The sequence below is a fragment of the Pseudoalteromonas sp. SW0106-04 genome, assembly GCF_001293805.1.
In the GTDB taxonomy this organism is placed as follows: Bacteria; Pseudomonadota; Gammaproteobacteria; order Enterobacterales; family Alteromonadaceae; genus Pseudoalteromonas; species Pseudoalteromonas ruthenica.
In genome coordinates this window covers 173,015-288,357 of record NZ_BCAI01000003.1, presented here as the reverse complement: position 1 = coordinate 288,357, position 115,343 = coordinate 173,015, and the positions used below count along the sequence as shown (strand labels likewise).

At 46.1% G+C, this 115,343-nt stretch carries 106 protein-coding genes, 2 tRNA genes and 1 other RNA gene (2 of these 109 running past the window's edge); 78 read left to right on the top strand and 31 right to left on the bottom strand.

Annotated elements, in window-relative coordinates; translation table 11 throughout:
* Nucleotides 1-718 carry the 5' end (the start) of a primosomal protein N' gene (priA, locus tag W04_RS05975; RefSeq protein ID WP_053910218.1) on the bottom strand. The gene continues 1,508 nt to the left of window position 1, outside the view, so only the first 718 of its 2,226 coding nucleotides appear in the window; it begins with the start codon at nt 716-718; the stop codon falls past the left edge of the window.
* Nucleotides 719-942: 224 nt separating this feature from the next.
* Here priA and rpmE point away from each other — a divergent pair, with 224 nt between their 5' ends.
* Both rpmE and W04_RS05970 read left to right on the top strand, forming a co-directional pair.
* Entirely contained in the window at nt 943-1,158 is a 216-nt protein-coding gene (gene rpmE / locus W04_RS18695; protein ID WP_081604468.1) for a 50S ribosomal protein L31, read from the top strand.
* A gap of 465 nt (nt 1,159-1,623) precedes the next feature.
* Nucleotides 1,624-2,868, top strand: a complete 1,245-nt coding sequence (locus W04_RS05970; RefSeq protein ID WP_022946655.1) for a malic enzyme-like NAD(P)-binding protein — start codon at nt 1,624-1,626, stop codon at nt 2,866-2,868.
* Nucleotides 2,869-3,059: 191 nt separating this feature from the next.
* Here W04_RS05970 and metJ read toward each other — a convergent pair whose 3' ends face one another.
* Nucleotides 3,060-3,380, bottom strand: a complete 321-nt coding sequence (gene metJ / locus W04_RS05965; RefSeq protein WP_022946657.1) for a met regulon transcriptional regulator MetJ — start codon at nt 3,378-3,380, stop codon at nt 3,060-3,062.
* A gap of 179 nt (nt 3,381-3,559) precedes the next feature.
* On the opposite strand from metJ, the gene metB reads away from it, so the two are divergent.
* Nucleotides 3,560-4,720: a cystathionine gamma-synthase gene (gene metB / locus W04_RS05960; RefSeq protein ID WP_053910170.1), complete on the top strand. Its 1,161-nt coding sequence runs from the start codon at nt 3,560-3,562 to the stop codon at nt 4,718-4,720.
* Nucleotides 4,721-4,729: 9 nt separating this feature from the next.
* Nucleotides 4,730-7,075 carry a bifunctional aspartate kinase/homoserine dehydrogenase II gene (gene metL / locus W04_RS05955; RefSeq protein WP_053910169.1) on the top strand — a complete coding sequence of 782 codons (2,346 nt, stop codon included), beginning with the start codon at nt 4,730-4,732 and terminating at the stop codon, nt 7,073-7,075.
* Nucleotides 7,076-7,126: 51 nt separating this feature from the next.
* Here the strand turns inward: metL and W04_RS05950 are convergent, their stop codons facing one another.
* A complete protein-coding gene (locus W04_RS05950; protein WP_045980431.1) occupies nt 7,127-9,688 on the bottom strand; it encodes a penicillin-binding protein 1A in 2,562 nt (853 codons plus the stop codon).
* A gap of 134 nt (nt 9,689-9,822) precedes the next feature.
* On the opposite strand from W04_RS05950, the gene W04_RS05945 reads away from it, so the two are divergent.
* From W04_RS05945 to W04_RS05925, 5 genes are read left to right on the top strand one after another with little or no spacing between them, the layout of a single operon-like run.
* Nucleotides 9,823-10,902, top strand: coding sequence for a pilus assembly protein PilM (locus W04_RS05945; RefSeq protein ID WP_022946666.1), 1,080 nt, complete (start codon nt 9,823-9,825; stop codon nt 10,900-10,902).
* Complete coding sequence (locus W04_RS05940) at nt 10,890-11,456, top strand: PilN domain-containing protein (protein WP_053910168.1); 567 nt, start codon at nt 10,890-10,892, stop codon at nt 11,454-11,456. Before W04_RS05945 ends, W04_RS05940 begins: the two co-directional genes overlap by 13 nt.
* The gene (locus tag W04_RS05935; protein ID WP_022946664.1) at nt 11,453-12,052 is read left to right on the top strand and encodes a type 4a pilus biogenesis protein PilO; all 600 of its coding nucleotides are present in this window, start codon (nt 11,453-11,455) and stop codon (nt 12,050-12,052) included. Before W04_RS05940 ends, W04_RS05935 begins: the two co-directional genes overlap by 4 nt.
* Nucleotides 12,052-12,588, top strand: a complete 537-nt coding sequence (locus W04_RS05930) for a pilus assembly protein PilP (RefSeq protein ID WP_022946663.1) — start codon at nt 12,052-12,054, stop codon at nt 12,586-12,588. The genes W04_RS05935 and W04_RS05930 overlap by 1 nt, the downstream gene beginning before the upstream one ends.
* Entirely contained in the window at nt 12,572-14,665 is a 2,094-nt protein-coding gene (locus W04_RS05925; protein ID WP_022946662.1) for a type IV pilus secretin PilQ, read from the top strand. Before W04_RS05930 ends, W04_RS05925 begins: the two co-directional genes overlap by 17 nt.
* Nucleotides 14,666-14,769: 104 nt before the next feature.
* Here W04_RS05925 and dolP read toward each other — a convergent pair whose 3' ends face one another.
* Genes dolP through W04_RS05905 form a run of 4 tightly spaced genes read right to left on the bottom strand, consistent with a single transcriptional unit; the run spans nt 14,770 to nt 18,156 of the window.
* Entirely contained in the window at nt 14,770-15,336 is a 567-nt protein-coding gene (dolP, locus tag W04_RS05920; RefSeq protein WP_045980429.1) for a division/outer membrane stress-associated lipid-binding lipoprotein, read from the bottom strand.
* Nucleotides 15,336-15,926 carry an SIS domain-containing protein gene (locus tag W04_RS05915; RefSeq protein WP_022946091.1) on the bottom strand — a complete coding sequence of 197 codons (591 nt, stop codon included), beginning with the start codon at nt 15,924-15,926 and terminating at the stop codon, nt 15,336-15,338. Before W04_RS05915 ends, dolP begins: the two co-directional genes overlap by 1 nt.
* The gene (locus W04_RS05910) at nt 15,927-16,298 is read right to left on the bottom strand and encodes a YraN family protein (protein WP_022946090.1); all 372 of its coding nucleotides are present in this window, start codon (nt 16,296-16,298) and stop codon (nt 15,927-15,929) included.
* The gene (locus tag W04_RS05905; RefSeq protein WP_231658044.1) at nt 16,267-18,156 is read right to left on the bottom strand and encodes a penicillin-binding protein activator; all 1,890 of its coding nucleotides are present in this window, start codon (nt 18,154-18,156) and stop codon (nt 16,267-16,269) included. The genes W04_RS05910 and W04_RS05905 overlap by 32 nt, the downstream gene beginning before the upstream one ends.
* 90 nt (nt 18,157-18,246) lie before the next feature.
* On the opposite strand from W04_RS05905, the gene rsmI reads away from it, so the two are divergent.
* Together rsmI and rnpB are read left to right on the top strand one after the other, a co-directional pair.
* Nucleotides 18,247-19,113, top strand: a complete 867-nt coding sequence (rsmI, locus tag W04_RS05900; protein ID WP_022946088.1) for a 16S rRNA (cytidine(1402)-2'-O)-methyltransferase — start codon at nt 18,247-18,249, stop codon at nt 19,111-19,113.
* Nucleotides 19,114-19,154: 41 nt separating this feature from the next.
* Nucleotides 19,155-19,525, top strand: an RNA gene (gene rnpB / locus W04_RS06315) — RNase P RNA component class A.
* Nucleotides 19,526-19,593: 68 nt separating this feature from the next.
* Here rnpB and W04_RS19070 read toward each other — a convergent pair.
* The 3 genes from W04_RS19070 to W04_RS18850 all read right to left on the bottom strand — a co-directional run bounded on the left by W04_RS19070 (nt 19,594) and on the right by W04_RS18850 (nt 20,942).
* Complete coding sequence (locus W04_RS19070; RefSeq protein WP_231658042.1) at nt 19,594-20,115, bottom strand: hypothetical protein; 522 nt, start codon at nt 20,113-20,115, stop codon at nt 19,594-19,596.
* A gap of 23 nt (nt 20,116-20,138) precedes the next feature.
* On the bottom strand, nt 20,139-20,573 hold the full coding sequence (locus W04_RS19065) for a helix-turn-helix domain-containing protein (protein WP_053910165.1): 435 nt from the start codon (nt 20,571-20,573) through the stop codon (nt 20,139-20,141).
* Nucleotides 20,574-20,786: 213 nt separating this feature from the next.
* Nucleotides 20,787-20,942 carry a hypothetical protein gene (locus W04_RS18850; protein ID WP_157576301.1) on the bottom strand — a complete coding sequence of 52 codons (156 nt, stop codon included), beginning with the start codon at nt 20,940-20,942 and terminating at the stop codon, nt 20,787-20,789.
* Between the two features lie 281 nt (nt 20,943-21,223).
* On the opposite strand from W04_RS18850, the gene W04_RS05885 reads away from it, so the two are divergent.
* The gene (locus tag W04_RS05885) at nt 21,224-22,063 is read left to right on the top strand and encodes a pirin family protein (RefSeq protein ID WP_053910164.1); all 840 of its coding nucleotides are present in this window, start codon (nt 21,224-21,226) and stop codon (nt 22,061-22,063) included.
* Between the two features lie 12 nt (nt 22,064-22,075).
* Nucleotides 22,076-23,056 carry a glutathione S-transferase family protein gene (locus W04_RS05880; protein ID WP_053910163.1) on the top strand — a complete coding sequence of 327 codons (981 nt, stop codon included), beginning with the start codon at nt 22,076-22,078 and terminating at the stop codon, nt 23,054-23,056.
* Here W04_RS05880 and W04_RS05875 read toward each other — a convergent pair.
* From W04_RS05875 to W04_RS05865, 3 genes are read right to left on the bottom strand one after another with little or no spacing between them, the layout of a single operon-like run.
* On the bottom strand, nt 23,053-23,289 hold the full coding sequence (locus tag W04_RS05875) for a hypothetical protein (RefSeq protein WP_022946083.1): 237 nt from the start codon (nt 23,287-23,289) through the stop codon (nt 23,053-23,055). The two genes, W04_RS05880 and W04_RS05875, sit on opposite strands and share 4 nt — an antisense overlap.
* Nucleotides 23,255-23,716, bottom strand: coding sequence for a hypothetical protein (locus W04_RS05870; RefSeq protein WP_053910162.1), 462 nt, complete (start codon nt 23,714-23,716; stop codon nt 23,255-23,257). The genes W04_RS05875 and W04_RS05870 overlap by 35 nt, the downstream gene beginning before the upstream one ends.
* Before the next feature lie 2 nt (nt 23,717-23,718).
* Nucleotides 23,719-24,045 carry a hypothetical protein gene (locus W04_RS05865; protein ID WP_022946081.1) on the bottom strand — a complete coding sequence of 109 codons (327 nt, stop codon included), beginning with the start codon at nt 24,043-24,045 and terminating at the stop codon, nt 23,719-23,721.
* A 430-nt stretch (nt 24,046-24,475) separates the two neighbouring features.
* On the opposite strand from W04_RS05865, the gene mraZ reads away from it, so the two are divergent.
* The 16 genes from mraZ to lpxC all read left to right on the top strand — a co-directional run bounded on the left by mraZ (nt 24,476) and on the right by lpxC (nt 42,236).
* Nucleotides 24,476-24,934, top strand: a complete 459-nt coding sequence (gene mraZ / locus W04_RS05860) for a division/cell wall cluster transcriptional repressor MraZ (RefSeq protein WP_045980475.1) — start codon at nt 24,476-24,478, stop codon at nt 24,932-24,934.
* A gap of 23 nt (nt 24,935-24,957) precedes the next feature.
* Nucleotides 24,958-25,896 (top strand): 16S rRNA (cytosine(1402)-N(4))-methyltransferase RsmH, encoded by a 939-nt coding sequence (gene rsmH, locus W04_RS05855; protein ID WP_053910161.1) that lies wholly within the window; start codon nt 24,958-24,960, stop codon nt 25,894-25,896.
* Nucleotides 25,893-26,219, top strand: a complete 327-nt coding sequence (gene ftsL / locus W04_RS05850) for a cell division protein FtsL (protein ID WP_022946078.1) — start codon at nt 25,893-25,895, stop codon at nt 26,217-26,219. The genes rsmH and ftsL overlap by 4 nt, the downstream gene beginning before the upstream one ends.
* Nucleotides 26,216-28,039 (top strand): penicillin-binding transpeptidase domain-containing protein, encoded by a 1,824-nt coding sequence (locus W04_RS05845; protein ID WP_045980425.1) that lies wholly within the window; start codon nt 26,216-26,218, stop codon nt 28,037-28,039. Before ftsL ends, W04_RS05845 begins: the two co-directional genes overlap by 4 nt.
* Nucleotides 28,032-29,501 (top strand): UDP-N-acetylmuramoyl-L-alanyl-D-glutamate--2,6-diaminopimelate ligase, encoded by a 1,470-nt coding sequence (murE, locus tag W04_RS05840; protein ID WP_053910160.1) that lies wholly within the window; start codon nt 28,032-28,034, stop codon nt 29,499-29,501. The genes W04_RS05845 and murE overlap by 8 nt, the downstream gene beginning before the upstream one ends.
* Nucleotides 29,501-30,886 carry a UDP-N-acetylmuramoyl-tripeptide--D-alanyl-D-alanine ligase gene (gene murF, locus W04_RS05835; RefSeq protein ID WP_053910159.1) on the top strand — a complete coding sequence of 462 codons (1,386 nt, stop codon included), beginning with the start codon at nt 29,501-29,503 and terminating at the stop codon, nt 30,884-30,886. Before murE ends, murF begins: the two co-directional genes overlap by 1 nt.
* Complete coding sequence (gene mraY / locus W04_RS05830) at nt 30,886-31,968, top strand: phospho-N-acetylmuramoyl-pentapeptide-transferase (RefSeq protein WP_022946074.1); 1,083 nt, start codon at nt 30,886-30,888, stop codon at nt 31,966-31,968. Before murF ends, mraY begins: the two co-directional genes overlap by 1 nt.
* A complete protein-coding gene (gene murD / locus W04_RS05825) occupies nt 31,968-33,296 on the top strand; it encodes a UDP-N-acetylmuramoyl-L-alanine--D-glutamate ligase (protein ID WP_053910158.1) in 1,329 nt (442 codons plus the stop codon). Before mraY ends, murD begins: the two co-directional genes overlap by 1 nt.
* Nucleotides 33,293-34,504, top strand: coding sequence for a cell division protein FtsW (gene ftsW / locus W04_RS05820; RefSeq protein ID WP_373432697.1), 1,212 nt, complete (start codon nt 33,293-33,295; stop codon nt 34,502-34,504). The genes murD and ftsW overlap by 4 nt, the downstream gene beginning before the upstream one ends.
* Nucleotides 34,501-35,556 (top strand): undecaprenyldiphospho-muramoylpentapeptide beta-N-acetylglucosaminyltransferase, encoded by a 1,056-nt coding sequence (murG, locus tag W04_RS05815; protein ID WP_053910156.1) that lies wholly within the window; start codon nt 34,501-34,503, stop codon nt 35,554-35,556. Before ftsW ends, murG begins: the two co-directional genes overlap by 4 nt.
* An 11-nt stretch (nt 35,557-35,567) precedes the next feature.
* Entirely contained in the window at nt 35,568-37,031 is a 1,464-nt protein-coding gene (gene murC / locus W04_RS05810; protein ID WP_040643288.1) for a UDP-N-acetylmuramate--L-alanine ligase, read from the top strand.
* Complete coding sequence (locus tag W04_RS05805; protein WP_053910155.1) at nt 37,028-37,939, top strand: D-alanine--D-alanine ligase; 912 nt, start codon at nt 37,028-37,030, stop codon at nt 37,937-37,939. Before murC ends, W04_RS05805 begins: the two co-directional genes overlap by 4 nt.
* The gene (locus W04_RS05800) at nt 37,940-38,719 is read left to right on the top strand and encodes a cell division protein FtsQ/DivIB (RefSeq protein WP_022946068.1); all 780 of its coding nucleotides are present in this window, start codon (nt 37,940-37,942) and stop codon (nt 38,717-38,719) included. It abuts the gene before it with no gap.
* On the top strand, nt 38,716-39,945 hold the full coding sequence (ftsA, locus tag W04_RS05795) for a cell division protein FtsA (protein WP_022946067.1): 1,230 nt from the start codon (nt 38,716-38,718) through the stop codon (nt 39,943-39,945). The genes W04_RS05800 and ftsA overlap by 4 nt, the downstream gene beginning before the upstream one ends.
* 21 nt (nt 39,946-39,966) lie before the next feature.
* Complete coding sequence (gene ftsZ, locus W04_RS05790; protein ID WP_053910154.1) at nt 39,967-41,238, top strand: cell division protein FtsZ; 1,272 nt, start codon at nt 39,967-39,969, stop codon at nt 41,236-41,238.
* 86 nt (nt 41,239-41,324) lie between these two features.
* Nucleotides 41,325-42,236: a UDP-3-O-acyl-N-acetylglucosamine deacetylase gene (gene lpxC, locus W04_RS05785; protein ID WP_022946065.1), complete on the top strand. Its 912-nt coding sequence runs from the start codon at nt 41,325-41,327 to the stop codon at nt 42,234-42,236.
* Between the two features lie 33 nt (nt 42,237-42,269).
* On the opposite strand, the gene W04_RS05780 is transcribed toward lpxC, so the two are convergent.
* Entirely contained in the window at nt 42,270-42,932 is a 663-nt protein-coding gene (locus W04_RS05780) for a DUF721 domain-containing protein (RefSeq protein WP_306341147.1), read from the bottom strand.
* 250 nt (nt 42,933-43,182) lie between these two features.
* Between W04_RS05780 and secA the strand changes: the two genes are divergently transcribed.
* The 6 genes from secA to nagP all read left to right on the top strand — a co-directional run bounded on the left by secA (nt 43,183) and on the right by nagP (nt 54,871).
* A complete protein-coding gene (gene secA / locus W04_RS05775) occupies nt 43,183-45,888 on the top strand; it encodes a preprotein translocase subunit SecA (RefSeq protein WP_022946063.1) in 2,706 nt (901 codons plus the stop codon).
* A gap of 66 nt (nt 45,889-45,954) precedes the next feature.
* Nucleotides 45,955-46,344 carry an 8-oxo-dGTP diphosphatase MutT gene (gene mutT / locus W04_RS05770; protein ID WP_053910153.1) on the top strand — a complete coding sequence of 130 codons (390 nt, stop codon included), beginning with the start codon at nt 45,955-45,957 and terminating at the stop codon, nt 46,342-46,344.
* Between the two features lie 92 nt (nt 46,345-46,436).
* Entirely contained in the window at nt 46,437-48,527 is a 2,091-nt protein-coding gene (locus W04_RS05765; protein WP_053910152.1) for a M13 family metallopeptidase, read from the top strand.
* A 127-nt stretch (nt 48,528-48,654) separates the two neighbouring features.
* Nucleotides 48,655-50,361, top strand: coding sequence for a gamma-glutamyltransferase (gene ggt, locus W04_RS05760; protein WP_053910151.1), 1,707 nt, complete (start codon nt 48,655-48,657; stop codon nt 50,359-50,361).
* A gap of 173 nt (nt 50,362-50,534) precedes the next feature.
* The gene (locus W04_RS05755) at nt 50,535-53,156 is read left to right on the top strand and encodes a family 20 glycosylhydrolase (protein ID WP_053910150.1); all 2,622 of its coding nucleotides are present in this window, start codon (nt 50,535-50,537) and stop codon (nt 53,154-53,156) included.
* Between the two features lie 407 nt (nt 53,157-53,563).
* Nucleotides 53,564-54,871: an N-acetylglucosamine MFS transporter NagP gene (gene nagP, locus W04_RS05750; RefSeq protein ID WP_053910149.1), complete on the top strand. Its 1,308-nt coding sequence runs from the start codon at nt 53,564-53,566 to the stop codon at nt 54,869-54,871.
* An 81-nt stretch (nt 54,872-54,952) separates the two neighbouring features.
* Here the strand turns inward: nagP and yjjG are convergent, their stop codons facing one another.
* The 4 genes from yjjG to W04_RS05730 all read right to left on the bottom strand — a co-directional run bounded on the left by yjjG (nt 54,953) and on the right by W04_RS05730 (nt 59,468).
* Entirely contained in the window at nt 54,953-55,624 is a 672-nt protein-coding gene (yjjG, locus tag W04_RS05745; RefSeq protein WP_053910148.1) for a pyrimidine 5'-nucleotidase, read from the bottom strand.
* Nucleotides 55,625-55,626: 2 nt separating this feature from the next.
* Nucleotides 55,627-56,187 (bottom strand): inosine/xanthosine triphosphatase, encoded by a 561-nt coding sequence (gene yjjX / locus W04_RS05740; RefSeq protein WP_053910147.1) that lies wholly within the window; start codon nt 56,185-56,187, stop codon nt 55,627-55,629.
* A 41-nt stretch (nt 56,188-56,228) separates the two neighbouring features.
* On the bottom strand, nt 56,229-57,086 hold the full coding sequence (locus tag W04_RS05735; protein ID WP_022946054.1) for an HDOD domain-containing protein: 858 nt from the start codon (nt 57,084-57,086) through the stop codon (nt 56,229-56,231).
* Between the two features lie 234 nt (nt 57,087-57,320).
* Entirely contained in the window at nt 57,321-59,468 is a 2,148-nt protein-coding gene (locus tag W04_RS05730; protein ID WP_082342151.1) for a TonB-dependent siderophore receptor, read from the bottom strand.
* Nucleotides 59,469-59,626: 158 nt separating this feature from the next.
* Here W04_RS05730 and W04_RS05725 point away from each other — a divergent pair, with 158 nt between their 5' ends.
* Nucleotides 59,627-60,091 carry a thioredoxin domain-containing protein gene (locus W04_RS05725; RefSeq protein ID WP_053910146.1) on the top strand — a complete coding sequence of 155 codons (465 nt, stop codon included), beginning with the start codon at nt 59,627-59,629 and terminating at the stop codon, nt 60,089-60,091.
* A 1-nt stretch (nt 60,092) separates the two neighbouring features.
* On the opposite strand, the gene W04_RS05720 is transcribed toward W04_RS05725, so the two are convergent.
* Nucleotides 60,093-60,749, bottom strand: a complete 657-nt coding sequence (locus tag W04_RS05720; protein WP_053910145.1) for an FMN-dependent NADH-azoreductase — start codon at nt 60,747-60,749, stop codon at nt 60,093-60,095.
* Between the two features lie 154 nt (nt 60,750-60,903).
* Here W04_RS05720 and W04_RS05715 point away from each other — a divergent pair, with 154 nt between their 5' ends.
* The 3 genes from W04_RS05715 to W04_RS05700 all read left to right on the top strand — a co-directional run bounded on the left by W04_RS05715 (nt 60,904) and on the right by W04_RS05700 (nt 64,650).
* Nucleotides 60,904-61,740, top strand: a complete 837-nt coding sequence (locus W04_RS05715) for a LysR family transcriptional regulator (RefSeq protein ID WP_053910144.1) — start codon at nt 60,904-60,906, stop codon at nt 61,738-61,740.
* 761 nt (nt 61,741-62,501) lie between these two features.
* Entirely contained in the window at nt 62,502-63,617 is a 1,116-nt protein-coding gene (locus W04_RS05705; protein WP_053910142.1) for a hypothetical protein, read from the top strand.
* 367 nt (nt 63,618-63,984) lie between these two features.
* Nucleotides 63,985-64,650: a hypothetical protein gene (locus W04_RS05700; RefSeq protein ID WP_157576285.1), complete on the top strand. Its 666-nt coding sequence runs from the start codon at nt 63,985-63,987 to the stop codon at nt 64,648-64,650.
* A 76-nt stretch (nt 64,651-64,726) separates the two neighbouring features.
* Here W04_RS05700 and W04_RS05695 read toward each other — a convergent pair.
* From W04_RS05695 to cutA, 6 genes are all read right to left on the bottom strand, one after another.
* Nucleotides 64,727-64,803 (bottom strand) — tRNA-Ile (locus W04_RS05695).
* Nucleotides 64,804-65,240: 437 nt separating this feature from the next.
* Nucleotides 65,241-66,581, bottom strand: coding sequence for an acetyl-CoA carboxylase biotin carboxylase subunit (gene accC / locus W04_RS05690; protein ID WP_022946050.1), 1,341 nt, complete (start codon nt 66,579-66,581; stop codon nt 65,241-65,243).
* A 27-nt stretch (nt 66,582-66,608) separates the two neighbouring features.
* Nucleotides 66,609-67,073: an acetyl-CoA carboxylase biotin carboxyl carrier protein gene (accB, locus tag W04_RS05685; RefSeq protein WP_045980407.1), complete on the bottom strand. Its 465-nt coding sequence runs from the start codon at nt 67,071-67,073 to the stop codon at nt 66,609-66,611.
* A gap of 25 nt (nt 67,074-67,098) precedes the next feature.
* Nucleotides 67,099-67,551: a type II 3-dehydroquinate dehydratase gene (aroQ, locus tag W04_RS05680; RefSeq protein WP_053910140.1), complete on the bottom strand. Its 453-nt coding sequence runs from the start codon at nt 67,549-67,551 to the stop codon at nt 67,099-67,101.
* Nucleotides 67,552-67,801: 250 nt separating this feature from the next.
* Nucleotides 67,802-69,586 (bottom strand): protein-disulfide reductase DsbD, encoded by a 1,785-nt coding sequence (locus W04_RS05675; RefSeq protein WP_053910139.1) that lies wholly within the window; start codon nt 69,584-69,586, stop codon nt 67,802-67,804.
* Complete coding sequence (cutA, locus tag W04_RS05670) at nt 69,586-69,906, bottom strand: divalent-cation tolerance protein CutA (protein ID WP_022945974.1); 321 nt, start codon at nt 69,904-69,906, stop codon at nt 69,586-69,588. Before cutA ends, W04_RS05675 begins: the two co-directional genes overlap by 1 nt.
* A 140-nt stretch (nt 69,907-70,046) precedes the next feature.
* Between cutA and W04_RS05665 the strand changes: the two genes are divergently transcribed.
* From W04_RS05665 to W04_RS05610, 12 genes are all read left to right on the top strand, one after another.
* Entirely contained in the window at nt 70,047-70,526 is a 480-nt protein-coding gene (locus W04_RS05665) for an FxsA family protein (protein WP_022945975.1), read from the top strand.
* A gap of 113 nt (nt 70,527-70,639) precedes the next feature.
* Complete coding sequence (locus W04_RS05660; protein ID WP_022945976.1) at nt 70,640-70,927, top strand: co-chaperone GroES; 288 nt, start codon at nt 70,640-70,642, stop codon at nt 70,925-70,927.
* 55 nt (nt 70,928-70,982) lie between these two features.
* On the top strand, nt 70,983-72,632 hold the full coding sequence (gene groL / locus W04_RS05655; RefSeq protein ID WP_053910138.1) for a chaperonin GroEL: 1,650 nt from the start codon (nt 70,983-70,985) through the stop codon (nt 72,630-72,632).
* Between the two features lie 410 nt (nt 72,633-73,042).
* The gene (locus W04_RS05650; RefSeq protein WP_231658040.1) at nt 73,043-73,558 is read left to right on the top strand and encodes a DUF3016 domain-containing protein; all 516 of its coding nucleotides are present in this window, start codon (nt 73,043-73,045) and stop codon (nt 73,556-73,558) included.
* Between the two features lie 124 nt (nt 73,559-73,682).
* Nucleotides 73,683-74,270, top strand: a complete 588-nt coding sequence (locus tag W04_RS05645) for a TetR/AcrR family transcriptional regulator (protein ID WP_053910136.1) — start codon at nt 73,683-73,685, stop codon at nt 74,268-74,270.
* A gap of 90 nt (nt 74,271-74,360) precedes the next feature.
* On the top strand, nt 74,361-76,730 hold the full coding sequence (locus W04_RS05640) for an RND family transporter (protein ID WP_026111263.1): 2,370 nt from the start codon (nt 74,361-74,363) through the stop codon (nt 76,728-76,730).
* Nucleotides 76,711-77,511: an outer membrane lipoprotein-sorting protein gene (locus W04_RS05635; protein ID WP_053910135.1), complete on the top strand. Its 801-nt coding sequence runs from the start codon at nt 76,711-76,713 to the stop codon at nt 77,509-77,511. The genes W04_RS05640 and W04_RS05635 overlap by 20 nt, the downstream gene beginning before the upstream one ends.
* A gap of 10 nt (nt 77,512-77,521) precedes the next feature.
* On the top strand, nt 77,522-78,697 hold the full coding sequence (locus tag W04_RS05630; RefSeq protein ID WP_053910134.1) for a hypothetical protein: 1,176 nt from the start codon (nt 77,522-77,524) through the stop codon (nt 78,695-78,697).
* Between the two features lie 9 nt (nt 78,698-78,706).
* Complete coding sequence (locus W04_RS05625; RefSeq protein WP_022945981.1) at nt 78,707-80,320, top strand: NAD(P)/FAD-dependent oxidoreductase; 1,614 nt, start codon at nt 78,707-78,709, stop codon at nt 80,318-80,320.
* A 25-nt stretch (nt 80,321-80,345) separates the two neighbouring features.
* Nucleotides 80,346-81,329 carry an L-tyrosine/L-tryptophan isonitrile synthase family protein gene (locus W04_RS05620; RefSeq protein WP_053910133.1) on the top strand — a complete coding sequence of 328 codons (984 nt, stop codon included), beginning with the start codon at nt 80,346-80,348 and terminating at the stop codon, nt 81,327-81,329.
* Nucleotides 81,326-82,117, top strand: coding sequence for a TauD/TfdA family dioxygenase (locus tag W04_RS05615; RefSeq protein ID WP_053910132.1), 792 nt, complete (start codon nt 81,326-81,328; stop codon nt 82,115-82,117). The genes W04_RS05620 and W04_RS05615 overlap by 4 nt, the downstream gene beginning before the upstream one ends.
* A gap of 16 nt (nt 82,118-82,133) precedes the next feature.
* Nucleotides 82,134-83,087, top strand: a complete 954-nt coding sequence (locus tag W04_RS05610) for a sulfite exporter TauE/SafE family protein (protein ID WP_053910131.1) — start codon at nt 82,134-82,136, stop codon at nt 83,085-83,087.
* Here the strand turns inward: W04_RS05610 and gph are convergent.
* The gene (gph, locus tag W04_RS05605) at nt 83,084-83,755 is read right to left on the bottom strand and encodes a phosphoglycolate phosphatase (RefSeq protein ID WP_053910130.1); all 672 of its coding nucleotides are present in this window, start codon (nt 83,753-83,755) and stop codon (nt 83,084-83,086) included. The two genes, W04_RS05610 and gph, sit on opposite strands and share 4 nt — an antisense overlap.
* Before the next feature lie 27 nt (nt 83,756-83,782).
* On the bottom strand, nt 83,783-84,082 hold the full coding sequence (locus W04_RS05600) for a hypothetical protein (protein ID WP_045980396.1): 300 nt from the start codon (nt 84,080-84,082) through the stop codon (nt 83,783-83,785).
* A 69-nt stretch (nt 84,083-84,151) separates the two neighbouring features.
* On the opposite strand from W04_RS05600, the gene W04_RS05595 reads away from it, so the two are divergent.
* Nucleotides 84,152-84,364 carry a hypothetical protein gene (locus W04_RS05595; RefSeq protein WP_022945987.1) on the top strand — a complete coding sequence of 71 codons (213 nt, stop codon included), beginning with the start codon at nt 84,152-84,154 and terminating at the stop codon, nt 84,362-84,364.
* Between the two features lie 56 nt (nt 84,365-84,420).
* Here the strand turns inward: W04_RS05595 and epmB are convergent, their stop codons facing one another.
* Nucleotides 84,421-85,437: an EF-P beta-lysylation protein EpmB gene (gene epmB, locus W04_RS05590; RefSeq protein WP_053910129.1), complete on the bottom strand. Its 1,017-nt coding sequence runs from the start codon at nt 85,435-85,437 to the stop codon at nt 84,421-84,423.
* A gap of 41 nt (nt 85,438-85,478) precedes the next feature.
* On the opposite strand from epmB, the gene efp reads away from it, so the two are divergent.
* Together efp and epmA are read left to right on the top strand one after the other, a co-directional pair.
* Nucleotides 85,479-86,045 (top strand): elongation factor P, encoded by a 567-nt coding sequence (efp, locus tag W04_RS05585; RefSeq protein ID WP_022945989.1) that lies wholly within the window; start codon nt 85,479-85,481, stop codon nt 86,043-86,045.
* A 66-nt stretch (nt 86,046-86,111) separates the two neighbouring features.
* Nucleotides 86,112-87,074 (top strand): elongation factor P--(R)-beta-lysine ligase, encoded by a 963-nt coding sequence (epmA, locus tag W04_RS05580; RefSeq protein ID WP_053910128.1) that lies wholly within the window; start codon nt 86,112-86,114, stop codon nt 87,072-87,074.
* A gap of 184 nt (nt 87,075-87,258) precedes the next feature.
* Here epmA and W04_RS05575 read toward each other — a convergent pair whose 3' ends face one another.
* Both W04_RS05575 and W04_RS05570 read right to left on the bottom strand, forming a co-directional pair.
* On the bottom strand, nt 87,259-87,705 hold the full coding sequence (locus W04_RS05575) for a transposase (RefSeq protein WP_053910127.1): 447 nt from the start codon (nt 87,703-87,705) through the stop codon (nt 87,259-87,261).
* A 609-nt stretch (nt 87,706-88,314) separates the two neighbouring features.
* Nucleotides 88,315-88,390: transfer RNA gene (locus W04_RS05570), tRNA-His, on the bottom strand.
* Nucleotides 88,391-88,706: 316 nt separating this feature from the next.
* On the opposite strand from W04_RS05570, the gene W04_RS05565 reads away from it, so the two are divergent.
* The 17 genes from W04_RS05565 (at nt 88,707) to W04_RS05485 (ending at nt 106,625) form a co-directional block, all read left to right on the top strand.
* Nucleotides 88,707-89,528, top strand: a complete 822-nt coding sequence (locus W04_RS05565; RefSeq protein ID WP_022945993.1) for a mechanosensitive ion channel family protein — start codon at nt 88,707-88,709, stop codon at nt 89,526-89,528.
* A gap of 20 nt (nt 89,529-89,548) precedes the next feature.
* A complete protein-coding gene (locus tag W04_RS05560) occupies nt 89,549-90,325 on the top strand; it encodes a YdiY family protein (protein WP_022945994.1) in 777 nt (258 codons plus the stop codon).
* Between the two features lie 117 nt (nt 90,326-90,442).
* Nucleotides 90,443-93,154 carry an SLBB domain-containing protein gene (locus W04_RS05555; protein ID WP_053910126.1) on the top strand — a complete coding sequence of 904 codons (2,712 nt, stop codon included), beginning with the start codon at nt 90,443-90,445 and terminating at the stop codon, nt 93,152-93,154.
* A gap of 296 nt (nt 93,155-93,450) precedes the next feature.
* On the top strand, nt 93,451-94,245 hold the full coding sequence (locus tag W04_RS05550) for a nitroreductase family protein (RefSeq protein WP_231658038.1): 795 nt from the start codon (nt 93,451-93,453) through the stop codon (nt 94,243-94,245).
* Between the two features lie 99 nt (nt 94,246-94,344).
* A complete protein-coding gene (gene gspG / locus W04_RS05545) occupies nt 94,345-94,740 on the top strand; it encodes a type II secretion system major pseudopilin GspG (protein ID WP_053910124.1) in 396 nt (131 codons plus the stop codon).
* Nucleotides 94,737-96,395: a GspE/PulE family protein gene (locus tag W04_RS05540; RefSeq protein WP_053910123.1), complete on the top strand. Its 1,659-nt coding sequence runs from the start codon at nt 94,737-94,739 to the stop codon at nt 96,393-96,395. The genes gspG and W04_RS05540 overlap by 4 nt, the downstream gene beginning before the upstream one ends.
* Nucleotides 96,395-97,594, top strand: a complete 1,200-nt coding sequence (locus W04_RS05535) for a type II secretion system F family protein (protein ID WP_053910122.1) — start codon at nt 96,395-96,397, stop codon at nt 97,592-97,594. The genes W04_RS05540 and W04_RS05535 overlap by 1 nt, the downstream gene beginning before the upstream one ends.
* Nucleotides 97,581-97,985, top strand: a complete 405-nt coding sequence (locus W04_RS05530; RefSeq protein ID WP_053910121.1) for a type II secretion system protein — start codon at nt 97,581-97,583, stop codon at nt 97,983-97,985. Before W04_RS05535 ends, W04_RS05530 begins: the two co-directional genes overlap by 14 nt.
* A complete protein-coding gene (locus W04_RS05525; protein WP_053910120.1) occupies nt 97,975-98,382 on the top strand; it encodes a PilW family protein in 408 nt (135 codons plus the stop codon). Before W04_RS05530 ends, W04_RS05525 begins: the two co-directional genes overlap by 11 nt.
* Nucleotides 98,376-99,092, top strand: coding sequence for a prepilin-type N-terminal cleavage/methylation domain-containing protein (locus W04_RS05520; RefSeq protein ID WP_053910119.1), 717 nt, complete (start codon nt 98,376-98,378; stop codon nt 99,090-99,092). Before W04_RS05525 ends, W04_RS05520 begins: the two co-directional genes overlap by 7 nt.
* Nucleotides 99,092-99,988: a general secretion pathway protein GspK gene (locus W04_RS05515; RefSeq protein ID WP_053910118.1), complete on the top strand. Its 897-nt coding sequence runs from the start codon at nt 99,092-99,094 to the stop codon at nt 99,986-99,988. Before W04_RS05520 ends, W04_RS05515 begins: the two co-directional genes overlap by 1 nt.
* A gap of 3 nt (nt 99,989-99,991) precedes the next feature.
* Nucleotides 99,992-101,104 carry a hypothetical protein gene (locus W04_RS05510; RefSeq protein WP_053910117.1) on the top strand — a complete coding sequence of 371 codons (1,113 nt, stop codon included), beginning with the start codon at nt 99,992-99,994 and terminating at the stop codon, nt 101,102-101,104.
* Complete coding sequence (locus tag W04_RS05505) at nt 101,101-101,661, top strand: hypothetical protein (protein ID WP_053910116.1); 561 nt, start codon at nt 101,101-101,103, stop codon at nt 101,659-101,661. The genes W04_RS05510 and W04_RS05505 overlap by 4 nt, the downstream gene beginning before the upstream one ends.
* The gene (locus W04_RS05500; protein ID WP_053910115.1) at nt 101,658-102,134 is read left to right on the top strand and encodes a hypothetical protein; all 477 of its coding nucleotides are present in this window, start codon (nt 101,658-101,660) and stop codon (nt 102,132-102,134) included. Before W04_RS05505 ends, W04_RS05500 begins: the two co-directional genes overlap by 4 nt.
* Nucleotides 102,127-104,208: a secretin N-terminal domain-containing protein gene (locus W04_RS05495; protein ID WP_082342148.1), complete on the top strand. Its 2,082-nt coding sequence runs from the start codon at nt 102,127-102,129 to the stop codon at nt 104,206-104,208. Before W04_RS05500 ends, W04_RS05495 begins: the two co-directional genes overlap by 8 nt.
* Nucleotides 104,209-104,537: 329 nt before the next feature.
* On the top strand, nt 104,538-105,980 hold the full coding sequence (locus W04_RS05490; RefSeq protein ID WP_053910113.1) for a hypothetical protein: 1,443 nt from the start codon (nt 104,538-104,540) through the stop codon (nt 105,978-105,980).
* A gap of 72 nt (nt 105,981-106,052) precedes the next feature.
* On the top strand, nt 106,053-106,625 hold the full coding sequence (locus tag W04_RS05485; RefSeq protein ID WP_157576282.1) for a hypothetical protein: 573 nt from the start codon (nt 106,053-106,055) through the stop codon (nt 106,623-106,625).
* Nucleotides 106,626-106,678: 53 nt separating this feature from the next.
* Here the strand turns inward: W04_RS05485 and W04_RS05480 are convergent, their stop codons facing one another.
* Nucleotides 106,679-108,508: a lipopolysaccharide assembly protein LapB gene (locus W04_RS05480; protein WP_082342146.1), complete on the bottom strand. Its 1,830-nt coding sequence runs from the start codon at nt 108,506-108,508 to the stop codon at nt 106,679-106,681.
* A 65-nt stretch (nt 108,509-108,573) separates the two neighbouring features.
* Here W04_RS05480 and W04_RS05475 point away from each other — a divergent pair, with 65 nt between their 5' ends.
* The 7 genes in view from W04_RS05475 to W04_RS05445 are tightly spaced (each overlapping or abutting the next) and all read left to right on the top strand, a layout consistent with a single transcriptional unit that may run on beyond the window.
* Nucleotides 108,574-109,302 (top strand): ABC transporter permease, encoded by a 729-nt coding sequence (locus tag W04_RS05475; RefSeq protein ID WP_053910110.1) that lies wholly within the window; start codon nt 108,574-108,576, stop codon nt 109,300-109,302.
* Nucleotides 109,299-110,006 carry an ABC transporter ATP-binding protein gene (locus tag W04_RS05470; RefSeq protein ID WP_053910109.1) on the top strand — a complete coding sequence of 236 codons (708 nt, stop codon included), beginning with the start codon at nt 109,299-109,301 and terminating at the stop codon, nt 110,004-110,006. Before W04_RS05475 ends, W04_RS05470 begins: the two co-directional genes overlap by 4 nt.
* Nucleotides 109,996-110,904, top strand: a complete 909-nt coding sequence (rfbA, locus tag W04_RS05465; protein ID WP_053910108.1) for a glucose-1-phosphate thymidylyltransferase RfbA — start codon at nt 109,996-109,998, stop codon at nt 110,902-110,904. Before W04_RS05470 ends, rfbA begins: the two co-directional genes overlap by 11 nt.
* Entirely contained in the window at nt 110,904-111,458 is a 555-nt protein-coding gene (gene rfbC / locus W04_RS05460) for a dTDP-4-dehydrorhamnose 3,5-epimerase (protein ID WP_053910107.1), read from the top strand. The genes rfbA and rfbC overlap by 1 nt, the downstream gene beginning before the upstream one ends.
* A complete protein-coding gene (gene rfbD / locus W04_RS05455; RefSeq protein WP_053910106.1) occupies nt 111,455-112,327 on the top strand; it encodes a dTDP-4-dehydrorhamnose reductase in 873 nt (290 codons plus the stop codon). Before rfbC ends, rfbD begins: the two co-directional genes overlap by 4 nt.
* Nucleotides 112,314-113,414 carry a dTDP-glucose 4,6-dehydratase gene (rfbB, locus tag W04_RS05450; RefSeq protein ID WP_053910105.1) on the top strand — a complete coding sequence of 367 codons (1,101 nt, stop codon included), beginning with the start codon at nt 112,314-112,316 and terminating at the stop codon, nt 113,412-113,414. The genes rfbD and rfbB overlap by 14 nt, the downstream gene beginning before the upstream one ends.
* On the top strand, nt 113,407-115,343 hold the 5' portion of the coding sequence (locus tag W04_RS05445; protein WP_053910104.1) for a hypothetical protein. Its footprint extends 238 nt past the window's final position; only the first 1,937 of its 2,175 coding nucleotides appear in the window; the start codon lies at nt 113,407-113,409; its stop codon lies off the right edge, out of view. Before rfbB ends, W04_RS05445 begins: the two co-directional genes overlap by 8 nt.

The following is a 115,343-nucleotide window of genomic DNA, read 5'->3' as shown; positions in this document are numbered from 1 at the left end:
TGCCAGTGACTCCCTCAAGTAAAAAAGCGGAAAACCCAGGAGATTGATTAATGGTCGTGCAGGCGACAGCTTGTTCGCTGTTTAACCTTGGTTTGTTGGCCACTTGTAATGGCTGCTCGCGCCATTGACTATCAAACTCAACTGCTTGAGTTATTAGTTTTTTATTGATGAGGGCATCAATGGTGGCTTTGGAGTAGCCCAGAGCTTTAATTTCCGTGGTGGGCGATTTCCCTGATTCAGCTAGCTGCTTAAGCAAGGCTTGTTGCTTTTTCGCCCGCAGTGTCGGTTGTTGTTGCCCTTGCTTGGTGAGTTGCAGGTAATTAATGCTGGTTTTATCAATATCCGCGCCTTCACGCAGCGCTTTTGGCAAAGCGGTAAAGACGGTTTCACCTAATGGATAATGATAATAGCGAGCAGTAAATTGCAATAACTGTAGGTGACTGTCATCAATAATGGCAGTGCTATCGAGCACGGCTTTAACGGCTTTGACTTTATCTTCCGGCATCTCTGTGCTGGCTTTTACCTTTAACACCATACCGGTCAGGACACGCGAACCAAAAGGAACACTGACCCTTACCCCTACAGTCACGGCGCGAGAGCACAACTCGATGGGCAATAAATAGTCGAAGCTACGGTGTAAGGGCACCTTAAGTGCTACTTCAACGTAGCACGGGGTCGCGTTGCTACTGTGGCTGTTGGAATCGCGAGATGATGGCAACAAAAATCAGGCCCCAAGAACTAGAATATAGCGCTAATGTACTAAATTCATGGCGCAGTGAATAGCCGCAATTAAAGCTTGAACATTAATCAGGAGTCAAATAAAATACGCGGCCTTAAGGGTGCTGAGCGGGTTATATCCATGCTTTGGCACATTGAAACTAACGCGTATGGTGCCAAACTTCGGGTTTGGAGAGCGATACGGCCTATTTAGAGGTAACCCCCATGAAAGAAGGTATCCACCCTAAGTACGAAGCAATCAACGCAACGTGCTCTTGTGGCAACAAATTCCAGACAAGCTCTACCCTGTGTAAAGACATTCACCTAGACGTATGTTCAGAGTGTCACCCATTCTACACTGGTAAGCAAAAGATCCTTGATACAGGTGGTCGTGTAGATCGCTTCAATAAGCGCTTCGGTGCGCTTAGCAGCAAGAAGTAATCTTTGCTTGTCGAGAAAAGCACCTTCGGGTGCTTTTTTTGTGTCTATGATTTTTATCCATCCCCATTATTCATACTAGCCATTTCACCTTAAGCTCTAGCTCATTTAAAGTGACAAAAAAGCACAATAATGACGCTAAAGTTCACTAAAATTCACTTACTTTGTTATTAGCGAACAATAAGATTCGTTATCCGATCGGTATTCTTTTTAGTTATATTAAGTTATTCGGATATAGCATTATGCATGGCTTTAGGTGGTTTTTTATGCATGCATAAGTCCCTATAGTGCATGGAATATCAAAATTTACACATAAAGCTTTAGATAATGTGCATGAACTTGGGCTTAAAACCCTTTAATTTCGTACAACAGGATAGACCTGATATTGCTTGAATATATTTAGAAAAGCGGTATGGTTTGCCTTAACTAGCTGAACTCTCACATACATTTCTAGCAGGATACTCGTTCATGTCTGACTTTCGTGAAAAAGCCCTCGATTACCACGCTAACCCCGTTCCAGGAAAAATTAGCATTGAACTCACCAAAAGCGCCGAGACCGTTAACGATCTCGCTTTAGCCTACAGCCCAGGTGTTGCAGAGCCGGTGCGTGAAATCGCTGCCGATGCTAACAATGCTTATAAATACACGGCTAAAGGCAATATGGTTGCTGTGATCTCTAATGGCAGTGCCATTTTAGGGTTGGGTAACTTAGGGCCGTTAGCGTCTAAGCCGGTCATGGAAGGCAAGGCACTACTGTTTAAGCGTTTTGCTAATCTTGATTCCATCGATATCGAGGTGAAGCATCGCACCACGGAAGACTTTATTAACACTGTAGAAAATATTGCCGATACCTTTGGCGGTATTAACCTCGAAGATATTAAAGCCCCAGAGTGCTTCGAAATCGAGCAAGCGCTCATTGAACGCTGTAATGTGCCAGTATTTCATGATGATCAACACGGCACTGCTATCGTCACTGCCGCAGGCATGCTAAACGCTTTAGAAATTCAAGGTAAAGATATTCGTGATGCCCTGATCGTGTGTTTGGGGGCTGGCGCAGCGGCAGTTGCATGTATGGAACTGCTTATTAAGTGTGGTGCCCAGCGCGAGCATATTTACATGCTTGACCGTAAAGGGGTGATCCACACGCGTCGGGATGACTTAAATGAATATAAGCAATTATTTGCTAACAACACCGATAAGCGCACCTTGCAAGACGTTATTGCTGATGCCGATGTGTTCGTTGGTGTTTCTGGCCCAGATTTGCTCTCAGCTGAAGACCTTAAATTGATGGCCGACAAGCCGGTCATTTTTGCCTGTTCTAACCCAGACCCAGAAATTAAGCCGGATGTGGCACACAGTGCGCGCAAAGACTTAATTATGGCCACTGGGCGCTCTGACTACCCGAACCAGGTGAATAACGTACTGTGTTTCCCATTTATTTTCCGTGGTGCACTGGACGTGCGTGCCACCGCTATCAATGATGAGATGAAAATTGCCGCTGTAGAGGCTATTCGCAGCATCGCCAAGGAGCCAGTACCTGAGTCAGTGTTAACGGCATCTGGAGTGAGCGAATTAGAGTTTGGCGCGCAATACATTATTCCCAAGCCTATGGATCCACGATTATTGCCACGCGTAGCGAAAGCCGTGGCGCAGGCGGCTGTGGACTCAGGTGTTGCGCAAATTGATATGCCAGCGAATTATATGGCTGAGTAATCACTTTACTACTCAGCGCTAGAAAAAGAAAACCCAAGCTTAGTGCTTGGGTTTTTTTATGGCTTGCAAAGAGTAATAGCTTCACTAACCGCTTCTCATACAGGCCGACTTGCGACATCTATGAACAACACTAAGCTAGCTCCTGCAATGAGGCCTAATGCTCAGGGGTTAGTTAAACTTGCTTGTCTTTGTTAGTCCTCTCCGATAACAGGCACTTCCACACCCATTTCTTCCATAATTTTTCTCACCTCTTCAGGTACCTTCTCCGGATTATCTTTTCGGAGATCTTCGTCATTTGGCAGCGGTTGACCAGTAAAGGCATGTAGAAATGCTTCACACAGCAACTCACTGTTGGTGGCATGACGAAGATTATTCACCTGGCGGCGAGTACGTTCATCGGTTAATACTTTTAAAACATTGAGCGGGATGGAAACGGTAATTTTCTTTACCTGTTGGGCTTTTTTTCCATGCTCCGCATAAGGGTGAATGTATTCACCATTCCACTTGGCCATAATTTGCGTCTTATTTTTGGTCACTTAGGCATCAATAAGGGCGAAATTTTATCGCGTTGGTAAGGATAGTCAAATATTCATAAATTAGCTATTTAGACGTATAAATGTTTTGACTTCTAAATTGTGTTAATTTAACCTTTTGGACGTCTAAACATCCATTTTCTTGATTGGGGGCAAATATGTCACAACTAAAAAAAGACACCATCGCCGTGCGCCATGGTATTGATGCTGATAAGCACCATGGTGCGGTGGTGCCACCCATTCATTTATCGACCACTTATTCCTTTGCCGATTTTGATAGCAAACGCGAATATGATTATGGTCGTAGTGGTAATCCCAATCGGGATATTTTGGCGCAGACCTTAGCGCAACTAGAAGGGGGAGAGCACGGAATTATCACCGCGACAGGTATGGCCGCAGTGCATCTAGTGACGCAGCTACTGACACCCAATGACACCCTAGTGATCCCCCATGATTGTTATGGCGGCAGTTATCGCTTATTTACCTCTTTAGCCAAACGAGGGTTGCTCAAGGTTGAGGTTATCGATTTCACTCAATCAAACTGTTACCAACGCTTAGTGGCCGCCAAACCCAAACTGGTGTGGATTGAAACGCCCAGTAATCCCATTTTGCGACTCACGGATATCCGCGCAGTGTGCGATGCCGCGCAGAGCATCGGTGCGCTGGTTGCAGCCGACAACACGTTTTTATCTCCCGCCTTACAGAACCCATTGTTATTGGGTTGTGATGTGGTGGTGCACTCGACCACTAAATATGTCAATGGTCACTCCGATGTGGTCGGTGGTGCGGTGATCACCAAAACCAAAGAGTTGGGTGAAGAGCTGGCATGGTGGGCTAATAATATTGGCATTACCGGCGCCGCTTTCGATAGCTATCTCACCCTGCGTGGTTTGCGTACCTTGAAAGTGCGCCTTAAGCAGCATGAAGAAAATGCCTTGGCGATTGCTCAATACCTTGAACAGCATCCTAATGTGCAGTCAGTTTACTATCCAGGGTTGAGTTCGCACCCACAACACGACTTGGCAAAAGCGCAGCAACAGGGCTTTGGCGGTATGGTGAGCTTTGATATTAAAGGCCAGCTGCAAGACAGTGCAAAATTCCTCACCTCAGTACAGCAGTTTACTTTAGCGGAGTCGTTGGGCGGGGTGGAAAGCCTTATTTGTCACCCGGCGACCATGACTCACGCGGGCATGGATAAAGCCGCACGACTTGAGGCTGGGGTCGGCGACACGCTTATCCGGATTTCTGTAGGTATTGAAGATAAACAAGATCTTATAGATGACTTAGATGCCGCTTTTAACGCGTTAGCAAGCAAATAAGAGGATACTATGACTCAGGTTGTACATAAGTTTGGTGGTTCGAGTCTCAGCAACGCGGCGCGTTACCATGCGGTCGCCAATATTGTTATCGGCAACAGCCAACTCGGTGACGTGGTGGTGGTCTCTGCGGCGGGGAAAACCACGGATACGCTAGTGAAGTTGTGGCAGGCCTATCAACAGCACGATAGCCATGGCTATCATGATGTCTTGCAGTTGCTACGCACCCATCAGCATGAGCTTATTGATGAGCTATTAGCAGCGCACCAAGCCCACGCTCTGCAATCACAGCTTAATAGTGAGCTTCAGCGCATAGCTGAGCAATTGCAGACAAACACCTTAGATGAGGCGTCCTTATTAGCCCATGGTGAACTGTGGTCGGCCCGCTTGCTCGCGACCTATTTGCAGCAATTAGGCTATGCTGCGCAAGATCTTGATGCGCGGCAGCTACTGTGTGTGCACCAAGGGCAACTACTGCATTTGGACAATGAAAAGCTCTGCGAGCGCCATATTGCCGGGGATAAAATCAACGTTGTAACGGGGTTTATTGCCGCCGATAGCAACCAGCAAACAGTCACCTTGGGACGCAATGGCAGTGACTACAGCGCCACCTTATTGGCCCGTTATGTCAACGCCAAACAAGTTTGTATATGGACCGATACGCAGGGGGTTTTCAGCACCGACCCACGCAAAGTAGCCGATGCCTTAAAGTATCAAAAAATTTGTCGTAGCCAAGCCAACCGCCTGGCCCAGTTAGGTAATCCGGTATTGCATGCGAAAACGCTGTCGCCTTTGCAAGGTAGCGCCATCAAGCTATCGGTGCGCAGCTCCTATGACAGCGATGACAGTGGCACTGAGATTGTCCGCGAAGGTTACTGTAAGCATAAACGTTTTTTGACCACCATAGAGGGCGTTGACCTATATCGTGTGTCGAGCCTTAAAGTGGATGAACTGGCAACCTTAAGCCAGCTTATACAGCACACCATAGGCCACTTTCAGCAGCAGGGTGTAGACTTTTTGATTGTACCCAGCGCCCATAGCACTCTTATCTCCCGTGAGCTGGGAGAGCGTGGACAACTCGTTGAGTCAAACCTCAATGGGTGCGCCTTAGTCAGCCCAAACCAGTATACTCAGCAAGGCTACCAGGAAATGCTGGCATGCTTAGAGCAACTTAACTTAACTATCCGCTTTAGCCACTGTGATCAAGACTACGCCTTGGTACTGACCGATCAAATCATTGATGCCGATAGTTTAGGGAAGGTACATCGCACTTTAATTGGTGCACACCAGCAAATTGCCGTGATTGTCGCCGGCCTTGGAAATGTGGGCAGTGTGTTTTTACAACAGTTTACGCAGCAGTTAGCGCGTTTAGAGCAGCACTTTGAGGTAAAACTGGTTGGTCTACTGCGAAGTCGCAGCATGTTGTTTGACCCCTGTGGATTAGACCCGCAGAACTGGCAAGGTCAATGGTTAGAACAAGCGGTTCCCTACCAAAGCGAGCAGTTGTGCGAACGCCTCAATGAGCTTGATTACGAACACAAGGTGGTCATTGATATAACCGCCAGTGAGTCATTCAGTGGTTTATACCCTGATTTTGTGCGTGCTAACTGTCATTTGATCAGTGCCAACAAGTATGCCGGAACAGCGCCACATAGCTGGTATCAGTCGTTACGTAACGAGCTGGCAGAGCGCAATCTCAAATGGCGTTATAACACCAGTGTTGGCGCTGGGCTACCCATTAACTTTGCATTAGCCGATTTGCAGCGCAGTGGCGATGAGATCACCCGTATTCAAGGTGTGTTTTCTGGGACGCTATCATGGCTATGCAGTCACTATGATGGCAGCCAAGCTTTTTCTGAGCTGCTTTTTGCGGCGCAAAAGTTGGGCTTTACCGAGCCCGATCCGCGTGAAGATTTATCCGGCCGAGATGTACAACGTAAGCTGTTGATCCTCGCACGCGAGTTGGGTTTGCAGTTGGACATTGACGATATTGAGCTAAGCCCGCTGATGCCAGAGTCTTTAGCACAAGGGAGCTGGCAAGATTTTCTGGATAACATTGCCTTACTTGATGACTTTGTTGGCACCCACGCACAGCAGGCGCAAAAAGAGCAAAAGGTACTGAGGTACAACGCTGACTTACGCATTGTTGATGGCAAGGTAAAAGCCCAAGTGGGTCTTGTTGCAGTGGCACAATCCAACCCCTTAGCGGGATTAAGTCCGGGCGACAATATCTTTGTCATCAACAGTCGCTGGTATGCGCAGAATGCCTTGGTTATTCAAGGCCCAGGTGCAGGGAAAGAGGTCACCGCTGCAGGTGTCCACTCAGATCTCTACTGGCTTATTGAGAGTCTTAGTTAATGCGGTAACAGGGTAATAAAAAAGCCAAGCATCATTGCTTGGCTTTTTTATTTAGAAGAGCTCGTCTTCAGTGGGCAGCTCAGGTTCATCCTGCCCTTGAGTTTCGAAGATCACCGGCGGCGCTTTTTCCACATACTTAGTGGGGGCAGTCCCTTTTATAAAGTATTCAAAGCGGCTGGTGTGGTCGTTTTGATGACTTAATAATCCTGATTTTAGATCAATTCGTACTGATTCCAGTCCTTCGGGTGGCTCGATAGGGGCCGCAGGCTCATCTTCAAGGGCCACACGCATGTAATCAATCCAAGCCGGTTGCGCTGTTTTTGCACCAGATTCGGCACCAAAGGTTTGTCCTTTCCCTAAGTTGTTGTTGTAACTGGTACGTCCTAGCGGATTACCTGGGTTATCGAAGCCAACCCATACTGTGGTCATAACATTGGCGTTAAAGCCACTAAACCAGGTATCGACCGAGTTGTTGGTGGTGCCGGTTTTACCTGATAAATCACGGCGCTTTAACCGCGTCGCGCGCCAGCCAGTGCCATTCCAGCCGGTGCCATGCTTCCAGCTGCCACCGCCCCAAATTGCACTGGTCATCGCATCGGCAATTAAGAAGGCATTCTGTTTAGAAATAACCCGTGGTGCGCATTGCGGTAACTGGGTATCAGTAGTCTCTGTGCTGTCAGTGTTGTCGGGGTTACCCTCACTGGCGCTACTGGGCTCGAGCATTGCCAGCTCTGCAAACATTTCATTGCTGCGCTTTTGCTCTTCAGAGCAGGCCTTATAGGGGCGAGCTTGCATTAGCACTTCGCCTTCGGCGCTTTGTATTTCGGTAATAAAGTAAGGCTCAACTAAATGCCCACCATTTGCGAAAGCACTCATACCGCGAGCTAATTCTAAAGGTGTTAATGACGCACTTCCCAGCGCCAGGGTTTCATTGCGCGGAATATCTTCATCATGAAAGCCAAACTTGAGTAAGTGTTCAGCGGCAGGGTCTACACCGACGCCGCGCAGCAACCTGACTGAAACCACGTTTTTTGACTGCGCTAAGGCACGTCTAACACGGATCGGGCCAACATATTTAGCTGGGCTGTTCTTGGGTCGCCAAGCAACACCTTGGCTTTTATCCCAGTGGTTTATCGGCGCATCGTTAATAATGGTTGCTAAGGAGTAACCGTGCTCTAACGCCGCTGAGTAAATGAAGGGCTTGATGTTAGAGCCAACTTGGCGCTTTGCTTGAACCGCTCGATTGTACTGGCTTTGTTCAAAGCTGTAGCCACCGACAATCGCCTTTATGCGGCCGTCTTTAGGGTCAATAGAGACCAGTGCACTGGATGCTTCGGGAACTTGCGCTAACAGCGGGCGGCCATCATTGTCGAAACGATACCAAATCTGTGCACCTGCAGAGAGAATATCGGCCGCACTCTTCGGAGCGTAACTTTGACGAGACTGAGTAATAAATTTGCGCGCCCATTTTAATCCGTCCCACTCTATGGTGAACCGTTCACCTAATTCATTAAGTACTTCAACGGATTGCTCGTCCACACTCATCACCACTGCACCATGTAAGTCGGCGAGTGGGTTAAGGCCCTGTAAGTGGGCGATTAACTGTGGTTCGTCAAGAGGAGCTTCGGTTTCGCTATCCCATAGCACGGCCTCGGGGCCGCGATAACCATGGCGCATATCATAAGCATATAGATTATCACGCAATGCTTGCTGAGCTGCTTGCTGCACTTTTGACTCTACCGAGGTGTAAACCCGCATACCTGAATTATAGGCTTGCTCCTCGCCATACTGAGCAACTAACTCGGCGCGCACCATCTCAGAAATATAAGGCGCATAAAGCTCTATCTCGGCGCCGTGGAAACGGGCGGTAATCGGTTTGTTAGTTGCCTCATCAAACTCAGCCTGAGTGATGTAGCCCTCATCTAACATCCGGCCTAACACCACGTTACGGCGATTTTTAGCACGCTCAGGGTTGCGGATGGGGTTAAGTGCAGAAGGCGCCTTAGGTAGGCCCGCAATCATAGCCATTTGCGCTAAATCAAGCTCTTGTAGAGGCTTTCCATAGTACACTTGTGCTGCAGCACCGATGCCAAAGGCACGATTACCAAGCTCAATTTTGTTGAGATAGAGCTCGAAGATTTCGTCTTTGGTTAATAATTGCTCAATATGCAATGCGATAAATATTTCTTTCACTTTTCGGATGTATGCTTTTTCCCGAGTAAGAAAGAAGTTTCGTGCCAGCTGCATGGTGATAGTACTTGCGCCTTGGCGCTTTTCACCGGTCGAGATAAGAACGATTGCACTACGGACAATACCGATAGGGTCGATACCGTAGTGATCGTAGAAACGATTATCTTCAGTGGCCAGGAATGCATTCAGCATAGGCTGAGGTACTTCGCTGATTTTTACAGGAATTCGCCGTTTTTCACCAAACTGGTTGATAAGTTTTCCATCTCGGGTAAATACTTGCATTGGAGTCTGCAATTTTACGTCCTTTAGCACCGCCACACTGGGGATGTCAGATCTGACGTAAAGGTACAGCCCAGCTAGTACGATGCAGCCCAAGAGGACACATATGCAAAGGATTTGTAAAAATTTTTTGAATATTTTCACGGATATTTCCCTGTTTGGACTCCCAATTGAGCGAAGAGATTGGTAGTATATCTTGATTGAATAGTGAATAAAATTTTTTCATCGATAATTTATAAGTCTATTATAATTATAAAAAAAGGTTTCACGTTGCTCTTATGTTAAATCGACTTCTTAAAAAGTCTGTGCCTGCTATGGTCGGTATAGATATTGGCTCGCACTCTGTAAAAGCGGTGTTATTAACACAGCATGAGCAGGGTTATCGCCTTGATGCTGTTGCTATAGAGCCCATGCCTAAAGGGGCTATGGCCGAGCGTAACATTCAAGACATTGAGGCGATTGGACGAGTTATTGCAAAACTTAGACGGCGCATTCCAAAGTCTGTTAGCCATGCCATTGTTGCAGTTTCTGGTCAAACAGTGATCACTAAGATGATCTACATGGATGTGTCTCTGAGTGACTCTGAACTAGAGTCACAAATCGAAATTGAGGCTGACAGCTTAATTCCTTACCCACTTGATGAAGTCAGTATCGACTTTGAAAAGTTGGAAATAAATGAAGCTGATCCATCCAAGGTTAATGTTTTACTCTCTGCTGCGCGCACCGAGAGTGTTGAAGCTCGTTCCGGCGCCGTTGAGGCCGGTGGCTTTGATACTAAGGTGGTTGATGTTGAAACGTACGCGTTATCACGTAGCTTGGATGTGAGCTATGCTGCACTACCAGAAGATGCGAAAGATAAAGTTGTGGCGCTTGTGGATATCGGCGCGGTGATGACGCTAGTGAGTGTGGTGCAAAAGGGTGAAACCATCTACACCCGGGACCAGGTCTTCGGTGGCGAGCAGTACACTAACACTATTGTCTCCTACTACAATAAAAACTTTGACGAAGCTGAGCGCGCCAAGTGCACCAGCGATTTGCCGCCAAACTACACGTTTGAGGTACTTGCGCCGTTCCAGACCTCATTGCTACAGCAAGTGCGTCGAGCCGTGCAAATGTTCCTTACGACCAGCGGGAAAGACCAAGTGGATTACATTGTTCTCTCTGGTGGAACGGCAATGATCGAAGGATTAGATAGACTATTAATCGACGAGTTAGGGATCCACACTGTAGTCGTTGACCCATTTGCGAGCATGGAGATTGGTTCCAAAGTGGACCAAGAGCTAATGCAAAAGCATAAGGCACAGTTCGCTGTTGCTGCGGGTCTTGCATTGAGGAGTTTCTCAGCATGCCACATATAAATTTATTGCCCTGGCGTGAGGCCGCGCGTAAAGAAGCACAACAACGTTTTTTAACTATTTTAGTTGTTGTCTTAGTTGCCGCTTTTGCGTCAATGTTTGCTTTAAGTTCATTCTACAGCGCACTCAAAGAGGGGCAGAACGTTCGCAACAACTTCCTGAGCCGGGAAATTCAGATCTTAGATAGGCGCATCGCAGAAATTCGTGAGCTAGATAAGAAGAAAGAAAGCTTGCAACAGCGCATGCGTCTGATTGAAGAGCTGCAAAGCAACCGAAATCTCGGTACCCAAATAATGGATGAAGTGGCGAAAATTGTACCTTCAGGTGTTTACTTCATGACCTTAGAGCGTCGCGGCGATGCGATTCAAGTAACGGGTAAAAGTGAGTCTAACAACCGTTTATCGACTATGATCCGTCAGGTAGAGAGTTCATACCTGCTTGAAAATGCCTCATTGCAAGGCATTGTAGCCGGTGAAGAGCAGTCACGATTACTTAGCGATTTCAATATGCAATTCAATGTGAAGTCTTTCGATGAAATTGGCGAGGCACAAGAATGAGTATAGATCTTAAATCCCTCAACGATATCGATTGGAATGAGCTGGAACTTGATAATATCGGGGATTGGCCGGTAGCCGTAAAAGCAATTGTTTGTGTGATTGCTGCAGCATTGGTGTTGTTTTTCAGCTATAAACTATTGGTTGCTGACGAAATAACCTCTTACGAGCAAGCTCAGAAAAAAGAGTCTGAGTTACGCAGCACTTATCGTACCAAGTACGCTGTGGCAAGTAGATTAGAAATCTACAAGCAACAAATGCAGGAAATGGAAGAAAAGTTCTCGCAGTTGTTGAAGAAGCTACCAACGTCGAACGAAACCCCAGGGTTACTTGATGACCTTTCTTATGTGGGGACAACAAGTGGCCTGACTTTCGTAAAAATAGGTTGGCTTCCCGAGATTAAGAAAGAGTTCTACACCGAGCTTCCGATCAAAATCGAAGTAGAGGGAAGTTATCACGAGTTTGGTGAGTTTGTTGGCAAAGTGGCTCAACTTCCTCGTATTATCAGCTTGCACGATTTTGAAATTGAAGCGACGGGTGATGACCAGCTGGTATTCAGTGTGGTTGCTAAAACTTATCGCTATGAGGGGGCAGAATAATGAAAAAACTCCTCACAATTACCACCGTGGCGGTGTTATTGAGCGGTTGTTTTGATGATACAACCGAACAGCGCGAATTTATTAACCGGGTAAAAGCCAGCACTCAACCTAATGTTGAGCCTATCCCGGAAGTCGCGCAGTTTGAACACTTTGCTTATGATGCTTCGAGCTTGCGTAGCCCGTTTGTGGCACCGCGCCCGGAAGTTATTCAAGATAAATTGATACAAGTGCAAAACTGTTTGCACCCCGATCCACAGCGTAAAAAGGAACCGCTGGAGCGTTATCCGTTGGATAACTTATCAATGAAGGGAACTTTAGGCTCAGGTGAGCAAACGTGGGCGTTAGTGAAAGCGTCGGATGCAACATTGCACCGTGTATCACGCGGCAACTATGTTGGCTTGTATCACGGTAAAGTGACACAAGTACGCAGTAACTATATAGAATTATTAGAGTTAATCCCTGATGGAGCAGGATGTTGGAAAGAACGCCTGACCAAGCTAGAGATGTTGGAGGCAGGCGATGATTCCAGTTCATAAAAATCAAGGTAAAAGCACAATGCAAAAACACGGATTCAATATGAATCGTATTTACTCTTTGGTACTCGCTTTTGCGACCCTATTTATGTCGAGTTTTGCGACCGCAGTGCCGCTGTTGTACGACGTTCGCTATAACCCTTTGCTGGAAGGTGAAACTGAGATCGAGTTCGTTTTTGACGAAGAGATCTACATCGAACCGCAGATTCAGGTATTCAGTGAGCCAGCGCGAATTGAACTGTTTTTTGACGAAGCCGATTATGAACAGAGCCTTGAAGAGGTCTTAATCAATAAGGCGGGTGTTGAAAAAGTCACCAGTGAGTTCGTAAACGACGGCTTTAAAGTGACGGTGTATCTGGATCACTTAAAGATTTATCAAACCCGTATCGATAAAAACCTGTTCTACTTGCACGTTTCTGACAACCCAACGCAAGATGCTGCACAAACAATTGCAGAAGAAGATGAAGGCACAAGCTACATCAACCGTATCCAAGCGTTAGATTTTCGTCGTGGCGAGAAAGGCGAAGCTCGGGTGCTGGTATTCTTGCAAGAGAATATGGCGGCTATCGACGTAAGAGAGCAAGCGGGTAAGATTGTTGTTGAATTCCATAATACGGACATTATCGATGATCTGTTGTATCAACTCGATGTTATGGACTTTGGTACTGTCGTGAGCATGATTGAAACCTTCAAAGATGGTTCCAACAGTCGTATCGTTATCGATACCACAGATGCCTTTGATTACAACTATCAGCAGCTAGACAACATCTTTACTATCACTGTTGAAAAAGATGAGTCGAAGCGTAGCTTCTTGGGCAATGGTAAGGAATACCAAGGCCGCCCAATGTCTTTGAACTTCCAGGACATCTCAATTCGAGCAGTATTGCAAATCATCGCTGACTATAACGGCTTTAACCTCGTTGTTAGTGACTCCGTCGCAGGTAACATTACTCTTCGTTTAGATGGTGTACCTTGGGACCAAGCGTTAGACATTGTGCTGCGAGTTAAAGGCTTAGATAAGCGTATGGATGGTTCCATTTTAATGGTTGCACCGACCGAAGAACTTGCAGCGCGAGAAGCAAAAGAGCTTAAGGCCAAACAGCAAGTTGAAGACTTGGAGCCGCTTTACAGTGAGTATATTCAGCTTAACTATGCTAAGGCGCAAACCTTTGCAGACCTACTGAAAACGGATGTAAACAGCATTATTTCTCAGCGTGGTAGTGTGTCTGTTGATGAACGTACCAATACGTTGCTTATCAAAGATACGGCGAAAAGTATTGAAAACGTGCGTCGTATGATTGAAAACCTCGATGTGCCAGTTAAGCAGGTTGTCATTGAGTCGCGCATGGTCACCGTTCGTGACAATGTTCAAGAAGACTTAGGTATTCGTTGGGGTTTCAGTGACCAGCAAGACAGTGACGGTATTTCTGGTAATCTTGATGGTGCCAATGCTATTGCTAACGGTCAGCGTCCAAGTATTGGTGATCGTTTAAATGTTAACTTGCCTATCGCTAACCCTGCGGGAAGCATTGGTATGCATGTAGCGAAATTAGCTGATGGTACTTTAATTGACCTCGAGCTTACAGCGCTAGAGCAAGAGAACAAAGGTGAAATCATTGCTAGCCCGCGAATCACAACGGCTAACCAGAAAAAGGCACGAATTGAACAAGGTACGGAAATTCCTTATGTTCAGGCCGCCTCAAGTGGTGCCACTACCGTAACCTTCAAAAAAGCGGTGTTGAGCTTAGAAGTGACGCCTCATATCACGCCAGATAACAAAGTGATTCTCGATCTTGCTATTACCCAGGATACACGAGGCGACACCGTAGACACGCCAACTGGCCCTGCGACAGCAATCGATACACAACGTATTGAGACGCAGGTGTTAGTAGAAAATGGTCAAACAGTGGTGCTTGGTGGTATTTACCAGCAGCAAATTATTAACTCTGCCAGTAAAGTACCTTTGTTGGGTGACATTCCTTACCTAGGTTACTTATTCCGCTCAACCAGTGAGCGTAATGAGAAACGAGAGCTACTGATCTTTGTTACTCCGAAGATCATGGTAGAAGACTCGATTTAAGCACGAGTTAGATAGCAAAAAGCCACTTCAAACGAAGTGGCTTTTTTGTGCGCGTTAATAACGAAAACGCGAGTTAAGTAACCCGATAATAGGTGCTCACGTTTTTACATGTATTCGAATACCTTAACGACGCGCTCCACGCCTGAAATATTGCGAGCGATATTGACCGCTTTGTTTGCTTCCACGTCTGCTACCAGCCCCATTAAAAAGACCTCACCATTTTCCGTGACTACTTTAATATTGTTGCCACTGACATCCTCAGCTGCCAACAATTGGGTTTTTACCTTAGATGTTAGCCAGGTATCGTGGCTTTGTGTGGTGATGCTGGTAGGAGAGCCAATACGTAACTGGTTATGAAGCTTTCGCGTGCCATCGATGCGCTCTGCTGCGCGTTGTACAGTGGTTTTATACTGTTCACTAGGCACTTGCCCTAGCAATAATACAATACCGTTATAGCTGACGACAGACACGTTGGCGTTGGCATTTTCGCCTAACGCCTCTTTAATCGCCATGGTGGTTTTTATTTCAATATTATTGTCATCTATCTGACTGCCTATAGTGCGGCGGTCGTTGGCTGCTGTGACTGCGCCAGCGGTGCCGGCCACTACGGCTGCGGCGCAGCCTTGCAAAAGCACAGTACCAACTAAAATAGCTATAAGGTTCTTATTCATTAGCTTTCTTCCTGTGGGAATAAGGTCATATCAACAAGTTCTGTCAAACAGTGTATGTTGACCAAATGAGATTCCAAAATACGGCTTGGACGCTTAGCTGGTACGCGAATCTCGACGTCACTTGCACTGAGCAGTCCCGCCAGCTCGCCGCCATCATCGCCGACTAACACGATAACGGTCATGTCTTTAGTCAAAGCGGCTTCTACGGCGCTGACGACATTCTTTTCATTGCCATTAATAGCAATGGCAAGTAATAAATCCCCTTGCTCGCCGAGCGCCTTAATCTGCCTAGCAAAGATATCGCGGCTGGGTTGTGATGAGCCAGCCGGGCTTAAATTCAGTGCATGCGATGACAGTGATACCGCAGGTAAACACGGGCGCTCGGTCTCAAAATGGTTCACCAACAGAGCGGCAAAATGGTCGCTGAGCATATGGCAACTTGCCGCGCCACAACATAATAATTTGCGGCCGTTAATCAATGTCTGTGCAATACTCAACGAAGCGGTTTCAAGCACGCTAGGTAAAACTTCCCCTGCGGCAATTTGCGCCTGAATGCTTTCGGTAAAAAGTGCTTTAACTTGTTCCTGCATTTATAATACGTTCTTTATCCAGTGAAACTCTGGCTCTTTCTCACCTTGTATTGCGACAAAATCAGCACGCAATACGCAGCCTGCTAAGCCCTTTTGTTGCACATAGTGTGCAATGGTTCTTTGTAGTCGCTGTTGTTTGGTGTGGCTAAGCGCATGCAGAGCCCCGCCATAACTACTGTGGCGACGAAACTTTACTTCAACAAATACCCACACTTGACCTTCTTTCATTATCAGGTCCAGTTCGCCATAGCGACAATGGTAATTGCGCGCCACCGGCGTCAGCCCTTGCTGAGTTAGGTATTTCTGTGCCAGCAACTCAAAGTGCTGGCCTTTTTCTCGGCTATTGCGCCACGCTTTCGGGAGCCATGACATTACTCGATTCCTCAAATTGCTTCTTCATGAAAAGCGGTGTGGGATCGAGGTGCTCAAGACTCACTTTGTTAATGCTTCTTGACTGATAGCGTGCCCACGCTAAATGGCGAACAATCTCGCCGTTACTTATTACACTTAGCTCTCCAGTAAGACCGGTTTGGCTTTTTCCTGGCAGCATACTGAGCTGTCGCAATTGCGGGATCAGTGAAATCGCATCATAGCCCATGGCAAATAGACGCTGCTCAATGTCGGCAACGTCAGGCCAGAGGCTATCAAAGCGTTCTCTGAGCTGCCGAGTATTCAGGTTAGCTAACCCCTTTGTCGGTAGCATCCACGGTAACTCAGTGAAGTATAAGCCATTTAAGTCACGTTTATCGGTGCTATCAATGCGCGTGCTGTGGCTTTTGGAGCTTGCATACAGGGGAATGCGCTCAACGAAGGTGCTCACGTTAACATCAAGATAGGGTTTTAATAGCCGAGTTTGCGTGGCATTAGCGAGTAGATAAACCACATCTATGTCGCGACGAGAACGGGTTTCACTCTTTACATTGCGCTTAAAAATGCCCTCGATGGCGTCTATGCGTGCTTCGCTATCGTCGACTTCAAGTAACTCAGTGATGACTTTTTCCATCTCTTTATTGTCATCGAATAACCCCACAAGTGGTGGCTGCTCATTATAACGTTGCCACTGACTGCTAAAGTGCTCACTCAATCTTTGTCCTGAGCGCTCATTTGGGGCCAAGATCAGCGGCTTTTCAAAGCCTTTAGCCATAAAGTGTGCTAAGGCCTGATCTAATTCGTGCTCCGGGGCCAGAGCAAAATAATAATGCTGTAAAGACTGGCGTTCGATGTCGCTGCGGTTCAGGTATATGCTGGGTATTCCCTCTAGCAGGTTGTGCTGTTCAAAGCGGTTAATGTTGCTTTTCAGTAATGGCCCTACGGCGAAATCGATTTGCTTGTCATTGAGCTGCTGCGTTAGTTGCTGATTTTCTAAATTTGCATCAATGAAATAAATGTCTTCGAATTGATAGTTATCTAGGGCCGCCAATACACCTGACTTCACGGCTTCACCCAGGCCCTTATTAGCGCCACTTAAAGGTAAAATAATCGCTAATTTAGTGGCGTTATAGGGCTCAACTTTCATCAGCTCAGCCACTTTTTCGTCTAGAGCAAAGCTCGCGGGGTGTCCTGGATAGCGGCGTTGCCAGTTATTGGAAGCTTGGTGTAACTCAACTGGAGAGCCCAAATAAAGTTGTTTTATTTTAGCAAGTTGTACCCAGCCTTTAGCGATAGCTGAGCCGGAGTCATACTTTGTTAGCTGTTGCGGGCTCAAAGATTGTAAAGACCGCCACAAAATGGGGTTTAACTGTGATGCTTCTATTTGATAGCGGTTTGCGGTTTCTGAAGCACGTAATAAAAATGGTGCGCTTTGTTGTGGCATTTGCATTCGCACGTAGGCGGTGCCTTGCACTAACTGATGCCAGTAGAAATGCTCTGGCGTTTGCAATTGCGATTGCACTGAGCGTGAGGTTTGCAAAGCACGTTGTGGTTCGCCCATTTGCGCTTGCGCGTAAGACTTTAATAACACCGCTTGAATTTGTTGCTCAGGATGGCTGCGTAACAGGGTGTCGCTGGCTTGCAATAGTAGCGACCAATTTTGCTCATTAATAGCCTGATTTTGAGTGCGGTTAAGTAACTGTACGCGAGTAGCGCCTTCACTATTTTGAGCTTGTTGGTATAACTGCTGTGCACTGAGTGTCTGAATCGGCTCAGGCTCACTCACGTTAGTTGTAAGATTTTCACTTTCTTGTGGCTTTTGTGTTGTGCTGCAGGCCGATAAGCCTGACAATAACAGCATAAAAGCAATCGATTTGAGTCGCACAGTCTTTGTATTCCAATTGGCCTTAGTGTGATTCGCTTATCTTACTGACTGATGCAGGAGAGCTCAATGTCCAATGCGGATATTTCAACCGACCCCCAAGACCAAGGTACCTTGTTTATTGTTGCCACACCCATTGGTAACTTGGATGACATCAGCCAGCGTGCTATCAAAACCCTAAGTGACGTCGACTTAATCGCTGCTGAAGACACGCGCCACACTGCCAAGCTGCTGTCGCACCTGGGACTCAGTAAGCGTACCTTTGCCTTGCATGATCATAACGAAAAACAAAAGGCACAGCAGGTACTCACTTGGCTACAACAAGGGCAAAACGTAGCGCTGGTGAGCGACGCCGGAACACCACTGATAAGCGATCCTGGTTATGCCTTAGTGAGTTTATGCCGTGAACAAGGGGCTCAAGTAACCCCAATTCCCGGCGCATGCGCAGCTATTGCGGCGCTGAGTTGCTCCGGATTACCCACCGACCAATTCCAATTTATTGGTTTTGCTCCAGCAAAATCCAAAGCCAGACAAAGCTTTTTTAGTGACGCGTATAACTCAGGCATGACTAGCATTATTTACGAAAGTACGCACCGTATTATGGCGAGCTTAGAGGATTTAAGTGCCGCGCTAGGAGAGCAAGCTCAAGTCGTGCTTGCTAAAGAGTTAACGAAAAGCTTCGAGACCTTCTTCAGTGGTACGGTCACTGAGTTACAACAGTTTTTACAGCAGGACCCCGCGCGACAAAAGGGTGAAATCGTGTTGATGTTACCAGGGAAACCGAATAAGGCCAGTGCCGTAAGTGAAGAAGCACTGCGTTTGATTGCCTTACTGGAAGAGCACATGCCACTGAAGCAAGCTTGCGGTGTGGCTGCTGATTATCTCGGACAAAAGAAAAATGCACTGTATAAGGCCGTGATAGCGCAAAAGCAATAAAGTGCTGGGCAAATCACTTGGCATGCGTATAATGGCGCCCCTGAGTCAGCCGGATAATCGCTGCCTGTGACGAAAGTGATCAGGGGGAGGAAAGTCCGGGCTCCACAGGGCAGGGTGCCAGCTAACGGCTGGGGGGCGCGAGCCTACGACAAGTGCAGCAGAGAGAAAACCGCCTAAGTCCTTCGGGACCGGTAAGGGTGAAAGGGTGCGGTAAGAGCGCACCGGGCCACTGGTAACAGTTGGTTGCAAGGTAAACTCCACCCGGAGCAAGACCAAATAGGGTTCCTTATGGTGTGGCCCACATCGGAACCGGGTAGGTTGCTTGAGCCATAGAGCAATTTATGGCCTAGACGAATGATTATCGATCTCCTTCGGGAGTGAACAGAACCCGGCTTATAGGCTGACTCAAATAATTCAAAAGAAGACCTGCTTAGCGATAAGCGGGTTTTTTATTTCCTTCACGCCTTACTTCCAGCAAGATTAACTCCTGTCTTTTTCAAGTAAGCCCATGAGCCCTACCATAGCGGCAAATAAAACACTGGCCACTGGCCAAATGATCCAGGTTACTCCCCAATTCATGGTCCATAAGCTCCAGCCTAGATATATGGCAACAGTTAGTGGCCAGTAAAATGGCGCGAGTTTCAATGCATGTCGCTCACTTCTAGTCAGCTCGCGGCCTTTATCACCTTCATTCAATATGTGTTTATAGGCTTCATATTGGGCTGACGCCGGAATGATAATCCACAGCCCTCCCGTTACTATAAACAGTAGGGCGGCTAACATCAGCAACACTAAATCGACTCGACCAATAAATATATTAACCAATAACATCGGCACCGAGCTGGTAATAAACAAAGCAATTGCTAGGGATAACCTATTGTTATAGCTTGGAGTAAAGGCTTCCAACTTTTCACTGCAAGCACTGTGTACACCATAGGCTAGTTCAAAAGGCGTCTTTTCAAAAGGGATTAAGGCGCGGTTATATTGATTGGTTGAGATCACGAGTCTAATTCCGGCTGGGATCATTAGAAAATAGACACTAAGCCCAAAGCAACCGCCATATTCACATCAAAATCTAGATTTTTCATATTCGACAACGCCAGGAAGAAAAACAAAGGAGCTGACGAGCAGACAAAAAATGCGACGCCCTTAGCAGTCAATTTGGCTTGTGCTTTTTTGTTGTCGATATAACTCAGCGCTTGTTCCAGGCTTACCTGAACGGTGTCGGCATCAGCGCTTTCATTCAAGTACTCAGTGGTGTCGATATCATCTTTCAGTAAAAAGTCGGTTGATACATTAAATAATCCGGCCAGCCTGATAATTTTATTAAGGTCTGGAATGCTATTGGTGCTTTCCCATTTGGATACGGACTGTCTGGAAACGTCCATCTTTTCCGCCAGCTCTTCCTGCGACCAGCCAAGCTGCTTTCTTAATTTTATAATTTTCTCTGATAGAATCATGCTTTGTTCTCAGTTATTAAAATCGCTCTCAGATTAGAAACTACGGCGGTTGCAAACCAGCAAGCCTGCTTGGTATTTTGTAAACTGATGGTTGCTATTCGTAATTTTATAGAGAAAAAGCTAAAGTAACAGCAGCTTTCTTATAGTGTTTATACCCTAAGTAGCCAATGCTGTTTGACGGCGCAAAGTTAAAGAGGCTGACTTAAAGTATCCTCAAGTCCTTCGAAAGCTTGCGACTGGGATCACTTTTGCCTTCATTCCTTGGTGTAGGCCACAGTCTAGCAGTATCGCCCCCCGCGCTGTAGACGAAACCAAGTGACATGAGCCGGTCACTGCTTGTGCAGCACCGTAAAAGGTAATTTCAGCCATGCATATCCCCCCAACACCCTCGCTAGCGACAACCCTGATTACTGTACTATCAGTGTAGTGAGTAAAACTGACGGGGGTAAGAATTAATTCAAACCTCGCCGTAAGCTAGCGATGATTGGTCAATCACTGTTGCAACAATTGAGCGGGGTCATTCAATCAGTATGCTAAAAATTAGCATCCAGCACGCTAATATTTCCGGTTACTCTATCCATAAACGCACACTACACTGAACCCATGTCGTTTCATAACGCGAGTTATCAGCGTAAGTCTAAAGGTGCACCATGAATGTTATTAAAGTACTCAATGCCCAGCCTGCTGAAGATGGGGCGGGCGTTAAGATCCGCCGCGTACCAGGTTTCGACGGTCGTTATCTAGATCCCTTTTTAATGCTTGATGAGCTTAAATCAGACCATAGTGACGATTACATGGCAGGGTTTCCTGCGCACCCCCATCGCGGCATTGAAACGTTTACTTATCTTATTAAAGGTGGTTTTGAACATCGCGACCATCTTGGCAACCGTAAAGCTGTTCGCGCCGGTGATGTGCAATGGATGAGTACAGGTAAAGGGGTCATCCATAGTGAAATGCCCCTGGCTGATAGTGAAGGCCTGCACGGTTTTCAGATTTGGCTCAATATGGATGCCAAAGACAAAATGAATGCCCCACAATATCAGGACTCAGCGCAAAGTGGCTTGCCGCAAATAAGTAGCCAAGGAGTGCATTTAAAAGCCTTGGCAGGTGCTTGGACTCTCAACGCTGAACAAGTGCAGTCACCTCTGAGCAACCTAGCTTGTAACGGCGCGATTGCTGATATCAACATCGAATCAAAGGCGCAACTAGAGATGCCGGCGATGGGCTGTGAGCGGGTGCTAGCCTATGTACACACTGGTTCAATTACTACTGCAGGACAAAGGTATCATGCGGGACAGTTGCTGGTGCTTAATGGCGACAGTGCCATCATTGCGACCACGGATCAACCCAGTGGGTTACTACTGCTGCGGGGCGAACCGTTGCGGCAACCGATCGCACACATGGGTCCATTCGTTATGAATACACAAGCCCAGTTACAGGATGCTATCCGCGATTATCAAAACGGGCAATTCGGACAATTATCACAATAGGAGGCTACCTTTATGGGTTTACTCGTGAATGGAAAGTGGCAAGACAAGTGGTACGACACTGATAGTAGCAAAGGTGAATTTCAGCGAGAAAGTGCGCAGTTACGTAACTGGGTCACCGCTGATGGCAGTGCTGGACCAAGTGGCCGGGAAGGGTTTAAAGCGCAGAAAGGGCGTTATCATTTATACGTAAGTTTAGCCTGTCCATGGGCGCATCGAACGCTTATTTTCCGCACCTTAAAAGGTCTTGAAGACTATATTGATGTGTCGGTAGTGAGCCCAGATATGTTGTCGCAAGGATGGACTTTCGATCAAGCTAAGGGTAGCTCGGGTGATTCATTATTCGGCTACCATTATATGCATCAGTTGTACACGCGCAATAATCCTACATACAGTGGTCGTGTCACTGTTCCTGTGCTGTGGGATAAGCAGCAAAACTGTATCGTGAGTAATGAATCAGCGGAAATTATCCGGATGTTTAATGAGGCCTTCAACCACCTGACTGGCAACACGCTGGACTTTTATCCTGAGCACTTGCGTAAGGATATCGACGCGATTAACGAGCTGGTTTACCACGGTATCAATAACGGCGTATACCGAACGGGGTTTGCCACTACACAGCAAGCCTACGAACAAGCCTTTGATACTCTATTTAGCGCTCTGGAAAAAGTAGAAAGAAAGCTGGCAGGTCAGCGTTACTTGGTGGGCAGCGAGCTCACTGAAGCAGATTGGCGGTTATTCACGACCTTGATACGGTTTGACGCTGTTTACTTTGGCCACTTTAAGTGTAATAAGCGCACCATAGAGAGCTATGATAATTTAGCGAATTATTTGCGTGACTTATACCAAGTTAAGGGTGTGGCTGAAACACTCAACATGGCGCACATTAAACGTCACTATTACTTTAGTCACACCATGATTAATCCTACTCAAGTAGTGCCTAAAGGGCCCGTTTTAGATTTTAGTCGCCCACACAACCGTCGCTTTATGGGCTAAATTAAAAGCTGAGCCAGTCGCAGCCATTTTAAAGAAGGGCGGCTGGTTAGCAGCTCTGTAAGACTGCCAGCAGAAAATGCCGTAGCCACACCTTTGGGGTGGCTCATCAACTTACCACCTTGGTAATGTAACTGCTGTTTGTCCAAAGCGATAAGCTGCTTACGAATCTGCCCTTGCTCGGCCAGTAAATCAGCATATTCAGTCTGTTTTTTCAGGATCAGACGGGTCAGCATCGGTTTGCTCCTGTGAAGATGAAGGTTTCTTGCTTACTGCGATGGTGCGTTCAAAACTCACTTGCGCCAAGGCAAGCTTCATTTGCCGGATTAGCCACCACAGCAGAAGTAGTTGCGCTGCTAATGAGCCACAGATACTCAAAGCAATCGATTGAGTTAACCAGTACAGCACCGTGGCGGCGGCGCCTACAACGGTTAACCAAATTACCAATGCGGTCATAGCAATGGAGACAATCAAACCCAAAGTTAATAACAGCGCTTTGGCACTGATTTTAGCTTCAGTGGCAGCGAGCTCAAAGATGCACTGTATTTGCTCACCCCAGCGCTGCGCGTAATCTTGAAACAATTGAGCAACCCGCGTCAAAGACGCAGATTGCTCATCATGCTGCTCGTTCTCAGCAGCTGAGTCATGATGCTCTTCAGTCATGATTATTTACGGCGAATAAGAGCGGTAACGGCCATGCCTGCCGCGAATGCCAGTCCCGCACATAGCAATGGATTTTCTTGCGCAAAGCGGCGACTGCGACTCACAGAGCTTTTCAAACTCGCTTCTAGTGCTTCGCGTTTCTCGTGTAGAGTCTCGGCAGACTCACTGGCATGTTTGCGCACATAGTCTTCCGCCGTAGCTGCTTTCTGAGCCACTTGGTCTACCGCAGCGTGGGCGGCTTTAGAGGCGCTTTCAGTAGTTGGAGCTGTGGGTGTGTGAGCTGAATTGCTTTGCGTTTGTTCAGCGGTCTTAGTATTAGCATTTGCCATGGTGTATCTCCTTTATCTGACAGTTCAGTGTTATTAACGCAACTCTCATTCCAAGTATTAGAAATCAACAAAATCAGTAGCTTAAAAACATATGCAGATAAAATTGAGAGGGTAAGACTAAATACTTACGCACTCAGGCAGTAAAATTTACAAAGCGAAGATCACGGTATCACGTGGAATGAATAAAAAATGAACATTTATTCCCTAGGTAAAAGTATGATCCACATTTTCCCACCGAATTCATAGACTTCCTTAAAACCCGCATATTATCTAGCTTTGCAAGAGGTTGTTGGATTTTTCATTGCTTGACAAAAAGGCTTGTCAAGCCCTAGACTGTAGTTCAGTGGGAAAATGTGGGTTTTAGTGGATCAATGTGGATCTGCACTATTACCGAAAACCAAAACAGCAACACTTGGACGGCATTTTATTTATGTTTCGCGGCGCCAGCACACTCAGTCTTGATGACAAGGGCCGATTTGCGATACCAACAAAGTATCGAAATCAGCTGCTTGCGGATAATGGCGGCGAAATTATCTGTACTATCAATTTAAGTGATCCCTGTTTATTGCTGTATCCCCTGAGTGAATGGCAAGTCATCGAACAACGCTTAGCGAGTTTGTCGAACATTAAGCCCAGAGCGAAACGCATGCAGCGCTTGCTGCTAGGGAACGCGATGGATTACCAAGTTGATAAAAATGGCCGTGTGCTATTAGCTCCTCATCTACGCGACTATGCGCAACTAGGTAAGAAAATCGTACTCGTGGGGCAACTGAATAAGTTTGAAATTTGGGATGAGGCGCGCTGGCAGCAGCAAATGCAAGATGACATTGCTATCGAACTAGGACAAGAATTTGAACAGGATGAAGATCTCGCTGATTTTTCATTCTAACTCTAAAAGGCGCGAACACACGCATGAGCGAAGACTTTCAACATATATCCGTGTTAATGACGGAGACAATAGAGGCTCTGGCCATTAAACCTGATGGTATTTATATCGACGGGACTTTTGGCCGTGGTGGGCACTCTGGCGAAATACTCGCTCGTCTTGGTGAGCAGGGGCGTTTGCAAGCCATCGATCAAGACCCGAGCGCTATCGCTGCGGCACAACGCTTTGCTGACGACCCACGTTTTAATATTGCCCATAGTCGTTTCTCTCGTCTTGATGAAGTCGCCGAAGCACAGGGACTTATCGGCAAGGTCGATGGTATTTTGCTCGATATTGGCGTGTCCTCACCTCAGCTAGATGATGCTGGACGTGGCTTTAGCTTCATGAAAGACGGCCCCTTAGATATGCGTATGGACCCCTCTCAAGGGCGAAGTGCTGCGCAGTGGCTGGCAGAAGCAGAGTTAGAGGACATGGTCTTCGTGTTTAAAAAGTACGGTGAGGAAAAGTTTGCTCGGCGTATTGCAACCAAAATAATTGAGACTCGCGCCCACACTGACATTAATTCAACCGCGCAATTAGCCAAGCTGATTGATGAAGCGGTGCCTGTTAAAGACAAACATAAGCACCCAGCAACGCGCACATTCCAAGCTATTCGCATTTATATCAATAGTGAATTAGAGGAAATTCAGACGGCATTACAAGCAGCTCTGAAAGTATTGAAACCGGGTGGGCGATTAGTGGTGATTTCTTTCCACTCCTTAGAGGATCGCATTGTAAAACAGTTTATTAAAAAGCAGAGCAAGGGAGAGGCAATGCCTAGAGGTCTGCCGTTAACCGATGAGCAATTAAAACAACAGTTAACGCTCAAGGCAGTAGGCAAAGCCATTAAGCCGAGCGAGGAAGAAATCGCTCGCAACAGCCGTGCGCGCAGCTCCGTCCTTCGTGTAGCTGAGAGATTGGGATGAGCCAACAACAACTAAATCGCCATCCAAATCTCTTGTTAGAGATCTTGCGGGGACTATTTGACAATAAGATCACATTGGGGCTGCTTTTTCTTATTCTTATCAGTGCCTTGGCTATAGTACAAGTCACTCATTTGTCGCGAGCAAAATTGATCGCTCAAGACCGCTTATTACAAGAGCGGGACGAATTAGATTTGAACTGGCGTTACTTATTAGTTGAAGAAGAGTTTTATTCTCAACATGCCCGCATCGAGCAAATAGCGAAAGAGCAGTTGGATATGAAGCGCCCCACCAGTGAAGACGAGGAAGTGGTAATAGTCCCATGAGAGCTGCAAAGCGTAAAAACAATGGTAACAACCTTATCACCTGGCGGTTTATGCTGGTCTGCGGTGCTGTGCTTATGGTGTTTGTCACCTTAGTTGCGCGTGCCGCTTATTTGCAAGTGATAGAGCCGGATAAAGCGCGTAGCGAGAACGCCAAACGCACCGTGCGAGTAGAGAAGCTTCAAGTGCAACGCGGTATGATTTTTGACCGTCAAGGCAAAGAGTTGGCGGTGAGCGTGCCTGTTGTAAGTGTTTACGCTGACCCTAAGGCGATTGATAAGTACCTGCGTAAGAAGGTAGTGAGTCATACCAAAAAGCAGGGCCAAGACCCGCAAGATGTCTTGGACAGACCCGCCCACTTAAAAGATTTAAAGCAAGCCTTCTACAAACAAGACATGCGCTGGCGTGAACTGGCCGATGTATTGCGTTTAGGACGTGCCCATGTCGATAAGCGCCTTACCGGTGATAAAGACCGCCGCTTCGTCTATTTAAAACGCCAAGTAACCCCTGCGGTTGCCAATTATATTGATGAACTCAACCTGCCAGGCGTGCATCTGCTAGATGAGTCTAAACGTTATTACCCAGCGGGAGAGATCACCGCTCATGTATTGGGATTTACCAATATTGATGGTCATGGCATCGAGGGCATTGAGAAACTCTATGATGAAGCACTCACGGGCACCGAAGGACGACGCACTATTCGTAAGGATGCGCGTGGCCGCGAAGTGGCGGTGCTCGACGAGCGTCAGCGCGTGGAGCCAGAAAATATCGAGCTATCGATTGATCAACGTATTCAAGTTATTGCATATAAGGCGCTGAAATCAGCCGTGCTCACCTACAAAGCAACATCAGGTTCGGCCATGGTGGTGGATGTAAAAACCGGCGAAATTTTAGCCATGGTTAACAGTCCCTCGTTCAATCCCAATAATTTAGAAGATGCAGCGCCACATAAGCGCCGTAACCGCGCTATTACCGATTTATTTGAGCCGGGTTCAACCATTAAACCTTTGTCAGTGTTAGCTGGTTTAGACTATGGAAACATCCAAGCGAACGACACCATAGACACTTACCCAGGGTGGATGCGTGTGGGTGGCAGTCTAGTGCAAGATACCCATAACCGGGGTGAGATGTCACTGCGCGAAATACTCAAAGTATCAAGCAATATGGGGGTGGCGAAGATCACCCAAGATCTCCCTAAAGACTATTTTGTCGGTTTATTTGAGCGTGTTGGTTTTGGCAGTGATACCGGCACTGGCATGGTGGGCGAAAGCAGCGGCTTATTCTACCCTAATCGCCGCTGGTCAGATTTCGAAATCGCGACCTTATCCTTTGGTTATGCCATTTCTGTTAGTACCGCGCAGCTCGCACGCTTCTATGCCACCTTGGGTTCGGGCGGTATTTCTCGGCCACTGACGATTTTAAAACAACCACAACCTTTGCAAGGTGAACGCGTCTTTAAAGAAAAAGACGTGAATGCGGTAGTTGAGATGATGGAAAGCGTCTTTGAAAAAGGCGGCACGGCCTCGAAAGTGAAAGTGGATGGTTATCGTGTAGCGGCTAAAACAGGAACTTCTAAAAAAGCGGTTGCGGGTGGCTATGGCGATGAATACGTGGGGTATTTTGCCGGCCTTGGCCCGGTCAGTGATCCGCGATTAGCGGTTGTGGTGATGGTTAACGAACCCGGCGGCGATGTTTATTATGGCGGTGCTACAGCCGGCCCTGTATTTGCTGAGATCATGTCCAATGCGCTGCGTATTTTGAATGTAGCACCTGATTTAGAGCCCGTTGCTAACCTTGCAGAAGAAGGAGGTGGAGATGCGTAATCTTCGCGAAGTACTCGCACCTTGGGGCATAGATACCGACATTGAGTTGGTCAATGAGTTACAGCTCGATAGCCGCCGCGTCAATCGCGGCGATGTCTTTGTCGCTATTAAAGGCCATCAACTGGATGGCGGACAATTTGCTAAACAAGCCATTGCCGCAGGAGCGAATGCGGTTATTGCCGACAGCCGCTGTCAACTTAACAGTGATGATGAGCGCATTATTGTCGTGGATGAGCTTAGCCTGCGTCTTTCGCAGTTGGCGGCGCAATTTTACGGCGAGCCAAGTAATGCCTTTGATCTGGTTGGCGTAACTGGCACCAATGGAAAATCGTCTACCACCTCATTTATTGCTACTTTAGCGCAGTACTGTGAGCGCAGCAGTGCCATAATCGGCACGTTGGGTTGGGGCGATGCCCAGCAAATGAATGCGCTGAGCAATACCACGCCGAGCAGTGTTGAGCTGCAACAGATTTTTGCCAAGTTAAAACAACAACAAAAACAGTTAGTGGCAATGGAAGTCTCCTCGCATGGCCTTATTCAAGGCCGTGTTGCTAATAGCCATTTTCGCGCCGCTGTATTTACCAACTTGTCTCGCGATCACTTAGATTACCACGGCGATATGCAGAGTTATGCTGATGCCAAGCTGATCCTCATGCGTGATTGTAATGCGAAAATGGTGGTGCTTAACCAAGACGATGCGGTTGCTCAGGGATGGCTAGAAAAATATCCATTTGATGACTTGGTTGTATACGGCCGTAAAACCTTACCCCCTGAGCTCGGTCGCTATGTGTATTTTAGCGATGTTCAGTTTTTACCTAGCGGTTTACGCGCGCAGATCAGCAGTAGTTGGGGAGAAGGGCAAATAGAGCTGCCGCTGTTTGGTGAGTTTAATCTTTATAATGTGTGCGCCGCACTGGCAACATTGCTTGGCCTAGGTTATCCGCTGTCTGCGTTACTAACCGGCTGTAAAACTTTGATGCCTATCGCTGGGCGTATGCAAGCGTATAGTGCACCACAACAGCCCACCTGTGTGGTGGATTATGCGCATACCCCAGATGCTTTAGAGCTCGCATTGCAAGCCTTGCGTCAACACGCACCTGGTAAAGTGACCTGTGTGTTCGGGTGTGGCGGTGACCGCGATAAAGGTAAGCGGCCATTAATGGCCAAGGCGGCACAAAAGTACGCTGACCGTGTTGTGGTGACCAGCGATAATCCACGCAGCGAAGACCCACACACCATACTCGATGATATTAAAAGCGGTTTCAGTGCCAATATTGAAGCTCATTATGAAGTGGACAGAGCAAAGGCAATCGCCTTGGCGATTACACAAGCGGGCAGTGAGGACATTGTGCTCATCGCCGGCAAAGGCCATGAAGACTATCAAATCATTGGCGAGCAGACACTCGCATTTTGCGACCGCACTGTGGTGCAGCAGTTATTGCATCAACAAGGAGGTAAATAATGATTGCCATGGATTTAAACTGGCTTAGCGACACCTTAGGGTGTGCCTATCAGGGCGAGAATTGTGCTGTCGAAAATATTAATACCGATACGCGTAGCTTATGTGCGGGGGAAGTGTTTTTAGCACTTAAAGGGCCGAATTTTGACGGCCATCAGTTTATTGATGTGGCTGAGCAACAAGGGGCCGTTGCGCTCATTGTTGAACACCCAGTAGATAGTTCCTTGCCGCAACTGATTGTGGCTGATACACGATTGGCTTTAGGGCAAATCGGTGCTGCGGTAAAAGCCCAAGTCGCCCCTAAAACTATCGCTATCACAGGGAGCGTGGGTAAAACCACAGTGAAAGAAATGTGTGCGGCAATATTGGCACAAAAAGGGGAAGTGCTGGCGACAAAAGGCAACTTTAATAACGATATTGGTGTGCCATTAACCTTAATGCGTCTAGCGCCAAAACATCAGTACGCCGTTATTGAGTTGGGCGCGAATCACCTCGGCGAAATTGCCTACACCACATCATTAACTAAACCCGATGTGGCTGTAGTATGTAATGTTGCTGAGGCACACCTTGAGGGCTTTGGCTCGTTACAAGGAGTGGCCACCGCGAAAGGCGAAATCTTTTCTGGTCTCGGCGAGCATGGTGTAGCAGTCATTAATGCTGATAGCGAATTTAAACAGCAGTGGCTAGACGATTTGGACTCACGCAAAGTGAAGCAGTTTTCCATGAGTCAGCAACTGGATGTATGGGCAGAAGATATTCATCTTGATGCATTGGCCCGGGCGTCGTTTACGCTGTGTAACAACAAAGAGAAAGTCGCTGTTGAGCTTGCTATTCCCGGTAAACATAATGTCACCAATGTCTTGATTGCTGCAGCATTAACGACCAGTGTCGGCTGCTCCTTACAAGAGGTTGCCAGTGGTCTTAAGACCATGCATCAAGCCCATGGCCGCGTTAATCTGATTGAGGTATCAAGTCAGCTCACAGTCATTGATGATAGTTACAATGCCAACGTCAAATCGGTGCAAGCCGCGATTGACCTACTCGCTGACGTTCAAGGCCATCGTGTACTGGCTTTGGGTGATATGAATGAGCTCGGTGAAGATGCTCGTGATTATCATCAACAAGTGGGTGAGTATGCAAAACAACGCGGTATTGAAGCCGTTTATTCTCTGGGCGTATTGAGCCGTTACGCCAGTGATGTCTATGAACAAGCCGAACGCCACTTTTCTGGGCGTGATCAACTCCTTGAGCAAATGCTTAAAGACTTACGACAGACACAACAAAAAACAACGGTAGTCGTGAAAGGATCGCGCAGTTCACGCATGGAGCTTTTAGTGGAAGATTTAGTGGCGCATGGCAAGCAGTTAGCCAGCGAGGGAGAGAAGTAATGTTAGTGTGGCTGGCTGAATACCTGACCCAATTTTATAGTGGATTTAATGTCTTTTCATATTTGACGTTGCGAGCCATTTTAGGAATTTTAACGGCGTTGTTGATGTCGTTGTACTTTGGGCCGAAATTGATCGTGGCGCTCCAGCGTATGCAAATCGGTCAAACCGTGCGTGATGACGGTCCACAATCTCATCTAAGTAAATCCGGCACACCCACCATGGGTGGACTGCTTATTCTGGGCGCTATTTTTACCAGCACTTTGCTGTGGGCCGACTTAAGCAATAAATACGTGTGGGCAACGTTGTTTGTCATTGGCTCGTTGGGAATCGTTGGGTTTATTGATGATTACCGTAAAGTGATTCGCAAAGACCCTAAAGGGTTAATAGCTAAGTGGAAGTATTTTTGGCAATCAGTCATTGCCTTAGTGGTCGCGTTTGCGCTTTATGCCAGCTCACAGCAAGCGGCGGAAACGGCGCTGATAGTGCCGTTTTTCAAAGAAGTGATGCCTCAGCTAGGACTGTTCTACATTGTCATGACCTACTTCGTTTTAGTTGGCACATCTAATGCGGTCAACCTCACCGACGGCCTTGATGGGTTAGCTATCGTACCGACTATTTTGGTCGCCTCAGCGTTGGCAATCATCGCTTATGTTACCGGTCATGCGAACTTTTCCAGCTATCTGCATATCCCTCATTTACCGCTGACCAGTGAGCTGGTGGTGGTGTGCACCGCCATTGTTGGCGCTGGGTTAGGCTTTTTATGGTTCAACACCTATCCAGCTCAAGTCTTTATGGGCGATGTAGGTTCCTTGGCGTTAGGCGGAGCACTGGGCATTATTGCCGTGTTGGTACGCCAAGAGTTGGTATTGGTGATTATGGGCGGGGTCTTTGTGATGGAGGCGTTGTCAGTGATCTTACAGGTGGGGTCCTACAAGCTGCGCGGTGAGCGAATTTTCCGTATGGCCCCCATTCATCATCATTATGAATTAAAAGGTTGGCCAGAACCGCGCGTCATCGTGCGCTTTTGGATAATTTCCATTGTATTAGTTTTGGCCGGTTTGGCGACATTGAAGATTAGGTAATGAGCTATTTAGACACGCTTAAAAATAAACGTATCGCGGTGCTTGGACTGGGTATATCTGGTCTGGGCACGGTGCGTTTTCTGCATGCTCATAATCTTCACCCAGTGCTTATTGATTCCCGTCAACAGGTACCAACACAATTGTGGCTCGACTCTCACGTGCCGCACTTAGAACGTCGCTTTGGCGATTTTGACAAAGCCGAGCTGACGCAGTTTGATGTCATTATTATCGCCCCAGGCATAGCACTTAGCACACCACAAGTGCGCCAAGCAATTGCCGAAGGTGTTGAAGTGATCGGCGATGTCGAGCTATTTGCTCGTCTTAATAACAAACCTGTGCTTGCAGTGACAGGTTCAAATGGTAAGTCCACGGTGGTTTCACTGTTAGCTAAAGTACTGGAGTGCGGCGGCTTACAGGTGGGCTTAGGTGGCAACATTGGCACCGCAGTACTTGATTTGCTAGCGCAAGATATGGATGCGTATGTGTTAGAGCTGTCGAGCTTTCAGTTAGAGACAACAACCAGCTTAGCCGCGAAGTCAGCGTGCATCTTAAACCTGTGTGAAGATCATCTTGACCGCTACACAGGCATGGCTGATTACATCTGCGCCAAGCAGCGTATTTATCAAGATTGTCAGCTAGCTGTGTACAATCGTGGTGACGCAGATACCTACCCAGAGCGTGCATCACAACAGCTGAGCTTTGCGTTGCATGATGCCGACTACCATATCATGCAACATCAGGGCGAGTGCTATTTCGCATACCGTAACTCGCCTTTATTGCCTTGTAGTAAAACGGTGTTACCGGGCAGCCATAACCAACTCAATGTGCTTGCAGTGATGGCGTTGTGTCATGATTTTCACTTTGATATTGGTGTGTTCGAGCGTGCATTGTCAGAATTCAAAGGCTTAGACCATCGCTGTCAGTACGTTACTACCTTAAATGATGTGCGCTATTTCAACGACTCAAAAGCCACCAATGTCGGAGCTACATTGGCAGCAATTAAGGGATTAGCCGCTGAGCCCGGGCGATTGATTTTACTTGCTGGTGGTGATGCCAAAGGCGCGGATCTGATGCCACTGAAAGAAATCTTGGCCGAACAAGTCGCTGAACTCATCTGTTTCGGGAAAGAAGGTGACGCCATTGCCGCGCTTAAACCAGGCAGTCATCGCGTTAGTGGCATGAGTGAAGCGGTGCAAAAGGCAAAAGCCTGCGCGCAGGCTGGCGATATTGTGCTGCTTGCACCGGCTTGCGCCAGTTTAGATATGTACAGCAATTACATGGCCCGGGGTAATGACTTTATTCAGCAGGTGTTGGAGGGGTCATCATGAGCTGGGAAAATATTAAAGACTTATTCCATCTAAAACCTTCAGGGCAACTTTATGATGTGCCACTTATCTACGCGTTGCTGTGTCTTATTGGCGTAGGCTTCGTAATGGTGACCAGCGCCTCGATGCCAGAAGCGGAGCGCCTGTACGATAACCCTTACCATATCATGATCCGCCAAGCTGTGTTTGTGGCCTTAGGCTTTGTGCTATTTATTGTCGCCATCAGCGTAAAAATGCAATGGTGGAAAGTAGCCAACCCTTATTTGCTGCTGTTAGGTTTAGGTTTATTAGTACTGGTATTAATTGTCGGCAATGAAATCAATGGGTCGAAGCGATGGATCCCCATGGGGCCGATTAATATCCAAGCTTCTGAAGTCGCGAAGCTATTCTTTTTTAGCTACTTAGCTGGCTACCTCGTGCGTAAACGCGATGAAGTACAGGAAAATTTAAAAGGCTTTGTTAAGCCCATTAGTGTGTTCATTGTCTACGCCGGATTGATTTTGTTGCAGCCGGATTTAGGCACCGTGGTGGTGATGTTTGTCACCACGGTCGGGCTACTTTTCCTTGCCGGCGCGAAACTATGGCAGTTCTTCGCGCTTATGCTCTCTGGCATAGGTTTAGTCATCGCTCTTATTGTTTTTGAGCCATACCGCTGGGCTCGTGTGGTGGGTTTCTTGGAGCCGTGGGAAGATCCCTTTGGCAAAGGTTATCAACTGGTTCAGTCGTTGATGGCCTATGGGCAAGGTGGATGGCTAGGCCAAGGGCTCGGCAACAGCGTGCAAAAACTGCAATACATGCCACACGCTCACAATGATTTTATATTCGCCGTGGTCGCGGAAGAGTTAGGCTTTATAGGTGTATTAACCATTCTCGTACTGCTGGGAACCTTGGTATTTCGAGCGCTGCTTATCGGCCAGCGCGCCCTCAAAGCGAATAAGGAATATGAGGGTTATTTAGCTTTAGGAATTGGTATTTGGTTTGCTTTTCAAAGCATGGTGAACGTCGGTGCCAGCGCCGGAATTTTGCCAACCAAAGGCCTTACCTTACCCTTTATCTCGTACGGGGGGTCTAGTTTTTTAGTGATGGCCATTGCGGCGGGCGTGTTATTGCGAGTGGATTTTGAAACGAAAATGGCCACTAAGCAAGCAACACCGCGTGGTAATCGCCGAAGTGTCAGTGGCTCAACTTCAGCAGTTCAGGGGGCAGCATGAGTAAACGTATGGTAGTGGCTGCAGGTGGAACTGGTGGACATATCTTTCCGGGCATTGCCGTAGCCCAATACTTAATAGCGCGCGATTGGCAGGTATCTTGGGTCGGAACCGATGACCGTATGGAAGCCGAAGTAGTCCCTAAACACGACATCGAGATTGATTTTATCGATGTTCAAGGCGTGCGCGGGAACGGCTTAATGCGACTGTTCAAAGCGCCACTGATGATTCTGAAAGCGTTTTTTAAAGCGCGTCATATTCTCAAGCAGCGTCGTCCTAATGTGGTGCTGACTATGGGCGGCTATGTAACTGGCCCCGTTGGTTTGGCGGCAAAAAGTTTAGGCATCCCTTTAATTATCCACGAGCAAAATGCGGTCGCTGGCATGAGCAATAAACTGCTCGCTAAAATTGCCACGCAAACGCTTGGGGCCTTCCCAGGGGCTTTAGCCAATGATGATTTTAAAGTGCTGGGCAATCCGGTGCGCCAATCATTGATGCATATTGAACCTAAGCAGGTTGGCTCACCGGTTAACATGTTAGTTGTAGGTGGCTCTTTGGGAGCGAAAGTGTTGAATGACGTGCTGCCAGGCGCTTTTGCTGAGCTGACCCAGCGTCATCCTCTCGCCGTGTGGCACCAAACCGGTAAGGCGCGCTCAGCGCATGTACAGCAGCAATATGATGAGCTAGGACTTGAAGCGAAAGTAACTGAATTTATTGATGATATGGACGCAGCACTGGCGTGGGCTGATGTCATTGTTTGTCGCGCTGGAGCGCTGACAGTCAGTGAAGTTGCAGCCGCTGGGCGGATGGCGCTATTTGTGCCGTTTCCACATGCTGTGGATGACCATCAAACCGCCAATGCAGAGTATTTGGTGCAAGGTGAAGCAGCATTATGTATGCAACAGAGCGACTTTAATCACAGCTCTGTGCAACAGCTGTTGATGCCATTTTTGCAGCAACCAGAATTAATGACCGAGATGGGTAAGCGCGCGAAAGCGCTCGCCAAGCTCGATGCAACCGCACAGGTTGCCAAACAATGTGAGCAGTATAGTTAATGACACAGGCAATGAGCACAGCCCCGAAATTGGGCAAGCAACAAGATAACGGCCAACGACCAGCGATGCGCCGCGTTGAGACAATTCACTTTATTGGCATAGGCGGTGCTGGTATGGGCGGCATCGCCGAAGTGCTGGCTTACGAAGGATATCGTATTACCGGTTCGGATATAGCCCAAAGTGCAATGACTGAGCGGCTGATTAAAGTCGGCGCAGAAGTGTTTATTGGGCACGACCAAAACAATGTTAAAGATGCGTCGGTAGTGGTGGTTTCCAGTGCTATTGATGAGCAAAACCCTGAAATTATCGCTGCTCGAAGTGCCCGTATTCCTATTGTGCGTCGCGCTGAGATGCTCGCTGAGTTGATGCGTTTTCGCCATGGTATTGCCATTGCTGGTACTCATGGCAAAACTACCACTACGAGCTTAGTAGCCAGTATTTTTGCTGAGGCCAAGCTCGATCCCACCTTTATAATCGGCGGCTTGCTCAATAGTGCCGGCAGTAACGCAAAGGTCGGTGACAGTCGTTATTTAATTGCTGAAGCCGATGAAAGTGACGCTTCATTTTTACACTTGCAGCCGATGGTATCGGTGATCACCAATGTGGAAGAAGATCACATGGATACCTATGATGGCAGCCTCGAAAAAATGAAAGACACCTATGTGGATTTCATACACAACTTGCCATTTTATGGTCTTGCCGTGGTGTGTATTGATTCTGAAGTCGCTAAAGAGCTGATTCCCCGCTTTTCTCGTCAGGTGACAACGTATGGTGAACACTGTGATGCTGACTATCGGCTCACTGACTTTAGCCAAAATGCCAGCACCTGCTCGTTCACGGTACTGTCAAAACAGGGTGAGCGTCTCGACGTGACCTTAAATATGCCCGGCAAACACAATGCCTTAAACGCCACCGCAGCGATTGCTGTAGCAAAGGATGAAGGCATTAGTGATAGCGCTATTCTCAGTGCTTTGCAGAAGTTTGAGGGCATCGGTCGTCGTTTTCAGCATTATGGTGAGTTCACTAACGAGCGTGGCAAAGTCATGCTTATTGACGATTATGGCCATCACCCGAGTGAAGTCGCAGCCACTATTAAAGCGGCGCGTGACGGCTGGTCGCAAAAACGCTTGGTGATGATTTACCAACCACATCGTTATAGCCGTACCCGCGATTTGTACGAAGATTTTGTTAAGGTATTGAGTGATGTCGATCAGCTGATTTTGCTTGATGTTTATGCCGCCGGTGAAGAGCCTATTGTGGGTGCTGATTCTAAGAGTTTGTGTCGCAGTTTGCGCCAGCGTGGTAAAGAGCCATTGCATGTGGCTGATCACAACGAGTTGGCCCGTGTTCTGGCGACCACCTTGGCTGACGATGACTTAGTGATCACTCAAGGAGCGGGCAATATTGGTCAGCTAGTGAAGAAGCTGGCGGCCACTGAGCTACAAATAAACCAACTTGAGCAGGTGTCGTCATGAGTCGAGATTTCGGTAAGGTAGCCGTTCTACTTGGGGGCTCGTCGGCTGAGCGCGAAGTATCGCTAAAATCAGGTAATGCAGTGCACAACGCGCTTGTCCAAGCGGGTGTTGATGCTCACCAGTTTGACCCCGCACATCAACCTCTACACGAACTCATGCAAGGCCAATTCGCACGGGTGTTTATTGCCCTGCATGGTCGCGGCGGGGAAGATGGTACCTTACAAGGCGCTCTGGAATTTATGGGCTTGCCTTACACCGGGTCGGGAGTATTGGGCTCTGCGTTGGCTATGGATAAGGTGCGCTGCAAACACTTATTCCAGGTAGCGGGACTGCGTACCTCTCCTTATGTTGTGGTCGGTAAAAACAGTGCCTACGACAGCCAGGCGATAATGGCACAGCTTGGTCACGTGATGGTTAAGCCCTCTCATGAAGGGTCCAGTATTGGTATGGCTGAAGCGCATACTGCACAGCAGCTAAAGCAAGCATTGCAAGACGCTTTTCTGTTTGATGATCAAGTGCTGGTGGAGCAATGGTTAAGTGGTCGCGAATTCACAGTGTCGATTTTGGCTGATAAGGCCTTACCTGTGATTGAAATGCGCACTCCCAGTGGCTTTTACGACTACCAAGCCAAATATCAATCCAGCACCACTGAATACTTTTGCCCTGCTGATATCAGTGCTGAGCAAACAGCACAGTTACAAGAGATGGCGCTTCATGCATTTAATCTTGTTGGTGCCAAAGGATGGGGACGGGTTGATGCAATGCAAGGTGATGACGGCGACTTTTATTTGCTAGAAGTGAATACCGTGCCAGGGATGACAGAGAAATCTTTAGTACCCATGGCCGCCAAAGCACAAGGTATTGAATTTTCAGAGTTAGTACAACGCATTTTGGAGCAAACCCTGTAAATGAGTGAACTGAGAGAGAAGCTTACCAACTTAAAAGAGCGTACCAACTGGTCGCTACTCTTTGGTGTGAGTTTTTTTCTGTTGGTACTATTTGTGGTGATTAAACTGACCTTTAATTTCTCCGATTGGTTGGTCCAAGATAAAGACGCGCGACTCAAGCAACTGCAGGTACTGGGTGAGCCACATTACACCGAAGAGCGAGATATTATTACCGCCATTAAGCAAGCCGATCTGGATAGCTTTTTTGAGCTGGATGTAAAGCATGTTCAGCAATTAGTGACTGAACTGCCATGGGTAGCCAGCGCCTCGGTGCGCAAGCAATGGCCAGACACTTTGCAGGTGTATGTGGTTGAACACCATCCTGTTGCTTATTGGAACGATGACATGCTGCTCAATACTAAAGGGCAGGTTTTTTCTGCCCCCACCAACAAGGTGAATACCCAACTGCCTAGCCTATTTGGCCCAGAGGGCAGCGAAGGAGAGGCGTGGCAAACGTTTGTGCGCTTTAAAGAGTTGTTTGCTGTTAATGGCCTTAACCTAACGAGCTTGGCGCTTTCGGAGCGCTTTGCTTGGCAATTATGGTTAGATAACGGCATTCGCTTGAACTTAGGGCGTGAAGAGAAAGCTAAGCGGGTGCAGCGATTTATTGATGTCTATCCACACTTGAAAAAACGTCAAGATGTGCGAGTAGATGTTGTCGATTTACGATATGATACCGGCCTTGCGGTGCAGTTTAAGCCGCTGGATGTAACGGAAGAAGAACAAAAGAGTAAGGCATGACCAAGTCAGTAGAACGTAACCTTGTGATCGGTTTAGATGTGGGCACTGCAAAAGTAGTTGCCACCGTCGGTGAGATCACCGATGACAATAAGCTCAGCATAGTCGGCGTCGGCCGCCAGGTTTCGCATGGCATGGATAAAGGGGGGGTGAACGATCTCAACCTTGTTTCCGAGTCTATTCGTCGTGCCATCGATGAAGCTGAGCTCATGGCTGATTGCCGTATCAGCTCAGTGTATTTAGGTATTTCTGGTAAGCATATTCAATGTCAGAATGAAACCGGTGTTGTGGCGATTAATAACACCGAGGTCACCGACGAGGACATCGATAACGTCATTCATATCGCCCGTTCAGTGCCTATTTCTGCGGAGCGCAAAATGTTGCATGCATTGCCGCAGGAATACAGCATTGATATGCAAGAAGGCATTAAAAACCCGTTGGGCATGAGCGGTGTGCGCATGGAAGCTAAGGCGCATATTATTACTTGCTCAAATGACATGGCAAAAAACATTGAGAAATGTGTTGAGCGCTGTGGCTTACAAGTCGATCAGCTTATCTTTAATGCCCTTGCATCATGCTACTCAGTACTCACTGATGATGAGAAAGAGCTGGGTGTTGCGGTGTTAGATATCGGTGGTGGCACCATGGATATCACTATCTACATTAATGGCGCGCTACGCCACTCCGCAGTGATCCCTGTCGCTGGAAACCAGGTGACTGGTGATATCGCGAAAATTTTCCGTACGCCAATTTCGCACGCGGAAGCGATTAAAGTGCAACACGCCTGCGCGAGCAGCCAAATGGCCAGCAACGAAGAGCAAATCGAGGTACCTAGCGTAGGCGGTCGCCCAGCACGCATTATGTCGCGTCACACCTTATCAGAGGTAGTGGAGCCGCGTTTTAGAGAATTATTTGAACTGGCGCTTGAAGAAATTCGGCGCTCAGGCTTAGAAGATCAAATTGCCGCAGGATTGGTTATTACCGGCGGTAGTTCGAAGATGGCCGGTGCCCTGGAAGTGGCTGAAGACATTTTCCAGATGCCGGTACGTATCGGCAGTCCGATAGGGATAAGCGGATTGACCGACTATGTAAACGATCCCTCATTTGCAACCGCTGTAGGTTTGTTACAATATGGTCGGACCATGCAGTCGATCAACGCAACAAAAGCGAAAGCAGACGAGGGTAACTGGTGGAACCGAATCACGAAGTGGTTCCAAGGCGAGTTTTAGTGCTCAAGTCGGAGAGTTAACATGTTTGATATGATGGAAGAACACAGCGAAGAAGCTGTTATCAAAGTAATAGGTGTCGGTGGCGGCGGTGGTAACGCCGTTGAACACATGGTGCAACAGCACATCGAAGGGGTAAAATTTATTACCGCGAACACCGATGCGCAAGCACTGCGTAAATCATCAGCTGACGTTACGGTTCAGCTAGGTACGCAGATCACCTCAGGTTTAGGTGCTGGTGCCAATCCAGATATTGGTAAGAAAAGCGCCGAAGAAGATGCAGAAACCATTAAAAGCGCACTAGAAGGCGCTGATATGGTATTTATCGCAGCCGGTATGGGCGGCGGTACGGGCACGGGTGCAGCCCCAGTGGTGGCGCGTTTAGCTAAAGAGCTCGGTATTCTAACTGTAGCTGTGGTTACCCGCCCGTTTGATTTTGAAGGCAAGAAGCGTGCAGCAGCAGCGGAACATGGCATTGGTGAATTGGCGGAAATTGTTGATTCATTGATTACTATTCCGAATAACAAACTACTCAAAGTGCTCGGTAAAGGCACAACCTTATTGGACGCTTTTGCAAAGGCGAATGACGTACTTTATGGTGCGGTACAAGGTATTGCCGAGCTGATCACCCGCGCTGGATTGATCAACGTCGACTTTGCTGACGTACGTACGGTTATGTCAGCCATGGGGACGGCGATGATGGGCTCAGCCTCAGCATCAGGTCCTGACCGAGCACAAGAAGCTGCCGAAGCGGCCATTTCAAGCCCGCTCCTTGAAGACGTGGATCTAACGGGTGCAAAAGGCATCTTGGTCAATATTACTGCCGGTATGGACTTATCAATCGAAGAATTCGAAATCGTTGGTAATCACGTTAAAGCCTTGGCATCTGAAAATGCCACCGTGGTGGTCGGTACCGCAATTGATATGGAAATGAGCGATGAACTGCGCGTAACCGTTGTTGCAACGGGTCTCGGTGGTGATCGTCGTCCACAGTTCGGTGTAGTCGACAATGGCTTCAAGCGAGCTTCAGGCTCAGATGTAACTTCTAGCACGAGCAACAACCAGAGCACGTCTATGTTTGTGCCAAGTTTTGCTTCGCAGGGAACTCAAAGCGCTAGCGAAGAGTCCAAGCCGGTAGAGGAGCAGCCTAAAGTCGATAATAGCAGTGCTAGCCCTGCGGCAACGCCGAGCCAAGAAAGCCACAAAGGTAACGGCAATAGTGCTGGCAGCAAGAAACAAGAAGACGGTGGTGATTACTTCGACATCCCAGCGTTTTTGCGTAAGCAGGCTGATTAGTACAGAAAATAAACTGATTTGTTAACAGCAGCGATGTGTGGTAGAATCCGCCGTCTGACTTTAGTTTAAAGAGTGAGCGAAAGCCTATGATTAAACAGCGTACGATTGCAGAAGTAGTCAAAGCCACGGGTGTTGGGCTTCACAAAGGTGAGAAGGTTTCCTTAACTCTCCGACCTGCGAGCGCAAATACTGGGATAGTATTTCGTCGCGTGGACCTTGATCCGGTTGTGGATTTCGAGACAACCCCGGAAGCGGTGGGTGATACGCAATTGTGTACCTGTTTAACAAACAAAGACGGCGTTCGTTTATCGACTACTGAACACCTTATCGCTGCGGTTGCGGCGTTAGGTATCGACAACTTAATTGTTGAGTTAGATAGTGCAGAAGTACCTATTATGGACGGCAGTGCGTTGCCGTTCATCTATCTACTACAAAAAGGTGGGTTAGCCGAGCAAAATGTTGCTAAGCGCTTTATTCGCGTGAAAGAAAAGGTACGCGTTGAAGAGGGCGACAAATGGGCCGAGATTGAGCCTTATGATGGTTTCCATATCGACTTTGAAATTGCTTTCGACCACCCAGCTATCAATGAAAGCCGTCAGCGTATCGGTCTTGATATTACGGCGCAAAACTTCATTGAACAAATCAGCCGCGCGCGTACTTTCGGATTTATGAAAGACATTGAATACATGCATGCCAACAATCTAGCCCTTGGCGGTAGTATGGATAATGCAGTGGTATTGGATGATTTTAAAGTATTGAATCCGAATGGCTTGCGTTATGACGATGAGTTCGTAAAACATAAGATCCTCGATTGTGTGGGTGATATGTTTATGACCGGCCACAACATTCTCGGTAAGCTGACAGCTTATAAATCAGGGCATGACCTGAATAATAAGCTACTGCGTAAGATTATGGCTACTGAGTCTGCATGGGAATGGGCAACATTCGAAGACACCGTATCGATGCCTGCTCCGGCACTCGAGCTGCAAACAGCTTAAAAAATACTGATAAAAAAATGACGCCGTTGAGCGTCATTTTTTTTGTCTGCCGTGTAGCGCCAAGCGCCGTAATTTCTCCTGTAACGAGGGAGGCGCATTCTCGGCCACATGTTCCAAATACTCAGCGCTTTGCTCGCTCATGGCCCGCTTCTTCGTCGCGGTTGCTTTGTTGCTGCCGGTCTGCGACTGAGGAGTTAAACGTCTTGCGGCATCGGGAGAGGTTTGAATTTTTACTTGGCAAAGTTGCGCCAAGCCTTGTTGGCGAAAGGCGGAAAGGATATCCATCTTTACGTAATTGAGTTTTAACGCAATGGTGGCACTTTGTGCTTCAATGATGAGCGCATCATCACGAATATTAGCAACACGACATTTCTTCGCTAGATTCTCACCGATCACTTCACGCAGCACGGTCTGTTGCTGGCTGAGCTGTTGGCTTTTAGCGCTATAGCCGGCAATACGTGACCCCATACGCGGGCTCAACTGGCCCAAAACTTCGTCAAGTTGTTTGGGTGCATACCTATCTTTCGCCATAAATCTAAGGTGCCTCTTGAATTCGCCTAAATCGTCACCACCTCTAGAGAATGCTTGAGCCCTGAGAATCACTTCTTTATTGCAAGCGGTGGGCAGCCAGTCATTCGGATGATTGCAAAGATCTCTATGAACGCTATGATAGGCCAGCGATAATACCAATGCCATTAATTTCTAATGCTGTAAACTACTGCGGCCAACAGGATAAATGGAATTGGTATTATTAGGTGCTGCAATTCATTGAGTTTGTTATGATGTCGCTCAAAAGTACACCGCTCAAGCAGTCACATTTTAGTTTGTCCACGCCAAGTGCTTCTAATGTCACGCTGGTGCTGTATAAATGGATGATATTAAGTAAGCAAGTGACTCGGGTTTGACCCAGAGCGCTTAATGCAGATGAGAATGTAACGGTTAAATCATGATCACTAAATTATTTACCAAGGTTTTTGGTAGCCGCAATGACCGCACAATAAAAAACCTACGCAAAACGGTCGCTTTAATAAATGCGTTAGAGAGCCAACTAGAGTCGCTCAGTGATGACGAGTTAAAGGCGAAAACCGCCGAGTTTCGCGAACGTTACGATAATGGCACCAGTCTAGATGACCTTCTTCCTGAAGCCTTTGCTGTTGTGCGTGAGGCTTCTAAGCGTGTTTATGGCATGCGCCACTTCGACGTGCAGCTAATTGGCGGCATGGTATTACACCAGGGCCGTATCGCAGAAATGCGTACCGGTGAAGGTAAAACCCTGACGGCGACGTTGCCCGCCTACTTAAATGGCTTGACCGGCAAAGGTGTGCACGTTATTACCGTGAATGATTACCTTGCTAAGCGAGACGCGGAAACCAACCGCCCGCTGTTCGAGTTCTTAGGTTTATCGGTTGGCTGTAACGTGCCTGGCATGATGCCGATGCAGAAAAAAGAAGCCTACAGTGCAGATATTACCTACGGTACTAATAATGAGTTTGGTTTCGACTATTTGCGCGACAATATGGCTTTCAGCATTGATGAGCGTGTGCAACGACCGCTCAACTTCGCTGTTGTCGATGAAGTGGATTCAATCCTTATTGACGAAGCGCGTACCCCGCTGATTATTTCTGGCCCGGCAGAGGATAGCTCAGAGCTATATACGCAAATCAATAAGATTGTGCCTGAGCTCGAACTGCAAGAAAAAGAAGACGAAGAGGGTGTTGAAGGCGATGGTGATTTCACTATCGACGAAAAAGGCAAGCAAGTTCACCTGACCGAGCGCGGCCAAGTTAAAGTTGAAGAATTGCTAACGCAGCGCGGTCTAATCGAAGAAGGTGACTCGTTGTACTCAGCGGGTAGCATTACCCTACTGAGCCATGTTTATGCGGCACTTAGAGCTCATAAACTGTATCAGAAAGATGTTGATTACGTGGTCAAAGACAATGAAGTTATTATTGTTGATGAGCACACCGGTCGTACTATGGAAGGGCGTCGCTGGTCTGAGGGCTTACACCAAGCGGTTGAAGCCAAAGAAGGGGTGAAAATCCAAAACGAGAACCAGACGCTGGCATCGATCACCTTCCAGAACTACTTCCGCATTTATGAAACCTTGGCCGGTATGACGGGTACAGCTGATACCGAAGCATTCGAATTCCAACAAATTTACGGCCTAGATACGGTTGTTATCCCTACTAATAAACCGATGATCCGCGACGATCGTGCTGATTTGGTTTACCTGACGCAAGACGAAAAGTACGAAGCCATCTTAGCAGATATTAAAGACTGCCAAGAACGCGGCCAACCGGTACTCGTGGGGACAATTTCAATTGAGAGTTCTGAGTATCTGTCGCAATATTTGCGTAAAGAGAAAATTCAGCACAACGTATTGAATGCCAAATTCCACGCCCAAGAAGCCGATATCGTTGCTGATGCAGGTCTGCCTGGCACAGTAACAATTGCGACCAACATGGCCGGTCGTGGTACCGATATCGTGCTCGGTGGTAACTGGCAAAGTGATATCGACAAGCTTGATAACCCAAGTGAAGAGCAAATCGCCGACATCAAGGCTAAGTGGCAAGAGCGCCATGATGCCGTTATCGCTGCCGGTGGCTTGCATATTATTGGTACTGAGCGCCATGAGTCTCGCCGTATCGATAACCAGCTACGTGGTCGTTCTGGTCGTCAGGGGGATGCGGGTTCAAGCCGTTTCTACCTATCAATGGAAGATGCACTGATGCGTATCTTTGCCGGCGAACGCATGACTAACATGATGCGCAAGCTGGGTATGCAGCGTGGCGAAGCTATCGAGCACCCATGGGTTAACCGTGCTATTGAAAATGCCCAGCGTAAAGTTGAGGCCCGTAACTTTGATATTCGTAAGCAACTACTTGAGTACGATGATGTGGCTAATGACCAACGTCGCGTCGTTTACGCTCAGCGTAACGAGTTGCTTGAAGAAGGGGATATCTCTGAGACTATTACCGCCATCCGCCATGACGTGGTTAATGGTGTGATTGATCAATACATTCCGCCGCAATCATTGGCAGAAATGTGGGATGTGCCTGGTCTGGAAGAGCGTCTAAAAGCCGACTTCCTGCTCGAGTTACCTATTCAGCAGTGGCTGGCCGACGATAACAAGCTGTTTGAAGAAAAGCTGCGTGATCGTATTGTTGATGAGGCGGCCAACGCTTATAAAGCGAAAGAAGAAATGGTCGGCGCACAAGTGCTTCGCCAATTTGAAAAAGCGGTCATGCTGCAAAGCCTAGATCAGCATTGGAAAGATCATCTTGCCGCGATGGACCACTTACGCCAAGGCATTCATTTACGTGGCTACGCGCAAAAGAATCCGAAGCAAGAATACAAGCGTGAATCGTTTGAGTTGTTCTCTGCTATGTTAGAGAACCTCAAGATTGATGTGGTTAATATTCTAAGCAAGGTACAAGTGCGTGCCGAAGAAGACGTAGAGAAAGTCGAAGAGCAGCACCGTAAATCGGAAGAGGTTCCTCGTCAGTATCAACATGCTGATGCTGAGCAAGTCGGTGGCGATGCGCCGCAGGCAGCTGTGGCTTCTCGTAGTGAGCCAAAGGTGGGTCGTAACTCACCCTGTCCCTGTGGTTCAGGTAAAAAGTATAAGCAGTGCTGTGGCAAGTTAAGCTAATAGCACAGTTAAAATAATGGTTTTAAAAAGCGGCATATTGCCGCTTTTTGTTTATGGAGTTGTACTATGAAGCAGGTTGACGTTGCCGTAGGTATTATTAAACGCGAATCGCAAACCTATATTTGTAAGCGCCCAGAAGATAAGCACCAGGGCGGGCTGTGGGAGTTTCCTGGGGGCAAAATTGAAGCGGGTGAATCAGTTGCCCAAGCGCTGAGCCGGGAACTACACGAGGAAGTGGCAATCCGTGTGCATAGCACCGAAGAGTTTATGCGCATCGAGCATGACTACGGCGACAAGCATGTGTGTCTGCATATTCATATCGTTGCCGATTTCAGTGGCGAACCGCATGGTGCTGAAGGGCAGCAAGGGACTTGGGTGGATATCGCAGCCCTAAACGACTACGCCTTTCCTGAGGCGAATGTAGCGATTATCAACAAGCTACTGGAACAGTCATAAATTGTTACAAACTGCGCCTGTGTTTAGCAAATGTTCAGGTTAATATGGCGTAGTCGGAATAATAACTCTATTAATCTAATCGGGACAACAACATGTATAAAGTAACCTTAGTTGCTGCGGCTACGGCCTTAGCATTAGGTTTGACTGGTTGCAGTGAGCAGCCAACACAGTCAAGCAGTAACAATCAACAAGCAGAAACAGTTGCAAAACAAGAAACAAAAAAATCGCAGCAGCTGGGTTCAGGTATTGAGCTTGAAAATATCGATAGTAACGTGCGTGCACAAGATGACTTCTACTATCACGTTAACGGTCAATGGCTTGAGCGCACCGAGATTCCCGGTGATAAATCTAATTACGGCTCATTCACCGCTTTGTATGATCAGTCGCAAGCAGCGCTTAAAGAAGTGATTGAAGCAGCAGCTAAAAATAGCGACGCAAAAGCGGGCAGTGATGAGCAAAAGCTAGGCGCATTTTATACCAGCTACATGAATACTGATGCGCTTGAAGAAAAAGGCATTACGCCATTAAAGCCGTACTTAGAGAACATTGCCGCCGCTGCCGATAAATCAGAGTTAGTATCGCTGATGGCCGACATTCGCATTCAAGGTGGTACCACGCCATTTGCTTGGTATGTTAACAATGATGCCAAAAACTCTAGCCAATATGCGCTTTATGTATCGCAATCAGGCCTAGGTCTACCAGATCGTGATTATTACCTAAAAGATGAAGAAAAGTTCGCCACTATTCGTGATGAATATATTACTTACATCACTGATATGCTAACCAAAGCGGGTGTTGACGATGCTCAGCAAGCGGCGCAGGACATCGTTGCCCTAGAGAGTAAGCTTGCCAAAGCCCAGTGGAGCCGAGTGCAAAGCCGTGATGCGACCAAGTCATACAACAAGATGACCGTGGCCGAGGCAAACGAGTTGACTGGTGAATTCGATTTTGCGCAGTTCTTAGCGCAGTCGGATATCGACAGCAAAGAAGTGATCATTCGCCAACCTTCTTACTTTGAGGACTTTGGCAACATCTTCGCAGAAACCGAGCTGGATACTTGGCAGGATTACCTGACTTTCCACTTTGTGAGCAACTATGCCGATGAGCTAAGTAAAGACTTTGTCGATCGTAAATTCGCTTTCTACAGCACCACATTACGTGGCGTAGAAGAGCAAAAGCCGCGTTGGAAAAAGGCGGTGGACTCTGCCAATGCTGTGTTAGGCGAAATGCTCGGTAAGGTCTACGTCAAAGACAACTTCCCGCCAGAAGCGAAAGCGCGTATGGAGGAGTTGGTAGAGAATCTGATCAAAGGCTTTGACCAAGCGATTGACGGCCTAGAGTGGATGAGCGCTGAAACCAAAGTGGCCGCCAAAGAAAAACTTAATAAATTCACTCCGAAAATCGGTTACCCAGATAAGTGGAAAGATTACTCGGCACTGGAAATTAAAGCAGATGACCTAGCGGGTAACTTTATTCGCTACAGCGAGTGGGCGTATAACGAAATGCGCGAGAAACTAGGTAAGCCGGTTGATCGTTCTGAGTGGCACATGACGCCACAGACCGTTAATGCCTATTACAACCCGGTGAATAACGAAATTGTCTTCCCAGCAGCTATTTTACAACCGCCATTTTTCAACCTAGAAGCGGATGACGCCGTCAACTACGGTGCAATTGGTGCGGTTATCGGTCACGAACTAGGCCATGGCTTTGATGACCAAGGCGCTAAGTATGATGGTGACGGAAACCTACGTAACTGGTGGAGTGAGCAGGATTTAGCGCAGTTTGAACAGCGCGGTAAGAAATTAGTGGAGCAGTTCAATGGCTTCGCTCCGTTCGAAGATGCCAGCGTCAACGGCGAGCTAACACTGGGCGAAAACATTGGTGACTTAGGCGGCCTAACCGTGGCTTACAAAGCTTATCAGCTGTCATTAAATGGCCAACCAGCGCCAGAATTGGATGGTTTCACCGGTGAGCAGCGTTTCTTCATGGGCTGGGCACAAATTTGGCGTCGTAAGTATCGTGATGAAGAGCTACGCAACCGTTTGATGACGGACCCTCACGCCCCAAGTCACTACCGTGTGATTGGTGTATTGCCAAACATGCCAGAATTCTACGAGGCCTTTGACGTCAAAGAAGGGGATGAGATGTACATCAAACCCGAAGATCGCGTTAAGATTTGGTAATTTCCATTAATCGCTACAAGGCCCAGCAATTGCTGGGCTTTTTTATGTTGGCGACCGCAAAGATATTGCTTCACTGTCGATTTATCACTAAGTTAATTAGGCGACTAAAAAAACAACAGAGTAGAGCATGAAGCGAATAACATTAGGACTATGCGCAGCAGGGATTTCGCTCAGTGTATTATCTGGGGTGGCCCAGGCTTATGATCGTATTACCGGCCATAGCTTCGCCAGCCGTTCGGAAGTGATTGCAACGCAAGGAATGGCAGCAACTTCCCAACCGCTGGCCACACAGGTGGCCTTAGATATTCTCAAACAAGGCGGTAATGCCATTGATGCTGCGATTGCTGCCAATGCCACGCTTGGCCTGGTCGAGCCCACAGGGTGCGGAGTCGGCGGCGACTTATTTGCCATTGTGTACTCTGCTGAGGATGACAAACTTTATGGTTTGAATGCCTCAGGGCGCTCACCCCAAGGCTTGAGTTTCGATGAACTAAAGAAACTCACCGCTGAAGAAGGTAAAATCCCCAGCTATGGGCCTTTACCGGTTTCTGTCCCCGGCGCTGTCGATGGCTGGTTTGAGCTGCATAAAAAGTTTGGCTCGTTGAGCATGGCAAAAATTCTAAAGCCGAGTATAGAGTATGCAGAAAACGGCTTTCCGGTCAGCGAATTGATTGCCTATTACATGCAGCGCAGTGTGTCAGCTCGGGCTCAATATCCGGGTTTCCAAGAAGTCTTTATGGCTGATGGTGAAATGCCAAAAAAAGGCGAGATATTTAAAAACCCAGCATTGGCTAATACCTATAAACAGCTAGCCATGGGCGGGCGTGATGCGTTTTATAAGGGCAAAATCGCCAAAGAAATAGACCGTTATATGCAAGCCCACGGTGGCTATCTGCGCTATGAAGATTTAGCGAACCATACTAGCGAATGGGTCGAGCCGGTGGCCAGCACCTATCGTGGTCATACGTTATGGGAGTTGCCGCCGAATGGTCAGGGGATCGCGGCACAGCAAATCCTTAATATTCTTGAAGACTATGATATCGCCGCCATGGGTTTTGATAGTGCGCAGTATATTCATACTTTTGTCGAGGCGAAGAAGTTAGCCTTTGCTGATCGCGCTAAATATTATGCCGACCCTGCGTTTAATGACATTCCTGTGCAACGGCTAATCTCTAAAGACTATGCCGACGAGCGACGTAAGTTGATTGACCCCAATAAAGCGGCGAAGCGCGATCAAGCTGGGCCGGTAGAGGGGGATACCATTTACCTCACGACCGCAGACAAAGAGGGTAACATGGTGTCGCTTATTCAAAGTAATTATCGCGGTATGGGCTCAGGCATGACTCCCGAAAAGCTGGGCTTTGTACTGCAAAACCGAGGAGAGTTATTCTCGTTGCAGCCCGGGCATTTTAATCAGTACCAACCCGGCAAGCGTCCGTTCCACACCATTATTCCTGCCTTTGTGACCAAAGATGGTGAACCGTACATGAGTTATGGGGTGATGGGAGGCGCAACACAGCCACAAATGCACGCACAAATCCTCATCAATATGATTGATTTTGGTATGAACTTGCAAGAAGCGGGCGATGCGCCTCGGATCTTACATACGGGCTCCAGCCAGCCTACTGATGAAGTGATGACCGACGGCGGCTATGTATCACTGGAAACTGGCTTTAGTATGGAAACGCAGCGTCAGCTAATGAAAAAAGGTCATACCCTGCAAGGCGCAGTGGGGCCATTCGGGGGGTATCAAGCGATTATGCGTGACCCGGAAAACGGAGTTTATTACGGCGCCTCTGAAACCAGAAAAGACGGTCATGCGGCGGGATATTGATACCCTAGCAGGCAGATAGTGTTAATTGATAAAGGCGGCTTCGGCCGCCTTTGTGTTTTATCAGCGGATGTAAATAATCGATAAATGATAGCGCTGTCATTATGAATTTTATATGATGGTCGATAATCAGCCAAAAAAAACAATAACACCAACAAGGGAAGGAATGAGTCACCATGTTTAGAAAACGCCTTATCGCCGCCTTAATGCTCCCCATTGCGGCTCAGGCTCAGCTGAGCCAAGAGCAAGTTAACCAGTTTGCTGCGAATACCGAGTTTATGTTCGCGGTAGAAGACAACTTCCATAACAAAGACAGCAGCTTTCTTGGCAGTATTACCCTGACTAACCGCTCCGATGTGGCGCTTCCTGCTGGCCAGGGAGATTGGCAAATCTACTTGCATAACGTGCGCAAAATGAAGGAGCAAAGCGTTAAAGGGCTGCGTATTGAACACGTTAATGGCGACTTACACCGATTAATTCCTACTAGTGACTTTGCTGGTTTAGCCAGTGGTGAAACCCTAGTGATCCCATTTGAAGCCAGTGTATGGATAGTCGCTTACAGTGACTTTATGCCTCGTGCCTTTGTTGTCGCTAAGGATACCAAGCCTGCCATTTTTGCTAATACCGACAGCGAGGACTTTAGTGACTTCGTAACCCCTTTTAGTGAGCCCAAGCAGCTTCGCCGGTATAACGACCCCGAAGATAAAACCATTTTGGTTGATGCAAAGGTGCGTTTTGAGCGTAACCAAGGTTTGACCAAGGTTGATGCTGAACAAGCAGTTAAACGTATTATTCCTAGGCCACAAGAGGTGGATTACCACCGTGGCAATGCGGTGTTAGACGAGAGCTGGAGTATCAGCTTCGCCGGGCAGTTAAGCTCAGAAGTGGCGCTCTTCACTGCGGATCTTAAAGCTAAATATGGCTTGAACCTCAGCGCTCAGGCCGACCACCTTAATGCCGGCGAAGATAAAGTCATTAAGCTCAGCGTGGATGCTCAGGTCGGCGAACCTGAAGGGTATTACCTGGAAATTGATGACGACATTATCCGCATTGTGGGTCACGATAATGCCGGTGCTTTTTATGGCATGCAGAGTTTGTTGGCGCTGTTACCAGCGACCGGAGAGGCAACATTACCGAACCTTGAAGTGCGCGATAACCCCCGTTATGGCTGGCGTGGCATGCACTACGATAATGGCCGTAATTATCATGGTAAGGCAGCGATGTTCAAGCTCGTAGAGCAAATGGCGCGCTATAAAATGAACCGCTTACACTGGCACTTTTCCGAAGATGAGGGATGGCGCTTAGAAATTCCTGGTTTACCCGAGCTTACCGAAATTGGTGCGTATCGTTGTTTCGACCTACAAGAAAATCGCTGTTTACTTACGCAGTTGGGCACGGGGCCATTTAAGTCAGGTTCCGGCAATGGCTACTTAAGTCGCGCCGACTTTATCGAGCTATTGCAGTTTGCCAAAGCCCGCCATATTGAGATTATCCCAGAAATTGAGGGGCCCGGCCATGCTCGTGCCTCTATTAAAGCGATGGAAGCTCGTTATCGTCGTCTTAAGCAGCAGGCTGAGCAATACGCACAAGGCTCTTTAACTAACCCACAACCGGGTACTCAGGAGTTTAGTCAGGTTGATTTAAGTGCCGCCACCCGCTATTTGCTTAGTGACCCAAAGGACACCTCCAGCTATATCACGGTGCAAAATTACACCGATAACTCAATGAATGTGTGCTTGGACTCAACCTATGCGTTTATGGATAAGGTCACTTATGAGTTACAGCAAATGTACCGTGAAGCAGGGACTAAACTTCGCTACTTGCACATCGGCGGTGATGAGGTTGGAGCTGGCTCTTGGATTGGCTCTCCCGCATGCCAAGCGCTATTTGCCGAAGCCAACAATGGGGTGGCCGGAGTGGCCGATTTAAAACCCTACTTTACTCAACGGGTGGCGCAGTTGCTACACAAGCGCGGCATTGCCCCTGGGGTGTGGGAAGACGGCATTATGTACGATAAGGTCAACCCGTTTAACCGCGATGAATACCCCAACGAGGTGTTCTTTACCAACGCCTGGGACAATATTTGGGAATGGGGCGTCGCCGATCGCGCCTATCGCTTAGCTAACGCCGGTTATCAAGTGATCCTCTCTCATGGCACACATTTATATTTTGACCATCCTTATGAAGCGCACCCACAAGAGCGCGGATATTACTGGGCAACGCGCTACACCGATACCGAGAAAGTGTTTGGTTATATGCCTGACGACCTTTATGCCAATGCTGATTATACCCGCGCCCGCGATAAAATAGATAACCTCGAAGCCTTGGTGGGTCGACCAATGCCAGCCTTGGAAAAGCCAGAAAATGTGTTGGGAATGCAAGGGCAGGTATGGTCTGAAACGATCCGTACCGAAGAACAAGTTTTAGCCATGGTTTTCCCCCGTATGCTTGCGGTCGCTGAACGTGCATGGCACAAAGCGAAGTGGGAAGGAGAGCAACCCGATTCTCGCGCACGCCAGCAGGATTGGCAGCGCTTTGCCAGTGCCTTAGCAATAAAGGAGCTGTACAAACTCGATCGTGATGGCATTACCTTGCACTTACCGGTGCCTGGCGGTGTGATTGAGCAGGGTAAGTTGGTGGCTAACAGCGCCTATCCTGGGCTAGGCATCGAATACAGCCTAGATAACGGCAGCACTTGGCAGCCTTATAAGCAGTCGGTCACTGTCGGTGCGAACACTGAGGTGTTACTGCGCTCACGGGTGAATAATCAAATCAGTCGCACCACTCGCGTGCGTTAATCACCGCATACATAAAAAGGCATGGCTGCGAGGTGATGCCTTTTTTGTATCCCTCCAGCCATTGCATATAGACAGCGCAAAGCGCCGGTTCATAACCTTTGTAACCCGGCATAACTAAGCCAACTCTTTGTTATATAGCCCTTTATCAGGCTGATAAAATTCTTGCTGGTAAAATAAACGCTTTTGACGTACAGTTTATGGCAGCGCTGTCATTTTTGTGAACTAGGCGTTAGTTTTATCCTAACGTACTGTGAAAAAAGCGCGGCTATAACAATAATATTTATATTCGGTGAGCTTGTGCGCTTACTTATATGCTGGCTTTGAAGTCAGCTTCCATCGAAACGGTAGAGATAACTATATGATCTGCTTAGTTTTGATGTTATCTATATCGACAACGAGAAGAGTTTATGGAAGCAACAGTGTCAACAACTAAAAAGCAAAGCAACTTTGTGCCTATGGCCATTGTCGCGACCCTGTTTTTTATTCTAGGGTTCGCAACATGGCTCAATGGCTCATTGATGCCCTACCTCCAACAAATTTTGAAGCTGACGCCGTTTCAGGCCTCGCTTATTCTATTTTCTTTCTATATCGCGGTCACTTTTACGGCTGTGCCCTCAGCACTAGTGATCAAGAAAATTGGCTATAAAAATGGCATGGCACTGGGTATGGCAACCATGATGGTCGCGGGATTCTTATACATTCCGGCCGCCAAAACCCAAGTGTTTGCATTATTCTTATTTGCCCAATTGGTGATGGGGATAGGACAAACCTTGCTGCAAACAGCCGTTAACCCTTATGTCGTGCGCATTGGCCCTGAAGAGTCAGCGGCAGCACGTGTCAGTATCATGGGCATTTTAAATAAAGGTGCAGGGGTATTTGCGCCTATGGTGTTTACCGCATTGATTATTAGCAACTTCACCGGTTTAGTGGGCAAAGAGCTCAGCCAAGATGATATTGATGCCATGGCTAACAGCTTAGTATGGCCCTATATTGGCATGGCATTGTTTATCGGTGCGTTGGCGTTAGCTGTTAAATATTCTCCGTTGCCTGAGTTGGTCGATGATGAAGAGCAAGCAGGTGGCAAAGGTCAGGTTAAAGCCGCATTAGCGCATCCGAACTTGGCTCTGGGAGTGATGGCCTTGTTCTTGTACGTCGCAGTTGAGGTGATCGCCGGTGATACTATTGGCTCTTATGCACTCGCTCTCGGCGTGGAAAACTACGGGGTCATGACCTCTTACACTATGGTGTGCATGGTGGCGGGTTATATTCTCGGGATTATTCTTATTCCGCGCGTTATTTCCCAGCAAGCCGCGCTTAGTGGCTCAGCAGTGCTTGGCTTTGCCTTGGTGATTGGTATTACTACCGTGAGTCGCGACTCTACAGTGTTAGCGCAAGCATTGTTAGTGCCTTTTGGTGGGCCTGCACTACCAGACACAGTACTGATGCTGGCTTTGTGTGGTCTAGCTAATGCTGTGGTATGGCCAGCAATTTGGCCACTGGCATTGTCGGGCTTAGGTAAACTGACTAGCGTTGGCTCAGGCCTATTAGTGATGGGGATTGCTGGTGGGGCGTTCGGCCCAGTGTTTTTGAGTTTAGCGACCGGTTCAACGATTTCCGCAGAAGGACAGCAAAATGCGTATTGGGTGATGTTACCTAGCTATGTATTTTTCCTGTTCTATGCCCTCAAAGGTCACAAAATGACCTCTTGGAAGTAACTAATTTCTATTCCATTAGAAATATTCCCGTGTGTGAATGCCAGCCATGTGCTGGCATTTTTTACATTGGTAGGCTCGGCGTTACAGTAGCAACGTTCTTAGCTGGCACAGCGACTTTACCTCATAGGTTGGGGTCATATGCGCAGGGGCCTGTTTCTCATGGCGATTTAGCCAGCAAGTATCGATGCCCGCATTGATGCCGCCAACAATGTCCGATTCCAGCGTATCGCCAACCATCAGTATCTGCTCTTTTGGTGGGTGACCCATTAGCGCGAAGGCATGATCAAATACCGCCATATGAGGTTTGGCATAGCCGACTTGCTCAGAAATAACCAACCACTCAAAAGCGCCTTTTAAGCCGGTTTTTTCTAATCGGGCGCTTTGTAGTTCAGTAAAACCGTTGGTGATAATGCCCAGCTTCGCTTTACCTTGTAGCGCGTTAAGCAGCTCGATTGCACCGGGCAGGGGTTGGCAAATTTCTGCCATCGCTTCCATAAAGCGTAAGTTTAGTTCTCGAGCACTCACGCCTACGCGCTCGGACCATTGCTCGAAACGGCGTTCCTGTAACTGCTGCGCGGTGATGGTGTTGTCCTGATATGCCTCCCATAATGGCCGATTTACGGCTTCGAAGGTGCGGTAATCAGCGTCAGCAAAGTCCACGTCATAGCGAGCAAACATGTGTGTTAAGCCCGCTTTAGCATCAAAGTGGAACAGGGTTTCATCGGCATCAAAAAGAATCCAAGGGTAGCGCATAATTAACGTGTACTCGCAAATAACTCACAGTGATTAAAAGGCGCCATTGCCAGTAACAAGGCCTGTTGATAACTGCTTTGACGGGTGGCATGGCCTTGCGTTAACAAGCCAATAGCACCGCCTTGCTGTTTAATATTCTTGGTTGCAAAAGCCTCATCCATCACATTGCCAAGCTCTTGGCCTTGCTCTAGTTTTTGGTATAAGTGCTTTGGCAGGGGCAAATTGCAGCTACGTCCGACACTGTGCTCGTCGCCATGAGCGATAACTACAAAGGCAAAAGTGGCCGCCCCGTAGTCGAATTGCGCGGCGCCGCCTTCCATAGCCATGTAATAATCACCTTGATAATGCGTTTGGCAATAACGAATGCGGTTGTGCGCACCTTGCAGGGTTTGCGCCTCACCTAAAGGTTGATCGGCAACGCCTGAGGGAGCGTCCACACCTTGGCAAATAATGTCTCTATCCGGGAAGTAGGTGGCAAGGGCGGCTTTGGCGGCATTGATCTTTACTGGGTTTTTAGAGCCCACAATCAGCGTAATGGGTTTGTCGCTGTGGCATTCAAGCATGTGTCGTCCTTATTGTGCTGTTTGCCCAAAGTGTAGCATGCTCAATTGGCATTAAATATCAGTAGTGACTCTCCAGCTTCCAAACGGGCTTGATATTCATTTTGTTGCCACCCCAGAGTGGCTAATACTTGGCTTTCAATACTGGACCAATTATTAATGCTACGAAAGCGTTTGTGGGTATGAGCAATGTTTTCTGCCACCTTTAAAATGGCGTAGTACAAGCGCTCTTCTTCACTGCTTTGGTGTTCATCTAAAAAGTCTAAATCATGATGGCGAAGCACGGTATTGCACAGCACTTTCGGTAAATGCCAAGAATGGGCCATGTAAAAACCAAGGATGGCGTGATTACAGGGATAGCGTTTATCTTCAAGCTGAGTCAACGATGCATGGACGTTATCGTTGGCTTCGTTTAGTACGTTCACGTAATCAGGGTAATTCATCGCCATCACGGGAATGCCGATATCATGAAATAACCCCAATGTTTGTAAATTATCAGCAGGCAAGCTTCGCGTTAAGCTTTGGCCTATGTAAACGCATAAGCGTGAGATCTCGGTCGAGGTATCCCAAAACCGCGCCAGAGAAATACAGCACCCTTGTTGCCGAAATACTTGTTTGAGCAAATAGCGCGAGACAATATGGCTAATAGTATTGAGGCCTAAGAGAATCACCGCGTAGTTAATATCGGTGATTTCCTTTTCTTTACCAAAATTGGGTGAATTTACCACGCGAAGCACGGTGGCTGACATCGCCACGTCGGTGGCAATAAGCTCACTAACAACATCAATACTGGGATCGTTGCGGTTTAACTCCGCTTGCAGCTGCTCTAATGCGGCGGGCTTAACAGGCAGCTTAAATCCAGCTTCTAGCTGTGACAGTAATGTTTCGTCAATACCTTGCATTGCCTCTCCCAAAGTTAGTTGGCGCGCATCAAAAAAAGGATGCACCCGTGCTGAGCCTCTAGGGTTTAGTTGTTATACACCAAGTACAGTCACTATCACGCCTAAGTTTAGCGTAAATTCACGGTCGTGACCCGAAAAGTCGTGCACTTGCAACGTGTTATCACCACAGTACTGTAGGGGGTAGGGCAAAGTGGTGCACTGCAAGGCAGCGCACCAAGAACATTCGATAAGGGTTTAGAACTGATAGCGCACTGAGGCTTTAAAGTTGCGTGGCGCGCCGTAGCGGTATTGATCGTAGAAACCTATTTGATTGTAGTAGCGTTTATCAAAGAGATTATCGAGGTTAATGCTGAGCGTAAGTTGCTCAGAAACAGCATAACGAGCCATGATATTGGCGATACCGTAGCCACCTTGACCTACTTCTACTGGGCCGGTCACTGGGTTGGAAACTTCATCAAAGGTTTCGCTTTGCCAGTTAATGCCACCACCGAGGGTTAAGCCAGCTAGGGCGCCGGAAAAATCATAGGTAGAAAAGACTTTAATCTGATCTTCTGGGTTGGTTGAGTTTAATATCTCGCCTTCTGGTGTTTCGCCCTCTGCATGAGTATACCCCAGATACACTTGCCAATTTTCGGTGATAGCACCGTTAAGTTCGAGCTCTACGCCTTTAGTGCGGGTGCCGTCAATGCCTTTATAAATACGCTGCGTGGTGCCTGGAATGGTCTCGCCAGTGTATTCACCAACATTATCTTGGTCGATTTGAAAGGCTGAAAAAGCAACATCGAGCTTGTCGTTGAACAAGGTGGCTTTAATACCCAACTCGAGGTTTTCTCCTTGCACCGGGTCGAGATATTGGCCTTGCTCGCCAATTAAGCTTTGTGGTGAGAAAATATCAGCGCTGTTGGCATAAATAACCCAGTTATCGGTGAGCGCGTAAGACAGCCCTAAATAGTAAGTGAGTTCGTCGTTTAGTGAGTAATCATGCGCCCGGCCGAAATTATCGGTATCGGTTTGCCATTGGTTTAAGCGCACACCGCTAATTACCGACAATGATGCCGTTGGTTTCAACTGTGCAGCCACATAGGCTGACTGTTGCTCGGTCTCACCATACGAGCCGTAAGCGGCGGTGTCAGCCCACTGCGGCGCAGGGAATGCATAATCATCTTGGCGAAAATCACCGACCTGGGTTGGGGCGTTGATTGCTGGGTAGTAAGGCGTGGCAAATTCTTGCTTTTGCTGATTCCAACCCACAAGCAGCTGATGCGATTGGCCTAGCCAGTCAAACTGGCCCAGTAGCTCGATGTCGCCTGTGTGCTGCGTTCGTTCGGCGTCAATAAAGTTAACTGAGCCGGGGACCATGCCCTCATTGCTTTCCCGATCGGGGTTTCCGCGTACCCACCAGACATCGTACTCTAAGTCGTTATCGCCATATATATAGCTGGCTGAGAGTTGCCAATGTGAATTGAAGTGATGCTCAAACGTCACCACCGAATTAAGCGCTTGGGTTTTTGATGATGACCAAGGTTGTGCCGTTGAAGTGCCACGGTCGTATTGCGTGCGACTACCATCGCTATAAAATATCGGCATCCCTCCAGACATGGTTCCTTCTGGGTCGGTATATTGATAGTCAGCACTTACTCGTAATAAGCTAGCGCGACCAATATCGGTTTCAACTGCGCCGTATAAAGTGGTTTGGCTTTGTGCAAAGCGCGATTGGAAAGATTCACGATCGCTGTAGGCAGCAACAACTCGACCACGAACTCCCCCTTGTTGGCTCAGTGCCCCAGAGGCATCAACGGTTGCTCTTTGGTAGTCCCATGAGCCCAGTGAAGCAGAGACATTAACCTGAGCGACCTCGGTTGGGCGTTTGCGGATAAGGTTGATAGCCGCAGAAGGGTTACCGGCTCCTAACATTAATCCAGTGGCACCGCGTACCACGTCAACGCGTTCATAAATTGCTGTATCGGTTAAGTTATCTCCATAATTGAAACGGGTGTCGTAGGTGGTTGCAATACCATCGTATAAAATACTGTTGACGCCAATACCGCGCGCTCGAATGGAAAACTTGCCATTATCCGCCTCGCGAATACTGATCCCGGTGACAGCACCAATCGCCTCAACTGGACTGGTTAACTGTTGGTCTTGCATACGCTGCTGGTTAATAGCAATGGCAGATTGTGGGGTATCAAGGTGGTTCAAATCCAGCCCGGTGGCGGAATTTAAAGACTCAACGCGATAGTCTCTGTTATTGAGTTTTTGTCCGGTTACCGTGAGGACCTCGATATGACGGGTATCGTCTTTAGCGCTGGCTAAGGCGCAATTGATGGAGCTGAACGAAAGTAAAAGACTTAAAAAAGGTAGGGAAAATCTAAAAGAGCACATAAAATAAATCCGTTATTTTGATGAATAAAGAAGCGCTTACAGTTTTGTGAAACTGCTAGACGCTTTGGAACTGAATTAGATACGCGAGCCATTATAAAGAAAGGTAAATAAATGTAAATCATTATCATTTAATGTTTTGCTATGACGCCGGAGGATAAATGAAAGTATTTCTAAGAGTTAGTTGCGCCCTGCTGTGTGCTTTGTTGATGGTAACGCCCCTGCAAGCCCAGCAAATACAGCAAGGGGCGATGAGTGGCGAGCAGTTGCTAAGTGACTATCCCGCTTTTCAACAGCATTACCAAGACTACCAACCCACAGAGCAAGACTTGCAAGCAATGGCTAAGTTAGCTGGTAAGGAGTTAGTGGTGTTACTAGGCACCTGGTGTCACGACAGTGAGCGGGAAGTCCCTAAACTGCTTAAATTGCTAAAGCACAGCGAAGTTGAGCTCGCCCAGGTGTCGTTCGTTGCCGTGGACTACCAAAAGCAGGATAAGGCGGGTGTGGCTCAACGTTTTAATCTTAAGTACACACCCACGTTTATTGTTCTAGATGAGGGGCAAGAAATTCACCGTGTGGTTGAAAAGCCCAAAAAATCGCTAGCAGCCGACCTTACGCGTTTTTAAGTCATTGCGCAGTGAGCTGCTGAGCAAGCTCACTAAGGCGCGAAAATGCCTGCTCTCGAGATTGCTGGTGACGCTCATCAGCAAATTCTTGCCCTTGTATTTGCACATCAATAAAGCGCTCTACACCTAGATAATGCGCCACCGTTTTCAGATGCGGCACTAAGTGGTTCATGGCGGCTTTATGCTCACCAGGCGCAAGGCCATACTCGCCACATGACCAACACAAAATAAGCGTTTTCCCTCGTAACAGTGGACGCAGGGGCGAATCACCCCGCGTGGCATCAAAATCGAAGGTTTTATTAATTCTGATCACCTGATCAACCCAGGCTTTTAATGCACTGGGCATCCCATAGTTATACATCGGGGTAGCCAAGACAATAACCGAGCTTGCGGCTAATTCGGCGATTAAGGTGTCCGATTCAAGCAGTGTCTGTTGATGAGAATAACTTCTTTGCTCGGCAGCGGTGAAACAGGCCTCAATCCAAAATTCGCTAATGGCACTGGGAGGGTGTTTGCCCACGTCTCTGCGGATAACGTGCACCGCCTGCTGTGGTAATTGATTAATGAAATGGTCGGCCATTTGTCGAGATATCGAACGGTAACTGGGGTTTTCTTGATCGGCGGCGCGAGCGCTGGCATCAATACGTAGTAGCTTCATAATTAACTCCGGTTGTTGTGGGAGTGATTACTATGGGCTTTTGAAGCACTGCGGCGCAAACGGATAAAACTCAGCTATGGATGAGATAAACTCATCTGCTTGTGGCGCTCTATTCGCGTATACTCAATGCTTATTTACCCTTGGAGATAGCGTGATGCTGCCTTCTTTAAATGCGGTTAAAACCTTTGCCGTGGCGGCGCGTAAAAAAAGTTTTAAGCTCGCCGCCGCAGAGCTCAATGTTAGTGCTACTGCTGTCTCACACCAAGTACGTAATTTAGAGCAGTGGTTAGGCAGCAAGCTATTCATTCGCACTGCGCAGCAGGTTCTGTTGAGCGCCGCCGGTGAGCAGCTATACCGCCATATTCATGGCGCTATGGATGATATTGAACAAGGCCTCATGCAGCTTAAACGCCAGCAAAGTCGCCTGCTTATTCATACAACCAGCGCCATCGCTACCTGGTTGATGCCGCGCATAGAGCACTATCGCGCACAGCAGGGCGAGTTGGCTTATCAGCTCATCACTTCAGAGCAGATAGCCGTTACCGGGCAGGAGCTAAGTAATGAGATAAGCCTGCGCTTTGGTGACACCAGCACTGTGCCGGCATCGCAACGTGTGAGCCAAGCGAGTTATGGCCTCTACCAAGCGCCGCATAAAGCGGATGAGTCTCAGGTGTTTATTCCCACATGGAAACAAAAAGGCTTAACCGAGCCACCCTGGCAACAATTTATTGCCAATAATAATCTGAATGAGCAGGACTTTGACCGCCAATACTACGACCTCGAGTTTCTTATTTTGCAGCAGGCGATAGCCGGGCGTGGTTACGCGTTCTTACCGCAGACCTTTGCCCAAGACGCAGTGCAGCAGGGGTTGTTAGTACAAAGCCGATGGCAGCCGGTAGCCAGCGAGCAGGGAGTATATTTTTATCAGGGAAGTACAGATAAAACAGCGGCGGCACAGCATTTTATGCAGTGGCTACAGGACCATGGATAGGCATAAAGTGAAGTTATCTGTTTTTTAACAGGGACCCTCGCCAAGGTCATTCTGATTAGTTATCTAAGCTGACAGGGAAATGTGTGGAAGAAGAGAATGAGCATACCCTAGGGGTCGGCGCACAATATTTCTAAGCTATTGCTGATAGGTGGCTACTTTATGCCTTCGTTAATCCTGAAATACTTCAAGTACTTTGAAGTCAGCGTCCCAGCGACACCTACTATTAGCGAAGTACTTCACGTGAGATACGCCACTATCAAACTCAAATTGTATTTCTGGATCAGTTTAAGGGAAGTGGACACTTCCTTTAAAAAAGCTGCTACTTTGGATGTGATACATAGTCGCTGCCCTGCTTAACTTGAACGAGCACTTATCTATATCTGTAGTTATAGTTACGTATGCATCTACGAGTTTTTTATAGAGTAACAAAGCGCTTTCAAACCTTGCTTTTTGCGTTTACATAAATCGCTATTTCGCAAAGAGGTTTTCTTGTGAGGGATTGAATTTCTAAAATGTCTGAATACAGAAGTGTTAGAGGATTTAGAAAGGGGTATTGTTAAATAGGAGGTTTTCAATTAATATCAAAAATGCCAAGGCGCTAGCCCCACTTGCACGCGAGTGAAAAACAGCAACCTTCTATACCGAAAGGTAATCTTAAATCAGTACTATTTTATAAACATTACGTAGCTTGAGAAATCATCCGTAATCGCGTGTGGCTTTGATTATGAGCAGTTATTTGCCTCAAGCGTATGGAATTGTTTATGAAAAATTTAAAGACACTATCTCACTCTACTAAAACTCTACTAGCCAATGAGAGTTGTCGGGTTAAGCATACACACATCCTCGAATTAGTGGCCGCTGCCCATGGGTTTAATAGTCATGCTGCGTATAGCGCATCGAGCAATGTAGTAAAAGTCGCATCGCCTCAGGAGCCTATTAGGGCAGAAAAGTGCATTTTTCATAGAGCGCTAGAGCTCGGTTATGAGTCACAGTTGGCATTGAAAACCGCTCAGGTAATTAGTTCACAACAGTATATTTTGGAAGAGCCAATTACAGAGTACGTGAAAGAATATCTAGGGTGCTGTGATTCTGGGGAGGCTGAACGCTTCGAAGACTTCGATAATTTTTCAGAGGACGATGAGGAGGTATTCAACTTAGAAGTTGTTGAATTATTGAAGCACTTTATCAATCAAGGAAATCATGAGCACATATACCTGGCTTTACTCCTCTCTGTGAATGAAATAAGTCACTATCATGAAAGTTATGACATGCGCGCGGCTGAGCATTGGTTAGCAAAAAGTCAAAGTGGAGCTCAATTATCCCTCTTGCAGCAAGAGATACTGGAAGCCTATAAGGTAACAGAGTTATTTAATGGGTTACTTGGTGCAGTGGAGCGACAGCTAGAGCAGATGGACATTGATTCATTAAACCGCCCTAAACAAGTCTTAGATCTTCGGAGTCACCTTGAACAAGTTGAGTCTGATGCTTCAGTTAAATTTAGTGATTTATGTTACCTAGACCCGCTTGATGTAGTTTATGCCTTAGAGTTTCTATTAGAGCGCATAGCTTCAGATGCAGTCTTGAGGCTCCACGCTGATTGGTATAGAGCTTATTTATTGAAAAGTGCCAACAAGGAATCAATTGCTAGCTTTATAGGGCGACATATTTCAAATGAAGAAGCTTGGTTTTGGTACTACTTTGGCTTAAGTCGTGGGTTTGACATAACAGAGTCAAATCACATAGGAATTAATCGTGACACCGGTGAGGAGTGGGATGGTTACGGTCCTGTAGTAGTTGGAGGATATGACGGTATAGAACTGCCTCATATCGATTTAGCCTCGAAGACTAAAGTTGAATTATTTGTTAAAGGGTACTAGCTCTGTCGAGCCCGACTGCTAAGGCTATAGCCCCTCTTGACGTGTTGAGGGCAGTTTTGGGAGACGCTAGTTTTCTTGTTCGCTCGTTGTGAGCAGATTCACATTTAAGTTAACGCATCGATCACTGATGGCAAGTCGCCAATTTACCTGGTGGATGCCTCTCCCTCTCCTGGCCTTTTTTCTGGGTGGGATGATTGAGCCCAAGGCATCATGAGCAGTGGCCTTGAGTGGGGCGACTCTGCGAGTCGTCCCTACCTCTTCGAGTAGGTACGACTCGCAGTGACATATCCTATGTAGTATATTGATTTACAATCTTTTTATAACTTTAGTCGCCGGTGAAAAGGCTTCTTCGACGGGAGAGTTTTTTATGGGAGAAGTGCAAAGTTCATCACGTCTTGCCTATGTTATAAGTGCAATGACATTGTCGGTTCCAATTCTATACCTAATTGGCTATTTCTATCAGTACGGGTATTTAGAGGAATATAATTTATCTATATCTCTATTTGGCGACTCGCTAGAGGGTTACCTAGTAAGTGCCTTTGTCTTTTTTATGCAAGCGTTTGTCATTATTTCGACCTTTTTGCAAGAACATCCATGGTCGGTATTGATTTTCGCGTTAGGCATATGGCTATACGGTCTTCTTATTGCGCTCGTTAATAGAAAAAAGGAGTCGATTAAAAGTAAAGCTAAGAAAATATCCAAGTGGGAACATTTTGATATCGTAATTTTCCCTATTGGTTTAGCTATAGCATCAGTAAGCCTTCCATCTATGATCTTTACCTTTTTTGCTGGGGCTATTTTAGGCATTTTGTTTAGTTGGGGCGTAGGACATCAAGTCGCTCAAAAAGAAATTAGCAATTTCCCAAAATGTGAGGGAGTCAGTAAGTGTATTTCTATAAGCAGTAAGCGGGGACGCATAGGTCAGGGTCGTGTTGTAGCTGCAACTGATAAATACCTGGCTATATATGATGGTATTAAGGTTTCCATTGTGCCAAATAATGAGCTGACATTTGAAGCCCAACCTAAAAAATAACTATACAGCAACGTTGCACAGAGGTAGCACCGAATGGATTCGGTTAGTAATTGATAACTTGAGATAGTAGGAAAAATGGTGGCCCCACCTGGACTCGAACCAGGGACCTAACGATTATGAGTCGTGCGCTCTAACCAACTGAGCTATAGGGCCATTTTGTGTTTTATAGTGAAGTCAGAGTAAACACATCCATGATGATAGTCACTCGGCTCGGTCATCCACGACCTCGCGTTCTTCACTTTCGAAGTGATGTTAAATCACTTCTCAAAGCCTTTGGCTTACGTTCATCACCTAAGCTATAGGGCCATTTGCGTGCCACTGATAAAGATATCAGTATCCTGACAAGCGCCGAGCAGTATAAAAACTTTTGTGGGCCTTGTCACTAGCTGTGGGGTGATTATTTTGCCGCTCGAAATCAATCGCTTACTAATTAACCTAAGGGCGTAGCTTGAGCTGTAACCTCGCAAACGACTTGCTCTGAACTTTTAAGGTAGTGGGTGAGTGCGCGCTACTTACAAAAAGCGATTTAGGGTTTGCAGGCACAAAAAAAGCCGACGTAGGTCGGCTTTGGCTTTGCTTAACATTTAGCTCTATAGGCCAAGTTTCTTCTCTAAATAGTGGATATTAGTGCCACCATTTTTGAAGTTCTCGTCCGATAAAATCAGTTTATGAAGCTCGGTATTGGTTTTAATGCCGTCGATAACCAACTCGTTGAGCGCGTTGCGCGAGCGAGCAATGGCAACGTCACGGTTCTCACCGTAACAAATAAGCTTACCAATCATTGAGTCATAATGTGGCGGTACAGTGTAGTCCGCATAAATATGGCTATCCCAGCGAATACCCAAACCACCGGCTGGGTGGAAGCGGGTGATCTTACCTGGTGATGGGATAAAGGTTTTTGGGTCTTCCGCATTAATACGGCACTCAATAGCGTGACCACGGATTTGCACATCTTCCTGAGTGATTGATAATGGCTGACCAGCAGCAATTTTTAACTGCTCTTTAATTAGGTCAATACCTGTTACCATTTCTGTTACAGGGTGTTCTACCTGAATACGGGTATTCATCTCGATAAAGTAGAACTCACCGTTTTCATATAGGAATTCGAAGGTGCCCGCGCCGCGATAACCAATTTCGATACACGCGCGAGTACAGCGATCGCCAATGTACTTACGCATTTCTGCGGTGATACCTGGTGCAGGTGCTTCTTCAACTACTTTTTGGTGGCGGCGTTGCATCGAGCAATCACGCTCACCTAGGTGAATTGCGTTGCCTTGGCCGTCTGCCAATACTTGCACTTCGATATGGCGTGGGTTTTCTAGGAATTTCTCCATATAAACCATGCCATTACCAAAGAACTGCTTGGCTTCTTGCTGAGTAAGGGCGATGGAGTCGACCAGCTCTTTCTCGCTGCGTACGACGCGCATACCACGGCCACCGCCGCCGCCAGCGGCTTTGATGATCACTGGGTAACCGATGCGCTTAGCAATTTGCATATTACGTTCGGTGTCGTTAGTGAGCGGACCATCAGAACCGGGTACACAAGGAACGCCGGCTTTACGCATCGCTTCAATGGCCGATACTTTGTCACCCATAAGACGAATGGTGTCGCCTTTAGGACCAATAAATACGAAGCCACTTTGCTCAACTTGGTCGGCAAAATCAGCGTTTTCCGATAGGAAGCCATAACCTGGGTGAATAGCGACTGCATCGGTGACTTCCGCCGCAGCAATAATGCGGGGAATATCTAAGTAGCTTTCGGTAGCAGGTGGCTTACCAATACAAATAGTTTCATCTGCAAGGAGCACGTGTTTCAGGTCACGGTCGGCGGTAGAATGCACGGCAACCGTTTTTATACCTAGCTCTTTACAGGCGCGCAGAACACGAAGTGCAATTTCACCTCGGTTTGCGATAACAACTTTATCTAACATAGTTAGTGCCTTGTTTGAGTTGCGCGATTATTCGATGATGAAAAGAGGTTGGTCGAACTCAACAGGCTCGCCATTTTCAACCAAGATTGCTTTAACCGTACCGGCTTTGTCAGCTTCAATCTGGTTCATCATCTTCATCGCTTCAACGATGCACAAAGTATCGCCTACGTTAACTTTACTACCTACCTCAACATAAGCAGCGGCTTCTGGTGAAGAGGCCGCGTAGAATGTACCAACCATAGGTGAGGTTACTTCATGGCCGCTAGGGCGAGCAGGTGCATCGCTCGCTGCTGGTGCATCACTGGCTGGAGCTGCAGCTGGGGCTGCAGGAGCAGGAGCCGCTTGTGGCGCCAAGGCGTAATGCTGTGGCATCGCTGGAGCTTGGCTATGACGGTTAATACGTACCGACTCTTCACCTTCGGTGATCTCAAGCTCAGCAATGCCAGACTCTTCAACTAGTTCAATTAATTTCTTTATTTTGCGAATGTCCATGAAAAACCCGCCTGTTAGTTAGTTTTTAATTCGAATTCTGCAACCGGTTGACCGCTGCTTGAAGCGCGAAGTGGTAACCCATTGCACCAAAACCGCAGATAACCCCTTGTGCCACGTCAGAAAAGTAAGAGTGGTGACGGAAGGGTTCGCGTTGATGAATGTTGCTGAGGTGAACTTCAAAGAAGGGAATATCAACACTGAGTAGAGCGTCACGCAGAGCCACACTGGTGTGGGTGAATGCGGCAGGGTTTATAATAATGCTATCAAATTGCTGCCACGCGTCGTGAATGTGCTCTATTAATGCTGCTTCGCTGTTACTTTGAAAGTGCGCCAACTCAACATTTAAGGCCGCTGCTGCATCATTTAGTTCACCGGTGATCTGCGCCAGTGTTTTTACGCCATATTTATCCGGCTCACGCTTACCTAACATGTTTAGGTTAGGACCGTTAATAACTAAAACCTTAAACTTTGCAGCCATAATGCGACTAAAATCCTTTATCGTGTGAGTTTTAAGTGATTGTACAAATAATAGTATTTAACTTAAGGGCAAAAGTAGCAAATAGCAAACTTTTCTCACGTTTGCCGACTATTATAGAGAGTTCGACGTAAATAGCAGCAAAATACTGGTCTAATGACCTTGTTAACCAGGTTTGGTTAGGTGGGGTTTACTAGTGCGGGGAAAGTGAGCAGGGTGATGAGGCTCACCCTGCATTAATCAGTAAAAAGGATTACTGTGCTGCGTCACGCACCGCTTGTAGGTGGGAAGCAAATTCATCTGCCCCCATAAAACCGGTGACTCTCAGCTCAGGTAATTCTTCGTTGCTGTTATCGAAAAACAAAATACTTGGCAGACCAAAAACGGTGTAGTGCTCCATTAATTCAATGGTGGTGTCGTTACTTTCGGTGAGGTCGACCTGTACTAAGGTGAAATGCTCAAACTGCTGTTGCACGTTGTCTTTCGGGAATGTGTACTTCTCAAACTCTTTACATGCCACACACCACTCGGCATAGAGATCAACCATCACCAAGCCATCGGTTTGAGCAATCAAGGTTTCCAGTTCTGCTAGATTAGCGACATGTACAAATTCACCATGCTTTTCGTTAGAGGAAACTGTCGCAGCCGTGCTGTTACTCTGTGGCTTAGGCCAAATGTAGTTTTGTACCAGCATTAAGCCACCAACAAACAGCAGCATGGCAAAACTCCATAGAATCGTTTTTCCTTTCCCTTGGTTTTGCCCGCTTTGCCAATAATGTAAGTAGATAGCGGTAGCAATTGCCAACAAGCCGGCCATGAGCAGGATCACCTCGAAAGGTAAAATACGCTCTAATAAGATAAGTGGCACAAACAACATTAAGAAGCCAAACAAGGTTTTTACTTGCTCCATCCAGCCACCGGCCTTGGGGAGTAATTTCCCGCCCGAGGTGCCTAATAGCAGCAGCGGTAGGCCCATACCTAGGCTTAAGGCATACAAGGTCAAGCCACCAACCACAAAATCGCCGCTTTGAGCCACATAAAGTAGCGCTGCAGAAAGTGGTGCGGTGGTGCACGGCGAGGCAATCAGGCCGCTGAGCACGCCCATCAAGAATACGCCGGTGTAGTTTCCGCCTTTTTGCTTATTACTGACTTCTGTTAAGCGGCTCATCAAACTTTGGGGTAAACGAATCTCGTACAGCCCAAACATCGATAGCGCCAGCAATACAAACAGTAAACTAAAGCTGATTAAGACATAGGGGTGCTGTAAATAGCCTTGAATATGCCCGCCGAAATAGGCAACCACTAAACCTAGTAACGCATAGGTCACGGCCATGCCCTGCACATAAACAAACGACAGGCTAAAGGCTTTTTTCGTAGAGAGATTTTTCTGCCCAGCGATTAAGCTAGAAAGAATCGGGAACATGGGGAACACGCAAGGTGTAAACGCCAGGCCGATACCGACAACAAAAAAGAATACTAAATTAGTGACCAAGCTTTGGCTGGCTAAACGCTCAGTGAGTGATTGTTCACCCTCATCATTGGTGGCTTTGTTAGCCGGGACCGCGGTGGTTGGCGCACCGGTAGTCGCCGTGCTGGCAGCAAGGGCCGTAAGCGGAATTTCCACCACTTCAGGGGGGTAGCAAAGGCCTGCTTCGGCGCAGCCCTGATAACGTACTTTGACACTGGCATTATCACCCACATCACTGAGTTTGGAAATAATACTCACACTATCAAAATAGACCTCAGTGCGACCGAAAAACTCGTCTTCAATCATGTCCCCTTGGGGAAGGTCACTGGGTGGAGTGATGGTGGCGCCCTTACCGACAAACTCTAACTTATGTTTGTAGAGATAATAACCTGGCTCAATATCCCACCCTACAAATAAGGTATCGCCTTGTTGGTCAAAGTCGAGCTTAAATGCCTGCTCGACGGGGAGAAAAGTGCTTTTAGAGGGCTCTAATAAGCTATTTAAAACGGAGTTGTTCGCCCAACTTAGCGAGCTAAACGCTAAGGTGAGCAAAAACAGCACATAACGCATTAATTTAATACCTCATCCATCCAATTAAAATACGCCAGGTTTCCGGTGGCCACATCAACAACCTGAATTTCAGGCACTTCATAACTATGTAGCTGTTTAATGGTTTGGATCACCTGGTTCATTTTCTCAGACTTGGTTTTAATTAGCAGTTTGGTCTCGTTTTCGCTGGCCACTTCTCCTTGCCACATGTAGATTGACTCTACTTCGGGAAGAATGTTGACACAGGCGGCGAGTTTTAACTGCACCAATTGTTCTGCCATCGCGCGTGCTTCTTGTTTATTTGCACAAGTTGTAAAGATAAGCCGGTAGTGAGTAGTCATACTGAACCTTTTTGTGAGTCCCGTTTCTAACCCCCATACTAGCTGATAGCAAGGGCAAAGCCCATAGAGCGACAACAGATGACTTGAAATCTGACCTTATCAACCTCAATTCTATTTCATCGACTTTTATGAGAGCCGTTATGTTCAGAGCACTTTTTTTACTATTTATCATTGTTCCAATCATCGAAATCGCGCTATTGATTCAATTAAGCGAGGTGATTGGCGGCGTTGCCACCATTGCCTTAATTATCGTTACCGCGATTTTGGGCGCTAAGCTGGTGAAGCAACAAGGCGTTGGCGCAATGCGTGAGGCGCAGGTGCAAATGGCACAAGGGCAAATGCCGGCAAAACAAATGTTTACTGGTATCTGTGTCATCATTGCTGGCGTTCTGTTGTTGACGCCCGGTATAGTGACCGACGTATTCGGCTTCTTATTACTGACTCCCGCAGTGCGCAATAAAATGGCCGCAACCTTTGCTTCTCAGGCGCAAGTGCGCATGAGCCAAGGTATGGGGCAAAGCACCTTCAGTGCTGAATTTCACAGCCATCAACAGCATCAACATAGTGAGCGTCGCGAAGAGCACACCACCATCGAAGGTGAATATGAACGAAAAGAGTAAAAAATTTTAATTTTTACTCTTGGGTTTTAAAACCTCGACCCCCATTAGATATGGCAACTAAATTTTAATGACTTTTCTGTAGTTGTTCAGAAACTGTTAGGAGAAACAAACAAATGAACATTCGTCCTTTACATGATCGCGTGATCGTTAAGCGTCTAGAAGAAGAAACCAAGTCTGCTGGCGGTATCGTGCTGACTGGTTCTGCGGCTGAAAAATCATCGCGAGGTGAAGTAGTTGCAGTAGGTAATGGCCGGGTATTGGATAGCGGCGAAGTACGCGCATTGGAAGTCAAAGCGGGCGACACTGTGTTGTTCGGCTCTTACGTTGAGAAGACTGAAAAAATCGACGGTCAAGAGTACCTAATTATGCGTGAAGACAACATCCTAGGTATCGTGAGCTAACTCACCCCTTGATGTTGACACACTTGGTTTAAACAGAATTTAGAGGAAAGAAACAATGGCAGCAAAAGAAGTACGTTTTGCAAATGACGCCCGCACTAAAATGCTTAAAGGCGTAAATGTATTAGCAGATGCAGTAAAAGTAACTTTAGGTCCTAAAGGCCGTAACGTTGTTCTAGATAAGTCTTTTGGCTCACCCACAATCACTAAAGATGGTGTTTCTGTAGCGAAAGAAATTGAGCTTGAAGACAAGTTCGAGAACATGGGCGCGCAGATGGTTAAAGAAGTAGCCTCAAAAGCGAATGACGCTGCCGGTGACGGTACCACTACTGCAACCGTACTAGCACAGTCAATTGTTAACGAAGGCCTTAAAGCTGTTGCTGCGGGTATGAACCCAATGGACCTTAAGCGCGGTATCGACAAAGCCGTTACCGCTGCAGTAGAGGAATTGAAAACCCTTTCTGTGCCTTGTGCAGATAACAAAGCCATTGCTCAGGTGGGTACTATCTCAGCCAACTCTGACAAAGAGATTGGTGAAATCATTGCTGAAGCAATGGAAAAAGTAGGCCGTGAGTCTGGTGTTATCACTGTTGAAGAAGGTCAATCACTACAGAATGAACTGGATGTTGTTGAAGGTATGCAGTTCGACCGTGGTTACCTTTCTCCTTACTTCATCAACAACTCAGAAAAAGGTGTTGTTGAACTAGATAACCCACACATCCTATTGGTTGACAAAAAAGTATCAAACATCCGTGAGCTTCTACCTACCCTAGAAGCGGTAGCGAAAACTAGCAAGCCATTGCTGATTGTTGCTGAAGACCTAGAAGGTGAGGCACTGGCAACATTGGTTGTTAACAACATGCGTGGCATCGTTAAAGTCGCTGCGGTTAAAGCGCCTGGTTTTGGTGATCGTCGTAAAGCGATGCTACAAGACATCGCCATCCTAACCGGTGGTACAGTGATTTCTGAAGAAATCGGTCTTGAGCTTGAAAAAGCGACACTAGAAGACTTAGGTACAGCGAAGCGCGTAGTAATCACCAAAGATGACACCACCATTATTGATGGTGCTGGTGAGCAAGAAGCGATTGATGGCCGTGTGGGTCAAATCAAAGCGCAAATCGAAGAAGCGACGTCTGACTACGATAAAGAGAAACTACAAGAGCGCATGGCGAAACTAGCTGGCGGTGTTGCGGTAATCAAAGTCGGCGCTGCGACCGAAGTTGAAATGAAAGAGAAGAAAGACCGCGTAGAAGATGCGTTACACGCAACGCGTGCTGCGGTTGAAGAGGGTGTTGTACCTGGTGGTGGTGTAGCGCTGGTTCGTGTAGCAACTAAGATTGCTTCACTTACCGCTGACAACGAAGACCAAAACCATGGTATCAACGTAGCCCTACGCGCTATGGAAGCGCCACTTCGCCAAATCGTTTCTAACGCTGGTGATGAAGCATCAGTGGTTGTCAACGCAGTCAAAGGTGGCGAAGGTAACTACGGTTACAACGCGGCAACAGGCGAGTACAGCGACATGCTAGAGATGGGTATCCTTGACCCAACGAAAGTAACACGCTCTGCATTGCAGTTCGCAGCTTCGGTAGCCGGTCTAATGATCACCACAGAAGCGATGGTTGCTGAACTACCTAAAGAAGACGCACCAGCCGCACCAGATATGGGTGGCATGGGCGGAATGGGTGGCATGGGCGGCATGATGTAATCATCCCTCAAGCTATCTCGCTTTATAAAAACCCAGCTTCGGCTGGGTTTTTTCATGGCTGCTGAATTTTCATCCCTAACTTGACCCTGACAGCAATATTTGTGCTTCTGGCGCTCAGGAAGAGGGCTGAAGGCGGCAACGATTATTGGCTCAGTAACCTTTATTGTTGGGCGCTCAAGGAGTAGCGAACGTTAGACTCAAGCAATAAAAAGTCGCTGCTGCTAAATGAGAGATTCGACGAGGCAAACTGTAAAACTCAGAGGGGTGAGTTGCTGGGCGTTGACTCGATTGGGTACACAGGCTACAAATAGTTATTAATGATTACTAATTGTTACGAACTTGGCGGTGTTTTAGTAATCAAACAACACAACAAGCGGTCTATAGTAGATAGACGTACGCAATTGGAGAGTATGATGAAATCACTGAGCTACAGTTTGGCAATCGCGGCCTTAGTTACATCCCTTAGTAGCTATGCTGGCGAAGCAAAAATCAAATGGCATGACTTAGACGACTACACCGATGCGCGTCCAGCTAATGAAGTAAAAGGACCGTTTCACAAGCGACTGGTTAAAAACTTTAATAAGCACTTTAGTAGAGAAGCAGAAAATCTGCCTGAAGGGTATGTGTTTAACGCTGAGATCACTAACCTCGATTTGGCCGGCGATGTGCGCTTTGGGATGAATGAGATCCGCGTGATTAAACCTATTTACATGCCTAAGATTAACTTTACTTACTCGGTCACCGATGCCGAGGGTAAGGTGGTCAGTGAAGGGGAAGCGGATTTAAAAGACATGCAGTTTATGGATCGCATTCGCTCACCTCGAGCCAACGAAGCCAACTATTATGATTTTCGCTTGATAAGCTCGTGGTTTGAGAAAACCTTGTTGCCTGAGCTGGGTATCGAGCCGAAGAAAGCCTATCGCTAGCGACTAGCACTATTTAATTAAGGCAAAGTTAGGCGCCCAATGGGCGCTTTTTCTTTTTGATCTTAACTTGATCTTTTTTATTTCAGAATGTACATTCTTAAAAACGCTAAGCAGAGAACAACCTATGGCACGAACCAGAGAATTTGATGTAAGTGAAGCCCTGCGCAAAGCAACTATTATGTTTTGGCGCCAAGGTTACCGCGATACATCAATGGAGCAGTTGGTTAAAGCAACAGGTGTGAGTAGGTATGGTTTTTACCAAGAATTTGGTAACAAGAAAGAACTGTTCAAACGGTGTTTGCAAGAGTATTCCCTAAGCAAAATTAGCCCGGGGTTAAAGCGCATTGCGCAAAGTAATGGTGAGCTTGAAGACCTACGCTGTTTTTTCTCCATGTACAGCGAGAACATTGCTGAGCATGGCGCTAATGGCTGTCTTATTTGCAATACAGCTACCGAGATTGGTGAAACAGATATGGATGTGAACAGCATTGTGCGTGATATTTATGCCAAGCTGACCGCACAGTTTCAGCATTTTATTGAGCGAGCTCAAGCACGTAGCGAGGTACGCCAGGAACTCAGTGCGTTTGATTTAAGCGTGTGCTTACTCGGTGTGTTGCAAGGCGTAGCAGTGATGGCTCGCAGTGATTTTCATCGTGACACATTACGGCAATATTTGACGACTATATTCGACATGATGGCTGAACCTGAATAAGGTACTATGCTATTATGAAAATAAAGAGCCTCACTTGAGGCGTTATTTTTTACCATTATCAGAATGTGCGTTCTGTTATAAGGAGTGATAATGAACCACTTTATTAGCAACTTAGCCCTGCGGTGGGGGCAGTGCGTGACACGCTACCCTTGGCTATTGCTTATTGTCAGTGTGCTAATTTGCATCGCACTGGCAATAGGGGCTAAAGGGCTCACTTTCTCGAACGACTATCGGGCATTTTTCAGCCCCGAGAACCCAGAGCTCGTTGCCTTTGAGAACTTCCAAGACAAATACAGTAAAAATGACAACATTCTGATCGTCGTGCACGACGAGCAAAGCCAAGGATTAACGCCTAATCATGCGAAGGTGGTGGAGCAGCTCACCGAACAGGCGTGGAAAACACCTTTTGCGAGTCGTGTCGACTCTATCACCAATTTCCAACATACCTATGCAGAGCAAGATGACCTTATCGTCGCCGATCTGATCAAAAATGCCGAGCAATTATCTTGGCCAGCGTTGCAAGAAAAAGCACGTATAGCCCTTGATGAACCGCTACTGGCCAACCGCTTAATTGCCAACAATGGCCGCACCTCGGGTATTAATATTACCGTGCAATATCCAGGGGAGTCTTTGGCGGAAGTGCCAAAAGCGGTGAATTATGTACGCGATTTAGTGGCGCAAATGAAGCAGCAGCACCCTGAGCTTACCTTTGCTATTAGTGGCATCTCTATGCTCAACAACGCCTTTAGTGAGGCTGGGCAAACCGATGCGCAAACCCTCACGCCGATTATGTACCTAGTGCTCATAGTGGTGATGTATATGAGCCTGCGCAGTATTCCCGGTACCATTGCTGCGGTGGGTGTCGTGATCCTTGCCAGTGCTGCGGCCATGGGCCTAACTGGCTATATCGGCATAGAGCTTACGCCTATCTCTATTACCGCACCGACCATTATTCTCACCTTGGCCATTGCCGATAGCATCCACGTGCTGTTGTCTTACGCAAGCGCGCGAAGAGAGGGCATGGACAAGCTAGCTGCAATTAAAGAGAGCTTACGGGTCAATTTTGTTGCCGTGTCCATTACCAGTATCACCACCATCGTTGGTTTTTTAACCTTAAATATGTCTGATGCACCGCCATTTGCAGATTTAGGGAATATCACCGCCATGGGTATCGCCGCTGCTTGGTTGCTCTCACTGGTATTCCTGCCTTGTTTACTGGCTATTTTGCCGGATAAGAAAACCTATAAGAAAAAGCGCAACGGGCTGAATGTGTGGTTAGGGCGCTTTGGCAATCAGGTTGCGAAAAAGTATCGAATGATTATTGCTGCGACAGTGCTACTGAGCATTGGTTGTGGCTTGGCTATTCCGCAAATTGAGCTCAATGACGAGTTCGTAAACTACTTTGATCAGCGCGTTGAGTTTCGTCGCGACACCGACTTCACCATGGAGCACTTAACAGGCATTTATGTAGTGGAGTTTGACATTCAAAGTGGTGAAAGTGGCGGCGTCAGTAAACCCGAGTATCAGCAGGGACTTGCAGATTTCACCACATGGTTACGTCAACAGCCAGAAGTAGTCCATGTGTATAGCTACACCGACATCATTAAACGCTTAAATAAGAATATGCATCAGGATAACGAGGCGCTGTATCGCTTGCCTGATAATCGCCAGTTGGCGGCGCAGTATCTGTTGCTGTACGAGATGTCACTGCCCTTTGGCCTCGATTTAACTGACCGCGTCAGTATGGATAAATCGGCTTCACGGTTAAGCCTGACGTTAGATAACTTGTCTACTGCAGAGATTCAGGCCTTTATTGAGCGCGCTGAAGGCTGGCTGCAAAGCAACACGCCAGCGGCGATGCATGCCAAAGCCACTGGCGCTACGGTGATGTTCTCACATATTTTCCAACGTAACGCACAAAGCATGCTCAGTGGTAATGCCATTGCCATCATCGCGATTTGCCTGATTATGATCCTCACCTTACGTAGCCTGAAGTACGGCTTCTTAAGCTTGATCCCCAATACCATTCCGATGTTGTTCACCTTTGGCGTGTGGGCACTGTTAGTGGGGCAAGTGGGGGTTGCGGCCGCCACAGTGACCTCAACTTCGTTAGGGATCATTGTCGATAACACCGTGCACTTCCTCAGCAAGTACCTAAGAGCTCGGCGAGAGCGCGGCCTCACACCGCAAGCGGCCATTGAATATGCGTTTACCACTGTCGGAGAGGCCATCTTCGTGACCACCTTAATTTTAGCGGGCGGCTTTATGGTGCTGGCTTACTCCACCTTTATGATCAACGCGCAAATGGGCATGTTAACGGCGCTGGCCATTGTTATGGCGCTGATCATTGATTTCTTATTACTCCCGGCGCTGCTCATGCTTGTTGCACGCCCGTCTACCTCATCTCAACCGAGTCTTTCAGCTATTAAGGAGAACCCGCATGAAGCCATTAATTCCTAGTGCTTTTGCCGTGCTATCGGCAGTCACATTGATCACCCCAGTTTGGGCTGCAACTGCTTCCAGTGATGCGCAACAACGAGGCTATGAAATCGCGGCACAAAGTGACCGCTCCGATCGCGGCTTTGGCGTCAGTCGTGTCGATGTCATGATGCACCTTGAAGATGCCAGCGGGCGTAAATCGAGCCGCAGCTTAAGCATGCTCACCAAAGAAGTGGCCGACGAAGATAAAGGCGATAAAAGCCTGATTGTCTTTAACTCCCCGGCCGATGTACAAGACACCAAGCTGTTATCGCATGCGCAAATACTAGAGCCAGACGATCAATGGCTTTATCTTCCAGCGCTAAAACGCGTAAAGCGCATTTCCTCAGCGAATAAATCGGGTCCCTTTGTGGGCAGTGAGTTTGCTTTTGAAGATTTTACCGCCCAAGAGCTCAATAAGTACGAATATCGCTATATTGATGAGCAGCAATGCGGTGAGTTCACCTGTGCGGTGGTCGATCGTATTCCCAAGTATGAAAATTCTGGTTATACCCGCCAGCGCGCCTTAATCGATTTAAGTCATTACCAAGTGCGCAAAATCGACTTTTATGACCGTAAAGAAGCCCATCTTAAAACCCTGACATTGTCTGATTATCAGCACTATCAAGACAAATTCTGGCGACCACAAACCATGCATATGGAAAACCATCAAAGCGGTAAAAAAACCACCTTGGTGTTCTCTGATTACGATTTCTCTGTGCGCTTAAGTAATCGCGATTTTGTTAAATCGTCATTGAAGTAAGGATGTAGTGATGTTCAGGAAGTGGTGGCTATTGCTCTGTGTGTTTGCGCCTTGCGTGTATGGTCAATGGCAAATAACGCCTGCGGTAGAGCTCGGCGCCCGGCAATACAAAAGTGATAGCGCTCGGGCTCAGCAAACGCATAACTTTGCTTGGGACCCAAGGCTATGGCTTGAGCTTGATTACCGCTCCCGCGCCTCGGGAATGCAAGCGCATATAAAGCCGGTAGTGACTGTGGCCGCGACCAATAGCGCCCTGCCTGAATGGGATTTACAAGAGGCTTACTTACAGAAAACCTTCTATAACTGGCAGCTAAGCGCCGGTATGAATACGGTGTTTTGGGGGGTCGCCGAGTCTCGTCACTTGGTTGATATTGTCAATCAACGTATTCCTGCGCGTAACTTTGAAGGTGAAGAGAAGCTTGGCGAACTACTGGTGCAGGTTGATTACTTCACCGAAAACGGCACCTTATCGCTGCTATCTATGCCTTGGTTTCGCTCCCGCGATTATAGCCAACCCGATGAGCGCTTTTCATTGCCAGTGGCCATTAGCCAAGAGCGCTTTGTCGGTTTATCTGAGCACTCTCGGGGATCACTGGCGCTGCGTTATGCCACGGTGCTCGATGATTGGGATGTCGGTGCTTATTTCTTCCACGGTTTAGATAAAACCCCAGCCTTTGAAATCACCGAGCAAGGCCAAGGGCAAGCTATTTACAGCGCCTTGCAGCAATGGGGCCTTGATGCGCAATACACCAGTGAGCGCTGGCTCGGTAAGCTCGAAGCGGTGCACCGCAACCATGATTACGGTGGTAATAGCTGGGCTTACACCTTAGGGGGAGAATATTACTTTTATGGAGTGGCGGGCAGCAGTAAAGATCTCAGTCTGTTGTTGGAGCTGCACCGCGACACCGACGCCGAGGCTCGAGAAAATCAAATATATCGTAATAGCAGCTTTGTAGGCTCTCGCCTCGCTTGGAACGACACCGATGCCACCACCTTGTTATTGGGAGCCCTTATCGATAATGGCGGCGATTCCATCGCCATTAAGGGTGAATTCGAAACCCGTATTCATAGTCAGTTGAGTCTTGATGTTGAGGCCCGGATGTTTGTTGATCAACAACCACAGCAGCCGCTTTACCTCTACCGAGATGATGACTTTATAGAAGTAAGATTGACCTATTACCTGTAAGGAGCATGTATGGTAAGTCAGTATAGTGATGTTGTGATCATCGGTGGTTCAATGGCTGGTGGTTGCTTAGCACGACAATTAAAACTAAAACACCCCGAGCTATCGGTCACCGTGTTAGAACGCAAAAAGTCATTTAATTCTTGGGTAGGGGAGTCAACCCTAGAATCGTTTTGGGATTATGCCGCCAGTGATCTGCAACTGGGCTTTTACCTAGACACTAACCATTTGTACAAACATGGTTTGCGATTTTTCTTTGACAGCGTCGACCGTGATCTCAATGTCGAGGAAATGAGTGAGCTCGGGCGCACCTGGTATCACGGTATTCCGGCGCACCAAATTGATCGCGCTAAGTTTGATAACGACCTAGTGCGCTTTAATCGGGATATTGGTGTGGACGTTTTACTGGGTGAGACGGTCAGCGATATCGAACTCGATGGCGAGCATGGTCACAGCGTGAAAACCGCAGACAAATCCTTTCGCTGTCGTTATTTAGTCGATGCCGCCGGGTTTGCTGCACCGCTGGGTAAAAAGCTGGATTTAATTGAGTCGCAAGATCATCGCCACTCTGTGAGCTCAGCTTGGGCGCGGTTTAAGTTCACCACGCCACTCGATAGCCTGGGCAGTGAGCAGTGGCGTGCACGTACCAACTTTACCACCCGCGCATTAGCGACCAACCACTTTATGTATAAAGGGTATTGGTTATGGCTCATTCCATTGGATGAGCACACTGTCAGTATCGGTGTAACCGCTAAAAATACCGATGTCAGCTTAAATGTGAGAACCAGTGACGACTTCGTGGAATTTTTACGCTCGCATAAATGTATGCAGGAAATTCTGGGCAGCCACTTCGAATTGCAGGACTACAAAGCCATGAAGCGGCTATCACGGCGGGCCAAACAGTCGTTCTCAACTGATCGTTGGTTCCTCACCGGCATGTCATCGGCCTTTTTAGACCCCTTGTTATCGCCGGGCTCGGCCTATTTGACCGATGCTAATCGTATGATCGGTGAACTTATAGAGGCGGATTTAGCCGGTAACGAGGCCATGTTTGCAGGCAAAACCAAGGCCTTCAATGCCTACCTCTTAGGCTGGTTTGAGAGCTTTATGCTGCATATTACCGGGAACTACCACGGCAGCTACGAGGTGCACCGCACGCATTTTGAAGCCTTATTAATGCATTGGTTCGGCTTTATTTTACCTTCGTCCATGGCGCGCCATTTTGGTTATTGCCCGAGCATGAGTGAAATGAGCCAAGAGCAGCTGAATGAAAAAGCGCTGGCCATGGTGCAAGGGGCGGCGATTTCCCGCATTCATGAACTTAAAGATGAGTTTATCCAGCTGATCCAAGGTCAAGAATATCGCCTTAATCGCGGTCACTTCTTTGATATAGAGCTCACCAAGTGCCGCATGAAACACGCCCATAGCCGAGGCGTCATGTTAGACGAGATGGCCATCGCCGAACTCGATAAGGCCTTATTGGAAGTCACTTATTTAGGGTTCTTACGCAGTCTATGTGAAATTCAGCGTATGGACTTTGATGAAGAAAAAATGCCGCTAGTGGTCGAAGCAGCAATTAATGACAAGCTATCGCTTACCCACGCGATGGAATTATTTAAACACTGATACTGACAGAACAAAGAGCACAAAAATGGAAAATTTAGCAAACAACAACAGGGTTAATGCACACACGGCGGATGCCACTGCGCTGGCTATTTTAGAACTCATTTTTGCCCAGCGGCGGCTGCTACCGATTGAGCAAGATGTGGCGTTTGACGAGCAAATAGCCGGTCATTATGAAAAGGTGTTGGATTTTGTTCACCGCCAGCAGCCCATCAATATGGTGCTGCCAGCCTTTCCGGCAAAATCACCCAATCGCAACAAAACCTTGGGCTACCTGCCAGATAAAGGAGAGTTTTTTGCATTTGAGCGGCTGGTGCAATTATGTCAGCAAATTGAAGAGGTTTATGAGCCGGGTGCAAAAGTAACAATTTGCTCGGATGGGCGCGTTTTCGCCGATATTATCCATGTCAGCGACGCCCATGTCAGTGAGTATGTAAACGGCTTGCGTCGTTTTGCCAATCAACATTATCCAGATTATTTCGACTTCTTTAACCTCGAAGATGTATATGACAAGGTCAATGACTTCGCGGTATTGCTTGAGGAGCTGATGATTGAATACGGTGAAACACTAAAATCTCTGCGTCAGCGCATTAAAACAGAGAAAGAAGCCAGCACCATGTACAAGGGTATTACCCGCTTTATGTTAGAAGATTTCTCGGGTATCGAAAAGTTTTCTCAACATAGCCGCACAGCGCTGCAAAAGGTTGCTAAAACCGCCGCTTACCGTGTTATTCAGCGCAGTAATGCGTGGGGGCGGTTGTTGAAACAGGAGTTACCCGAGGCGCTGCGATTATCGATTCACCCGCAGTATCTGGTTTCTGAGAAAATCGGCATTTCACTGGTATCGCAAAACGACGTGTGGACCACGCCTTGGCACTCGGTACTCGTTAAAGACGGCGACGAGCACAGTTTGATGCCTCGGGAGCAAGCTGAACAGCTGGGTTGTGTCTTAGTGTTTATTAATGGCCAAGCCAGCCACTATGAGCGTATGCACAGAGAGCCACAGTTATGATCAGCGAGCAGGTCTCACCGGCGTGCTTCACGATTGACGCACGAGAAAGCGGTGCTAAGAAACTAGCACATTTAAACATTGCCGAACTTGAGCAAGTGATCTTGAACCAAGGTATGGTGCTGCTGCGTGGCTTTGACCCCAGCAGCGATGAGCAAATGGTGGCCTTTGCGAAAAAACTGGGGCCGCTGCTGGCGTGGGATTTTGGCTATGTGCTGGATTTAAAAATAAACCAACAGCCGCAAAATCATATTTTTAGTCAAGGAAAGGTTGAGCTGCATTGGGATGGTGCCTTTGCAGGGGCAACGCCGCGATTTAACTTCTTTCAGTGTCTACAAAGTAGTGCCATGAGTGGTGGCGGTGAAACCACCTTTGTGAATACCTGTAGGTTGCTTGAGAGCTGTTCATCCCAGCAGTTGCAGGAATATCAAGACAAGGTGATCCGCTATTTTGCTGAGAAAAAGGCGCATTATGGTGGGGCTATTGAGGAGCCACTGATTAGCCCGCATCCAGCGACTAAACGTCAGCGAATGCGCTTTATTGAACCCTTCAATGAGGATAATATGGCTGTTAATCCAGTGGAGACCCAGGTGCAGGGCATGTCCTCGTCGCAAGGTGACGCTTTTTTGCGTGAGCTGATAGCTCACCTATATGACAGCGATAGCTTCTACGCCCATCAGTGGACACAAGGCGATTACTTGCTGGTGGATAACCATGCCATGTTGCATGGTCGCCACCGCTTTCAAGGTGAAGGGCTAACGCGACACCTTAAGCGTGTTCATATTTTGTAACGAGCAACCAATAACGATGAAAAGAGCTTATCTTTACCCCACTTTACTGACGCTATTTTTTATAGCGTGGAGTTCAGCATTTGCGACGCAGTTCAGTGTCACTGATGCTGTGCATAACTGGGGCACATCGTTGACTATGGTATTAGGATCCTTTGTCGCAGGTGCGACGCCCTTAGGTGGCGGAGCTGTTGCTTTTCCGGTCTTCACTAAGTTATTCGGGTTTGAAGCACACAGCGCAAAGGTCTTCTCATTGGCGATTCAGTCTGTGGGAATGACCTTTGCCACCATTTTTTTTGTTTCTCGCGGGGTCCGTATATATTGGTCACTGCTGGCGCGATTAATGCCCTTTGCTTTATTTGGTTTAGCGTGTGGGTTTTCATTATCGGTTGACGGTGAACCTCTTAAGATCACCTTTAGTTTCTTGCTATTGGCTTGTAGTTACTTATTGATGCAGCGCTGTGATACGCGGTTGCTGCAGTGGCGAAACAGCTGGTCGCTCTATCTTATCGCCACACTGGGCGGGTTACTCTCGGCATATATTGGCGCCGGAGCTGATACCTTGCTGTTTTTCTACCTGGTATTGCGGCAAAAGTTCGATGCCAAAGCACTGATCCCAACCACAGTGTGTTTTATGGCGATACTTTCTGTGACTGGCAGTGTACTGCTCATTTTACAAGGGCAGCTAAGCGGCGCTCATGTGGCCTTTGAACCGTGGTTTTTCGCCGCTCCCGTGGTCGCCATAGGCGCACCGCTAGGAGGGTATGTAATGAGTAAAATCAACGAAAAGTACGTATTACGCTTTATTTATGCGCTGATATTCGTTGAAGTGTGCTCAACGGTGGTGATATTACAATTTTCGCTGGTATTGAAGGTGCTATTGGTGGCGGCAACGCTCGCGGTGGTTGTACTTGCATTGCGCCAACGCGGGGGCATACTCCGCGAGCGGTGGGTGAAGGCAAAAGGCGCTTAACGCGCCGCGAGCAATGTCTCGACCTCTCCAAGGCGGGTGATGATTTTATCTGGATTAGCATCGGCAATATCCAACCCGTGGTTGTAGCCATAATTAACGCAGATCACCGGGCAGCCGGCGTTTCTGGCGGTTGCCACATCATTTTTTGAATCTCCCACATACACGCCTTCGCTAATATCAAGACTGAGATTATTTAAGGCACTAAACAGCATGGCTGGGTCTGGCTTGCGCTGGGGCAGAGTGTCACCACAGACAATGGCATCAAAGTAATCGGCAACGCCCAGTGCATTTACCAGAGCATGAGTGTGGCTTTCATTTTTATTAGTGACAAGTAATAACTTTAACCCTTGCTGCTGCAGTGCTTGTAGGGTCGCTTTGGCATCAACATATAAAGTCGAGGAATCGGTCACACATTGGTTGTAAGCAGCACTGACTTTCGCCGCCGCCGCGCTAACATCAATATGCGTGGCGCCCACTTTTGCTAAGGCGCGCTCGGTGGCTTTATCAATACCGTTGCCTATCCAAGTTTGCACGTCGTCCACGGTGACTTGACCGACTTGGTAATGCTCCAGCGTGGTATTAATGGCGGCGCAGATATCGGCAGCGGTATTGACTAAGGTGCCGTCTAAATCAAAGCCAACCCAAGTCAGCGAGTGAGGCAATTGCATTTTAACATCCTTGTTTTAAACAGGACTTTACTGGTCTTTAAAAGTCGCCAGCAAAGTGAGTATATGTTGCAGTTTAACCACGGTTTGTTTCAACTTTTGTTCATCAAGTTGCTCGGCTTGGGAAAGTGCCTCGACATCGGCGGCCACGTCTAATACATAGGGTTTAAAGCGCTTTGCTTCAAAGTCGAATCCCGCGTCGCGATTGAACAAGGCTTGAAACTTACCATGGCCTTCTTTTTGTAGCTGATCCAGTTTTTGATCGGCGTCTAAGGCCTGACGATAGGCGAGTTTAAGGTTTTCGTTTAACTTTTCGATAATTGCGTGCATTTTTTTCTAAAGCTTTAGAGCAGATGGCCGATATGGTACGTGGATTCATTTAAAATGTCAGGTAGCGTTATGAATATATCAGGAAGTTCACTTCCCGCCATGAGCACAGCCGATCAAGGCGCCGAGGTTTATAGCGCGGCCCTTGCTAAGAAACGACAGCAAGCCGATGGCCAGGCTGCATTGGCGTTGATTGAGTCAGCAGGTAATGTGACCAAAGCAGCGCAGAGCCCAGCCGCCTCGACTACGGCAACCTTGGGTAATAACATTAATATCCACGTGTAATAGCAAGGCAGCGCGTCGTAAATGAACCCCAAGCAACCCGCGTTAAGCGGGTTTTTTTATGGCTCTAAATGCAGATCAATGGGGGTTTTACTGCGTTCGCCACCGACCTCACGCACCAACTTTGGCACTAAAAAGCCAGGCAGTTCGCTAAGTACCTCTGCCATGATAGTGCGGGCTTCATCATCGCTTACCTCAAAATGTGCGGCGCCTTGCACTTTGTCTAATTGATGCAGGTAGTAGGGGAGTATCCCGGCGGCAAATAAGCGCTCACTTAAGGCGATTTGCGCAGCCGCATTGGCATTGACCTCTTTCAATAACACCGCTTGATTCAACTGCGTTACTCCTGCTTGGGTCAGCTTTTTACAGGCGTGGCTAAAAACCTCATCGACCTCGTTGGCATGATTAATATGGTGCACAAAGACTATTTGTAAGGGCGATTGGGCAAAACGCTGACATAACTGCTCGGTAATGCGTGCCGGGATGGTCACCGGCAAGCGCGAGTGAATGCGTAAACGCTTAATGTTGGGGAGTTGCTCTAGCTTATCTAAAAACCATGCCAGTGCTTCGTCTTTTGCCATGAGCGGGTCGCCACCGCTGAGGATCACTTCATTGATCTCTGGATGATTACCAATGTAGGTTAGTTTATCGGCCAAAGCGGCTTTATTGAGTTGGTTATCTTGGTACGGGAAATGACGACGAAAACAATATCGGCAGTTGATTGCGCACGCGGTTTTAAACATCAATAAGACACGGGAGCGGTATTTGTGTAATAAACCCGGCTCGTTGTTATCTTGTTCTTGCAATGGATCGACACTGTACTGCGAGTGTTGCTGAAACTCTTGTCGTCGTGGCAGTACTTGTAATAACAAGGGATCGCGGGCGTCACCCTTGGCCATTTTGGCGATAAAGGGGCGCGGTACTCGTAGATTAAATAAGCTTTTGGCCTCACTATCTGGTTGATACGCATCGGGGGGTAAATCCAACATATTCAGCAGCTCTTCGGGGCGAGTGACTACATCGGCTAATTCTTTTTGCCAGTTTTTATGCAAATTTACTTCGATTCTTTGTATCATTGACGGATTAATTACTCGAAAAACGGTTATTAGAGGACAAGATGGCGAATTATAGCACCAACGAATTCAAGGGTGGCCTAAAATTTATGTTGGATGGCGAGCCTTGCAGCATCCTAGAAAACGAAGTGGTTAAGCCGGGTAAAGGCCAGGCATTTAACCGCGTTCGTATCCGCAAACTGATCTCAGGTAAGGTATTAGAGAAAACCTTTAAGTCAGGCGAAAGTGTGGAAGCGGCTGATGTAATGGATACCGACCTGGCTTATCTATACACAGATGGCGAATTCTGGCACTTCATGAACAACGAGACCTTTGAGCAAATCGCTGCTGATGAAAAAGCTGTGGGCGACAACGTAAAATGGCTTGTAGAAAACGATGTGTGCACCATTACTTTATGGGACGGCAATCCGATTGCAGTAACGCCACCCAACTTCGTTGAACTTGAAGTAACTGAAACCGATCCAGGCCTAAAAGGCGACACGGCTGGTACCGGTGGCAAGCCTGCTACTTTAAGTACCGGTGCCGTGGTACGTGTTCCTTTGTTCATCCAAATTGGTGAAGTGATTAAGGTTGATACCCGCTCAGCTGAGTACGTGGGCCGCGTAAAATAAGCACCTTATACGTGTATATCCCAGCCCGGGCAGCCGCGCTGGGATTTTTTATGGGAGATTTTTGTGATGTGGCAGCCCAGTGCCGATATTCATACTTTGCAGCAGCGCGCTAAGCTCATTCAGCAGATTAGGCAGTTCTTTTATCAACGTGATGTGATGGAGGTGGATACCCCGTCGCTAAGCAAGGCGTCGGTGAGTGATGAACACTTACATAGCTTTGCTACACGGTTTGTGGGCCAAGGCTATGCCGAGGGCTTGCCACTGTATTTACAAACCTCTCCCGAATATGCGATGAAGCGCCTTCTTGCAGCAGGCAGTGGGGCTATTTTCCAAATCTGTAAAGCCTTTCGTAACGAGGAAAATGGCCGTCATCATAACCCTGAGTTCACTATGCTTGAGTGGTATCGTCCAGGCTTTGATGAGTTTGACCTTATGGCTGAGATTGACGAATTGATGCAACAGCTACTGGATTGTGAAAAAGCCCAATATATAAGCTATCAGCAGGTGTTTATACAGGTGCTGGGTGTGGATCCGCTAACGGCAAGTTTGCGTGAATTAAAGCAGCTTGCAAGCACTCATGGCTTTGCTGATATCGCCGCAAATGAAGAAGATGCTGACACTTTATTACAGCTGCTATTTTGCATGCTGATAGAGCCAACGATTGGCCAGCAACAGCCGTGTTTTGTGTATCACTTTCCGGCCTCGCAAGCGGCACTAGCGCGTCTTCATGAGCAAGACCCACGCGTTGCCGGGCGTTTTGAGCTGTATTACCAAGGGCAAGAGCTCGCTAATGGCTTTAATGAGCTGACCGACGCCAGTGAACAGCGCCAGCGCTTTGCCAATGACAACAACAAACGTATTGCTAAAGGCCTTGAGCCCGTAGCCTTGGATGAAAACTTGTTAGCAGCATTGGATGCTGGCCTACCACAATGTGCTGGGGTCGCCCTCGGAGTGGATCGTCTCGTGATGATTGCCTGTGGCAAAAAGCATATTCGCGAAGTGCTTAGTTTCGACATTGAACGCGCCTAACCTCAAATTGTTGTAGGCAAGGCTTCAGCCTTGCAGAACAGATTTAGTGTAGGTAAGGCTTTTAGCCTTACAAAACAAGTTTCTCGTAGGCAAGGCTTCAGCCTTGCAAAGCGCATGACTGGGCTAAAGCCCAACCTACAGATTTAGGATAGGTGTATTGTAGGCAAGGCTTTAGCCTTGCCACCTATAAATAAACCGAATTCCAGTACGGGTATAATCGCACACTAGAGACAATTCCTTTTCGCAATGGGTTGGCAACGATGTACCTGGCTATATGAATGCGCTGCTCATCCTCACGCAAAGCGTGATCATAAAACCCGCTTTGCCAAACTTTACCGCGACGCTGTAATTGACGATTAACCATGGCTGCGGTGCAACCTTTTAGGTGCCGTATACAAGCGCTAAGATCGCTATGGTGCAGCAACACAAGCCCATGAAAGTGGTCTGGCATTAAGACCCAGGTTAACCATTGGCAGCCGCAAGCCTGCTCATTCGTTGTAATCGTGGTGCAAAATAGCTGTGCTAGTTTCGCAGAGGCAAAAAATGGTATGCGTTTGTAACAACAAAAAGTAATAAAATACTCACGGTGAATTTGCGAATAACGTCCTTTTAATAAATCACTATAAGGCATATTCAGCTCCTTTGAATATGGTGGACATTTAATTATAGCTCGAGAGTTACAAGGTTGCCTGTGTTGGGGTGAAGGTGCTATTGGGCTAAAGCCCAACCTACAAGTTCAGGGTCGGTGTGTTGTAGGCAAGGCTCTAGCCTTGCAAAACGCGTGATTGGGCTAAAGCCCAACCTACAAGTTCAGGGTCGGTGTGTTGTAGGCAAGGCTCTAGCCTTGCAAAACGCGTGATTGGGCTAAAGCCCAACCTACAAGTTCAGGGTCGGTGTGTTGTAGGCATGGCTTCTGCTTTGCAAAACGCGTGATTGGGCTTAAGCCCAACCTACAGGTTCAGGGTAGGTTTGTTGTCGGCAAGGCTTCAGCCGTGCAAAGCACGGGATTGGGCTAAAGCCCAACCTACAGGTTCAGGCAGATGTGTTGTAGGCAAGGCTTCGGCCTTGCACAGCACGAGATTGGGCTAAAGCCCAACCTACAGGTTCCGCCAGATGTGTTGTAGGCAAGGCTTTAGCCTTGCAAAGCAAGCTATTAGGCATAATATTGGCGTAATACGGAATAAAAACGGGCTGATAGCTGTTTGATTTAAATAAGGAATAAAAATAAGAAAGAAAAGAATGGGGCGACTGATGGGACTTGAACCCACGACAACCGGAATCACAATCCAGGGCTCTACCAACTGAGCTACAGCCGCCACAAAGGGGATACATCACCTCGTGATGTGTGGCGCGCATAATACATAGTTTCCGCCACCTTGTGAAGTGTAAATTTAAGATAATTATTCGTTCGCTGCAAATTTGTTCAGTGAACACAATGAAAGCCGCTTAACCACGGAGTATTACAGCACGGAAAGCATATGCTAAGCTTATTGTTGCTTGAGTTGCACTAATGTTCAGTTGGCGTTTAGGTTCGGCTTGAGAAAATAATAGATTAGGTACTTTACGGCGCATAGGTACAAAGCATAAAGTTGTAAGGTGTCATGGGCTATCAGCATATAATTAGGAGCGCTAATGGAAGCAATAACAAACTGGCTGTCGGAAAATTCCGGACTGCTCACTCACTACGCCATTCAATTTGTTTTGGCACTGATTGTCTTTTTGGTCGGTATGCGCCTTGCTAAGTGGTGTAGCAAGCTGACTGAAAAAGGTTTTGCCAAGCGTAAAGTAGACAAAGCGGTTGGCTCATTCTGTGGCAACATCATTTATGCCTTGGTGTTCATCGCCACTATTTTAATGGCGTTATCACAAGTAGGTGTTGAGACCACTTCCTTTATTGCTATTCTAGGTGCGGCGGGCTTGGCCGTAGGTCTGGCATTGCAAGGGTCGCTTTCTAATTTTGCTTCGGGTGTGCTGATCATTATTTTGCGTCCATTTAAATCAGGTGACTACATCGAAGCAGGCGGTAAAGCAGGAAGCGTTCGTAAAATTGAAATCTTCTCTACTGAGCTCAACACACCAGATAATAAAATTATCGTGATGCCTAATTCATCAATTATGTCTGGCGCCATCGTAAACTACTCACGTGAGAAAACGCGTCGTATCGACTTGGTTATTGGCGTGAGCTACGATGCCGACCTTAAAAAGACCAAAGAAGTTTTAAAATCAGTGCTTGATGCTGAATCAAGGCTGTTAAAAGAGCCAGCATACACGGTGGCCGTGAACGAACTGGCTGATTCAAGTGTGAACTTTGTGGTTCGCCCTTGGGTAAACACCGTTGACTATTGGCCAACGTATTTTGATTTGATGGAAAACATCAAAATTGCATTAGATGACAACGACATCGGTATTCCATATCCACAAATGGATGTGCATTTACATAAAACCAGCGAATAAACTAGGGGAACCGCGCTGACATGAAATTGAAGTATTTATCTGTTCTCGTTGCTGCAGGCGTAGCAACGAGCGCTGTGGCTAGCGAAAAAAAGACTTGGGAAGCCAACGCTGAGCTAGGTGCCATTATCACCAGTGGTAATACCGAAACAACTACATTCAAGGGCGCTTTAAACGTAAAGCACAACCTTGAAAACTGGAATAACGAGTACAAGCTCGACGGCATCTATAAAGAAGACGAAGTCGAGAAAGACAACGGTACTAAAGTAACTGAGCGCACTAACGAAAAGTATTTTGCATCGGCGCAGGGTAACTACAAGCTCAACGAGGAAAACGCGCACTTATTCGTGTACGGCTCCTATTTAAGTGACTACTTTGGCGCTTACCGCCAAGAAGCGGTGGTCTCTGGCGGTTACGGTTTGCGTTTGCTCGATACCGACACCATGGTGCTCAATGCGGAAATTGGTCCGGGTTATAAGTATTTCCAATACCCAGACGATAGCACCGAAGTAGGCGATGACGGTGAGTTACTGGCTGACGAGTGGGAAGGGGAAGTGATCGCCCTAGCAAAGGCTGATTACACTTGGCAAATCTCCGAGGGTGCCAAATTTACTCAGCTAGTTGCGATGGAATACGGTAGTACCAACACTAAAACTCGCTCTGAAACAGCGCTATTAACTAAAATTAATGGCTCTTTGCAAATGAAAGTGGGCTTTAACGTCACTCATAACTCCGATGTTGCGGATGACAAAGAAAACACTGACACCGAAACCGCGTTAACCTTGGTGTATAACTTTTAACAAATCAAGTAACGCGAGATAACAACGGAAGACCACCATCTTCCGTTTTTTTTCGCTCAAAATTCCGGTAATATGCCGCGGTTGTCTTCTATTTTTCTATTCTCGGGAAGGGATGTTGTGAAGTTCTTAAAACTTTTACTAGTAACACTTATATTAGCATCGTCGTCGTCATCGCTTGCGCAAACAGCGCAGCCCACTCAGGCGCAGATGGAACAATTCAAAAAGTTACCTAAAGCGCAACAAGAGGCGCTGGCAAAGAAGTACGGTGTTGACCTGAAAGCTTTGCAAAGCCAAAGTGGTGAAGAGGAAGGTAATAGCGAAGAGTTTCCGAGTGTATTTCCTCGAACGGATGAAGACAAAGATAAGAAAAACCGTTTCGGTGAAGAAGACGAAGAACTGACCGAAGAGGAAAAGTTCAAACCAAAAGAAGATGAATTGGAGCCATTTGGTTACGAACTTTTTGCTGGTGAACCCACCTCCTTTATGCCTTCAGAGAATGCATTAGTTCCAGACACTTACCTTGTTGGCCCAGGTGATACGTTTAATATTTCTTTTTACGGAAAAGAAAGCACTAACGAAGAAGTCACCGTCGACAGAGAGGGCCGCCTTACTATTCCTAAGCTTGCGCCTATTAGCGTGGCTGGTATGCAGTTTGTCGAAGTAAAAGAATTAGTAAAAACTAAAGTTGAGCAAGAAATCATTGGCGCGCAAGCGTTTGTGTCTATGGGGCGTTTACGCAGTATGCGTGTACTCGTGCTAGGCGAGGCACATAAGCCGGGTGCTTACACGGTGCCTTCATTGGCTTCTATTACTCACGCACTGTTTGTCAGTGGTGGAGTCACTGAAATTGGTTCTCTTCGTAACATTCAGCTAAAACGAGCAGGGAAAAAAGTGACCACGTTAGATCTATACGATTTACTGGTCAGTGGCGACAGTTCGAATGACGCCATATTAAAGCCCGGTGATGTTGTATTTATTCCTCCTGTGGGAAAACAGGTTGCTGTTAGTGGACAGGTTCGCCGCCCTGCTATTTTTGAACTGAAAGATGGGGAAACAGCACGAGACCTCATAACTATGGCTGGTGGTTTGAAGGCTGATGCATTCCCTAAAAAAACCTTAGTAGAACGTTTTAAAGGCAACAGCTTTAAAACGGTTATTCAATTAGATTTAAGTGAATCTACAAATGATTATCAGCCAAAAGATGGCGATAAAATTAAGGTTCCTGAATCAAGTAATGAACTAGAAAATGCCGTTACGCTCATGGGGGCCGTAACTTACCCTGGCAACTATGCATGGAAAAAAGGCGACAAAGTTACCCGTTTAATTGGTTCTTTGAAATCAGATCTGCTGCCTATTGCTGATTACGAATACGGATTAATCGTACGTGAGAAAAATATCAAAGGTGACATTGCCATCCATCAATTCTCACCTGCAAAAGCGCTTGAATCAGATCAGCGCCACAATCTTGAACTTCAGCCTCGAGATGTAATCGTTATCTTTAGCCGCTATCAAACCAAAGAGGATGAAAAACGCGTACTTTCATCCATGGCTTTGACTAAAGAGCAGCTTGAATTACAAGATAAGATGGAGTTATGGCAAGAGTATGAGAATAAGCAGTTTTATGATTTCATCGGTTTAGGTAACACGCTTGACAAAGAGCTTGCAGCGGCGGTTGCAAAGCAAGAAGAAGACAAAATAGATAGCCTAACCGCACTACTTCAAGGGCAGCAAAAAGAGATCCCAGAAGAAGATTACTCGGTATTTAGTCGAGAGCTGCTGTTGCGACCTATTATTTTAAAACTGAATCAACAGGCTTCTTACAATGACCAAGTAGCCATGTTTGGCATCAATGGAGAAGTACACTTCCCTGGGGTGTATCCTCTGCCTGTAAATGCAACTATGAAAACAGCCATTGCGGCTGCGGGTGGGTTAAAAGAGTCTGCGTATCTACAGCGTGCAGAGATCACGCGATTTGTAAAAGGTGAGCAAGCCACGGTTGAACATGTTGATGTGAGTTTGTATGCAGCGCTCAATGGCGAAGAAACTTATCAAATTAACAGTAAAGATTCAGTTAATATTTTTCCAACACCTAACTGGCAAGATGACATCAGTGTACGCTTAGTTGGTGAAGTTAAATTTCCGGGCGTATATACCATTAAGCGCGGCGAAACCCTGAATGATGTGTTAGGTCGTGCTGGTGGTTTTACCGAGCACGCATTTCCCGAAGGTGCTATCTTCACCCGTGAGGCAATCCGCCTTCAAGAGCAACAACAATTACGTAAGCTCTCAGAAGACTTACGCCGAGAAATGGCCTCACGTAGCTTCCAGAGCTCAGTCACTGACACATCGTTAAGTTATTCAGATATGGATAATTTATTGAAAGATTTGTCTGATGTTGATGCCCTTGGCCGCTTAGTTATTGATTTGCAGGCTATTGCAGATAACCGCTCCACCTTAGAAATGCGTGATAAAGATACCTTGTATATTCCAAGTGAGCGCAACACAGTGAGTGTGATTGGTGAAGTAAATGTTTCAACTTCTCACCTTTATCAGCCTGATGTGAGCGTAGAAGATTACATTAAGCGTAGCGGTGGTTTAAAACAGCGTGCAGATGACGAGAGAATTTATATCATCAAAGCGAACGGCGCAGTAGAGGTTCCGGAGCAAAGTAGCTGGTTCGCTGCTAATCGTTCTACTCAGTTAGAGCCAGGTGATACTATTGTTGTGCCTCTTAACGCCGAATACATAGATACACTCACGTTGTGGAGCACTGCGACACAGATCTTGTATCAAGTAGGTGTAGCCGTAGCAGCAATTGGTGCGCTGTAATATTGGACGAGGCAATCACAATATGTGGTTGCCTCTTTGAGGTTTAAAATATGGCTAGTCGCTTAAAAAACCTTATAAAGCGAATTATTAACGCGGTGCAAAGCTGCGTTATACCCCTTTGTGCTAAGTCCGCCACGCTTTCAGCACTTTACTATTTTATCTTCAATCGTGGCTTTCAGTATGAGCAACAGGCAGTTTTAAAAGGGCAACTTCTATATCATCAACAAAAAGGTATTTTGGGCCGCTCTAGCCCACTTTTGAGAAGAAACATTCACCGCCTTGAGAAAGGGCTAGTAATGCGCCCCCGCAAACCCGTGTTTGCACTTGATTACTTAGCGCAAACTGTGGATGCGTATATTCTCGCACTACAGACAGCAGAAATGGATGAGTCGGAAATGCAGTGGGCCGAAGCCATTCTAAAGGAGTACTTTAGCGCTACAGATTCAAACCACCCAGCTATCGCTACGCAGAAAAAGCGCTTTGAGCAAGGTTTTACCGTTTCTAAAGCTTGTTTAGAAAAAGTGCCCTATCAAAGTGAGCAGCGTAAAGCGCACAGTGTGAAGTACGAAGAACTATTGGCATTAACACAGTCTCGACGCTCTACCCGATGGTTTGAGCAAACTAAGGTCGATAGAGTTCTCGTCAAGCAAGCTATGACTGTCGCTCTGCAGGCACCAAGCGCCTGTAATCGTCAACCGTTTGAGTTTTATGTTATTGAAAACGAGTCATTAAAGCGTAAAGTTGCACAACTGCCGGGTGGAACTGCTGGTTTCGCAGATAATATAGCTAATTTGATAGCTGTAGTAGGTGATCTTTCTTATTATCCTCTTGAGCGTGACAGACACGTTATTTACATAGATTCTGCCTTGGCAAGTATGCAATTTATGTTAGCTCTTGAAACTCTTGGGCTTGCGTCTTGTCCTATCAATTGGCCTGAATTACACAAACAGGATAAAAAGGTGTCGGCTTTACTTGGATTGCCGCAACATAAACGAGTCGTTATGTTTATTGCCTTTGGCTATGCACAGGCTAGCGGCATGATTCCCTACTCAGATAAAAAGTCAGCAGAGCATGTGATTACTTACTTGTGATGTTAATAAAAATGAGTAATAAGCAACGCACTTGTCCTATATCGACACAAAATTGGTCGCTTGATATACTGCAGCGATAATGTTTTTACGGAGTTTGTTATGAGAAAACAAAAGGGTTTCAGCTTAATGGAGCTGATGATTGTATTAATTATTTTGGGCCTTTTGGGTTCTTTGGTTGCGCCAAAACTTTTCTCAAAAGTAGGCTCGTCAAAACAAAAAACAGCTGTAGCTCAAATGCAGATGTTTGAAGCTGCGATAGATACCTATCGCTTAGATGTCGGGCGTGTGCCAAAAAGCTTAGAAGAGTTACGAGACAGCAGTGAAAGAGGGTGGGATGGCCCTTATTTACCCAAAGCTATTCCAAAAGATCCTTGGGGCAATGAGTATGTTTATAAAGTACCGGGTGAGAACGGTCGACCTTATGGTATTTTGAGTTATGGCTTAGATGGCGAGCCAGGCGGTAATGATGAAAATGAGGATATAATTCATCAATGAGCAATTTAGCTGAAATTCTTGAGCGCGACTTCAATATTCTTCCTTCTGACATAGAAAAAGCCAAGTCATATCAACAAAAGTATGAAGGGCGCTTGGAACAGATCCTCGTCAATATGGGTTGCCTCACTGACGACGAATTAAGCAAGGTGTATAGTTCGTTGCTGGGTTTTTACCTCTTCGACCCGAGTCAGTATGAAAACTGGGAAATCCCCGATGTTGAAATAGATGTTCAGCTACACCTAAAAGAAAAGAATGCCGTATTGTTAGCTGTTATAGAAGAGAGCTGGGTTTTAGCATGTAAGGACCCCTTAGATATATCTTTGTCTCAGTTATTAGAGCATTACAACGTAGACTTCGATATATATATAGCAACAGAGGTCCAGTTACAGCCCTTTTTCTATGAGTTACAAAGTCATATAGAGACTCAACCTCAGCAAGACGAACTAAGTGGTGACGAAGAGGCGCGCCTAAGAGAGCTTGCATCTGAAGCTCCGACGGTAAACTTACTGAATTCTTTAATTACTAAAGCCCTTACTCGTAACGCATCAGATATGCATCTTGAGCCTCATAAGGGATACTTCAGAGTCCGATTTAGAATAGACGGGGTGCTTCATGAGGTAGATAGTTTAGCTCCAAAAATGCAGTTGCCAATTACAACACGGCTTAAAATTCTTTCAGGAATGGATATAGCTGAAAAGCGCCGCCCCCAAGATGGTAAAATAGAAGTTCGTATTGCGAATCAAGAGCTAGATATTAGGGTATCAGCACTGCCGTTAAATGAGGGGGAGAGTATCGTATTGCGCTTTCTAAGAAAGGATTCAATCCGATATGATATGTCGGTTCTAGGGCTATCCGAAGATACTCAAAGCTTAGTTTTGGAAGACCTAGCCAAAACGACAGGAGTTATGCTGCTTACAGGTCCCACAGGCTCTGGTAAGACAACTACGCTATATACTTTTTTGAACGAGCTAAACTCTGAAGATGTTAAAATAATTACCTTAGAAGACCCTGTTGAGTACCAACTTGAAGGAGTCAACCAAGTGCAGGTGAAATCAGACATTGGTTTTGATTTTGCTGCTGGACTTCGATCTATAGTTCGTCAGGACCCTGATATAATCATGGTAGGGGAAATACGGGATGCTGAAACCGCCCGGATTGCCCTACAGTCAGCTCTGACAGGGCACCTAGTATTTAGCACTGTCCATACTAATGATGCGGCGAGCGCTTATACTAGACTTTTGGATCTTGGCGTTGAAGAGTTCCTTTTAAACGCTGCTTTATTATCGGTAGTTGCACAGCGATTGGCTAGGCGTCTTTGTCCTCATTGTTCAGTACCTGATGAAAACGCCCCTAAACTTCTAGATAAGTACCCTATACAAAAGGTCGCGAGTAACGCAGGTATAACGACATTGGATATCAGGAAGGCAGTTGGTTGCGAGCACTGCAATGGCACAGGCTATAAAGGAAGAATCGCGATAAATGAATACTTACGTTGTGATGAAACCATTAAATCGTACTCAAAGAATGAACAGTTCATTCAAAAAGCTCAGCAGCACAATGCGAGTTTAGCGCGTAGAAACCTTCTTGAGGATGGCTTCTTTAAGGTTATATCGGGTGTTACTACGGTTGATGAAGTCTTGCGGGTAGCTGGTTAATGGAATTTGAATATAAAGCCGTAGATAAGCAAGGGTCTAGGTATGAAGGTGTCATTACTTCTTCTACCAAGGTTGAGGCCCAGCAGAAGCTAATGAACGACGGTTTGAGGCCATTAGTACTAAAGGAAATTAAAGATAGTGTTAATTTTGGGCGAATATTTGGTTCTAAAGTAAAGCTGGAACAGCTAGAGTTTTTTACGAGCGAGTTAGCACTCTTGTTAGAGAGTGGAGTAAAAGTTGACAAGGGGATCGATATCATAAGAGATGCTAATATCAGCCCCGCTCTAAGTCGTTTGTTAAATCAGATATCATCCTCTCTTAAAAAAGGTGAATCACTCAGTGATGCCTTTTCAAAGCACCAAGAGCTTTTCGGTCCGCTATACATTAGCTTACTCAAAATAGGCGAGAAATCGGGAAATTTGCCGGATGTTCTTAACAGGTTATCAGAGGACTTAAAATTTCAACGCGATCTTAGAGGGCAGATATCTCAAGCTTTGACCTACCCTGCTGTTATATTCTTCGTATGTATAATGGCTGTCTATTTCGTTTTGACTTTTATTGTACCTAAAATGTCAGGTATCTTCTCGGATCTCAGTGAGGCACCTTGGTACACTCAGATGATTATAAGGGTTAGTGATTTTTTCGTAGATTATCAGTTGCTTATAGTCGGTTCAGTTGTAACTGGAATAGGATTGCTAGCATATAATTTACAGAGGCCCGATTTTAAGAATTGGATATATGTCAAAGCTTCCCGTGTACCAGGTGTAGGTAATATAATAATTACAGCAGAGAGAATTCGATTTGCACAATCGATGGCAATGATGCTGAAGGCAGGATTGCAGCTGGATACAGCTTTAGAGCTTACCGGTGACTCTTTGAAGCATAGTGAGCTAAAACGAGATGCTAATCAGGCACTGAAACAGTTAAAGTCTGGAAAGCAGCTTAGTCAGGTTCTAGCAAAAACACGGATATTTCCCGATATATTTCTCTCCATTATCAAAGTTGGAGAGGAAACAGGCAGGTTACCAAAAGTTTTTTCCGAAGTTTCGACTAGAAGTAAAACGGAACTGGAACACGTTATTAAACGTCTTACAACGATGCTTGAACCTCTCATGTTGATCTTTATGGGCGGCTTCGTGGGTGGCATTGTCATTACCATGTTAATGAGTATGGTGTCGGTTAACGATGTCCCGTTTTAACTATCAGGGCTTCTCATTAATTGAGTTGATGGTCGTTATGGCTATCATGGCATCTCTTATGACTTTGACTGGTGGCCTAGTTTTGAAAACTGTTGATCAACAGCAAAGAGTTGTAGAGCTAGAGAAAGTGCAGCAGTTGTTTCAGCGTCTATCTTATAGTGCTTATTACAGTGGATACGATATTAGGGTAATGTTGGATGGTCATATCATTTCAATTGAATCTGAATTGACTGAAGAAGAAATAATAGAGCTTGAGCAATTAACGTTCGAACCCCAAGAGTTTCTTGTCAGCACGAGAGCGACGATTTTGCCAGAGGCGTTCAAGACACAATGGCATGGTGAAATAAAAGAATTCAAAATTAAGCAGATGTATAACAGCTATGCACAATGAAAAAGGCTTTACGCTAATAGAAGTGTTGGTAGCTTCTGTAATTCTTTTTGCATCTTTAGCTCTGATTTCAGATTTATTTAGGGGGTCAATGCTTACAGCTGATAAAGCTGCAAATAATGCTGACTTCTATCAGACCCACCCTGCGGCTATTTCTGCTATCAAGACGTCTTTACGCGATAAATTCGATCGTCGTGACGCGAAACCGCTATCTGGTGAGGTATATATATTTGGAATTATCTATAAGTGGCAAGCCGAACCCATCAAGTATGAGTCAAGACAGCGCTTTTTTGATGATCCTGAAAATTTGCCAGCGAGGTTTGCTATTTATAGAGTTCAAGTCATAGCCTCAAAAAATTCAAAAGAGCAACACTTCTCTTTTGAGGTGTCAGCATGGTGAGTAACAGACAAAGTGGTTTTACTCTTATAGAGTTAATGCTGGCCTCTTCATTGTTGATGCTAGTAATGTTTTCAGGTTACTACGCCTATAGTTTATATACCGATAAGTGGAGCAAGCGGACCGACTATTTTTGGGGGAGGACTCAAAAGGGGTTGGCGTTTGAGTCAATTACTCGTGTTATTGAATCTGCTTACCCATATGTAGTTATAGATGATAAAGGTCGGCCTTCTCAATACTTCTCTGGAGATCAAGACCGGGTTATTTTTGTTAGCCGCTCACCAATCTTCACTCACAAAACAGCAGTCGTTGAGTTTAGGATTATTGATCATAATGGAAAAAAAGCGTTGCTCTATAATGAGTCTGCTTTTGCTAACGATTTTTTATTAAGGCAGTCTGACCTAATAGAATGGCAACACCAAGTGTTGCTTGTTGAAGAGTTGCGAAATATCAAATTCCGATACTTTGGCTGGAAAAGTTATAAAGCAGTATCTCAGAATATTTCTGAAAAGGAAATGACGGACGATGAGCTTAAGAACTACATAGCCCCGTCATATTATTCAAAGCATGTAATGGAGCAGATTCGAGTGCTTCCTAAGAAGTTGAATATCAGCTTTCAAACGGGTGAAAATGATAGAACGAATTTAGATATAGCTTTGCCAGCCAATGCATACTTCACCTTAGTTGACTACCTAGAGAAAGGGTTGCAGTAATGGTGGTGATATTTCAAGAAAGAGGCATCGCTTTAGTACAAGTCTTGATCATATCATTCGTTCTTGCTGCTTTGGGGTTGTTCATATTGCAGACTACTCGTAGCCAGGTACAAGTCGCCAGTTCAATTCAACAGTCTTTTGAATTGCGGTTGGAGTTGGAAAAGGCAGAAGCGCAGTTACTACATTCATTACTGACTTTACCTAGTCGGCAGAATAAAAGCAGCAGTAATGAATTAGTGAAAAACTGGAATTTCTACGGCAAGCCATTCAAGTTTTCGCAGCATACAACGGTAACTATCCAAGATTTAAATGCCTTAATCAGTATCAACTCTACGAATATTAATATGCTCGAACGTTTGTTTGCACAACTCGGAGTTGATGGGCATACTGTGCAAACTTTTAGTGACTCTTTGGTCGATTGGAAAGATAACGATAGCCAAAAATCCCTCAATGGCGCTGAATCCTCTTATTATCAAGAGCTTGGGTTACGAGGGCCGAGAAATGGTTATCTTCAGTCTATGGAAGAAGTTCGGTTTATAAAAGGTGCTGAAAATATCCCAACTAAAGTATGGGAGAAATACTTCACTGTGATGCCAACGACGAGTTTCAATCCCCTTCGAGCTCCTAAAGCTGTACTTGGAGCGCTCGTTGGACAAGGGGAAAAGCTCAATAGATTAGTTGAACTACGCAAGGATAACAGACTTACAAACACGGACTTTTACCAAATTACCGGTATAGATGGTGACGAATTTATTAGTTTTATTCCCGGGGAAACTATGAGAGTAAATATAGAAGTTGCAAATAATGGTCAGCGAGTTAGTAAGTCGTTTATTGTCGTTGTTAGAAAAGTATCTGCAATTAGGCCGGTATCAATAACTGATGTGGTATGGAACTAAATAATGAAAATCAATCGGCTATTTGAAAGCAATTGGTTCAACTCTTGGTTTAAGTCAAAGTGCTTTTACTTCTCCGGATGTTTCTACAAGTTTGTAGAAAGTGGTTTAGAAAAGTCTCAAAACGCTCCCGTTGAACTTTGCACAGTCATAGTCTCGCGCCGGTTTTATAGTGAAGAGTGGCAAACTTACCCAGCCGTCAGCCTCAAAGAGTTAAAAGAAATTCTCAAGCTTCAAGCTGAAGCCTTTGATGTAAAGCCTATATATACATTTGTGGAGAATGAGCAACAAGACGGATTCGACGTTCGTTGTATTCAGTTTAATCCTGAAGTTTCTCAGCTTGTACCGGGCCAAGCTGTTATAGTAGCTGAAACTATAGTTTTGGAATGGTTGGCAAAAGAACGCGCGATATATGAGCTTGATACACCTGCAGGAGTGCTTTTTTTCTCGAACTCCTTAGGCATTAATCGAAGTGCCTTCAAGCAAGGAATGATGAAGAGCTCAAGTTACTTTAAATACAGTGTTGGCTTACCAGAGGATACTCCAGTACTAGAGTTGGGGGAATCTGACTATGCTCGAGCGTTGTGGGAAGCACTGGGAAATATTCCATTGCATAGTGTGCCAAAGCTGGTTTCCTTTGACGTTAAAACATTGTTAGATTGGAGAGCCATACACGCCTTATACATTGCTCCCTTACTCACTGCCTGTGTCTTCACTGGTATCATGCACGGGTTTTATTCGGTCAAAGAGTTTCAACTTGATGAAAAGCTATCCTCTTATGGTGCAGATGTTGAGAAAGTTCTAGATCAGAAACAGGCACAAGAAAAGAAAGAGAGATTTGTAACAGTCACTAAGTCTGAGCTTGAGTCCCTAAGGCCTATTCATTCAGATTGGCAATTGGCGTATGAGGCGATTAAAAGTGGCATGGAGATACAGCAGTTTCGCATGAATGCAAATGAGCTTGTCATGCGTGGTTTTGCTGATGAAGCCTCCGGTGTTTTGGAAGCTATGAACAATTTAGATAGTGTTGAAAGTGTAGTGTTTGATGGTCCTGTTCGTAAGTCCGGCCGACGTGATTATTTCATCATGAATATTACTTTGAGTAGGTCTTCATCATGAAGGAACTATTGAAATATAAGCATTACCTGCTGGTCATTGCTGCGTTAGTGATCGCTAAGTTTATTTTGACTCCATTGTGGGAAGACGTTTTAGTAAGACAGAATGAGTTGCTATTAAAGGAACGGAAGGTTTTAAAAACCGAGCAGTTAATGTCTGCTCGAGATTCACTTGATAAATACCAAGGACAGTTGGATATAGCAGCCTTTAAAATACATCCATATCTTTTTTCAGTGCAAAGTGATGCTGAATTTAAATTGCAGGCTCAAGGTAAAATAGAGGGACTGCTAAAAGAGCATGATTGTAATGTTGAAAGTATTGGTTGGGAAGGCAAAACGAATATTGAAGATATATTGGCTCGTTGGCAGTTACAAGTTCGTTTTAAGGGGAACCCTGAATGTGCGCTAAATGTAACAAGGAAGTTAGAGGAAATGGAGCCCTTAGTAAGAGTTTCACAGTATTCTTTCGCTGGTAGAGAGGTTTCAGGGGACCGTTCTAATAAAATGGTGATTATGCTTTCCTTAGAAATGTGGCAAAATGTTAGTGAGGTAAGGCTGTGAGGTGGTTAGCATTACTATTGTCGGTCTACACTTTTTACTACTTATTTAGCTCGATTTCAGGTTATGAAACAGCCAACTCAGATTCTGCTGACCAGCTGCCAGAGGTAAAACAAATCGAGTTACCCAAGCCCGCACCAGAACTAGAAGCTGAAGAACAGTGGCTTGCGTACACAAAAGAGCCGAAAAAGGCTGACAAAACGAACCCTAAAGCTAAAGACCCTAAAAAGAAAGAGCCGGGATATCCTGTACTTTCTGTTGATGGAATTAATTATAAACTGTTAGGAATTTTCCAAGATGCATCTTCTCCCTTCATTGTTTTGAAAGGCCCCAAACCTAAGCCTATTAAGCTAGGGGTAGGGGAAAAACTAAAACCAGGAGTTTATTTAAAGAATGTTTCCTCGCGGGAAATACTTCTGAGTCGTGGAAATCAGACAATTACTTTTAACCTATTTGAACGCAGTGACAATGGCTAGAAACAACTACAATTTAACCGCACTAATAGCACTTACACTCGCTACATCTGGGTGCGCGTCTTTAATAAATCCTGGAGTAGAGGTTGAAGGACAACAAGTTCGCCTAGATAAGTCTTACCTTGAGGATAACTCTCAGCAACAATCAACTGGGCCTGATCCTGATGTAGAGGAAAAGAAATCTAATGCAGGTGTCACACGTCTTCAATCAATTTCGGACAATCAAAAAAGGTTAACGCTAGAACTTGATCTGTCCAAAAGGTTTGGAAACGAAAAAAAGTTTCAAGCTTCCGTAAACGCAATGCCTCTGAATGATTTCTTGCATTACACTTTTGGTGAGCTTCTTAATGCATCATACCTTATTGAGCCTAGTGTCAAAGCAAACAAGCGTCCCGTGACGCTTGAACTGAAAGAGAAAGTGTCAGCACAGCGCTTATTTAGACTTGTTACCCAAGTACTAAATCAAAACAATGTTACGGTGAGCTTGAACAATGATATTTTTTACATTCATCCCAAGAACGAAAAGACCAAAACGGATAAAGCGTTTGGTTTTGGTCGTTCTGAGCGTGATATACCAAGAGTATCGGGTGAAATAATTCAACTCGTTCCAGTGCAATATAATATGACTTCTGGAATGCGTAACATAGTCGGTAACTTAGTCGATGCAGCCGTCTTTTTTGATGCATCACAGAAATTACTCACGATTACGGGGCAGCGTGAGCAAGTCAAACGTGCATTATCACTTGTGCGCTTGTTAGATAGTCCTGCCATTTATAATAAGTCAACGGCTCTTATTGGTTTTGATTATATCTCTTCAGAGACTTTCACAGAGAAAATAACAGGAATTCTTGAGGAAGAAGGTATATCTGTCGCTACCAGTTCTTCAAAAGCAAGCAGCAGTGTTCGTTTCATTTCTCTAGAGCATCTAGGGCAGGTTGTAGTCTTTGCGTCAAACGACGAGATAATTGATCGTGTTGAGTTTTGGCGAGACCAACTTGACAAGCCTGCATCTGGAGCTGAACAAAGCTTTTATATTTATCATCCTAGGTACGCAAGAGCTTCTGATTTAGGGGAAAGCTTAGCGCCCTTAATTGGAGGGGAATTCTCTAGCTCTTCGAAAAAGAAAAAGGGTGTTAGCAATAGTACGACTGCAAGTACGAATAATGCAAACCAGAGTAACTCCACGGGTAACAACAAGTCAGTTCAGACCATAGAAGGGGATAACATGCGCTTGGTTGTTGACGAGCGTGCGAATTCATTAATCTTTTATTCTACCGGGCAATATTATCAAGAGTTACAGCCGATAATTCGTCAGCTCGATATCATGCCAAAGCAGGTGATGATGGAAGTAGTGATTGCCGAGGTGAAGCTTACTGGTAGTTTTGCGAAAGGAGTTCAGTACGCCATTGAAAGTGGTCAAGCTGAATCCAGTAGAAATGAAATCTTTTCGTTTAATCAAGATGACGGTTTTAACTACTCGATAGTTGGTCTACCAGGCTCATTAAGCGTTAGTTTAAATCAAACTGATGGGCTAGTTAATGTCCTCTCTAGACCGACTTTATTGGTTCGAGATGGAGTGTCAGCGAGCATCAGCGTTGGTGATGATATTCCCACAGTTGGCAGCACAACTATTGATCCACTGAGTGGTGACCGGCAAACGACGGAGATTAATTATCGAAAAACAGGCGTGGACTTAAAAGTCACCCCAACTATCAATGCCCAAGGCACGGTCATTATGACGATTGAGCAGAACATTTCTAATGTGAACGCAGACAGTAGCGGAGCTGGAAACAACCCTGCAATATTTGAACGCACCTTAAATACTGAAGTTGTTGCGGGAAATGGGCAAACGGTAATGTTGGGAGGGTTAATCAGCGAGAACCGCTCAAACGGCTCAACCTCAATCCCTGGATTCGGTGACATTCCTTTATTGGGACATTTATTCAGGTCCGATACAAGCAGTACTGACAAAACAGAGCTCGTAGTACTTGTTACCCCGAAGATTGTTAAAAACTTAGATGATTGGCAGCGAGTGAAAGAAAGCTTTACTAAAGGGTTGGAAAATATCCAATTTTAACTTGATTGTACGGCTAAGAGGCGATACCGTTATCCATCTGTGAACGTCAAGGTATTGTAATAATAGTGTGTTACATTAACCTTGCTGCTTTTGCAGTTAATTAGAAAAAGCAATCATGTCAATGCTAATCCTTTATGCTGGTTACAATTTTCCTGTCGTAAAAGATTGTTTAAAAAACGTAAAACAACTATGATCTAGCTTGACATATGTTAGGCTTAGCCTTAAATTTGCAGTGTTTCGGCAAAACTCCAGCCGATAAAAAGAAGTAAATCTTGGTATGTTGATTCATTACAATGTGCCAGTTTCATGAAACTAGGAGAATGGAAATAATGAAACTATTCAAAAAAGCGCTAGTAGCTACAGCGATTATGGGTGCGTGTGGCGCTCAAGCTGCAACTATCTCTAGCACACCTTTCAAGCTATCTGCTGAAGGTGCTGAGCTAGGTGTTAGCCCAGTAGCAAAAACTGTATCTTTCGACGTTGTAGTAGACAAAGAACACCCTTCTGCGTCAACTATCACTCTATCTTTCGATAAGAACGTTGACCTAACTGCTGACCTTGACTGTGCAGGCGCAGTAACTCAGTCAGTAGGTGGCGGTGCTGCATACTGTGGCGATATCGGCTTCAACTACGGTACTGGTAGCTTTACTTTCGACAACGTTGTTGTGACTGACGGTGACCGTACTAAAGGCGAAACTGATTCAATCAGCTTCCAAGTAAACCTAGGTAACCCGCTAACAGCGAACTCAGCGTTCCGTGTTATTTTAGGTGACCACTCAGCTGAAACAGGTGCAACTCCGTCTACTGGCGTGAGCGAAGAAGCTGTTTTAGTATTTGGTGAGTCAAAAATCGGTTACTCTTCAGCGAAAGCTGACAAAACACCAATTGAAACTGGTGAAGGCGTGATCGCAACTGAAGTTTCTCAGTTCGATTTTGACGTAACTACTCCTCTTGACGGTATCATCGAGCGTGTAGAGCAGGATCAGTGGGTTTACACTGGCTCAACTGGTGGTCTGACTGTAGATCAGCTTGCTTACAGCATCTCTAACGATGAAACTCTTGGCCTTGCGCTAACTGACGTATCAGCGACAGTTACTTTTGCTGGTAACTTCACTGACGTAGATCTATTCAGCTCAGTAACTACAAGCGTAACTAGCGCGTCTATCGTTCTTGCTGACGAAGAAATCGACGTAAACTACGCAAGTGGTGCACTAGAAGATAACGTTAACCCAACTTACGGTACAACTGCATCTGCACTAACCAAAGAAATCATCGATTTCGTTAATGGTTCAGCTATCATCCCAGCGACTGGCGATGTAACTGCAACTGCAACTGTAACTGGCTTCAGCAATACAGGTGTTAACCTGCCTACTGGTGGCTACGTATTCAAAAATAACGTAGACGCTGGTGAGTGGATGCTAGATGCAACTATCATCAACGTACCTTACTTCCCTGTGAACTACCCAGAAACTGATTCTTCAGTTCACATCGCGAACGAAGGTTCTTCAGATGCTGACGTTATCGTTACTGCTATCGATAACAACGGTGTAGAGCACGGTCCTCTAGACCTTGGCTTCGATGCTCCTGCTCACACTGTAACTAAAGTGTCTAAGCAGCACATCATTGACCTATTCGGTCTAGGTACTGCGCCTACTAAGCTTAGCGTAACCTTTAACATCGATGCTGATGAGCGCAACGTTTCTGCGTACTCATTCACACAAAATGGTAAAGGCCGTTCTGAGGTTTCAAACTCTCAGCTTAAAGGCAAGTAATAGAACACTTTAATGTGTACTAATAAAGCCCGGCCTATGCCGGGCTTTTTGTTATGTGAAAAAGAGGTGAATATGAAGTTACACTCACTTATTGCAATGGCTGCACTCAGTACGTCTGTGTTTGCTCACGCGGAAGAAGCAAGTGCTGATAAGAAAGACTATGGAAATGTCTGTACATTTAACATGGAATTAAAAAGCAAACCTATCGTAAAGCAACAGGTTTTACCCTTGTCAGAAGGAAGTGAGCTTTATCTAAGGCAGATTACCTCGAAGCAAAATGCGCGAGGAGCAAAGTTAGTCAGCAATATTGTGTGTCAGCATTTGACTGGCCAAACGTATACCGGTGAGCCGCAAGAGTGGGCTGAGTTCATCGACCGAGCTATTTCAGGGTTACTGAAAGCTGGCTTCAAAGACGTTAATGTTACTCGTTTCGCAGGCAATGAGCTTGTTTATCAAGGTGAATTGAATAATTTAGAGTATCAGTTTACCGGGGAGTACAAAGGACAACAACAAGTCATTCGTAACTTTGCAGTACTAGATAAAGAAGAAAACGAACTCATCACTTTTAGTGTCAGTGGTGACAGCTCTATTCAGGACAAGGTCAATGAAGAGTATAAACGGCTGGTAGGCTCTTTCTCATTATAATTAATAAGTACAAAAGCCAAGGCACATGGCCTTGGCTACGGCTTCATTAGACTTTAAAGGAAGTGTGCGAGCTTCCGTTTCAATTTTAACGCCCCGGAGTGGTTTTTATCCCGCGCTAATATTCGCTCCACTAACACCATTGCTTCATTGAACTTACCCTGTTCAGCAAGAGAAACACTCAAACCTAAAAGTACTTTGTTAGGAGCACCTTTTAAGTTACTTGCTTTGCGTAGGTAGTACTCGGCAAGACTCATCTTTTTAGTACGCAAAGACATATAACCAAGGTTTTGTAGGATTACCGACCTGACATACGGATCGCTTATATCCTTTAGAAGTTGATTACCCAATTGATAAGCTTCGGTAATTTCACCTTGTTGGATCTTTAGTACTAAATAGTTTGTGGCCTCATCTCCTCGCATCAACCCTTCGCTTTTTTGATAGCTCTCCTCAAAAAGAGCCAAGGCTTTCTGCTTATCACCATTGTCATAGTAGTACTTAGCTAAATTATTAATAACCCGAGTATTATTGGGATCTAGGTGGTATTCATTTAGATAAAACTTCTCGGGGCTAAGCCAAAATTGGTTTCTAGCAATAGTTAAAGAAATAAGGGTGCAAATAACAACTGTGCTAGGGAACCATATGAAATAGTGCCGTTGAACACTGAGCCGAGATAGAACAGCGGACAAGAGCACCAAGATGCCAACGTTGGGCAGGTAAGTTCTATGTTCTACCGCTAAATCTCGGATGGGTATAATGCCAGATTCAACGATATGGGCACCGTAAAAGAAGAATATACCGAAACTAACTAACGGGAGCGAGCGTCGGTTGTAAATGGCAAAAGCTATAACAGCGCTATGAGCAAGAGCACTCAACCAAATAACCCATGGTGGAAATGAGCCAATCAAAAAAGGATATTCTAAACGGAGGTTGATAGGGGCAAAAAACTTACCGATATACATCCAAAGAATGGGGAGCTGATGAATAAAATAATCCAAACGACTAAACCTGGTTGTTTCCCGGGTATGTTTATCAAGTGCAACCAGAGTATCGGGACTAAAGTGATAAGTTAGAACAAGTGCTCCTGCGATAACAGCAAGTAAACTCAGAACTTGCCTGCGTTTTAAGCTGTTAAAGAAGCAAAGCTCTGCCGCAATGAGAATAACAGGTAATGTAAAAGCATTTTGCTTGGTGAACAAAGCTAACAGAGTAAACAAAGCAAAGGCGAAAAATGCACATAACTTTTGGTTCAGCTGCTGAGCTGTGCGTAACAAGAGGTAACAACATAGGGCCGCTAGGTAAAAAAATGCACTGAGTGCAGCTGTTCGTTGAACAATATAAGTAACGGCTTGGGAGTTGAGTGGATGCACTGCAAAAATGACGGCACATAATAATGGCAGCCACTTGGCAGCGTTATTATGCCTATTAGTTTGGCAATTAGATACGTTTAGAAGTAATGATATGAGCCAATATATACAAAGAGAAACAGCGATATGCGTAAGGATGTTACCCACGTGGTAACCCTCAACACTCAACCCGTGTATTGAATGATTTAGATAGAAGCTTAGGTAAGCGACACCTCTTTGACCAAAGTGTAAAAATACGTCGATAGGGCCACCTTCTGTAAGCATTGTATTATTCTTTATTGAAGGATAGTCGTCGAAGTAGAAGGGCACTTGTAAAGAATTACCATAGGCAATGACAGCCGCAAGTGCTACCAATATGAGCTGCAAGCTCCGGTTACAGAAGGTGTGGTACACAGAATATCCTTTTACGCTTCCTAATAGATTGGTGTAAGGGTAGATAGTAGCATAGCGGTGACTCAAATTCTTTATCTGAGTAGCAGCTGAATGGCGGTTTATGATACCCTTTGCAGCGTTTCTCATTTTATATTTACAGGGTAGTTTTGAACATCTCTCATGTATGCTCCTTGATTCATACGCAAGCAATCATGAAGCTCAAGTCACAAGCAAACACCTTGGTATTAAGCTACCTATGGTGGGTAATAGAACCGCTTTTATATGTTGTTTTATTTTATTTTGTCTTCAAATATGTGCTCTATCGAGGCGGGGAAGACTTCTTTATATTCTTAATGGTGGGCAAAATCCCATTCCTGTGGTTCTCAAAAAGTGTCACTTCAGGGGCAAACAGTCTTGTTGAAAATCGAGGGCTTATCGCTCAGCGCATAGTGCCTAAATACATGTTTCCTTTTGTGAATTGTCAAGAAGCAAGCTACAAACAAGTGATTGCATTTGCGGTTCTATTTAGTGTGCTGATTGCTTCGGGCTATGCGCCAACATCGAACTGGTGGCAGCTTATCCCTCTTATTGTGCTGAACTACCTGCTGATTTGTGGCGTGGCTGTATTATTTTCGGTATTTGTAAGTTACGCCGCTGATTTTCGCATGGTCATACAGTTATTTATGATGGGGTTAATGTTTACATCCGGTATTTTTTGGGATGTGAACATGATTCAAGACCAAAGTATCAAAGAGTTTCTTTTGATTTTGAACCCTGTGGCGGCTTTGATAGACGGATATAGGCAAGTGCTGATGTATAACCAAGACCTTAACGTGCTCTATATGGTTACGACATTTGCCTGGGCGTGTGGAGCGCTTGTTGCGGGCTTAACAATGCTACATATGTTTAATAACACCTTAACTAGGAAGTTGTTTTCATGAGTAACGCAATTATAGAGCTCAAGCGGGTTAGTTTGGAGTATCGTTCTCGAGCAGGCTTGTTTAAACGTTTTACTCATAAAGCCTTAGATGAGGTTAGCTTCACCGTAAAACGCGGCGAGGTTTTTGGTGTTCTGGGGCGAAATGGCTCTGGAAAGTCGACTTTACTGCAAGTGCTTGCGGGTGTTTTTAAGCCGGACTCAGGAGAGGTGTTGGTTTCTCCGAACGTGACTCGTTCGTTACTAACTCTTGGCTTAGGGTTCAATATGCAGTTATCTGGGCGGGATAATGCCTTAATAAGCTGCATGTTTAACGGTTACACGAAACGTGATGCAAAAAGCAAATTAGAGCAAATAAAAGATTTTGCAGAACTTGAAGACTTTTTTGAACAGCCAGTGAAAACTTATTCTGCCGGTATGAGAGCTCGACTTGGCTTTGCTACTGGGTTGCTTTTGAACGTCGATATTCTGCTCATTGATGAAGTCTTGAGTGTGGGCGATCAAAACTTCAAAAAGAAAGCTGAGGCTGCCTTACTAAGTAAAATGAGTGGCGACCAGACAGTCATTTTTGTATCTCACAGTGCAGCGCAAGTAAAGAAACTTTGTGAGCGATGTGTTTGGCTACAAGCAGGAAAGATAGTTGATGCTGGTAGTACGGCAGAAGTAATGAAAGAATACCAAAAACAGGGGAAAAAATATGAATCGTAAAGGGATCATTCTCGCGGGGGGATCAGGAACTCGTCTCTATCCACTAACGAAGGGCGTAAGTAAGCAACTGATGCCTATTTATGACAAGCCTATGATCTTCTATCCCTTAACAACATTAATGTTAGCCGGTATTCGCGATATTCTGATCATCACAACAGAGCATGACCAAGAGGGATTTGTGCGTCTGCTTGGAGACGGGAGTGATTGGGGCATTAATATTGAGTATGTAGTTCAGCCCAGCCCTGATGGTCTAGCACAGGCTTTTATCTTAGGTGAAAAGTTCTTAAATGGTGCGCCTGCAACGCTAGTACTGGGAGATAATATCTTTTATGGTCATGGCTTTTTAAAGCTACTTCATAGAGCCAATAAGCGTCAAGGAGCTACGGTTTTTGGCTATCACGTTGATGACCCCAAAGCATATGGTGTCGCTGAATTTAATAGCTCCGGTCAAGTGGTGAGTCTAGAGGAAAAGCCCAGTGAGCCCAAATCGAACTATGCGGTAACGGGACTATATTTCTACGATAATGAAGTGTGTGACTTAGCTAAAGAAGTGAAGCCTTCAAAACGTGGAGAGCTAGAAATTACCGACTTGAATATGCTTTATTTACAACAAAAAAAATTGAACGTAGAAATAATGGGTCGAGGTTACACTTGGTTAGATACTGGGACTCACAGCAATTTATTGAGCGCAGCGCAGTACGTACAAACAATCGAGGAGCGCCAGGGGTTGAAGATGAGCTGTCCAGAAGAAGTTGCCTACCGCATGGGGTTCATAGACGATAATCAATTTGAGAAATTGGCCCAAGGGTTGGTTAAAAGTGGGTATGGTCAATACTTACTAAAGGTTCTTAAAGATCAAACTAGGCCAAGTGGCGAATTATTAGAGCGATTCTTGTAATGAAAATAATTGATACAGATATCCCAGAAGTCAAAATTTTAGAGCCCAATGTTTTTGGCGATGAACGCGGTTTTTTTATGGAAACGTTCCGAGCTGACTGGTTTAAAGAAAAAGTCGCTGATGTTACTTTCGTGCAAGATAATCACTCAAAATCAAAGCAAGGTATACTGCGAGGCTTGCATTATCAACAGCAGCAAACACAAGGTAAGCTAGTACGTGTAACTGCTGGTGAAGTATATGATGTAGCGGTAGATGTAAGGGAAGGCTCTCCTACATACGGAAAGTGGGTAGGGGTATATCTCAGTGAAGAAAATAAGCGGCAGTTATGGGTCCCGGAGGGGTTTGCTCATGGTTTCTTGGTGACCAGCGAGTCTGCAGAGTTTGTCTATAAGTGCACAGATTACTATCATCCTGAATCTGAAGTATCGATTGTATGGAATGATGCCGAAATCGCAATTGATTGGCCCATTAAAAATCTTACTCCGCAATTATCACAAAAGGATTTACAGGGTCTCTTATTCAACCAAATTCAACCCTTGTTGGTAGATAAATGATAGTCGTAATCGGACACAATGGTCAGCTTGCTTGGGAATTAAGAAGGTTAATACCTGAAAGTGTATGTTTGGGCCGAAAAGATATTGACCTTCAATGTGAAGCCTCTTTGGAGGGGGTTTTGTCACAATACCAGCCTACTGCCATTATCAATGCGGCTGCGTACACTGCTGTGGATAAAGCTGAACAAGAAGTCGAACAGGCCAAATACCTAAACGATGAAGTTGTCGCAAACTTGGTTGCCTATTGCGAGTCACATAAGGTGCACTTAGTTCATGTTTCTACCGATTATGTGTTTGCTGGTGATAAAGGAAGCCCTTATTTACCCACTGATGACTTAGAACCCTTAGGTATTTATGGTCAAACAAAAGCATCCGGCGAGCGCCATGTTGCTAAATTAGCAAATCAGGGTTGTATTATTCGCACGTCATGGGTTTACTCAGAGCATGGTAATAACTTCGTTAAGTCAATGCTTAGCCTCATGTCTAAGAGAGACAATTTGGGTATTGTAAGTGACCAAATAGGTTCACCTACGTGGGCTCGTGATCTGGCAAAAGCATGTTTAGAGGCTGCAACCAACCACTATACGGGTATTTATCATTGGACTGACTTAGGTGTGGCTTCTTGGTATGACTTCGCCTACGCCGTATTTGAAATTGGAAGTGAATTGGGTTTGCTAAATAATGAAATTAGTTTAAGCGCGATTCGTACTGAAGATTACCCAACACCGGCAGCAAGACCTAAGTACAGCGTGCTCGATAAATACGACACTCAGAACAAATTTAAGCAAACACAAATGCATCACTGGCGTAAACAGTTAATTAGGATGCTAACAGAGTTAAAAGAGAATAGTTCAGATGCAGGGAAATAAGACCTTATTAGTCACAGGCGGGGCCGGATTCATTGGCGCTAACTTTGTCCATTATTGGCTGCAAACATATCCGCAAGACAAAGTAATCGTACTTGATGCGCTAACCTACGCTGGCAATAAAGCAAACCTAGACCCGGTGGTGGAAAATAGTAACTTCAAGTTTGTACACGGCGATATTTGCGATCAAGCTTTGGTTGAAAAGCTGTTAAGAGAGAATTCGATAACTACACTGGTACACTTTGCTGCAGAGTCCCATGTTGATCGTTCAATTACTGGCCCTGATGCATTTATAGAAACCAACATCATTGGTACTTATACGTTACTAAAAGCAGCTAAGAAAGTATGGTTAGATGAACCTAAAGAGCAAGGGCTAGAACCCCCCCGGCATCGCTTCCACCACGTCTCAACAGATGAAGTGTATGGTACGTTAGAACCAAATGAACCGGCCTTTAAGGAAGATACGGCTTATGCCCCTAACTCTCCTTATTCTGCTAGTAAAGCTGCATCTGACCATTTGGTAAGAGCCTATCATCATACCTATGGTTTAGAGGTCACTACGTCAAACTGCTCTAATAATTACGGGCCATATCATTTCCCAGAAAAGTTAATTCCTTTAATTATTACGAATATTTTGCATGATAAGCCTTTGCCCATTTATGGTGACGGCAAACAGGTTCGTGATTGGCTGTATGTGGAAGACCATGCGAGAGGAATTGATTTAGTTATTAATGAAGGGCGTATTGGTGAAAATTACAATATCGGTGGCCACAACGAATGGCAGAATATTGATATTGTAAAACTAGTTTGTAAGTTAATGAATGAAGTGTTTGCGGACAACAGTGCATTGGCTGCGCAATACCCATTGGCAAAGGCCGCCGCAATAGGAAAGAGTGAAAGTTTAATCTCTTATGTAGAGGACCGAGCTGGCCATGACCGTCGATATGCGATTGATGCCACTAAAACGACCACTGAGTTGGGTTATAAACCCCAAGAATCTTTTGAAAGTGGAATCGTAAAGACAGTTAAATGGTATATAGAAAATAATGCTTGGTGGTCTGAAAGTTGTCAGGGGAATTTTGATGATTAAAAGTAAGCTTAAAAAGCTATACTATAAAAGTAAAATAAGTGCATTACATTTAAAAATATTAAGTGTCCATTTTGATAAGGCTTTTTATTTAGAAAATAATATTGACGTCACTTTGTCAGGTTTTGATCCAGTTGAGCACTACTTACTATTTGGAGAGTTGGAAAATAGAAAGCCGAATAGAGGCTTCTCTCCAGAAATATATAGAGCCGCAATGATTGAAGGTAGAAAGGTTGAAAGTCTTTTCATTGATTACTTGGAAAGAGGACAATATCAAGGTTCATGTCTTCTTGATATGCCAGAGTTTTACTCCTTGTCCGATAATGAAAAAACAGAATTAATGCATCAATACAATACACTTAAACCTTATTTTGATAAGGACTATTATTGTAGTAAATATAATGTAGACGAGTGTGAAAAAGATCCATTGATGGATTATCTTATTTCAGGGTGGAAGTTTGGGAAGAACCCATCTAGGCAATTTAGTACTGATTATTATTTGGAAAGTAATGAAGATGTAAAATTATCGGGTATTAACCCTTTATATCACTATGTGAACTCAGGCTATAAAGAAGGTAGAGCAATAGCAAATGAGAGCGTTGAAAGTAACAAAGGTTCTTTTGCTACGAGCGAACCTATTGAAGATTCTTATATCAAGGAAGTTATTGAACCTTATTTTGATGTGAATTATTACTTGAAAATGTACCCTGAGGTACTCTCCAATAAGTGCTCACCATTAGTTCATTATGTTGAAAAGGGGTGGAAAGAACTCAAGAACCCGAATGCCGACTTTTCCACTAAGTTTTACCTAGAAGACAACCCTGACGTAGCTGAAGCTAATATAAACCCATATTTCCACTACTTGGTTTCAGGAAAGAATGAGAGAAGGTTCCCAAAAAGACCAGGTGGTGAGAAAGCTGAGAACATATACAAACTAGGTAGCTTGCAATCAATAGTTGAGCAGTGGAAATGTTTGGGCTCTCCTAAAAGTTTGATAACCGAAGCGGTAATTAAGGAAAAATTAGGGGAGCTAAAAAATAAAGTATATCTATCTTTTAGTCATGATGTGTACACAAAAAACATTGGTGGCGTCCAGATATGTGTTGCGCTTGAAGAAAGGGCAGTTTTAGATAAAGGTGCAAGTTATTTGCATATAGCACCTTATCAGCCATTACCTACGTTAGCTTCTACACAAGAAAAGCAATTTTTGGTACATATATCTCTAAATGGTACTTACTTAGGTGTTGCTGATTTAAAGACAGTTGAGAGCGCGCTGCCAAAGGATAAGCACTATACGGCAATATTGCACGCTTTACACGGGCATTCTCCAGAGCTACTAAAAGATCTTTTCGCTCTCATTAATCTCAGAAAATGTTATTTGTGGATACACGATTACTTTACAATTTGTGAAGGTTATAACCTACTAAGAAATACGGTGAGCTACTGTGGTGCTCCAAAGGTAGATAGTAAAGCGTGTGGTATATGTATTTATGGAAAAACTAGAGAAAGTCATATTCAGAGGATAGATAGTTTACTCGAAGGATTATGTGTAGAGGCTATTGCTCCTTCACAGGTTGCCAAAGATGTATGGCTTTCTGCTACAAATGGCAGAACATCATTAGAAAGCGTAAACGTTAACGTTATAGAGCATATTCAATTCCATAAAGAGACGCTAAGATCTTCTGCAAGCGATAGAAAGCTCAAAATAGCATTTTTAGGCTACCCATCATTCCACAAAGGTGGAGAAGAGTTTGCCAAGTTAGCGGAAAAGTTAGTAACTAATGATAGTGTAGAGCTATATCATATTGGGCAAAACCCAACCGAAAACTCAACGATAAACTTTGTCGAGTGTGAAGTTTCTAAAGAAAAGCCTCATGCCATGATTGAAGCAATTCGGGCTCAGGATATTGATTATGTTTTTATCCCAGCTCT

Excerpts from the sequence above, each read along its gene's own strand:
- epmA (WP_053910128.1), top strand. The coding sequence starts at position 86,112 with ATGTGGCAGCCCAGTGCCGATATTCATACTTTGCAGCAGCGCGCTAAG.
- lpxC (WP_022946065.1), top strand. The coding sequence starts at position 41,325 with ATGATTAAACAGCGTACGATTGCAGAAGTAGTCAAAGCCACGGGTGTT.
- mraZ (WP_045980475.1), top strand. The coding sequence starts at position 24,476 with ATGTTTCGCGGCGCCAGCACACTCAGTCTTGATGACAAGGGCCGATTT.
- W04_RS05705 (WP_053910142.1), top strand. The coding sequence starts at position 62,502 with ATGAAAAATTTAAAGACACTATCTCACTCTACTAAAACTCTACTAGCC.
- metB (WP_053910170.1), top strand. The coding sequence starts at position 3,560 with ATGTCACAACTAAAAAAAGACACCATCGCCGTGCGCCATGGTATTGAT.
- yjjG (WP_053910148.1), bottom strand. The coding sequence starts at position 55,624 with ATGCGCTACCCTTGGATTCTTTTTGATGCCGATGAAACCCTGTTCCAC.
- groL (WP_053910138.1), top strand. The coding sequence starts at position 70,983 with ATGGCAGCAAAAGAAGTACGTTTTGCAAATGACGCCCGCACTAAAATG.
- W04_RS05880 (WP_053910163.1), top strand. The coding sequence starts at position 22,076 with ATGGGTTTACTCGTGAATGGAAAGTGGCAAGACAAGTGGTACGACACT.
- W04_RS05700 (WP_157576285.1), top strand. The coding sequence starts at position 63,985 with ATGGGAGAAGTGCAAAGTTCATCACGTCTTGCCTATGTTATAAGTGCA.
- W04_RS05515 (WP_053910118.1), top strand. The coding sequence starts at position 99,092 with ATGGTGGTGATATTTCAAGAAAGAGGCATCGCTTTAGTACAAGTCTTG.
- ftsW (WP_373432697.1), top strand. The coding sequence starts at position 33,293 with ATGAGCTGGGAAAATATTAAAGACTTATTCCATCTAAAACCTTCAGGG.
- rfbD (WP_053910106.1), top strand. The coding sequence starts at position 111,455 with ATGATAGTCGTAATCGGACACAATGGTCAGCTTGCTTGGGAATTAAGA.
- W04_RS05780 (WP_306341147.1), bottom strand. The coding sequence starts at position 42,932 with ATGGCATTGGTATTATCGCTGGCCTATCATAGCGTTCATAGAGATCTT.
- cutA (WP_022945974.1), bottom strand. The coding sequence starts at position 69,906 with ATGACTACTCACTACCGGCTTATCTTTACAACTTGTGCAAATAAACAA.
- rpmE (WP_081604468.1), top strand. The coding sequence starts at position 943 with ATGAAAGAAGGTATCCACCCTAAGTACGAAGCAATCAACGCAACGTGC.
- W04_RS05945 (WP_022946666.1), top strand. The coding sequence starts at position 9,823 with ATGTTAAATCGACTTCTTAAAAAGTCTGTGCCTGCTATGGTCGGTATA.
- W04_RS05485 (WP_157576282.1), top strand. The coding sequence starts at position 106,053 with ATGAAGTTACACTCACTTATTGCAATGGCTGCACTCAGTACGTCTGTG.
- W04_RS05940 (WP_053910168.1), top strand. The coding sequence starts at position 10,890 with ATGCCACATATAAATTTATTGCCCTGGCGTGAGGCCGCGCGTAAAGAA.
- W04_RS05620 (WP_053910133.1), top strand. The coding sequence starts at position 80,346 with ATGGAAAATTTAGCAAACAACAACAGGGTTAATGCACACACGGCGGAT.
- W04_RS05510 (WP_053910117.1), top strand. The coding sequence starts at position 99,992 with ATGAAAATCAATCGGCTATTTGAAAGCAATTGGTTCAACTCTTGGTTT.
- W04_RS05550 (WP_231658038.1), top strand. The coding sequence starts at position 93,451 with ATGCGCCCCCGCAAACCCGTGTTTGCACTTGATTACTTAGCGCAAACT.
- ggt (WP_053910151.1), top strand. The coding sequence starts at position 48,655 with ATGAAGCGAATAACATTAGGACTATGCGCAGCAGGGATTTCGCTCAGT.
- W04_RS05915 (WP_022946091.1), bottom strand. The coding sequence starts at position 15,926 with ATGCAGGAACAAGTTAAAGCACTTTTTACCGAAAGCATTCAGGCGCAA.
- metJ (WP_022946657.1), bottom strand. The coding sequence starts at position 3,380 with ATGGCCAAGTGGAATGGTGAATACATTCACCCTTATGCGGAGCATGGA.
- W04_RS05930 (WP_022946663.1), top strand. The coding sequence starts at position 12,052 with ATGAAAAAACTCCTCACAATTACCACCGTGGCGGTGTTATTGAGCGGT.
- W04_RS05765 (WP_053910152.1), top strand. The coding sequence starts at position 46,437 with ATGTATAAAGTAACCTTAGTTGCTGCGGCTACGGCCTTAGCATTAGGT.
- ftsA (WP_022946067.1), top strand. The coding sequence starts at position 38,716 with ATGACCAAGTCAGTAGAACGTAACCTTGTGATCGGTTTAGATGTGGGC.
- W04_RS05560 (WP_022945994.1), top strand. The coding sequence starts at position 89,549 with ATGAAATTGAAGTATTTATCTGTTCTCGTTGCTGCAGGCGTAGCAACG.
- W04_RS05610 (WP_053910131.1), top strand. The coding sequence starts at position 82,134 with ATGAAAAGAGCTTATCTTTACCCCACTTTACTGACGCTATTTTTTATA.
- rsmI (WP_022946088.1), top strand. The coding sequence starts at position 18,247 with ATGTCCAATGCGGATATTTCAACCGACCCCCAAGACCAAGGTACCTTG.
- W04_RS05925 (WP_022946662.1), top strand. The coding sequence starts at position 12,572 with ATGATTCCAGTTCATAAAAATCAAGGTAAAAGCACAATGCAAAAACAC.
- W04_RS05495 (WP_082342148.1), top strand. The coding sequence starts at position 102,127 with ATGGCTAGAAACAACTACAATTTAACCGCACTAATAGCACTTACACTC.
- W04_RS05625 (WP_022945981.1), top strand. The coding sequence starts at position 78,707 with ATGGTAAGTCAGTATAGTGATGTTGTGATCATCGGTGGTTCAATGGCT.
- murE (WP_053910160.1), top strand. The coding sequence starts at position 28,032 with ATGCGTAATCTTCGCGAAGTACTCGCACCTTGGGGCATAGATACCGAC.
- W04_RS05645 (WP_053910136.1), top strand. The coding sequence starts at position 73,683 with ATGGCACGAACCAGAGAATTTGATGTAAGTGAAGCCCTGCGCAAAGCA.
- W04_RS05800 (WP_022946068.1), top strand. The coding sequence starts at position 37,940 with ATGAGTGAACTGAGAGAGAAGCTTACCAACTTAAAAGAGCGTACCAAC.
- epmB (WP_053910129.1), bottom strand. The coding sequence starts at position 85,437 with ATGATACAAAGAATCGAAGTAAATTTGCATAAAAACTGGCAAAAAGAA.
- W04_RS05565 (WP_022945993.1), top strand. The coding sequence starts at position 88,707 with ATGGAAGCAATAACAAACTGGCTGTCGGAAAATTCCGGACTGCTCACT.
- W04_RS05935 (WP_022946664.1), top strand. The coding sequence starts at position 11,453 with ATGAGTATAGATCTTAAATCCCTCAACGATATCGATTGGAATGAGCTG.
- W04_RS05630 (WP_053910134.1), top strand. The coding sequence starts at position 77,522 with ATGTTCAGGAAGTGGTGGCTATTGCTCTGTGTGTTTGCGCCTTGCGTG.
- W04_RS05475 (WP_053910110.1), top strand. The coding sequence starts at position 108,574 with ATGAAGCTCAAGTCACAAGCAAACACCTTGGTATTAAGCTACCTATGG.
- rsmH (WP_053910161.1), top strand. The coding sequence starts at position 24,958 with ATGAGCGAAGACTTTCAACATATATCCGTGTTAATGACGGAGACAATA.
- W04_RS05660 (WP_022945976.1), top strand. The coding sequence starts at position 70,640 with ATGAACATTCGTCCTTTACATGATCGCGTGATCGTTAAGCGTCTAGAA.
- W04_RS19065 (WP_053910165.1), bottom strand. The coding sequence starts at position 20,573 with ATGATTCTATCAGAGAAAATTATAAAATTAAGAAAGCAGCTTGGCTGG.
- W04_RS05755 (WP_053910150.1), top strand. The coding sequence starts at position 50,535 with ATGTTTAGAAAACGCCTTATCGCCGCCTTAATGCTCCCCATTGCGGCT.
- W04_RS05910 (WP_022946090.1), bottom strand. The coding sequence starts at position 16,298 with ATGTCATGGCTCCCGAAAGCGTGGCGCAATAGCCGAGAAAAAGGCCAG.
- W04_RS05845 (WP_045980425.1), top strand. The coding sequence starts at position 26,216 with ATGAGAGCTGCAAAGCGTAAAAACAATGGTAACAACCTTATCACCTGG.
- mutT (WP_053910153.1), top strand. The coding sequence starts at position 45,955 with ATGAAGCAGGTTGACGTTGCCGTAGGTATTATTAAACGCGAATCGCAA.
- W04_RS05970 (WP_022946655.1), top strand. The coding sequence starts at position 1,624 with ATGTCTGACTTTCGTGAAAAAGCCCTCGATTACCACGCTAACCCCGTT.
- W04_RS05470 (WP_053910109.1), top strand. The coding sequence starts at position 109,299 with ATGAGTAACGCAATTATAGAGCTCAAGCGGGTTAGTTTGGAGTATCGT.
- W04_RS05885 (WP_053910164.1), top strand. The coding sequence starts at position 21,224 with ATGAATGTTATTAAAGTACTCAATGCCCAGCCTGCTGAAGATGGGGCG.
- W04_RS05870 (WP_053910162.1), bottom strand. The coding sequence starts at position 23,716 with ATGACTGAAGAGCATCATGACTCAGCTGCTGAGAACGAGCAGCATGAT.
- nagP (WP_053910149.1), top strand. The coding sequence starts at position 53,564 with ATGGAAGCAACAGTGTCAACAACTAAAAAGCAAAGCAACTTTGTGCCT.
- W04_RS05650 (WP_231658040.1), top strand. The coding sequence starts at position 73,043 with ATGATGAAATCACTGAGCTACAGTTTGGCAATCGCGGCCTTAGTTACA.
- murD (WP_053910158.1), top strand. The coding sequence starts at position 31,968 with ATGAGCTATTTAGACACGCTTAAAAATAAACGTATCGCGGTGCTTGGA.
- W04_RS05715 (WP_053910144.1), top strand. The coding sequence starts at position 60,904 with ATGCTGCCTTCTTTAAATGCGGTTAAAACCTTTGCCGTGGCGGCGCGT.
- rfbA (WP_053910108.1), top strand. The coding sequence starts at position 109,996 with ATGAATCGTAAAGGGATCATTCTCGCGGGGGGATCAGGAACTCGTCTC.
- efp (WP_022945989.1), top strand. The coding sequence starts at position 85,479 with ATGGCGAATTATAGCACCAACGAATTCAAGGGTGGCCTAAAATTTATG.
- W04_RS05505 (WP_053910116.1), top strand. The coding sequence starts at position 101,101 with ATGAAGGAACTATTGAAATATAAGCATTACCTGCTGGTCATTGCTGCG.
- accC (WP_022946050.1), bottom strand. The coding sequence starts at position 66,581 with ATGTTAGATAAAGTTGTTATCGCAAACCGAGGTGAAATTGCACTTCGT.
- W04_RS05665 (WP_022945975.1), top strand. The coding sequence starts at position 70,047 with ATGTTCAGAGCACTTTTTTTACTATTTATCATTGTTCCAATCATCGAA.
- rfbB (WP_053910105.1), top strand. The coding sequence starts at position 112,314 with ATGCAGGGAAATAAGACCTTATTAGTCACAGGCGGGGCCGGATTCATT.
- W04_RS05575 (WP_053910127.1), bottom strand. The coding sequence starts at position 87,705 with ATGCCTTATAGTGATTTATTAAAAGGACGTTATTCGCAAATTCACCGT.
- mraY (WP_022946074.1), top strand. The coding sequence starts at position 30,886 with ATGTTAGTGTGGCTGGCTGAATACCTGACCCAATTTTATAGTGGATTT.
- W04_RS05640 (WP_026111263.1), top strand. The coding sequence starts at position 74,361 with ATGAACCACTTTATTAGCAACTTAGCCCTGCGGTGGGGGCAGTGCGTG.
- secA (WP_022946063.1), top strand. The coding sequence starts at position 43,183 with ATGATCACTAAATTATTTACCAAGGTTTTTGGTAGCCGCAATGACCGC.
- W04_RS05675 (WP_053910139.1), bottom strand. The coding sequence starts at position 69,586 with ATGCGTTATGTGCTGTTTTTGCTCACCTTAGCGTTTAGCTCGCTAAGT.
- W04_RS05540 (WP_053910123.1), top strand. The coding sequence starts at position 94,737 with ATGAGCAATTTAGCTGAAATTCTTGAGCGCGACTTCAATATTCTTCCT.
- W04_RS05635 (WP_053910135.1), top strand. The coding sequence starts at position 76,711 with ATGAAGCCATTAATTCCTAGTGCTTTTGCCGTGCTATCGGCAGTCACA.
- W04_RS05600 (WP_045980396.1), bottom strand. The coding sequence starts at position 84,082 with ATGCACGCAATTATCGAAAAGTTAAACGAAAACCTTAAACTCGCCTAT.
- W04_RS05595 (WP_022945987.1), top strand. The coding sequence starts at position 84,152 with ATGAATATATCAGGAAGTTCACTTCCCGCCATGAGCACAGCCGATCAA.
- W04_RS05865 (WP_022946081.1), bottom strand. The coding sequence starts at position 24,045 with ATGGCAAATGCTAATACTAAGACCGCTGAACAAACGCAAAGCAATTCA.
- dolP (WP_045980429.1), bottom strand. The coding sequence starts at position 15,336 with ATGAATAAGAACCTTATAGCTATTTTAGTTGGTACTGTGCTTTTGCAA.
- murG (WP_053910156.1), top strand. The coding sequence starts at position 34,501 with ATGAGTAAACGTATGGTAGTGGCTGCAGGTGGAACTGGTGGACATATC.
- W04_RS05875 (WP_022946083.1), bottom strand. The coding sequence starts at position 23,289 with ATGCTGACCCGTCTGATCCTGAAAAAACAGACTGAATATGCTGATTTA.
- W04_RS05730 (WP_082342151.1), bottom strand. The coding sequence starts at position 59,468 with ATGTGCTCTTTTAGATTTTCCCTACCTTTTTTAAGTCTTTTACTTTCG.
- aroQ (WP_053910140.1), bottom strand. The coding sequence starts at position 67,551 with ATGGCTGCAAAGTTTAAGGTTTTAGTTATTAACGGTCCTAACCTAAAC.
- W04_RS05480 (WP_082342146.1), bottom strand. The coding sequence starts at position 108,508 with ATGAGAAACGCTGCAAAGGGTATCATAAACCGCCATTCAGCTGCTACT.
- W04_RS05615 (WP_053910132.1), top strand. The coding sequence starts at position 81,326 with ATGATCAGCGAGCAGGTCTCACCGGCGTGCTTCACGATTGACGCACGA.
- W04_RS05725 (WP_053910146.1), top strand. The coding sequence starts at position 59,627 with ATGAAAGTATTTCTAAGAGTTAGTTGCGCCCTGCTGTGTGCTTTGTTG.
- rfbC (WP_053910107.1), top strand. The coding sequence starts at position 110,904 with ATGAAAATAATTGATACAGATATCCCAGAAGTCAAAATTTTAGAGCCC.
- W04_RS05735 (WP_022946054.1), bottom strand. The coding sequence starts at position 57,086 with ATGCAAGGTATTGACGAAACATTACTGTCACAGCTAGAAGCTGGATTT.
- W04_RS05490 (WP_053910113.1), top strand. The coding sequence starts at position 104,538 with ATGAAACTATTCAAAAAAGCGCTAGTAGCTACAGCGATTATGGGTGCG.
- ftsL (WP_022946078.1), top strand. The coding sequence starts at position 25,893 with ATGAGCCAACAACAACTAAATCGCCATCCAAATCTCTTGTTAGAGATC.
- W04_RS05905 (WP_231658044.1), bottom strand. The coding sequence starts at position 18,156 with ATGCTGTTATTGTCAGGCTTATCGGCCTGCAGCACAACACAAAAGCCA.
- W04_RS05720 (WP_053910145.1), bottom strand. The coding sequence starts at position 60,749 with ATGAAGCTACTACGTATTGATGCCAGCGCTCGCGCCGCCGATCAAGAA.
- murF (WP_053910159.1), top strand. The coding sequence starts at position 29,501 with ATGATTGCCATGGATTTAAACTGGCTTAGCGACACCTTAGGGTGTGCC.
- yjjX (WP_053910147.1), bottom strand. The coding sequence starts at position 56,187 with ATGCTTGAATGCCACAGCGACAAACCCATTACGCTGATTGTGGGCTCT.
- W04_RS05530 (WP_053910121.1), top strand. The coding sequence starts at position 97,581 with ATGTCCCGTTTTAACTATCAGGGCTTCTCATTAATTGAGTTGATGGTC.
- metL (WP_053910169.1), top strand. The coding sequence starts at position 4,730 with ATGACTCAGGTTGTACATAAGTTTGGTGGTTCGAGTCTCAGCAACGCG.
- accB (WP_045980407.1), bottom strand. The coding sequence starts at position 67,073 with ATGGACATTCGCAAAATAAAGAAATTAATTGAACTAGTTGAAGAGTCT.
- W04_RS05805 (WP_053910155.1), top strand. The coding sequence starts at position 37,028 with ATGAGTCGAGATTTCGGTAAGGTAGCCGTTCTACTTGGGGGCTCGTCG.
- W04_RS05525 (WP_053910120.1), top strand. The coding sequence starts at position 97,975 with ATGCACAATGAAAAAGGCTTTACGCTAATAGAAGTGTTGGTAGCTTCT.
- ftsZ (WP_053910154.1), top strand. The coding sequence starts at position 39,967 with ATGTTTGATATGATGGAAGAACACAGCGAAGAAGCTGTTATCAAAGTA.
- murC (WP_040643288.1), top strand. The coding sequence starts at position 35,568 with ATGAGCACAGCCCCGAAATTGGGCAAGCAACAAGATAACGGCCAACGA.
- W04_RS18850 (WP_157576301.1), bottom strand. The coding sequence starts at position 20,942 with ATGGCTGAAATTACCTTTTACGGTGCTGCACAAGCAGTGACCGGCTCA.
- W04_RS05520 (WP_053910119.1), top strand. The coding sequence starts at position 98,376 with ATGGTGAGTAACAGACAAAGTGGTTTTACTCTTATAGAGTTAATGCTG.
- gph (WP_053910130.1), bottom strand. The coding sequence starts at position 83,755 with ATGCAATTGCCTCACTCGCTGACTTGGGTTGGCTTTGATTTAGACGGC.
- W04_RS05535 (WP_053910122.1), top strand. The coding sequence starts at position 96,395 with ATGGAATTTGAATATAAAGCCGTAGATAAGCAAGGGTCTAGGTATGAA.
- gspG (WP_053910124.1), top strand. The coding sequence starts at position 94,345 with ATGAGAAAACAAAAGGGTTTCAGCTTAATGGAGCTGATGATTGTATTA.